The sequence below is a fragment of the Laspinema sp. D2d genome (assembly GCF_025370755.1).
Lineage (GTDB): Bacteria > Cyanobacteriota > Cyanobacteriia > Cyanobacteriales > Laspinemataceae > Laspinema.
On record NZ_JAMXFC010000031.1, the window covers coordinates 1 to 82,890 of the forward strand.

Below are 82,890 nucleotides of genomic sequence, written 5' to 3' on the forward strand. Positions count from 1 at the left end.
CCCGCTTTTTTACGACTTCTCCATTATCTCAAACAATTGCCCCGTCTGGGTTTGACCTCCGTTGTCACCCTCTCAGCCTACATACTTACAGGTATCAGCCTGACTAAGTTTTGTCAGTCAACCAGTTAGGAAGCAGAGGCAGGCTTCCCCGGGAGTCAGTGTCGGTGAACTCGGGGAAGCCTGCTTTGGCTTATAAGCCTTGCAATTGGGAAAAGCGATCGGGACAGAAAAGGGCGACTCCAACGGCAATCACCTTACCGCTATAGAGTCCCCGCGCTTGTAATTGCGCTTGGGGGAGGTTTTCTTGGGCGAGGGACTCGGCAATTCCTGTGGCAAAGTCCTCGACGGAAGACCCTGCGGCAAGCGCGTTACACGCATCTTTTCCCAATTGTTCCGCCTGTTGAGTCCCTACCTGTTGATGGATTTGGAGTTCTTCTGGGGTTAATAGTCCTTGTAAAACGGTATCAAATTCTTGAGCATAAGCCGGGGTGAGGGAGCATAAAACCAGGGAAGTGCTAAGACAAGCCACGGATGTTTTCAGCATAATTTTATGTTAAGAAAGCGGTGATATTCTTTCGACTTCAACGACTGAGCGAGATTAGGGAAAGCTCAACCCTTGAAATTACCTTTGCATTATAGGGGGAACTTGGCAAAATCGGCTTAGGGGGCGATCGCCCTCTTACCGGGTGAATTTGACCGGGGTAAATCCCAAAACTTCTACCCTCGGCTGAATCCAGAACGACGCAAAGGCAAGAGGGGTCTGAAATTTGGAGATTTTTTCCCCTAGACAAGTTGGGTCCGTAGGCTATAGTAGCGATGCAGGCCCTAAATAGGGGGAGTCGCAATCATTAGGTGAAAGTGACCTTGATCAATCGCTCAGGGATCGAGAAGGGCTATAAAAACAATCAGGGGTTAATGGGGTGCATTTCCTGAAGTTTAATGACGGAAAGAATGGAGGTTTGGAAAATGAATACAAGAGAGTCCGGACCGTATAAACCTTTGCTCTGTTTATTAGAATAGTCCGGTGCTATCCGGGTAAAATTGTTATGAAATTACGCTGACACCCTATCCCTTGTACCTGGAATCTATGCACCGAAAGTCCTTGATTAGGATGTTTTTATTTTTCTTGACGCTGGGACTGGTGGTTACCCTCCAACCCCAGTTATCAGCAACCCCGTCTAGGGATGGCGATCGCCTCCCCAACCCACCCTTAATCTCCCAAATCGTCTCATCCAGCGCGATCGCCAACTCAGCGCCCTCGGAACCCTTACGCTTTCCTCCCACAGGGCGAGGAGTCCCTAATCCCTTTCCTGCTGTAACTCCTGATCCACTCACCGCCATTACCCGCACTGAGGAACCTCGCTTTAAAGAGGGAGAAGACGCATCCTCAGCGCAACCGACCTATCTGACCATTGACATTCTCTGGATTTTATTATGCTCCGGCTTGGTGTTCTTGATGCAAGCTGGATTTATGTGTTTAGAATCGGGACTCACTCGCTCTAAAAATAGTATTAACGTTGCGGTTAAAAACTTTACCGACTTTGGCTGTTCCGTGGCTTTATTTTGGGCGTTTGGATTTGCCTTGATGTTTGGAACCTCGTTCCAAGGCTGGTTTGGCGGCAGCGGGTTCTTTTTAAAAACCGATTTACCGGCCTTTGATTTGGCCTTCTTTTTATTCCAAGCGATGTTTTGTGGTACTGCAACTACCATTGTCTCCGGTGCCGTCGCTGAACGGATGAAATTCGGGTCTTACCTGTTAATCGCTTGCCTGATTTCTGGCGTAATTTATCCCATTTTTGGACATTGGGCTTGGAATGGCGTCGATCAAGGCGTGCTGATGGGATGGTTGGGAAAACTGGGGTTTGTGGATTTTGCGGGCTCGACGGTGGTTCACAGTGTGGGGGGTTGGGTTTCTTTAGCCAGTTTACCCATTGTTGGGGCGCGTGCGGGTCGGTTTCCCAAGTTCGGGAAGGCGGAAAAAATCCACGGTTCTAACCTGCCCATTTCGGTGCTGGGGGCGTTAATTTTGTGGTTGGGTTGGTTTGGGTTTAATGGCGGCAGTACCCTCGCCTTGAATGAAGATGTATCCCGAATTATTGTGAATACAGTCCTGGCAGGGGTCTCGGGAATGATGACCGCTTTGATTACCGGCTGGTGGTCCCGGGAGATTCCCGAGGTGGACCGGCTGCTTAATGGGTCCCTGGCTGGGTTGGTGGCAATTACGGCCTGTTGTCATGGGGTATCGGCCATTTCGGCGGTGACGATTGGGGCGATCGCCGGGTTGGTGGCGATCGCCGTTGAGTCCCTGTTAATCCGACTCCAGTTGGATGATGCCGTAGGCGCGGTCCCCGTCCATCTCGGGGGCGGAATTTGGGGCACTTTAGCGGTGGCGTTGTTTGGAAACCCCGAACTGTTGGGAACGGGGTTGAGTCGCCTGGAACAGTTGGGAGTCCAGGTTTTAGGGATTGTGAGTTGTTTTATGCTGGCCTTTGGGATTGCTTACTTGTTCCTGTCGGTGGTGAATCGATTTTCCCCGTTGCGGGTCTCGGCAGCGGATGAGTATATTGGGTTAAATGTATCGGAACATCGTGCGAAAACGGAAATTTTGGATCTGTTTCGAGTGATGGATTCCCAGGCGAAAACTCAGGACTTGACCTTACGAGTGCCGGTAGAACCGTTTACGGAGGTGGGTCAAATTGCTGATCGCTATAATCAGGTGATGAATGCCCTAGAGGAGGCCGTTACGCGGACCGATGCGATCGTCAGAACCGCTACGGATGCGATCGCTACCTTTAACGCCTCGGATTTTCAAATCATGAGCGTTAATCCTCGGGCGGAAGTGATTTTTGGCTATCAAAAATCTGTCTTATTGGGAATGTCCCTACCCCAACTGATTGAATTTGGCCTCGATGTTTTATATTGGCAAGCCGACAAAACCCTCAAAATTGAACAGTTTTTATCGGAAATTGTTGCATCAGGACATCCTCATGAACTCGTGGGAATTCGCGCTGATGGCTCTAAATTTCCCGTAGAGGTTTCGATTACTGAAGTAAAATTCCGAGACACTGCCTTTTATACAGGAACGTTTCGAGATATTACCCACCGCAAACAAGCGCAACAAGCTTTAGAAGAAAGTGAGGAACGATTTCGCCGTTTATCTGGGGCAACCTTAGAAGCGATTGTTGTCCATGAGCATGGAAAAATTATCGATGTCAACCAAACCTGTGTCAAGATGTTTGGCTATCCTTTCTCGGATTTAATTGATCGCAATGGGTTAAGTTTGATTGTCCCGGAACATCGAGATTTAGTCCTCAAACATATCGTAACGGGGTATGAAAAACCCTATGAAGTGACCGGATTAAAACAGGATGGCACTCGATTTCCCATTGAAATAGAAGGGCGAGCACTTCCCTACGAAGGGCGGGAATTACGAGTAGCTGCAATTCGAGATATTACGGAACGCAAACAAGCACAAGCGGCATTACGAGACAGTGAAGAACGATTTCGGTCCGTGATGGAACAGGCGGCAGATGGGTTTATTATTCATGATTTAGAGGGGCAGATTATTGAGGTCAATCATGCAGTTTGTGATAGTTTAGGATACAGTCGTCAGGAGTTGCTCGATCGCTCAATAGCGGATATTGAACAAAAGTTACCCTTTGAAACCCTCAAACAACGCTGGCAGCAAATGAGTCGGGGGGTTCCCATTGCCTTAGAAGGGGTACATCGTCGCCAGGATGGGACTACGTTTCCCGTGGATGTGCGGGTGGGGTTATTGGAGGCAGGAAACCGTAAATTGTTGTTAGCCCTTTGTCGCGATATTACGGAACGCAAACAAGCGGAAATTGCTTTACGGAATGAACAAGAAAAGTCAGAACGGTTGTTATTAAATATTTTACCCGAGGCGATCGCCACTCGACTGAAGCAGGAACAAGGCACGATTGCCGATGGATTTTCCGAGGCAACGGTGTTATTTGCAGATATTGTCGGGTTTACTAAGTTAGCATCGCGGGTTTCACCGACAGAGTTAGTTCATTTACTCAATGATATTTTTTCAACCTTTGACTTGCTGGCGGAACGACATGGGTTAGAAAAAATTAAGACGATTGGCGATGCTTATATGGTTGTCGGGGGATTGCCATTACCCCGGGAAGATCATGCAGAGGCGATTGCTCGAATGGCCCTGGATATGCAGCAAGAAGTAATTGAATTTAGCACCAAAATTCGAGAACCTTTTACAATTCGCATTGGCATTAATAGCGGTCCGGTAATTGCGGGGGTGATTGGGTTGAAAAAGTTTATCTATGATTTATGGGGGGATACGGTGAATATTGCCTCACGCATGGAATCTCATGGCATTCCCGGTGCAATTCAGGTTACAGAATCGACTTATTCGCGTTTAGAAGGTAAGTTTATCTTAGAAAAACGCGGTCCGATTCAGGTGAAGGGAAAAGGGCAAATGACCACTTATTTACTCAAAAATGAACTGGGTTTCAAGGGTTTGAAATCATCGTTTTAGGGGTAACTGATAGCGGGAAGTTGAGTCCCCGATGCGGTTTACCAGGGACTGCCGATCGCGGTAAATCCCGACCAATAATAGGGATGGGATAAGGAGTAATCTCCGACGTCTGACAATTCTGGGGGCAGGGTGATCGCCCCTTGGGAGTGAATCAGGTGATTGGATTCAATTCTCACGTCTCCCCGTAGCATCGCCAGTTGTGCCTGACGCAAGGCATCCGCTTTTAGGGGAACTAAGTTCAGGTGATGGTATAATTCGGTCATCAGTCCTAATGTGGCCTCATCGTTGACGTACCACAGCGAGGCGATCGCCGTTTTTACGCCACTTTTAACCGCTAATCCCGCAAACCCTAATTCCGCCTCGCGATCGCCGAGGGCGGTTCGGCAAGCGGATAACACTAACAACTCCACTTCAGGCATATTTAATTCTAAGGTCGTCATTTCATCTAAAGTCACTTGATCGTCCCAAAGTTGAATATAAGAATTCGTGCGATCGCCCGCTTGAAATTCGGCGTGAGTTGCCAGATGAATGATTTTAAAGTTATCTTTTTTATGGAGTTGAGACAAATTTTCTAAGGTAAATTCTTCGTTTAAAAATGATTGCCGGGAACCCGTTTGCTCCACAATTGTTGTCAACTCTAAAGGCACTGCCGGTAGAGGAGATTGCTGGGTAAATTTGGAGGCTCCCATCGCCAAAACTGGAGAATTTTGGAGCGAAACATAGCTTTGAGCGGTTAGACTAAAACTCGGAATTAAACTCAGACTATACCGTTCAATTAAAAATTTCTTGCCATCAAACAAGGCAGCAACGGGCAAACTCCGTAATCCCGGATCTAGGGAAAACAGCAGAGTATCAATTTCCAAGTTGTCTAACTCTTCCGCGACGGGTCCAATAATCCAGTCATATAATTGTTTCGCCGAGGAAAAATAGTTTTTCATATTTTGTCGCCTCGGGTCGGTAATTTCCCATCGAAATGTATTGACCACCGGAAACAAAACTTCCGGAGTCGCTTCAAAAATGGTCTTACGAATGGGATTACCGACCGGAGGGACTAAAATGATTTCCAAGCGATCGCCCCGGGAAATGGCATAAAGAATGGCGGCCTGTTTTCCGGTTTGTGCCTTGAGATTTCTTAACGTCTCTTGAAAGCTACCTAGGGTTAAATTTTGGGAGGGTAAATTGGCAGTCACACCGAGATAGTCGTGGAATTCTTGATTTCGAGACTCTTCGATCGCCCAGAGAATTTCTTCGGTATTCTGAGTCGCAAATGCCTGGTCCAGAGACAAGGTAATTTCTTCGTTTGTTTCACCCTCAATCAATGCTTGATGATTCGGGTTAATCAGAATTGCCATTGATCCACTATACTGGTGTTCCTGTTGGTGAGGAAGCGAGGCCCGATTCATAAAGTCATCACCCAAACCGATATTTCCCACGGTTGCTTTCATTTGTTTGAGAGAGGCCAACATGGCCTTTCCTTTGGCAATGTCCGTATCCGATAAGTTGGGATTTTGCGTAATCGCCCATTGATACCAAATTGAACTATCAAGGGTCAACATTTCATCCAAAATCCATCCCGGATCTTCAAGGAGTTCTAAGGGTTGTCCAGAGGAAGGATTGAGGTTAGGAATAGAAACGCGATCGCCGGTTGTACTCGAAGCAGTTGGGTCGGATCCAGGTGCGATCGCTGCTTCTCCCGGTTCTGGCACATTCTCCCCGGTGGGTTGGGATACGGGTTCGGGCAAAGTCTTCGTGACTCCCGGTGGCAGGTTCTCGGTTCCTAGTGCGATCGCTGGCCCTTCTCCCCCCGGATTGCTAATTACTTCCCCAGAAGTTGGCGCAATCGGTTCCGCTACCCCCTCACTTGGAGATAACGGAGGCAGTCCGATAGACTCCGTGGGTTCCGGGTTGACCCCAATTGGCGATCGCACGGTTTCAGCGCCGATGACTGGATCCGGTCCAGACTCCACAGATTGCTCACTCGCCGGTAATTGCGACGGCAATATCGGGGCGATCGAGACCCGGGGAATATTTCCTGCCGGTTCTGGCGTAGGCAGGGGTCGGGATGTCGGAGGTGGTGATTGCATCGGGACCGGCACATTGATCGGGACCGGGGTAGAAGATTCTACCGGCGCTGGAGTTGGTGTTGGCGCTGGTGTTGGCGCTGGTATGGGTGTTGGCGCTGGTGTGGGGGTAGAGGATTCTACCGGCGCTGGTATGGGTGTTGGCGCTGGTGTTGGCGCTGGTGTTGGCGCTGGTGCTGGTGTTGGGGTAGAGGATTCTACCGGCGCTGGAGTTGGTGTTGGCGCAGGCGCTGGAGTTGGTGTTGGCGCAGGCGTTGGTGCTGGCGCAGGCGTTGGTGCTGGCGCAGGCGCAGGCGTTGGCGCAGGCGTTGGTGCTGGCGCTGGGGTTGGCGCAGGCGTTGGCGCTGGTGTTGGGGTAGAGGATTCTACCGGCGCTGGTGTTGGTTCCTGTATCGGTTCCTGTATGGGTTCGGGTGGGGGTTCGGGAACCGAGTAAATCCCTATATTGCCTTGGGTAAACGTATATAAAAATGATCCATTACTGATCTCACTGGTCCCCGTGGTCAAGACACCGGCAGTCCCATTAATGCTGGCATTTCCGACGATAAAAGGAACAATCCCATCGCCCCCATGACGAATTGCGATCGCCCCACTCCCGGTACTGCCAATCGTGGAAATACTTGCCTGTTGTCCATTTGCTGCGGTAAATGTCCCTGTAGCGCGGAAATTGCTCCCGGTGGTAATATCAACCGTTCCCCCGATCGTCCCCCCTTGAGCATTAATCCACCTCACTTCGATATCACCTTCTGGGTCGAGGGTCACATTTCCCCCGGCCCCCGCCGTTCCTGTGGCGGCGATCGCCCCGGCAAAGATTGCAGTTTCGGCGAGGACTTGGATGCTTCCGGCATTCAATGCACCGGATGAGTTCAAGTCTCCCGAGTTAATGGTTCCTGGGGCGAGAGTGCCATTGCCTCCAGTTAAGGCAATGTTCCCCCCATTTCCCCCAGTGGCGCGACTATCCACGGACCCAATTGTGATATTATTCCCTGTGGCAATGCTCACCTCACCCCCTGCGGTAACGCCGGATGTGGTGATATTTCCCAGGACAATATTCCCGGTTGTGGTATCTACCGTGAGATTACCCCCAGTTCCCAAGGTAGCGCTACTATTGAGGTTTCCCCCGGTGATGCCGGTATGGGCATTCAGAGCGATCGCCCCGCCATTGTCTCCCTGGGTTGTTAAGGGTCCGGTGATGGTGACTGACCCCGATGTACTTTCCAGGGTAATGGCGCTTGCGGTGAGATCCGTTGTTGTGATATTCCCCACTGCGGTTACTTGGGTGTTGCCCTCGGTGGCGATCGGGCGGTTCAGATGAACGGTTCCTGTGGCATCGAGGGTTATCCCCCCCAATTCTACGGCGATCGGTCCATCTACGGCCACATTTCCGGCCTGAATTTCCAACCCAATTAGGGGAATTATATTCCCGATCGCCTTGACAATTTGCAGGTTACCTGTGCCACTATTTAAGGTTAATTCTTGCGAACCATTCACGGTTCCCCCGAGGATAATCGGTCCATTGGCAGCGGATGTATCCAGGGTCAGATTTCGATTCAGTTGAATATTGTCGCTTTGAATGGTAATTCCATTACTTTGGGTTGTGACAATATCTCCATCCAGAATCGTTCCAAATGCCGTGGCATTGAGTTCGCCTAAATTAGCAGTCTCTAAGCGAATTGTGCCGTTCTCTGCATTCAAAGTTAAGGCGCGATCGCCATTTACGGTCCCGGCAAAGGTAATATCTCCCTGGGGCGTTTCTACTGCCGTATTATCCTCCAGAATAATCGTGTTGCCTTCAAAGGTAATTGAGGAATCATTCACCCCGCTAATCCTACCGGCCAGTTCTACAGTATTTCCCCGCAAAATCAGCGAATCTCTAAATTCTATAACGCCCCGACCTGCTTCTAAGGTTGTGGTTCCAGTCCCGTCTATCCGTCCGATGGTGATGGAGTTAAACCCCGTTTGCAACAAATCGAGTTCCATTGCACTGAGGGTTAAGGCGGAATTATTTTCAAAATTAATTCCCCCCAGGTGGATATCTAAACTGGGAGTAAAAGGTTGTAATACTAAATTCCCATTACCCCGGATTGTGCCGCCAAAATTCAGATCATCAGCGGTTAATGTAATATCATTTAAAGGAGTGACTGTCCCGATACTGGCATTAAAATTAATGCTGCTGTTTCCCGCCGTTACCGTTAAGTTTTGATTGCCATTAACGGTCCCTTCAAAGGTAATTTCTCCATTGGCAGTTTCTACCGTGGTGGGATTGAGAATTTGAATATCTCCGGTAGTCGAGAAGGTCAGGGATGCGTTATCCGTGCCTAAGACTGTATGATGCAAATTAATGATTCCTGTTTGCGATCGCACGGTCAGGGGGTCGCTGATGGCAACTTGATTGACATCAATCGGGGCTGTCCCATCAGTCCGGCCAATGGTAATCGAATTAAATCCATTTTGGAATTGATTTAATTCAGTTAAAGTCAAGTCTAACCCAGGGGTATTATTATCGGCATACCCGAGGCCAATGGGTTGGTTCCCGGTGAAGGGTTCTAAAGTGAGGTCACCTGTCCCTGAGACAGGACCGCCGAAATCAATTTCTTCTCCCCGTAAGCGCCGATCGCCATTTAATAATAAACGGTCCCCGAAGTCGAGGAGAGTCGCGGTGGCATTTCCTGATAAGGTGGTGGGTGTATCGGTGGTTAAAAGAGTTAAGGGGGTGGTTTCTCCAATATTCCCCTCTAGGTTGATTGTACCCGTGGCGGTTTGTAGGGTTAAATTATACTCCCCATCAATCTCGCCGATGATATCAATTGTACCGCCTCCGGCATCAACGGTGGTATCGCGATCCAGGAGAACGGTTCCCTCGATCGCAATGGCATTGCTGTTGGTAATGATTTCATCTTCCGGGGTAATGATTCCTCCGGCAATCAGCGCGATCGCACCTCCGGTTCCTGAACTACCCAGGGCCGTTATATTTCCTGGGGTAATATTGCCTCCTGCGGCAACTGTAATATCACCGCCATTCCCCGGCGATGAAGCATTCAGGAGTCCGGTGGTAATCTGTTCCCCAGCATTAAGTTCAATTCCCCCCGGGGCGATGATATCCCCGGTGAGAATATCCGTCCCCGCATCAAGGGCGATCGCAGCATTGCCGACAATCCCATCGGGGGCAGAAATTGACCCTGCACCCTCGGGAGTTCTAATCAGCAATGGGTCGTTAAAGGTGTGAGAATTGGTAACGGTAACAATTCCGCTACTGTTACTCCGGCCAATGGTGAGGGAAGCGAACCCCGGTTGTAACCAACCCAAATCCGTTGCTGTTAGTTGAAAAAGGTTGGAATTTCCTGTACCCGGTCCCGCGATCGCCATGTCTTGGGCCGGGTCGAAGGGTTGTAAAGTGAGGTGAGTCGTCCCCGCCACGACATCGGTAAACTGAATCCGATTGGCAGTGAGTTCTACATCCCCAGTGATATTAATCGGTGTATTATAGGTTTGAGTGTTAGTAGTAGTGATATTCTGGGCGATCGCAGTTTGAGCAGCATTCACCGTTAAATCAACTAACGGCGTCCCCTCCCCCACCACAGAACCAATCGTGACGGTTCCCTGTTCCGTCTGGAGTAACAAACTAGCATCCCCATTCACCGACCCGGCCAGGTTGATATCTCCTTGGTCGAGATACTGTTCGATGGTCAAGTCCTGATTAACCTGAAGATCCCCCTCAATGTTAATTGGATTAATATATCCTTCAATCGACTGCACCGAAATAGTTCCGATCGGGGCCGATAACTCTATACTTCCGCCCTGAGTACCATTGGTCGTAGACCGAGACCAGATGCTTGCGGTCTCAATGTTCCCCTGGGGGGTTGTGAGACGAATGCTACCCCCATCTCCGTTACTATCGGACCGAGAATCGATATTCCCGGTCAAAATCGAACGGCTGGCACTCTCTAAAGTAACGGCCCCACCGGATGCCCCACTACTGCGGGTGCTGATCGGGCCGGTTTGGATATCCGTTCCAGCCGCGATCGCAATCGCACCTCCATCCCCTTTGACCAACCCATTCATATAGGCATCGGTACTCAGAATCCCCGTTTCCACTCCTCCCACCGGGGCGGATAGGGTAATATTCCCACCCCCTTGCTGGACCAAATCCCCCAGCATATTATCATTGGCTTGGGCGATAATATTCCCCGTCACAATATTTCCCCCGGTGGCGGTGAGGGTCACACTCCCGGCATTTCGGGCCACGAGTCCCAAAAATAGGATGTTGGTACTAATATCACTCACATCCACATTCCCCAGGGTAATATTCACCCCAGAAATCGACAGACTGCGACCCTTGGCGATAATCGATTGGGTCGGGTCCATTGTAAAGTTACCACTGCCGTTATTATCGGCATCTGCAATTAAGGCCAGTTGAAATGGATTATCCCCCAGCAGACTTCCCCCGGGATTGGCAAAGTTGAGAGAGACCCCCGGGGCGACGATGATATCCTTACTCGCCTCCAGACGGATATCCGCGATAATCCCTTCTAAAGTTCCGGCGCTAATTGTATAGGTGACGCCTGGATCATTCGCCTCTAAAATCGTGCTATTAAAAAGCAGTTTATTATTGTGAGTCCCCCCATTCGCCACAATTTGGATATTTTCCGGGTCCAGCAGCAAGTTCCCCACAGTTCCTTGCACTGCACTCAAGTCTACTTGGCCGCGAAACAGGAGGGTGTCTTTCCCGGATACTTCCACAAACCCGCCATCGGATGGGGTTTCCTGACTGCCTCGGGCGGTGATACTCCCGGCAAACTCGGTGGTACCATCGGCCCATAAAATCACGGTCCCGCCATCCCCGGCCTGAATGGCATCCGCAGCAATTTCCGACCCTTCACTCACTACAGTCTGCGTGGCATTGGGAATGTTTCCCAGTCCCTGAAAGTCTCCGCCAATTCTAATGGTTCCGCCACCACTCCCCGAGGCATCCAGGGTTCCTTCCACGACTCCGACTCGGTTGCCGAGGAGGGCGATTTGTCCCCCTGCGGTTTCCTCTGCCGAGACATCCAGAGTCCCGGAGGTCATGACATCTCCCGGTTGTGCCTCCACGGTGATTCCCGACCCGGTGAGGGCGATGGTACCATCTTCCTGCACCGCAATGCCGGTGGCATGGGTGAGAGTACCCCCTACAAGCAACTCCGGTAAAGATAAGGGGGCAGTCGCCCCCAAGGGTTGCATCTCCTGGGGTCTCACGTCTAAACTCAGCAGATGATTTTCTTGGGAAATTCTCACCACCCGTTCACCGGGAACCGCTGCGATCGTAATTGTTCCGCCTTGCGATGCCAGGGTTCCCGTATTGACAATACTCCCACCTAACAAGGTTAAATCATTCCCCGGTTGCAGGATTAATTCCCCAAAATTGGCAATACTTCCCGGTTGTTCTAACCCAAAGGCAAACTGCGAGGGGGTTCCCACTAAACTCGCCCAGTTATTTTCCCCGATCGCATTAAACCACCCCTCACCCAACCCAATTGCTGTGGCCGTTGTTGCTAAAAAGTCTCCCGGAACGTTAAGTTGCGCGTTTGACCCAAAGACAATTCCGGCGGGATTCATTAAATAGAGATTGGAATTGCCCCCAGTGATTTGAATTAATCCATTGATATAAGAGGCATCGCCTCCTATAACTCGCCCCAAAATATTTGCGATCGCCGGGTTGGAGAGAAAATTCGCAACTTGTCCTCCCTCTAAATTGAAGCGGTCAAAACTATGGAACAAATTGGCCCCATCTGCCGACCGTTGTCCCCCCTGAATATTAAATTGTGGTCCATCAATGGTAATCGTGGTCCCGGTCCCATCCGATGCCGGATCAATGCCTTGGGCCAACAAGGGGTGTTGATGCGCGCCAATCACGGTGGCAACCAATCCAGTAATGATCAACTGAATCTGCTTTCCCATTGATTCTTTGACTGGAGCAATGCAATAACCCACGATCCCCCTTGACCTCCTTATCGGTTAATCTTTATCCCATTTAGTATCCTGATGTCCCTGAGACGGATTGCCTGAGTCTGGAAAACCCTGCCCCCTTTTTTATCTGTTGGAGGGCTGTTATTACTGGGCTTGAATTAAACAACAAGTCTATTATTGCGATTCTATTACTCTACTGGATTATGTCCCTTTTGACAAGTTAAGTATTCCTACTCAAGTTTTGTCTTAACTTCCTATAAACCGATCGCTTAAAATTCCCTCCAAGTGGGACAAATGACGTAAATCCTTGATAGGTAGACAGTCCCTGGGTTAAAAGGTTCGTTGCTTTAAAATTCTCCTTAAAATTCTGTTGAAAGAAGGGCGGGTTAAGGGAACAGATCAGGGACACAAAAAAACCCGGTTTCGGGAAAGAAACCGGGTCCGAGTTAGGTTAAGCTAAGAGCCGACGAAGAATTAGGCCGGATTCGTTTGGCTAGATTTTTGTTTTTGTAGCTTTCGGACAATCTCACCTTTTTCCAGGAGTCCGACTAAGAGACCATTGTCATTAATCACAGGTAACTCGGAGAGTTCGCGATCATCAAGAATGGCGATCGCTTCGAGTAAGGTGACATTGGATTTGATGGTAGTCGTAGATTCTACGGTTTTCATCAGTTCTTTCACCGGAGTGTTCGGCCAGTCCGAGGTAGAAATCAACTTCAAATCATCCACGGCGATCGACCCGATTAAATATCCCGCCTCATCCGTCACTAAAAACTTGCGCCACTGGGTTTTGCTACCGATAATATACTCGTTAGCAAACTCACGTAAAGAGAGTTCCGCAGAGACAATCGGACTGTTAGGATTGACCGCATCGGCAGCGGTATAGTGAGAGAGCGTATCTTGGATAGAGGCAGATTGGGCAGCGGTTCCCGCATTTTGAATCAGGAAGAACCCGATTAACAAGGTCCAGAAGCTACCAATGTTACTGATTCCCAGGATCGCCAACCCACCGAGGAGTACCGCAATCCAGCCCAGTGCTTGGCCGACTCGTCCCGCAAAGATTACACCTTTATAAGGGTTGCCGGTAATTTTCCAAACGAGGGATTTGAGGATGTTCCCCCCATCGAGGGGTAAACCTGGAATGAGGTTAAACAGGGCTAACATTAAGTTAATTGAGGCCAACAGTCCCAGAATCGCAGCGATTGGGCCTGTAACTGGCGTTGTTAAGGCCACTGCACTAAAGAGTGCAAACAAGAGTAAGCTCACTGCCGGTCCGGCGATCGCTACCCAAAATGCCTCACTTGGGGTTTTGGACTCCCGTTCTAAACTTGCCAATCCCCCAAACAGGAACAACGTGATAGATTTCACTTCAATTCCCTGACGAATGGCTACAAAACTATGTCCCAGTTCATGGGCTAAGACTGAAGCAAACAGCAACAACGCCGCAACCAATCCTAATATCCAGGGGAATATTAACCCCATTGCGGGGAATTGAGCAGCCAGTGCGCCGCCATAACTAAAAGTCACTAAAGCCAGCACTAAAAACCAAGAGGGATTAACATAAAAAGGGATTCCGAATAAGTTGCCGATGCGAATGTTGCCGTTCATATTGGCTCCGTCATTTATTAACAATTGAGAGGCGGTGTTTTTCCTCTCATTTCTTCTACTGTAACAAAATGTAACGAATCGGTCAATCTAGCTTGAGTCGTAGTAACCGTCCCTAGGGGTTCGGCTTAGAGAAACCGGATTTTAATCTGAGTAAATTTACGGGTTTCCCGGAGCTAACCCCCTTGAAGCTGAAGGGAGAGAACCCTTAGAAACCAACCCGTGAGGGAGAAAGGATTAACAATAGGCCGTGACATCTTCGCCACATTCATCGGCGAGGAAACAGAGCGCCCGAAACCGGAGAAATACCAGTTGCTCATAAAATGGATTGAGCTTACACAGGGGTGGAATATGAAATAAAGTTCGTCCAAATAGCTGGATATCTCGTTCAAATGGACATTGGGCGGGAATTAGCTTGCACAAGCCTTTCGCCTGTTGAGGATTTTTAATTTCAATGCCATCGATCCAGTTACGGATGGGAAGGAGGACATCATGTAACCCTAGTTTAGAAGTAGTTTTAGATTCAGGTAATAAGCTTGATAGAATAAACATCACGATTCTTCCTTGACATGAATATCTGAAGGTTTTTTTCTCTTATAGTTTTATTATTAACTCTGAATTCGAGGTTTGTCCCATTCCCAAAGTAGTAAAATCCACCCTCGTCAGATAGAGTTTTCGGGCCTTATTATACGAACAAAGGGAGAGTCAATGGCCTGTCGGTGCATTCGCGGTCACAGAAAAACTCTGAAACCCTCTCTCCGTCAAAAGTTTGCTGTCTCATCCCAAAGATAGAGAGCCGCAGTCCGGGTTAAAGGCTCGTTGCTCAACTAACTCCCCCCTGAGTAACACCCGGGGAGAAGTCTTGACAGTCGGGTGCTCTGCGTCTTACAACTTTTGCAACTCTTCTTGTAAAGCCCGGTAGCGTAGATACTGCTGCTGGAGGTCGGATAGATAATCTTCCCACTCGAATCGACAATTCAGAATAGATAGATAAATCTCTCGGATCTGCTTGGCATACTTGGCCGCACTTTGATAGTTCGTGCGGTTTTTCTTTTGAATAGAGTGATGGACCAGTTGGTCATACAAGGCGATCGCTGCCTTTGGATGAGAGGATTTCACCTTGGAGGCGACTGCCTGTTTCACAGCGATTGGACTACCTGGTGCCTGGGCCAAGGAAATGGCCGCATCCCAATTTTTCTGCTTTAAGTATATTTCCGAGAGAACTTCCGCATCATCCCGGGCGAACAGATGCATTTGGCGTTGGCAGTCTTCCCAACAATTTAAATCTATTGCCACCGGCTTAATCTTATCATACAATTCCTGGCAAAGACCATCAATCCGCAGCCACAGCAGGAAAATTCGATACAGATTCGGGCGATCGCCTTGCTCATAGTAATACTGCGTCAGTTCAGTTAACAGTTCTTTCGTATAGAGACAATCCTCAGTATATAAATCGGCCCAATCCTCTAGGTTATCTTCAGTTTTGGGCGTATGTTCCGTAATCCACCGTTCTAAAATCGCAATGGACCTAGGGATATCCCCCTGCACCTCACCCACATAATTCGCCAGCATTAAATATTGTTCAGCCCTTTCCAGATTTTCCTCATATAATCGGATGAAGTTCTGCTCATCTCCTAATTGGCGATAAGCATCCATTACCCATTTTCGGCTATTCGTTTCCAGGCCAATGGTTTCTAAGGTGGCGATCGCATAGCGTAACTCTTCCTCCGTGGAACAAAGGGTATCCATCGCCTCCTTTAGTGCTAGATCCAGTTCTTCATTCAGGAACATCGGCCAATCGAAACAAGCAATCACCGAATTCAAATAAACCTCCTTCTGCGGGATCTCAAGTTCTAAGGCCATGACACAATGGGCAAACAACTCCACCGCTTCAGCAATCTCCACCTCCCCAAAAACCGTCCCCGTCTGACTAAAAATCAAGTTCCCAGAAGTCACTACATACCACAGCACATCAATCTGTTTTTCTAAGGTGAGATGCTTCACTTGGGCAAACACCGAATTTAAGTTAGGCAATTTAGATTGGTTTAGAGCAAAAAAGCCATGATTAAAAGGATTCCCAGCTTCCTCTTCCTCGCTTTGGACGGCCTCAAAAAACTCTTGAATTTCCTGTTTCAACTCCGTCACCGTCATTTTTTTGGAGTTAGGAAAGGGAATCACATTGTTCAAGCGTTCCGCTTGTGCCATTAAGTCAAATACATCTTCAAGATACAGTTCTCCTCTTAATAACTGTTGGAATGTATTCGGCGTAAGCGGAATCCCGCGATGAGGTATCATTGGTTCTTCATACTCATCGTCATCCTCCGCCTCGGGATCACCCAAAAGAGAATACAGCAACACCGCCACAATATGCTCACAAACCTCCCCCGAATAAGCACAAGTACAATCTGTAGTTAGATTACCCTTACCTGTGCGAATTTCTACGGAATATGGGCCGGTTTTCCCTTCAACCTTCGCCTTAATTCCCTTTCCAGACATAAAAAACTGCTCGACTGCTCCGTTATCATAACACTGTTGACCTTGGTCAAAAATAGCCGGACTATCGGCAAATTCTGTAATTTCTTCTATAGTCAAATCGTTTAACTTCATGAGTGGCTGCCTCCGGTATTGATATTTTTATCTTATTCACCAATCGGATCGTACCTTAGAAACTCCCAGGGCGATCGCCACTTCCCTCCAGAAACTCACCCAGAAACCTAAGTTTCCACCCCACCCATTCAGTTTCCACTGCCAAAATACCCGCAAACCAGTTTCTCAGGGAGGGGTCATTCTGGCTGCAATTCACTTTACCCCTCATATTGACCCATCTCCCCCAGAGAATGCCCTACAACCCTTTAAACTCATCCTGCAACGCCCGATAACTGCGATAAGTCTGCCGTAGCTGATCAATATAACCCTGCCACACGGATGAATCTTTGAGGATATCCAGATAAATCGATTTGATCGTCTGTGCATACATCGCGGCAGTCTGGTAATTCGCTCGCGTCTTGTTCTGGATATACTTAAGCATTACCTTCTCATAAATGGCGATCGCTGCTTGAGGACGATGTTCCTTCACCGCCTCCGCAATTTTCAAATCCGTAAACTGCGCACAATTAGAAGTTTCCGATAAGGCGATCGCCTTGTCCCACTCTTGTTCCTCTAAATAAATTTCCGCTAACTGATTCGGAATACCTGCCACCCTTTCCAGGATCTGTTGGCGGGTCAGTTCCCACCGATGTAACCCCGTTGCTACTTCCTTGAGTTGATGATACAGCGCGAAAGAATAACCATTTTCCTGCAACTTCAGCATCAACAGCCGATAGAGATTTTCTAAGTCCCCTTGCTCTTGATAGAACTTGGTTAACTCCGAGAGAATGTTTTGGTCTTGCAAGCGGATTTTATAATAATTATTGCTTCTTTTATCCCCTAAATCAAGATGGTTCTTTCTGCCAGTAGAGACCCATCGTTCTAACGTGGTCCGATATTTTTCTACATCCCCTTTTTCCCGCCAATAAGAGGCTAATTCCACATACTGAAAGGGCTGGTTTAAATTGGCCTCACGCAACCGCATATAATTTTCCTCATCTCCCAACCGGCGATAAAAGTCCGCCATCCAATCGAGAGTATTTTCACCCTTGCTATATTTGGGTAAGCTTTGAATCACATATAGATAATCTTCCGGCATCGTACAAATCAGATCCAGAGTATCTTTGATTACTTTATCCAGTTCCTCATTCTCGAACATCTGCCACTGGAGCAAATTTAGCACAGAATCAATATAACTTTGCTTTTCTGGCATCTGCACTTCTACCGTGACCACGGCCTTGGCAAATAGCTCGATAGCCGTTGTCACTTCATAAGTGCCGATTAAATATTTTTCCTTGATAAAATATTGATTGGCCTCCGTCACCACCTTCCACAAAACATCAATTTGCTCCGCCAATTCTAGGGTTTGGATGATAGAGAATACATCATCCAAGTCGGGATAATTCGCTTCTTCATCATAATCCTCTTCCTCATAGTAATCATCATAATATCGCTCCTCTTCTTCATACCTTTCTTTCTCAATCAACTTCTGATATGTCTCCTCAAAAAAGGTCTAAATCTCTTGTTTGAGTCTGCTCACCATTCCCCCGGGTTTTTGTGGGAGATGAATAAGATCCGAGGATAGGGTTACCTCAGACAACAACAGATGACGTACCTCGGGAAATTCATCTACAAATTTCAGTATTATTTCTACTAACTTATCAACTCCCATCTCTCGCAACGCCGCTTCCAAATCATCAGGAAAGGAGGCAACAGAAGAACCGGAGGCGATCGCCTCAACTTTATCCGGATCATTCCCCACCAATTCATTGGGGTCACCGTAAAGCGCATACAACAACACCGCCACCCGATGCTCACAAACCGCATCCTGAACACCACAAGTACAATCCGCCGAAACCTTGCCGCCACCGCTTTGAATTTCTACGCTGTAAAGACCCGTTTGGGTCCCCACGTTCGCTGTAATTCGCTTACCAGACATATAAAACTGATCTATAGAACTCGTTTCATAGCACAATAAACCCGCTTCAAACTGAGCTGGATTATCGGCAAATTGTTTAATGTTTTCTACTGTCAACTGGGTTAAATTCATAAGTAACTGCTGGTGATAGGATGGGATAGATAACTCAGATTTTACCCTAGAAACTCCCTGGGCGATCGCCTGGTTAAATTCCCCAGGAAGATGCGCCGGTACTCCCTCAATTCACAACTCACGGGGACCATCTGCTGTTAGACCCGCTCAATTCGGTTTATCATAGAGGCATCGTTTTTAAAGAATCGACATAGAAGCAGGGTCCAGCAATAGAAACCAAGCAGTTTCTGCCCTTTGCTTAAAAGCACATAGGTATAATTTGTATTGCACTAATGGAGAGTATTGCTATGACATCCACCCAACCTCAAGCGATCGCCTCTCAGGTGAAACTCACTCACTCCCTACCCCCCTTAGAAAATGGCGATCGCTTAATTCGTCCCGAATTTGAGCGCCGCTATCACGCCATGCCTGATATCAAAAAAGCTGAACTCATTGAAGGAGTAGTTTATATGGCATCCCCCTTACGCTTTCGGTCCCATGCCGAACCTCATGGTGACTTAATCGGGTGGTTGTGGACTTATAAAATTGCCACCCCCCAAGTTCAGATGGGAATTGAACCCACAGTGCGCCTAGATTTAGACAACGAACCCCAACCCGATGGCGTCTTATTAATCAGTCCCGAAAACGGCGGACAATCCACCCTTGACGAACAGGGATACATCCAAGGCGCACCGGAACTCGTCGCTGAAATTGCCGCCAGTAGCGCCGCTATTGACCTGGGGGATAAAAAACGAGCCTATCGCCGCAATGGGGTGAAAGAATATATTATTTGGCAAGTTTTTGATGAAAAAATTGAGTGGTTTCGGTTAGAAGACGGCGATTATGTATCCGTATTACCCGATGAGCAAGGGATAATCCGTTCGCAAGTCTTCCCCGGATTGGGGTTGGATATTCCTAATCTCATCCAAGGGAATATGCAGCAAGTTTTGACAATTTTGCAACAAGGAATCAGTTCTCCGGAACATCAAGGGTTTGTGCAAGTATTAGGAGAAGATTCGGCTGAATCATCCCCTAATGCTTGATTCTGGGATTAAGATTGGACTGCGATCGCCCCTATTGCTCATGTTCCGATACCTGGTTTTTCTCCTCCACCCCGGGGGCGATCGCTACCCGACGGGTGACCCGTTGGATCCTACTGTCCTGCTGCACCGGCATCGCCTTGTCATAGCGAATATGCCAGAATGCGAGTCCATAGGTGAGAGCAACTCCGGCCCCCTCATGAATCAATCCGATCACAATCGTTGCCGTTGCTTCCACAATAATTGACCGAGTGCGCTTAGAAATCTGCATTACCTTATCCTCAAATTCGATAATGCAGTTGTAAAATTTCGGGTATCCCCGAAAGCAAGGAAGCGCCGAAAGCACTATACTACAAACATTCGGATAGGTTCGGGGAGGGGGTTCGGTATCGGGATCCCGAAACTTTCCCGAAACTTTTTTCCGATTCCGGAACCCGAAAACTCGGTTTTTACTCTCATTCCCTTGCAGCGATGGCCAAAAGAGACTCTTACGGCAATACTTTCAAAATACGAGCTAGGCTTCTGATTGAGGCATTGTTAGACTATGAACTCAACAACAGAGATCGGATTCCCAACCTGAACGTCAAGTGGGATAAAAAAGATAAAACTCTGCTCATCGTCAATACTACTCTGCAAGCGCTGCGGTATTTGGTAGGGGATAAAAACGGATTTAAACCGAGTCCCAAGACATCTGAGAAGCAACTCAGGAACACTATCGGCGAACTCCTCACCTATTGCCTCAGAGATTTCCTTGGCATCTTGGACGATAACCGCGCCCCCATAAAAGGATCTGAGGATTGGATATTTAACCTAAAATTGTGGAGTCAAGATAAAGAGGAGAACCTGCAACAACTAGAGCAACTGTGGGACGAGAAACAATCGCCCCAATCTCGCGACAGTCAAAGTGGATCGGTTTCCCCTGTAGTGGAAACGAATCGAGATACAACGCCGCCTCCACCACCCCAGAGCAAGGGGATCCAAACCGTGGGACTGGAAACCATCGCTGAAATCCCCGTATGGGTGGGGCGCGATGCTTTGTTACAGGAGTTAAAAACCAAATTACTCGCCCCCGAAACTCCCCCGAAAGTGCTGACGATGACTGGACAAGGGGGCATCGGCAAAACCAGTTTAGCGGTGAAACTCCTGGAAACCTTGGGGGTGCAGTTGCAACCGCCTACCCTCACCGCCACCTGTCCCTATCAGAAAGCATTGTATTTAAAAACCTACCAAGGGACCAGTTTTGATGCCGTGGCAGAGTTTCTCCTGCGGGGATTAGACATCGAAACCCCAGAACCCCTGAAAACCGCAGGGGAAAAAATCACCAAAATTCTGGAGGGGTTGACAAAACAGCGTAGCGTAGTCGTGCTGGATAACCTGGAAGATATTTTACACCCCGCTCACCATCCCCACTGCGGTAAAGCGCTGTCTCCAGAATGGGGGGAGTTGCTTCATGCTTTTGTTTACAGCTATCATTGCTCAACCCTGATTCTCACCAGTCGAGAATTCCCCGTTGATTTGGCTGATAGTCGCTGCGAAGGTACGGAACCCGATCCCGATTTGGTGTTTGTGTACTCGCTAAAAGGGATTGAGATTGACGCCGGAGTAGAACTGTTGAGGCAGCGTCAGCTAAAAGATAAGCAGGAAGATTTGCGTTGGGTATCCCAGCGAGTCGAGGGCCATGTCTTTTTGCTGACTCAATTAGCAGCAGTTGCCAGAGGTAAACCGGGTTATCTGCGGAAACATCCGGAACTCGTTACTAAAAAAGCAGAACCCATACTGCAAGTCCAACTAGAACGACAAAGTGAGGCAGGTTTAGACTTATTGCGGCGAATGTGCGTCTTGCGCGTGGCAACGGATCTGCGAGGATTGACATTTTTGCGATTGTATCAAGATGAATGGGAAACTCATAAGCTTTTAACCATCGCTGTCTCGTCTAATCAACCGATTCAGTTTACAGATAAAGAAATTACCGAAACCGAGTTGATAGTCGAGGGCTTAGTCAACAGCAGTCTGGTCCAGATGCGTTATGACGAGCAAAAGTGTGAGCTATTTTATGACTTGCATCAAGTAATTGCAGATTTTATGGGGCGCGAATCCGCACGACTCCCTCAGCTATTTCAACGAGTAAATCCATTGTTTCACTCTACTACCAGCTTTCAAATCCCCCAAAGTTTACAAGAGCTTAGTCCATTAAATGAATCTTTAATGTTTGCATTTCACCTGGGTGATGAAAGTAAGGTAGATGAATTGGGAATGACTCTAGTGAATTACGGCATCCGCTTGGGCAAGGCAAAGTTATTAGAAAATGTTGTTTTAGAAGAGGCAAATTTAAATCAAAATTACGATAAAGTAGAGGGATTAATAGGGTTAGCGCAAGTCCATTACGATGTGGGAAATTGGAATGAAGCAGAACAATATCTTTTTAAATCTTTAAAAATTGCCCCAGGGAAAAATAAGAGAAAAAACATTGCTGCTGCACTTGAACTGTTGGGTTCTATCGAGCAAAAACGCGGCAACTGGGATAAGGCAGAGCGTCTGTATCGGCAATCTTTGGAAGTTCATACCGAATTGGGCGATCTCTCCGGGATAGCAGGCATTTGGGGACTCTTGGGTTATATCGAGCAAAAACGCGGCAACTTGGATGAGGCGGAGCGTTTGTATCGGCAATCTTTGGAATTGACTATCAAATTGGGCAATCACTCCAGGATGGCAGGTATTTGGGGACTCTTGGGTTCTATCGAGCAAAAACGCGGCAACTTGGATGAGGCAGAGCGTCTGTATCGGCAATCTTTGGAAGTTCATACTGAATTGGGCGATCTCTCCGGGATGGCAGGCATTTGGGGACTCTTGGGTTCTATCGAGCAAAAACGCGGCAACTTGGATGAAGCGGAGCGTCTGTATCGGCAATTTTTGGAAGTTCATACCGAATTGGGCGATCACTCCGGGATGGCGGCAGCCGTTTGGCGAGCGTTGGGAGATATCCAGCAAAAACGCAGCAACTAGGATGAGGCGGAGCATCTGTATCAGCAATCTTTGGATTGGAGTACAGAATTAAGCTCAACTTTGCATATTGCCACCACTTATTTTGATATGGCATTACTTGAGCGACTACGCGGAAATGAAGCAATTGCCGAAGATTATTTGACCTTTTTATGACAATTCTAATCCTGCCGGTGCTAGAATTATTGCCAGTGGCATCCGGGATATTCAGGAAACCATTCATGATGCTGAAACCTGGGAGAGGATTACAGGAGAATTTAACCCATGAACGAACAACCGTCAAAATCAATCTCTGAAATCTTTGAGGAAAGAACTCTGATTGATCGCGCTTTAAAAGTTGCCGCCAATCGTGCCTTTTTGCTTCACACACAATTGGGACGTCCGATTGTAGTCTGGCAGGATGGAAAAATTGTCAAAATTCCCCCGGAAGAGATTTGCGTAGATGAAGAATATTTGTAAACCCATAGGGACCATCCGGGGTTACGGATCGCGGTCGAATTTCAAGGGTTAGAAACCGGGTTTCTTAACCCGATGTTGGCAAGTCGCATGAGATATTGAACAGTTTTTATAGAATTGAGATAAAAGTCTGGGAATTGCGTAAATTGTTGTCATTTATTGACCTGATTGAGAACAAATGGTAAAATTTTAGTGAGATAAACTGGGCAAATTCTTTGCTGTATCATCATTGTAGCCTAGGGGTCACCTCTTCAGTCCATTGAGCGAATCATCCTGAGATGCGATCGCCGCGTCAAGTTGCTGCAATCTTAGCAACAGGGCGGATCAGGGGGAGTAGAATACTATTGGGTGTCTATCTTGTCTTAAGGCTTATGGTTTGGCAATCAGGTCAGTGTCTCTATGGCGATCGCTTTATAATCGACAAACAAATCGGCAAGGGTGGACTGGGCATCACCTATTTAGCCCAAAATCAGCGGGGTCAGCTTTGGGTGATTAAAACCCTCAAAGATGAGGTGATGACCAATCCTGAATATGCCGAATATCGAGATAAGTATTTACGAGATTTTAAAGATGAAGCCCTGCGTTTGGCAATTTGTCGCCATCCTCATATTGTCCAGATTGAAAATGTCTTTCACCATGAGGGATTGCCCTGTATTGTTATGGAATACATTCAGGGGATGGATTTAGGGCAGCGAATTAAGCGATATGGACCCCTGAGCGAATTGGAGGCATTACGTTATATCCGCCAAGTAGGTGAGGCGTTGATGGTAGTCCATGAAAAGGGGCTATTGCATCGGGATTTGAAGCCTCATAATATTATGCTGAGGGCAGAACAAGATGAGGCAGTATTAATCGATTTTGGCATTGCTCGGGAGTTTATACCTGGGGTCACTCAAACTCATACGTTTGCCTTGACTCCAGCTTTTGCACCGATTGAACAGTATGATGAACAGGCACAGCGCGGGGAATATACAGATGTTTATGCCTTAGCCGCCACTTTAGCAACTTTGGTGAAGGGTTCGAGTCCACCGCCCTCATATATGCGGGCTGTTAAGGATCGGTTTAAGGTTCCGCAGGGGGTGAGTTACCCCGTCCAAGAGGCAATTAAACAGGGGATGGCGGTACAACCCAAGGATCGCGTGCAGTCGGTGTCCGAGTGGCTGAAAATGTTGGATGTGGAACCGGAAATAGCAGCAATTTCTCCTTTTTATCGACCGTTAGCCCAGTTATTAGCCGCTGGAAAATGGCGAGAAGCCGATGAAGAGACGGCAAAAATTATGCTTCAGGTGGCGGGACAAGAAGAGGGGGGATGGTTAGATGATGAAGATATTGAAAATTTCCCCGGTGAGGATTTGCAAGCGATTGATCGTCTGTGGTTAAAGTATAGCAATGGACGATTTGGGTTTTCTCGGCAAAAGTGTATTTATCAAAGTTTGGGGGGAACGAGAGATTATAATCAGGAAATTTGGGAAGCTTTAGCCGATCGCGTGGGATGGCGCAAGGGAGGGAATTGGTTAGACTTTGAGGAACTTACTTTTAGCCTCCAAGCATCAGAAGCCCACCTCCCCTTTTTGTGGATCTGGTTGGTGTACGTTCGATTGGATTTGGCTCATCTTCTCTCTCATCCTTACTTGTAAGGGTTTTTGTATAAAAATCTCAGAGGTTCTTAAAATGTATGACATATTTCTGTGGGTCAAAGTCTGGTGAATTGCCTTGCGGTTAGCTGATTTGAAAATAACTCCTAAGACAGCCTGTAGTTCCGGAACCGCTATATCTCCGAATTGTTTACAAAAAAGCAGCCTCAAAAAAGGCTGCTTTCTCTCACTTGAGGCTTGTTCCTATTTACTCCACCGTGACTGACTTTGCCAAATTACGGGGTTGATCCACATCTAAACCGCGTCGGGCTGCTATGTGATAGGCGAGTAACTGTAACGGGATGACGGCCAAAATAGGTGAGAGCAACTCGTCTACAACGGGGACTTGTAAGACATCGTTAAAAATCTCTGCTGCGTCAAACCCATTTTGCGGCGTGACCCCAATCAGGCGGGCATCCCGCGCTTTTGCTTCTTGGGCGTTGGAAATCACTTTCTCGTAGACGGTTCCCGGCATGGCGATCGCCACTACCGGGACTTTCGCATCCAAAAGGGCGATCGGTCCATGTTTCATCTCCCCTGCCGGATATCCTTCCGCATGGATATAGCTGATTTCCTTCAGCTTTAACGCCCCCTCTAAGGCGATCGGGAAATTAATCCCCCGTCCCAAAAAGATGAAATCCTGAGTCTCGGCAAATTCATGGGCCAACTCCTCAATACTACCTTCTTGAGAACTCAGCACCTGTTCAATTTGGACCGGAAGTTGGCGCAATCCTTGGATAATTTCCTCAATTCGCGCTTCTGGGAGGGTTTTGCGTTGATAGGCCAAGTCTAAGGCTAAACTATAAAAGGCCATCAACTGCGCTACAAAAGTCTTCGTTGCTGCTACCCCGATTTCAATTCCGGCATGGGTATTAATAATATCGCCGACGAGGTTACCCAAGGATGACTCGGGACGATTGGTAATCCCCAACAGTCGCGCTTGATAGGCAGCAGAAAGACCCGTTCGGCGCTGGTTTTCCATTGCCAGGGCCGCCAGAGTATCCGCCGTTTCACCCGACTGACTGATGCCGATCGCCAGGGTGTAGGGACGCAAGGGGGCCGGTGCATAGCGATATTCTGAGGCATAGTTGACCGAAGTAGGAATTCCCGCCAACTGTTCTAGCAAGTATTTTCCAACTAACCCGGCGTGCCAACTGGTACCACAAGCCAGGATTTCAATCTGTTGCAAATCCTGGTATAGTTCTGGATTAATCCCCAAATTAATGGGCGCAACTTGATTATCCCCCGGTTGCCACTCCCGGTTAAAATAGGCTTCCAAACAGGTGCGGACTACTGCCGGTTGTTCGTAGATCTCCTTATGCATGAAGTGGCGAAATCCTTGTTTTTCCACCAGGACCGGGTTCAAGTTGAGGAGACGGGGAGTTTTTTTGAGGCGATCGCCTGCAAAATTATAAACCTCCACCCCTAACGGCGTCAAACGGGCCATTTCCTCATTTTCCAAGGACAAAATCGCCCGGGTATAGGGCATGATTGCCGGAGTATCCGAGGCACAGAAAAATTCCCCCTGTCCAAATCCCACCACTAAAGGGGCCTGCTGTCGGGCGACAATGAGTTCATCGGGGTAGTCACTACAAATGACCGCGATCGCAAATGCCCCTTCTAACTTATTGACCGCCTTGCGCACCGCCTCGAAAAACTGGGAGATTAACGGCATAAACCCCGGTGCATCCACCATCGGTTCTGTCATCAACTCCGCAATTAAATGGGGGATGACCTCTGTATCCGTATCGGACCGAAATTCATGACCTCTACCCTTGAGTTCCTCACGCAACTCCCGATAATTTTCAATAATCCCATTTTGAACCACCGCAACTTTTGCATGATTGTCTGTATGGGGATGGGCGTTGTATTCCTCCGGTTTACCATGAGTCGCCCAGCGAGTATGTCCGATACCGATTTGAGCGGGATTGTCAATGCCTTGGATTTTTTCTCGCAGATTGTGCAACTTACCTTTTGCCCGGACACAATTAAGTTTACCGTCCCAAATCGTTGCCACACCTGCTGAATCGTAACCGCGATATTCTAGTTTTTCCAATCCGGCGAGTAAAATATCTTTCGCCGCTTGAGTGCCAATATAGCCAACAATTCCGCACATTTATCCGTTAACTCCTCTCGATACGGTGCAATGGATAGAATTTTAGTTTTTCCGTGCTGTTTCTGCTATAATTGCATCCCTTTATAGTTTCCTAACGTCTCAAGTGGCGATCGCCCGGTATGAGCAGAAATCGACAGTGCGATCGTGGATGCAAATAACCCCTACAGCAAGTTGATAGTCTCTTCCCCTGCCCAGTCTCTGATTCCGGAAATGAGTTCCCCTGGCCCGAAGACCCTCACGCGAAAAAAGAGGGGCGCAAAGCTCCCTCTTTCTATTTAAACTCTAAATGTTTTAAAAGCACTCTTGAACCCAAAGTGCTTTCAAATCATCTATCTCTAGTAAGCCAGACCCATACTGCGAGTCGTTTCAGCACCGAGATAGACTCGGATGCTCAAAAAGTCGGTCGGACAGGCAGTTTCGCAACGCTTGCAACCTACACAGTCTTCGGTCCGGGGAGAAGAGGCAATCTGACCAGCTTTACAGCCATCCCAGGGCACCATCTCCAGAACGTCTAAGGGACAAGCCCGAACGCATTGTGTGCAACCAATGCAGGTGTCATAGATTTTTACGGCATGAGACATGGATTATAAGCTCCCAACGTGTTCTCAACAAATTTTTGGATCTGGTAATAGCCGCTTTAACCGCTAGAGTAACGGTTAAAGCTGTCGAAATCTTGGCTTAGTTTATCGTAGTCCTACCTACTCCTCTCAGAAAAGGAGCGAGAACTTAAAAGATCGTAATATATTGCCCGGTGCTTTTACTAGAGGGGTGCACTGGCGATCGGGCTTAAGTCGTTTCCAACCCGCCTAGGTTCATCTTTTTGTAATAAATCTTCACAAGTTCCTAGGGACCTCCCTTCAAGGGCGCTCAATCCACTCCCCCGTTCGTAGTAACGCCTTCAGGCGTTCCCTCCGGTGTTCGTAGTAACGACTTCAGTCGTTCCCTCCGGCGTTCGTAGTAACGACTTCAGTCGTTCCCTCCGGCGTTCGTAGTAACGACTTCAGTCGTTCTCTTTCTTAGTTCGTAGTAACGACTTCAGTCGTTCTCTTTCTTAGTTCGTAGTAACGACTTCAGTCGTTCTCTTGGTTAAGAACGCATGGAGAAAGGGGGACCCTGTTTAACCTCAAAACGGGGAGAACGACTGAAGTCGTTACTACAAACGGGGAGAACGACTGAAGTCGTTACTACGAACGGGGAGAACGACTGAAGTCGTTACTACAAACGAAGAGAACGACTGAAGTCGTTACTACAAACGAAGAGAACGACTGAAGTCGTTACTACAAACGGGGATAACGCCTGAAGGCGTTACTACGAACGAAGAGAACGACTGAAGTCGTTACTACGAACATGGGATGGGTTTTAGAGTCCCAATTTTTCTAAAACCGATCGCGTAGAGACTACATGACGATCTAATCCCAGTGCTTTCGGGGGGATGCCTAAAGCTAACGCCACTAATTGCGGCAGATGGAGGACCGGCAGATCTAACTTATGACCCATGAATTTAGCAACCTCGGGTTGACGAGAGTCTAAATTAAGGTGACAGAGGGGACAAGGAGTCACTAAACAATCTGCACCAGCGGCGATCGCCTCATCCAGATGGTTCCCTGCCATTTGGAACGCTTGGTCTGTAGCATAGCTGGAGAGGGGCCAGCCACAGCATTGGGTGCGGCCCGGATAATAGACTGGTGTGGCCCCTACGGTCCGAAAGACATTTTCCATCGATTCCGGTTGGTAGGGGTCATCATAAGGGATAGTTTTTTGAGCGCGCAGCAGATAGCAACCATAGAATGCTGCACATTTGAGTCCACTCAGCTTGCGGGTGACTCGTTTTTGGAGTTCATCGAGACCATAGTCGGTGACTAAGGCCCATAATAGATGTTTGACTTCCGTGGTGCCTTGGTAGGGTGAACAATTTTGTTTTTCCAGTAACCCATTAATCTGGTTGACATAAGCGGGGTCCGAGGTTTGGAAATCCTTGAGACGCTCATCCACATGACCGATGACCCCTTGGCAAGTGCTGCAATGGGTGAGTAAGGGGAGGTTGAGTTGTTCGGCGAGGGCAATATTGCGGGCGTTGACCGTATCTTCGAGGAGGCGGGAATCTTCTTTGAAGGTGCCGGAACCGCAGCAGGAGGCTTTTTTGAGTTCCAGCAGTTCAATACCGAGGGCTTTGGTTAAGGCTGCCGTGGATTGATAGAGTTCGCCGCAAGCGCCTTGAGCAACACAGCCGGGAAAGTAAGCGTATTTGAGGGTAACTGATGGCATGGCAGTGGCACAGTTGAGAGGACGGTAGGAGGCGATCGCCGTAAGTGAGCTCAAGGCGATCGCTTCTTCTATTATTATTATGATGATGTGGCGTGGGGCGCTGCACTGTCCTTTCTTAATAGCAGCTTAATTTTAGAAGGGGCTAGGGTCATTGGTCATTGGTCATTGGTCCCTTACAACGGTAGGGTTTTTACGCTTAACTGCACGTCCGGTCCCCTCCCCTTGGCAAGGGGAGGGTTAGGGTGGGGTCCTCTTCGCGTGGCAATTCCCTACGGGATAGCTCCGCTTACCGCCACGTCAGGCACTCAAAGGAGGTTTAAGTACCTATATGGAGGCTGGTCCAACCTAGTTTCTTCGTGACATGGCAAAGCCACATCACCCGGACCCCACCCTAACCCTCCCCTTGCCAAGGGGAGGGGACCGGAGGTGATTTTAAATGTGAGGCAAATCCCCCTGAACGTAAAAAACTACTTTTGTAAGGTCCTTCGTCCTTCGTCCTGAGTCAGGGTTCAATTATCAATTGAAAAAAAATAAGCATTCTGTCAAGCAAAGAAAACAATCAGAAATCGCGTGTGGGTGATGCATCTTTCAGATAAGATGGGAAAACGGCCTTGAGCCAGTCATCGGGCATAGGAGTTTTAGAAACGACTAAGGGCCAGACCGACCAAACCGGGCAGGGACAATCGCACGTTAGAACGGCCCCACCCAAGCCCAAATTTGTTATGATTTGCTGCATTCAAAGAGGACATCCCCATGAGTCAAGAAGATATTTTTTCCCAAGTCAAGAAAATCGTCACGGAGCAACTGGAAGTAGAAGGGGATAAAGTCACCCCTGGAGCCAGCTTTGCCGAAGATCTCGGCGCTGATTCCCTGGATACAGTGGAACTGGTAATGGCATTAGAAGAAAACTTTGATATTGAAATTCCGGACGAAGCAGCAGAAAAAATCACCACCGTCCAAGAGGCAGTGAATTACATCGAGAGCCAAGTTGCAGCAAAAGCATAAAGCAGACTGCTTTCACCTGGATTCTGCGTGTTTGGTGTGGCAGCAAGAGATACAGCAATCATGACCAGCTTAGAACGAAAACGAGTTGTTGTTACGGGTCTCGGTGCGGTTACGCCGATCGGCAATACCTTACAGGACTATTGGGAAGGGTTGTTGAGCGGACGTAATGGCATTGGTCCCATTACCCTGTTCGATCCGTCGAATCATTCCTGCCGGATTGCCGGTGAGGTGAAGGGATTTGACCCCCATGACTACTTGGAAAAAAAAGAAGCCAAGCGCATGGATCGATTTGCTCAGTTTGCGATCGCCGCGAGTAAGCAAGCGATCGCCGACGCGAGTTTTGAGATTAATGAACTCAGCGCCGAGCAGGTGGGTATCGTCATCGGCAATGGCATCGGTGGCATGAAAGTCATGGAAGATCAGCAAACGATCTACCTCGATCGCGGACCGGACCGATGCAGTCCATTTATGGTGCCCATGATGATCGCCAACATGGCGGCAGGGCTGACGGCTATTCATACCGGAGCTAAGGGACCCAATTCTTGTGTAGTGACGGCTTGTGCAGCCGGTTCCAATGCCGTGGGAGATGCCTTTCGCCTCATTCAAGGCGGATATGCTCAAGCGATGCTTTGTGGCGGAACCGAAGCGGCAGTGACACCGCTATCCGTTGCGGGGTTTGCAGCAGCGCGGGCGGTTTCCACCCGGAATGATGATCCGCTTCATGCCTGCCGTCCGTTTGATCGCGATCGCGATGGATTTGTGATGGGCGAAGGAGCGGGCATTTTACTCCTCGAAGAACTGGAGCACGCTCTGGCACGAGGGGCTAAAATTTATGCCGAAATGGTAGGCTATGCCATGACCTGTGATGCCTATCATATGACCTCCCCCGTTCCCGGTGGTGAAGGGGCCACACGAGCGATGTTACTCGCCCTGAAAGATGCCGGACTCTCACCGCAACAGGTGAGCTACATCAATGCTCACGGCACCAGTACCACTGCCAACGATAAGACCGAAACCAACGCGATTAAAAACGCTTTGGGAGACCATGCTTACAAGATAGCAGTCAGCTCTACAAAGTCCATGACTGGGCATTTGCTAGGGGGTTCGGGCGGCATTGAAGCCGTAGCAACCGTCATGGCAGTCGCCCATGATAAAGTGCCACCGACCATTAACCTAGAGAATCCAGATCCCGAGTGTGACCTGGATTATGTGCCCCATCACAGCCGGGATTGCTCGGTGAATGTCGCACTTTCCAATTCCTTCGGGTTTGGGGGACATAACGTCACCCTAGCCTTTGCCAAATATCAGTAAAGGGTCTCCATGTGACAAGGTGGCTGGATGAAGTTTGTTTTTGAGTTTCACCGGAACGGTTAAGCCCACAGATAGCGGGTTTCATTCTCCAGAGTCACACCTTGTCACTTGACCCTTGCCCATCGATCCGGGTAATGGGATCATGGGATTACCTGTTTGGGGCGATCGCGAGGGGCTGACTTTCGCTCATCACCCCCAATCGTCCTGCATTACCAGACCAAGCTTAGACAACAGACCCTCATTTTTAGACAAAAGAAACTATGGCCGTATCTGCTCCAACCAAACAATCTCTCGAAGAACTCTGTATTAACAGCATCCGCTTCCTGGCGATCGATGCTGTCGAAAAAGCCAACTCGGGTCACCCCGGTTTACCAATGGGTGCAGCGCCAATGGCGTTCGTTCTGTGGGATCAGTTTATGCGGTTCAACCCCAAAAACCCCAAGTGGTTTAACCGCGATCGCTTCGTCCTCTCTGCGGGCCACGGCTGTATGCTTCAGTATGCCCTCCTGTATCTCACCGGCTACAGAGGCTTAGAGTTAGAGGACCTCAAACAATTCCGTCAGTGGGAATCCAAAACTCCGGGTCACCCCGAAAACTTCCAAACCGAAGGTGTCGAAGTCACCACCGGACCCCTCGGCCAAGGAATTGCCAATGCCGTCGGTTTGGCCCTGGCTGAAGCCCACCTTGCCGCGAAATTTAACAAACCCGACCTCACCATCGTTGACCATTACACCTATGTCATTCTGGGTGATGGCTGCAACATGGAAGGGATTTCCGGTGAAGCTTGCTCGTTAGCCGGTCACTGGGGATTGGGTAAACTGATCGCCCTCTACGACGACAACCACATCTCCATTGATGGTTCCACCGACATCTCTTTTACCGAAGATGTCAGCAAGCGCTTTGAATCCTACGGCTGGCACGTCCTCCACGTCGAAAACGGCAACACTGACCTAGAAGCCATTGCCAAGGCGATCGCTGAAGCCAAAACCGTCACCGACAAGCCAACCTTAATCAAAGTTACCACCACCATCGGCTTCGGTTCTCCCAACAAAGCCAACAGCCATGATGTCCACGGTGCAGCCCTCGGTGCTTCCGAAGTCCAAGCCACTCGCGACCACCTCGGCTGGAACTATGGCCCGTTTGAAGTACCGGAAGATGCCCTCGGCCACTTCCGCAAAGCCGTCGATCGCGGTGCCAAACATGAAGAAGAATGGAACAGCCTCTGGACTCGCTACAAAGCCGAGTATTCCGAAGAAGCTGCCGTCTTAGAACGGATGATGAGTGGCAAACTCCCCGACGGCTGGGATAAATCCCTCCCCACCTTCAAACCCGGTGAGAAAGCGGATGCGACCCGGAACCAATCCGGTAACTGCTTGAATGCGATCGCTGGCGTCCTCCCCGACCTGATCGGTGGTTCCGCTGACTTAGCCCCCTCCAACAAAACCTTACTGAAATCCTCCAAAGATTTCCAAAAAGGAGCCTACGAAAACCGTAACGTTCGCTTCGGCGTCCGCGAACATGGCATGGGTGCCATCTGCAACGGTATCGCCCTACATGGTTCCGGTTTAATCTCCTACGGTGCCACCTTCTTGGTGTTTACCGACTATATGCGCGGTGCTATTCGTCTGTCCGCCCTCTCTCAAGCTGGGGTAATCTGGGTCATGACCCATGACTCCATTGCCTTGGGTGAAGATGGCCCGACTCACCAACCCATCGAGCATATCCCCTCCCTGCGCGCCATTCCTGACCTGATCGTGCTACGTCCGGCAGATGGTAACGAAACCTCTGGTGCCTACAAAGTCGCCGTAGAAAAAGCCAAAGGCATTGGTGCCGATCATCCCTATCCTTCCCTCTTGGCCCTGTCTCGCCAAAACCTGCCGAACCTGGAAGGAACCTCCATTGAAGGAGTTGCTAAAGGCGGTTACACGATCTCCGATAGCGAAGGCACTCCCGACATCATCTTGATCGGAACCGGGGGCGAACTCTACCTGTGCGTAGAAGCCGCTGAAAAGCTCCGTGCACAAGGGAAGAAAGTCCGGGTCGTTTCCATGCCCAGTTGCGAACTGTTCGACGAACAAGACGAAGCTTATCGCGAATCCGTGCTTCCTAAAGCCGTTAAGAAACGTCTGGTAGTAGAAGCCGGTTCTAGCTATGGCTGGCACCGTTACTTTGGGGATCAAGGTTCCTCAATCAGCGTCGATCGCTTCGGTGCTTCCTCTCCCGGTGAGGTCGCTTTGGAACGGTTTGGATATACAGCCGATAATATTGCGGCCAAAGCAGCGGCGCTTTAAGTATAATATACAAAAAGCGTAGGGGATTATTCTTGGGAATAACCCCCTAATCCTATATAAAAAGGCTCTCTAATCCTAGGGAGCCTTTTTATTATGTCTTGACCAGCCCGATTCTGGCTCAAGACTCTATGTGATCCTAAATCCGGTTGTCAACAGTCGGTTTTCTCTCTTAGCTCGCGCCGTTAGGGCGGCGCTAACGTTTGTATAGCTCCACCCTTGAGGGTGCAGATTTTTAGCGACTTACTACAACCGGATTCCGGATTGATTCAATTCGAGTCCCAGACAAAATGCAGTAACATCAGATAAGATGCTACCGCATTTATAACTTGATTAAAACTTAGGCAAAAATTCCCAGCTTTTTCTAGGTTTAGCGATAAGTTGTAGAGGAGCGACCGGCTACTTCTTCCCGATCGCGAGCGGGATCGGCATAATAAGTAGGGGATTCGTGGCGATTACGACCGGCTAAACCAGCCAGACCCAGTAAGCCTAACAACCCTAGTAAGCCCCAATCTCCATTATCATTTTCCTCTTCCACGCTGCGAGTCCCTTCTTGGGTCTCATAAACCTCTTGGGTTTCAGTGTCCGGGCTCGTTTGAGTTCCGGGGGTGCTTTGAGCGGAAGCCGGTAAAATGGAAGGTGCGATCGCTAAACCTGCACTGAGAACAGTGGCGCTTAAAATTGTGGACAATTTAGAACTCTTCATAAAAAGGAGTCTCCTTAAACATTGCTTGCTTGTAACCAATCTATCGACAATCCCAGGAAGGCGCATCAATCTTTAGATGGAAACTCCATTAGAACCCAGTTATTCCTGAAGAAATAGACCCAGGGCAAAACGCCGTATATAGCTAAGAAAAATACCCTAAAACTTAAATTTAGAGACAGAACGATGCTCGGGTTGTAGGTCTGGCGATCGCCACCTAAATCAGGACTATATAGGTTACATCATTGCTCTGTGAAAGGGTTTGGGCTGTTGCCTTAGAGGCCGAGAAACTCAGTGATCGCTACCGCAGAGGTCCTCTTGATTTGGGTGAATTTTACCCGGATATTTAAACTTTGCACGAAATTCCTTCGGTTCACATCCGATGTCATCCCCAAATTAAAGCCCTCTAGGGTTGATATCACTACAAAAACAGGAAATAGATAAAAATTAGCTAGACGTTAAAAACTGAGAATCATCACCAGGTGAGCTGTAGTCTGAGAGAAGAGCAAGAGTTCCCATGCCATCAATTATAAACAAAAAACCTAAACGAGTAAGAAAGTATGCAGGACAAGAAAAAAGCAGGGGTTTACCCCGGTTTGTTGTTGTAGAAAGAGAGGGCATTAATATAAATGACTGAAATTTTCCAGAGCAATTGGGGAAAATATCAGGTCTCAGATGGGACAAGTAAACAACGGGTTAAGTCTAGGGGAAATCCCAGTTTCTTAGGGAAAATAGGCCAGAGAGGAAGCCACTTTCCTCAAGCTCAACCCGAGGAATCTCCTGGAAAAGCGATCGCCAACCGACGCACAATTGGACCCGATCGCCGCTACAACCGTAACCCCTGATCGGCGAGCGGGTATAATAGTTAGTCAGTTAATCGTGCTTTATCCACTCTATCCAGTGTTGATCACGAGATATCTTCCTCTACAGACAGAGGCGATCGCCAGAGTTATGACCTTTAATTTGAGGGAAAGCACATTCACTTATCGAACTTAGTAAGGAGTATGGGATGTCAGACTTGATACAATCCGTCCTCAAATGTGACGAAAAAATCGATCTGCGTCAGTTTGCCAGCGAATTACGCACCACAGGGCAGCAGTATTTTTTGAGAAATGATATCGTGCGCGCCTTCTCAGATTACTGTACACACCATGAAAAACCCTCAAACTTTTATCAATCTTCCTCTCTCGGAAAATTGATTTTATATACCCAAGAAATCATTCTGGAAAATGAAAGCCTCTGCATGATTGTGCGGCCTAAGATTGCCTCTCAAGAAATCTTTCGGATCTTAGAGGATCTCACCGTAGAACCCATGACCGTGCAGGAATTGCTAGATTTGCGCGATCGCCTCGTCAATCACCACCACCCCAACGAGGGAGATGTCCTCGAACTAGACTTTGCCCCCTTTTACGACTACTCCCCCATCATTCGCGACCCCAAAAACATCGGCAAAGGAGTTCAGTTTCTCAATCGCTACCTGTCGAGTAAATTATTCCAAGACTCAGAGCAAACTCTCGAACTCCTCTATGAATTTTTGAGCTTGCATCAGTATAATGGACTGCAATTACTCATTAACCAACGGATTAAAAACCGGCGGGAATTGTCCCAGAAAGTCAAACAAGCCCTCTCCTTCGTCAGCGATCGGCCCCCAGAAGAACCCTTTGAAAACTTCCGGTTTGACCTGCAAATCTTAGGATTTGAACCCGGTTGGGGTAACACTGCCGGTCGCGTCCGCGATACCCTAGAAATTCTTGACGAACTCATCGACTCCCCTAACGATGCCGTCCTGGAATCCTTCATCTCCCGGATTCCGATGATCTTTCGTATCGTCCTCGTCTCCGTTCATGGCTGGTTTGGTCAAGAAGGCGTACTCGGACGACCCGACACCGGCGGCCAAGTTGTCTATGTCCTCGATCAGGCCCGCAGTTTAGAAAAACAACTGCAAGAAGAATTTAACCTGGGCGGATTAGATACATTAGGCGTTCATCCGAAAGTCATCATCCTGTCCCGGTTAATTCCCAATGCTGATGGCACTCGCTGTAACGAACGCCTCGAAAAAATTCACGGCACCGATAATGGTTGGATTCTGCGAGTTCCCTTGCGCGAACATAATCCTAACCTGACCCAAAACTGGATTTCCCGATTTGAAATCTGGCCCTATTTAGAAACCTACGCCATTGATGCCGAAAAAGAACTTTTGGCAGAATTTCAAGGCAAACCTGATTTAATCGTCGGCAATTATTCTGACGGAAACTTAGTCGCATTCCTGTTAGCACGTCGCCTGAAAGTCACCCAGTGCAACATCGCTCATGCCTTAGAAAAATCTAAGTATCTGTTCAGTAACCTCTACTGGCAAGACCTCGACTCTCAATATCACTTTTCTCTCCAGTTTACCGCTGACTTGATCGCCATGAATGCTGCCAACTTTATTATTAGCAGCACCTATCAAGAGATTGTGGGAACCCCTGATAGCGTGGGTCAGTACGAATCCTACGCCTGTTTTACCATGCCGGATCTGTATCATGTGGTCAACGGCATTGAGTTATTTTCTCCTAAATTTAACGTCGTCCCTCCTGGGGTGAATGAAGCGGTCTATTTTCCCTACACCCGCACCCAAGACCGCATCCCATCCAACCGGGAACGACTAGAAGAATTGCTCTTTACCCTAGATGACCCCGCACAAGTTTTTGGAAAACTAGAAGACCCCAACAAACCCATTCTATTTTCCGTCGCCCGACTGGACCGGATTAAGAATCTCACAGGTTTAGCTGAATGTTTTGGTCGGAGTCCTGAATTGCAAAAGCGCTGTAATCTGATTTTGGTTGCGGGTAAATTGCGAACGGAAGACTCTACCGATACGGAAGAAATCAGCGAAATGCAAAAATTGTATGGCATCATTGAACAATACAATTTGTATAATAAAATTCGCTGGTTGGGGGTTCGACTCTCTAAGAGTGATTCGGGGGAACTGTATCGAGTGATTGGTGACCATAAGGGAATTTTTGTGCAACCGGCTTTATTTGAAGCCTTTGGTCTCACAATTTTAGAGGCGATGGTTTCCGGGTTGCCGACCTTTGCCACCCAGTTTGGGGGTCCGTTAGAAATCATTCAGGATAAGGTGAATGGATTCTACATCAACCCCACGAATTTAGAAGAAACTGCACAGAAGCTGCTGGACTTTCTGTCCAAACATGAGCAAAATCCCCAGTATTGGGATGAAATTTCCCAGCGGGCGATCGAGCGGGTTTACACGACTTATACTTGGAAGATTCATACCACCCGCCTGTTGTCTTTGTCTAAAATTTACGGGTTTTGGAATTATACCTCCAAGGAAAACCGGGAAGATATGTTGCGCTACTTAGAGGCGTTATTTTATCTAGTTTACAAGCCTCGTGCGCAGGCGTTATTGCAACAACATTGGGACCGCTAGGCCGCGTCCTGAATTTTTCTAGGCGATCGCCCCTTAGATTCTTTTGAACGGGTGAGTCTTGAGACTTGAGAACGAAGAATTAAACCCTTAACAGGTTAATTAGATTAATTCTTAATTCTCAAGATTCATCCCTTTTTGGGGGACCCCCGGATGTATCCTGGTCCCCTATCACGATCCGCTGACTGAGTGTCCCTTCATCACCCCTTCAGGTTCGAGTAGAGCAATCCTCACTATAACCACCCGCCCCCTTCATACTTGGCATTGAAATTCGCAAATCTCGTTCTCACTAAAGTATTTAAAAATTCCCATAAAAACGTGACCGCCAAAAAATCGACAGTTGCCTAAGTCTTGGAACTACCCGTGATAGCAATTTCGGGAAATTTGGGTATAATCCAAAACAACTGACACTGATCCGAATCCAGAAGGATCCAGACAATCACTTGTTCCTTCTCGTGACTCGGGATTAAAAAACAGTCGGGGAGGGGTCGTTCCAGATCCAGTGACTCAACATCAATCAAAGAGAGTAACCCAGGGGTATCCTATCAGACCCCCAAATTTGGCCTAAGACGACCATTTACATCTCGTAAATATTGGTCTATGGTGCTAAGGGTGTATTGGCCTCCAAAATCGGGACTACCCATGAATCTAGGGTTCCTCATTTTCGGTTCACTAATGCACTGCCATTGTCCCATTAGACAGAATGCGTGCATTTTCAAAAAAACTATCGCAAAAACAGAAGGAGGGTGCAATTTTTATTGAATATATCTTGAGTTCGTCTAAGCATTACTGAGCGATCGCCAATGTCGAGAATCCATGACAACCCCTACTTTTTGATGATGTAGCCGAGCGATCGGCCTTGAAAAACTCCGATTAATGAGTTTAGTATTCACCCAAACCACTCTGTAGAGAGAATTCCCAAAATGGCAGAAATTAGCGAACCGAACAATCCCCTGGCAACAAACCTTCCAGGATCCACTATTCCCGGATTAGATGAAAGCGATCCCCTAGAATCCTCTCGAACTTTAGAGGAAGAGGGAATTTTTTTAGACTTATCCTTACTACAAATCATTCAAGGCCAAGGTGGAGATGATACCATTATTGGCTCCCAGGCTGACGATACCATCGTGGGCAATGACGGAGATGATACCCTCTACGGAAATGTAGGTAACGATAGCCTCCTGGGAAACCAAGGCAACGACACGATCGCCGGTGGTCCCGGTAACGACATCATTCAAGGCAATAAAGGGGACGACTTCCTCTTCGGAGACTTAACTCGCGACGGACTCCCTCTCTCCGAAGGATTTGGCAACGACCTCATTTTTGGTGGCATCGGCAATGACCGCCTTTTCGGTAATCAGGGTGACGATACCCTCAACGGGGAAACCGGGAACGACTCCATCTATGGTGGCAAAGACAACGACCTCATCATTGGTGAGGCAGGAGAGGACTTCCTCTCAGGCGATGATGGCAGCGACCTGCTCTATGGTGGCCTGGACAATGATATTCTCGCTGGTGGCCTCAACAACGATACCCTCTACGGGGAAGAGGGCGCTGACATCCTCAATGGCAACGAAGGCAACGACCTCGTAATTGGCGGTGCCGGTGACGACATCCTCTACGGTGACGACCTCACAGGGGAATTCGTTGGTGCAGGAAACGACATACTTTACGGAAACGAAGGCAATGATATCGCCTACGGTGGCTCCGGCAACGATATTCTATTTGGCAACGAAGGCAATGATATCCTCTTTGGCAACCGAGGAAATGATGTCCTGTATGGAGGTCAAGGAGATGATACAGCCTATGGTGGACAAGAGAATGACCAAGTATTTGGGGACAAAGGCAATGATGTCCTCTTTGGCAATCTCGGCGATGACTTCGTAAATGGGGGTCAAGGGAATGATCTACTCCTAGGCAACGAGGGGAACGATCTCCTGGACGGCAGTTTTGGAGACGATATCATTTACGGCGGTCAAGATAACGACACCCTTCGAGGCGAGGATGGAAATGACCTGCTGTTTGGCGATAAAGGCAATGACGTAATTTTTGGCGGAGTGGGTAGCAATACCCTCACCGGCGGCCCAGGGTCAGACCAATTTGTAATTTCCCCGGGATTAGGATTTTTGCAACAGACGCGAAACTTGATTACCGACTTTACCGATGGGCAAGATTTCCTACTTTTAGCCGATGGCATCACCTTTGATGATCTCGACCTCCGCGAAGAGATCGACGCCAACGGGACAGTTAATACCGTCATTTTGGATCGGCTGACTGGTACCGTTACCATTTTGCAAAATGTCAGTGCCAGCGCGATTACCCGGGATGATTTCCTACCCCCACTCGCACCGCCACCACCACCGCCACCGCCGGAGGCAGAGCCACTCCCAGACATCCCCACCCCTCCGATTGTCAATGTTCCTGAAATCCCGGAACCCGAACCCGAACCCGAACCCGAACCTGAAGAGAGTGTCATTCAATTTAGCAATGCCACCTACCGAATTAATGAAGATGGGACTCCCGAAGCGATGCTAGTCACCGTGACTCGCGGCAATAGTACCGAAGGGGTGATTACTGCCGATGTGGTTCTTCAAAGCAATCCAGGAACTGCAACAGCGGTAAACGATTATCAGAATGTTTTCCCGTTTCCTATCCAGTTTGCAGAGGGAGATACCACCTCACAACAGGTTACTATTCCCATCCTTAACGATACCCTCGCCGAAGATACGGAAACGATTAGCTTACAACTGACCAATCTCACCGGTACTGCGGTTTTAGGTAGCCAATCTACAGCCACCGTAGAAATTATCGACGATGATAATCCAGGAGAGTTAGAGTTTGTCATTCCAGCAGAAGGGAGTTTCAGAGTTAAGGAAGATGGAAGCGTGGTCCGAGAAGTCCAGGTCCGTCGAGTCAATGGTAGCAGCGGCGAAGTAGGCGCTGATATCTCTCTGGCTGCCGGTTCCCCGAGTACAAATCCACCCGCAGAAGCGGGGATTGTGGGAGAAGATTTTGCGGCAGTTGAGGTTGCCGTATCCTTTGCGGATGGGGAAACCGCAACTAAAACCATTCAACTCCCAGCTACAGCAATTTTACGCGGGACAGTGAGTCGAGTGGATGGTCTCAAAACCGTCAACTTATCCTTGACCAATCCCAGAGGGGAGGTAGAACTCAGTACCACCCCGGCACCCCTGCAAATTGAAGATATTGATCAACTGGTTGTCAGTATTGAGGTGACTCCCCCAGGAAATGAAGGGTTTGAAGCCGCACAGGGGGACCTACAAGGCGAGGCTACCCGAGAAGGGGTGTTCACGATCGCCCTGCGAGATGCCAATGGTGCTGAAGTCCTTGCTCCTGCCGGGGGTTTAACGGTTTCTTATCGGGTGGATACCACAGCACCGGCAGAACCCACCGATCCAGAAGCCGCAGTCGAAGGTCAAGATTACAATGCTCTCTTAAATGATGCAGCCTTCACCTTGGGTAGCAATAGCGTCTTCATTCCCGAAGGAACTTCCTTTGCTACCATTACCATCAATCCGACTGAGGACAGTTTGCCCGAAGGGAGTGAATTCATTAAGCTCATCCTGAATGAAACGGCTGATTACAACCTCGCCAGTGATAAGCAAGAAGGGGAAGTTCTCCTGATTGATAATGACTCACCGATTGTCCGCATCAGTCCAGCTACGGAACGGATTAAGGAAGGAGAAACCCCTCAGACTCTCTTGACCATCTTTCGAGAAGATAGTGCTGGTAATCCGATCACCTCGGGAGCTTTGACCGTCAATTATGGCCGGGGCGGGACTGCGTCCGATGGTGTAGATTATGACCTGTTGACTGGGCAAGTAGTGATTGCAGATGGTGCCTCCTTCGCCACCGTTGAGGTTCGGGCTTTGGATGATAATAATACAGAACTGGATGAAACAGTTCGTATAACCCTGCAAGGCTCAACGGATGCTACCCAGGTTTATGAAGTTAAAGAGGGACAATCCCAGAGTGTGGTTACCCTTGAAGATAATGAGACTCCCCAAATCAGTGTACAGCCACGGGCTGCCGATATCTTGGCTGATCCTCCGACGGGTAACCAGTTCCAATTTATCCGGTTTGGCGATAAAGCGATCCCCCTAAGCGTGAACTATAACCCTGCCGGGACGGCTCAACCGGGCACGGACTACACGGCATTACCCGGCACAATTAACTTTACTGCGGGACAAAGTTCGGTGTTAGTTCCGTTAACTCCTATTGACAATCCGAATGATGATGCTCCCAAGACTATCGACGTTGAGATAGTAGATGGAACAGCTTACGATCTAGGAACAATCCCTAGGGGCAGTCTGACGTTCTTAAACTAAGAAGAGTGTCTATTGGGGTTAATGCCTCTTAAGCCTCAACCCTTTAGCCGAAGTCTCCCCAACCTTGAGAAGGGGAGACTCTGCGGCTTTTGTATCAATAGGTTAAGATCGAGATAACAAGCCTAGATTAAACCCTAGCCGGAAACCGCACCCCCTAAGTTCATGAGTTCTCAAGTTCTTGTCGAAAAGAAAAAGTTAGAGCATCCACCTCGGGATATTCGTTATCTCGGCGATCGCGATTTGCGTCAGTCTGCCAAGCGCGTGGCTCAAGTAGATGCGGAGATCCGCCAACTGGTGCGGGAAATGCTCCAAAGTATGTACACGGCGGATGGCATTGGATTGGCGGCCCCTCAAGTGGGGGTCCAAAAACAAGTGATTGTGGTAGATTGCGATTTGGAAAACCCGGCAACTCCGCCTCTGGTCCTGATCAATCCGGTGATTAAGAAATTCGGCGGCGATGAATGCACTTATCAAGAAGGCTGTCTGAGTATTCCCGGGGTTTATTTGGACGTCAAACGTCCCGAAATTATCGAAGTGGCGTATAAAGATGAACGGGGACGTCCTCAAAAAATGACGGCGAAAGGGATTGTCTCTCGCTGCATTCAGCATGAAATGGATCACCTCAATGGTGTACTCTTTGTCGATCGCGTGGAAAATCACCTGGCGCTAACTGAGGAACTTGTCAAACAAGGGTTTTCGACGAAAGACGTTAAATCTATCCTTTAGAAAAGAGTCAACGGTTAACTATTAGGGGTTAACCGTTTTTTCATGCTTAAATTGTCAGGTAGTCATCCTTTATTGGTCAGGGTTTCTCATGTTCATGTCTCCCAAAACTTCCCTCTTTCTGGGCGCTTCCTGTGTGGCGGCGATCGCCTCGGTGGGTTCGATTTTTGAACTCTCTTCTGGACAACCGGAACTCGGCGCAGTCGCCACTACGATCATTTTGGCAGTTAGCGTTCCTAGCGTGGTTTTATTCTTCTTAGCGGCGGTGCGTGACGCCAGATCTTCTAGCTGATTTGCCCCTCTCTCATCGGGTTTGGCAAGTATCATTTTTAAGGTAGGGTGGGTCTTCTCTACCCTACTCTTTTAAAACTCCTAAATCTGTCACCAGGGGTAGATGATCAGAGCCAATATTAGGTCCTTTTCGAGTGTTTAAAACTTGGATTTCTCGATTGACGAAACAATGATCGATAGGGATGGAAAGCAGGGGGTTAGGGGTAGGCCAAGTGGGCATGATTCCAAACCCTGAACGTGCATTTTGAAGGTTGGAATTTTTGACAAACTTTCTATAAATAGGAGACCATAGGCTGATATTAAAATCTCCTAGAACTAAGGCTGGGTTGTTTAAAGGGGCTACATAGTCAGCAATCGCTTCTAACTGCTGATTTCGCTTTTTAAATAGGTTTTTTGAGACGGGAATCTGAGTATGCGCTAACAAAATAGTCAAGACTTTTTCCGGCAACGATATTTGGGCGACAACCCCTCGTTTTTCGGAATCTAAACTGCCCTCATAAACCCGTTTTAAGGGTAGAGAACTATACAAAGCAATATCTCCTTTTAATACTGCATAAGGCAGAATATCCCGTAAGGTTTCTAACTGTGCATTCCATTCTCCTTTAACCTCCATAAATGCAGCAATATCGGGAGTTTCTTGGCGGACAAACTTTAGGAGTTTTTCGTAATTTTTATTTTGAAATAAAAGGTTGGACTGCAAAACTTTCAGGGGAATTGAAGATTGAACCGGGGTGGCGATCGCTGGATTGGGCCAGTACCAAGGTGCAATTTCTGCCAAATTCAACAAAATACAAATTAAACTAACAATAATCCAAGGCTTACGCCGTTTAAAAGCAAAATAAAATAACCCAATTATTCCTCCTATCAAATATTGCAGCTTAAAATGAGAAGTTAAATCCAACAGATAGGAAACCTGGCCCAAATATCCCATTATAGAAAGACAAATTAATCCACAAACCCCTAATTTGAAACTATCCATACCTAAAAAATTAACTATTGTTAATTTTGGAGTTTCATTGTGTAAAATCACCCATTTAATTTGAATTTTTAAAGGGTATGAAAGAGGGAATTGGTCAATTTCTGCTAAAAGTTTATCTGCGGGTTCTAATTGTCTGCGTTTCTGATAAATTTTTATCAAAAATGTATCAATGCAGCCATTAATCACCGCATTCACGACTAAACCGACTCCCACTAAAAACAACAGACCTCCCAATAATTTAAACGGCCCGCCTAAGTTCTGTAATCCAGACCAAATTGCTGAATTTCCCGTTTTTCCAGTAGAATGAATACTGAAAAAAAGAAGTAAGGCCGGGACAGCAATAGTCATTCCTGTAGTTATGAATTTATCCATATTTTTTACGGCTTAAACCTCGGAGTAACTTGCTAAATACCTTAAAGAAATAATTAATAAAATTCGCCATTAATTTGGGCTAGTGGATGAAAAAGCTTACAAAAATTTCTGGGATTTAGCCATGAATTTTTCTAGTAATCCAGTACGTTTGATGATTTCCTAATCGCCCAAAGTAATGGCAGTCGCCATTACTTTGTTATTCCCCAAAGCCTAATTGTATCGGTTACTTTTCTGCTCTATAATCCTAAATCTACCCCAATTCTATGGGCGCAGGCAAACCCAGAAAAAGCCACCGCATTTAATCCTTGTCCTGGGAAGGTACTATCTCCCACACAGTACAATCCCGGAATTGAAGTGCGGTTAAATGGCATTCCCAACAATCCCCATAACTTGCGTCGGGGAATGGGTCCATAAGTCCCATCGACCCGATTTAAAAACCTGCGGTGCGATCGCGGTGTTCCCACTTCCATATAATCCAATCCCGCATCTAAACCGGGAAAAATCTCTTCTAAACGCTCAATAATTCGTCCTGCTGCTTCTTCCTTTTTTTCTTCATACTCTTCCGATGACATTCCCTCCCAATCTTTAATCCAACTCGGGGTAAAGGTATGAATGATATGATATCCCTCCGGGGCTAAACTCGGATCCAAAAGGGTGGGAATCGACACAAAAATTGTCCCCTCGGGTTCTTCCATCTTCTTCCACTGGTCTAAGACAATATGATGACAAGCGGTATCCGGCGGCAATACTCTCGCTTCTACGCCTAAATGCAAGCTAATAAAACTGGGTGATTTGCGATAGCGATTGCGCCAGCTTTCTTCTTTCCGAGGCAATTGGCGATCGCTCAATAATTTGTCAAAGGTATCCCATCGCGTCGCATTTGACACAATCCGTTTGGCTCGATATTCTGCTCCTGTGGTCAATTTTACCCCCACGGCCTGTCCTTTTTCTGTGATAATCTTATCGACCCGGGATTGATAGCGAATGGTACTTCCAGCATTGACTAATCCTTCGGCTAATTTCTTAGCAATTTGTCCCACGCCGCCTTTAGGATAATTAATCCCACCATAGTGGCGATCGGAAAACACCATTCCAGCATTAATCATGGGAGTCATGTCTGCTGGCACCACGGACCAGCAATAGCATTCGATATCGATAAATTTGAGGAGGGCCGGATCTTTGATATACTTGCGGGCAATATCTCCGGCATTCAGAGGCAGATATTTGACTAACCCCAAACAGGCGAGGGGATGCTGGAAAAACACCTGCGTCAGATAGCGGGGTTCTTCCAGGGACAGTAACGGCATGGCATTCAGGCAGTTGAATACGTTCCAGCATTCATCGTAAAATTGGCGAATTCCCTCCCGTTCATGAGGAAAGCGGCTGCCCAGTTCTTGCAAAAATTTCTCATAATCCCGATGAACTTCTAGGTCCAGTCCTTCCGGGAGGTGATAATGGATCTGAACCGGATCTGGGACGGTTTCGAGGTGGACTTTGACCGCATCGAGGGCACGAGTCAGCAGGTTCGTGGTGCCTTTGTCCCCAAATCCGAAGATCATCGAGGCCCCTTGGTCAAAGCAATAGCCGTTGCGCTCAAAGGATCCAGAACTGCCTCCGGGAATGGTGTAGCTTTCCAGGACTAGGACCTTGGCTCCTTTGGCGGCGAGTTGGGTTGCGGTAACGAGTCCGCCAATGCCAGAACCGATAACGATAACATCAAAATTCTCAGTTTGGGGTGAGGTTAGGGTGGAAGCAACTGCCATGAGTCGAAGTCTTGCGATCGCCTAAAGGGTTATGAATGGCATAGCTGAACTACATTGCACTGCACCCGCATCTGGAGCCCTGTTCGATTTTCGGGACCGCTAGATGCCGGTTTTACAGACAATGCCGCAAGCTATGGGGTTATTGTAAGGGAAATTTTAGGTCAGGGGCGCAGGGGATTCGGTTATTCTCATCCCCAAGCTTTGCACCCACCCCCAAAAGAAATACGGGACTAGCCGCTATTGCTGACCAATCCCGCCTGCCGATCCTTTTTGAGAGGAGAACACTTTAGTAATCTCAATATAGACTTATTGAAAATCTTTGTCAATACTTATTGAGAAGTTTTTTCAGAAAAATTTTTCAGCTAATCTGCGAGTTAACAACAGGTAACAGAATCGGCTACAGAAAACGATCGCCCCAGATGAACGCAGCAGACCCCGAAGGCAGTACAATCGGTCTGGTCTCCAACCTAGAATTTAAGACAAGCGATCGCCTGTGAAAGCCCATGACCATACAAATGCGAGTTTATGTGCCGCCGCATCCGTTAATCAAGCATTGGCTTGGGGTGGCGCGGGATGCATCAACCCCACCGGCCCTTTTTCGGAGTGCCATCACTGAATTAGGACGCTGGCTAACCTATGAAGCCTGCCGCGAGTGGTTGCCGGTGATAGAAACGACCATCGAAACTCCCCTGGCTCCTTGTCCCGCCACCTTTGTGAATCCGCAAGTGCCGGTTGTGGTAGTGCCGATTCTGCGTGCGGGATTAGCGCTCATGGAAGGGGTGCAACCCGTGCTCCCTTTGGCAGCGGTGTATCATTTAGGTATGGTCCGGGATGAAGAAACCCTGGAAGCGCGCTGTTATTTAAACAAACTCCCGGATCAAATTGACCCTCAAACCCGCGTGCTGATTTGCGAACCGATGTTGGCAACCGGGGGGACAATTATGGCAACAATGGCGATGCTGACTGAGCGCGGTGTGGATCCCGGGCTGGTTCGGATTTTGTCGGTGGTGGTGGCATCCCCCGCCTTGCAAAAATTGAGTCAAGCCTATCCGAGTTTGAATATCTATACCGCTTGCATTGATGAAAGTCTCAATGAGCAAGGTTATATTGTGCCTGGATTGGGAGATGCAGGCGATCGCGCCTTTGCAACTTTTTGATCGCCTGAGTTCCGAACGATCCCCCTGAATCCCCCTTGTTAAGGGGGACTTTGACCCTTGAGCAATGCTACAGCAACGCCTTCAGGAGCATTAACAAGCTGCCGGTGTGTCGCGGTGGCGAGGGTTTCGCCGGAACTAAAGAACAGGAGAGTACCCGCCCCAATGTGTTATTATATCCAGCATTAGAGGGGTTCCGGGACCCGAGATTCCCAGGGTAGAAATTAATAAGCCACAAGTGAAACCAGCAGCAACTCCAGACAGGGTAAGCCAATGAGTAATCGAGATAATTTTGCAGGCGGATTTTTACTGGGAACGATTTTAGGTGGCATCGTGGGTGGAGCGATCGGGGCAGTCGTCGGTGCAAAACTGGCAGAAGAGAATAAGCCACCGGAAAACGGGAACCGTCCCGAACCTAGACCCCGAAAGCTGAAAAAACGGCAGTTTGCCGAACAAGCAGGCATGGAAACGGCACGGCGTTCCTTGGAAAACAAAATCGCTCAACTCAATGATGCGATCGATGATGTGCGCCAACAACTGAGCCATGTCAACGGGACTACAGTGGATGAAACCGACAACATTTCCACTTTGGTGGAAGAATCCTAATCCGATTCAGATGCTGCCACAATTAGGACCCTAGTACAGGAGCGATGAGAAACCGGGTTTTTTGACAAAATCTCTGGTGATTCCCGATAAAAGAGGGAAAAAAACCCGGTTTCAGGTCCCGTCCGACTAAATTTCGGGTAGCGATCGCCCGATTCCTTTGCGATTCGGAAACCCGACTTCATAAAGATTCGGCGATCGACTACACTAAAAACAAGGCTCGATCGAGCTTAAAATTCAGATAATCCAAGCCAATCAACCATAATGAATCCCGCACTAGACTTGATTTTCAGCACCCTAGCTGCATTTTTTCAAATTTATTTCGTTCTGTTGATCATTCGGGTTCTCTTAAGTTGGTTTCCCAATATCAACTGGTACGATCCGCCGTTTTCCATTGTCAGTCAGCTCACGGATCCCTACTTGAATATTTTCCGTTCTTTTATTCCACCTTTAGGGGGAATCGACCTTTCCCCGATGTTGGCAATTTTACTTTTGCAATTCGTTTCGGGGATCTTTGGCAGTTTATCAGCCAGTGCAGCATTAGGGTTTTAAAGCCCCTGATGGACCGTTTTCCCTTGGAACTCCCAATTCCCCAGTTACTCCAGAGCACAAAAGCGGCGAGTCTGATCTCGCCGCTTTTTGTTGAGGAAATTCAGCTTAATCCAGACTATCGAGACTGTTGTCATAGAGTAACGGTTTGACCTGCCCACTAAATCCCCGCGCCTTGAATTTTTCTAATTTGAAGGGTGTGGGGAGATTCGCCGGAACGGAGATTCTGAACTCAAAATCGCTATTTCCTGGGGGGACCGACTGAATATTACCGAGGCGAGTGCGATTGGGCATGATATTGTTACCATTGGCATCATAAATCACGCCAAATACATCCGCATCATAAACGGGTTTGCCGGAGGTATTTTTAGCAGTTCCGCTAATGATAAAACAGTTGGCAGCGCTCATATCACCACTGGCTACAATGCCCTCGGAGAGTTCTTCACCACAATCTTTGTAGGCGATATTGGCAACTTGGATATCGGTGAGGGCTAAAGCGGGAGGACTAAACCAGAACAAGACAATCGCGATCGCGATGGGAAGAATTATCCTCTTTAACGGGAAGAATCGCCCGGTTTTAGGGAGGGAGAGTTGCAGAGATTTGATCATCAAAAGACCTCGGAATTAGGGAAGGTTTGGAATTCAACAAAATTAAAGATAGGCGGGCGCTTCAACAACAAAGCTAAAACCTAGCTTACCGCGAAGGAGGGTCGGGGAAAAAGCCTTCCAAAGAAGGTCTAAACCCTGGGGTTTGAAGGAGTTAAGGAAGAGGGGTTATCCCTGTAAATGCTGACGGAGTGCTTGACCCATGATATCAACGGGCACCGGGCGATCGAGCCAAATTTGTAAGGCGGCAGCCCCTTGTCGAACTAACATTTCTGAACCATCGATCGCCACTGCACCCACTGCCTGCGCCTGTCGTAAAAATTCCGTAGGACTGGGGGTGTAGATTAGATCATAGGCGATCGCCCCTTGGGGAAGGGTGGCGAGGAGGTCTGGGGTCACCGGCGACTGCGCCACCTCCGGATACATTCCCACCGGGGTGGAGTTCACCAGTAATCCCGCCTGGGGTAGCAATTGCGGCAGTTCTGACCCGTCATGGACCGAGAGATTGAGCGTCCAAGGGGAATCTTGCCAACTGGTTTGAAATGCCTGCAATTTCTCGAAATTGCGGCCCACGACACAGATTTTGGCACAGCCTAACTGGGCTAAACCGGCGACTACCGCCCGCGCAGCACCACCGGCCCCTAAAATAACGGCGAGGGTTTGATTCCAGGGGCGATCGCAACGCTGCAACGGGGCGAGAAATCCTTCTACATCGGTATTGGTGCCTGCCCACCCGGTGGGAGTGCGCCAGACGGTATTCACCGCGCCCACGGCTTGAGCAACGGGAGAAATCTCTGATAAGAGAGGAATAATGGCCTGTTTGTGAGGAATGGTAATGCTAAATCCACGCACTCCGATAGCAGCGAAACCAGCAAGGGCAGTGGATAAATCGGACGGGGCGATCGGCCAAGGCAGATAGACAAAATCTACTCCCATTTCGGCGATCGCCGCATTGTGCATCACCGGAGAAAGGGAATGCTTCACCGGATAGCCGATGACCCCGAGTAATTGAGTTGTTCCTGTAATCGTTGGCATGGTCTAAAAAAGCGGATCCTGAAATCTTTTCGTGAATACGGTTAGAGTAGGGTTCTAACTACTGTCCCGCCCCTTGATTTTATGTCACAATTTTGAATAAGAACCGTACAAAAAGGGCGATCGGGTCAGGGTTCTCAAGGGCTGGCTATTTGTAAAACACTCAACATCAGGGGATTTTACCGAAACATTAGGGTTGTTGAGGTTAATCGGTGATTTGTACAGAAATAACCCTGTGCTGTCCTACCTGTTTCCAGATGCTGGCATTGATGGTTCAGGTTGGCGGCGCTATTTTGCTTTAGTGGACTAAAATTGTATCATGAAAAGACTCACCTATATTAGTAAATTTTCCCGCACCCTTTCTCGTGACGAAATCAATGCGATCGGTCGGGTATCCAGCCAAAACAATCAACAAGCGAATGTCACCGGAGTATTACTTTGTCTGGAAGGGATATTTTTTCAAATCCTAGAAGGCGACGCGGAGAAAATTGACCGCATTTATGAACGAATTCTCACCGATGATCGTCATACGGATATTCTTTGCTTAAAATCCGAAATGGAAGTTGATGAAAGAATGTTTCCTGATTGGTCGATGCAAACGATTAATCTGGATGAAAATACCGATTTGTTAATTCGACCCATTAAAGTCTTATTGCAGACTCTCACCGAATCCCACCGTGTGTTAGAAAAATATACACAACCTAGTATTTTTAAAATTATTAGTCAAGGGACTAATCCCCTTACTATCCGGCCCAAAGCCGTAGAAAAAATTGTATTTTTTAGCGATATTGTTTCGTTTTCTACCTTTGCTGAGAAACTGCCGGTAGAAGAGGTGATCTCCGTGGTGAATAGTTATTTTTCAATTTGTACCGCCATCATTACTCTGCATGGGGGAGAGGTAACTAAGTTTATTGGGGATTGTGTGATGGCTTATTTTGATGGGGACTGCGCCGATGAAGCCATTCAAGCCAGTTTAGATATTTTGACCGAACTGGAAATCTTACGAAATGCTGCCCCAGAAGGGAGCCCGTTGCGGGTACTCTACAGTGGGATTGGGTTAGCCAAAGGGAAAGTGATTGAGGGAAATATTGGTTCAGAGTTGAAGAAAGATTATACTATATTAGGAGATGCGGTGAATGTAGCGGCTCGATTGGAAGCCTTAACTCGTCAGCTTTCCCAAGCCCTGGTTTTTTCAGGGGAGGTCAAAACGAGTGCTCTGAAAGCTTGGAATTTTATCTGGCTGGCGGATTCGGCTTTGAAAGGGAAATCGGAATCGATTGATATTTATTCAATTGATAATGAAATGACGCGGAAATCCAGCGGAGGATTAGAAATTGCTCGGAATATTGGGCATTATTTGGAACGAGTGGGCGATCGCCAACCCAGTCAGATTTTTGGGGTAAAAAGTTTGCCGCTATAAGGAAGTCCGTGGATGGGGTGCATCTGGACTCAACCTGACTCTAGCATCAGTGTTAGGAACATCGGCACATGGACGCGGATAGATGCAAGAGGAGTTGCCTTGGTGGGTTGGGTTTCCAAAATGAGGGAACGCTAGGATACCGTGACGGGAATCTATCCGTGGCGATCGCCATGAACAAACTATAAAATTTTCATAAACCTTCTCCGGATTTTTTCAAAAACTTTATAATAGCTTTAAATGAATCAAGGAACTTGCTTTTCCAAGGGACTCACATCCATCGGTGAACTGACTTTTTAATCAGCCTCCATAGACTCTCTTTCTCCTCAAGACCCCCTATTTTTTCACCGTATTTACAGATTGACATTTATAAAATTTTATGTATGTCTTGACCTAAAACCGGGTATAACCGGGGTCTTTTGCACGAATTTTTAACCTTCTTCCTCATCCCAGAAATAACGATCTAAACCGCCTGTATCAACAAAACCCGTAAATAATCGGCTCAAGATACGGGGTTTCAAACCGCTTTCTTGATGGGGAATCCCTGTATATTCAAAGCAAATTTCGACTCTTCCCCAAAGTCAGCACAAAGATAGAGGGACTGAATTAGAACATAGAGCAAACTAATAAACGAAGGTTACCCGAAAAATCCTCAACCCTATGCCGGGTGGGGTTAAAGGAATAGACTGTTTGAAAGATATCCTGTTTCCTCCGGCTTCCGAGTCGGTATGGCATAGATAGAACAACAAACCGGGTTCCTGAATCTATTTTGTTGACAAATCGGTGAATTTTTGTAAAAAAAGCGGTTTCTAACGGCGACCCTAGGGTGAAAAATCACGCTAAGTTCTACTGGGGAAATTCAACCCTAAATCGTCTAACTTTTCGCCTTGTATAGAATCCCTGTCCCCCTTCTATGTCACTTATTTTGACTAATTTTGATTAATTTTGAGAGGTATTACAACATGAAAAACATCAATTTAACCCTGACATCTGCCGGTTTCGCGACCCTTGTCCTTCTGGGTGCAACCTCTTCCACGGTACAAGCCTTTTCATTAACCCAATCCAATCCCCTTAAAATTATGCCATTAGGGGATTCTAATACCCGAGGCCGAGGTGAGGATATCGCAGGCTATCGAGATGACCTTTGGATGCTGCTGAATAACAGTGGATTTAATGTTGATTTTGTCGGGAGTGCGACGACAAATCCTCCCAACAGTTGGAATCAATCCTATGGATTTGATCGCAATCATGAGGGTCATGGTGGATATGCGATTAGCGGTTCTACCTATGCTGGGGCGGGTGATTTGATGTCCAATATCGATAACTGGCTGAATGCCGCCACTCCCGATGTCATCCTGTTGATGGCAGGAACTAACGACTTTATCTTTCAGAATACAACAGCCCAGGAAACCATTAATGAACTGGGTACCTTAATTGATAAAATCTTTGCTTGGTCTTCCGATGTTTCGGTATTGATTAGCTCGATCGCCCCGTTAGCCCCCAATCAAGGATTATCCCAAGAAGCCGCTTTATACAATAATATGATTCCCGGTCTGTTAGGCAGCGATCGCTATCAACAGAATAACCTCTCTTTTGTAGATACCCGTAATTTGTTTACCCTGAATGATCTCTATGATGGAATTCACTTCAAACCCCAGGGTTACACCACCTTAGCCAATGCATGGTTTGATGGGATTGTTTCCGCCTCTAATCTAGGTCAACCTCCTAAAGATCCGATCGTCGTTGAAACTCCCGGACCAGACGACTCGGTTTCTATTCCTGAACCCACTTCCGTATTGGGAGTATTAGCATTTGGTTTAGTCGGCGCAGGATCGTTACGCAAACGCCGTCATGTATCTCCCTTTTCTACTCGTTAATTTTCTTTAAGTGGGGAGATTCAGAAGATTAAAGCCCCCTTTTCTAAGGGGGTTTTGTTCAAAATTTTAGTTTCTAAAGCGATCGCCTCTCTAAACCCAAGGGGAGAAGACTCTTCAGGGTCAGGATTATAATATTTGTAACCTGTCCTATCTGAGTTGCTTTTCAGGTAACCAAACTTTCTGCAACCTAAAGGCGGTGAAACGGTATGCTAAAACGAAATCGAAAGAATGACCTGTCATTACTAGAGAACCTCATTTAATGTGTCGTCATGTCAATAGAACCGACTACAAGTGAAGCGTTAATCCAACAAAATTTAGAACGCTTTCTCCTTGTCCTCACCGTTTCCCTGAGTGTCGCGACACTCCCGCAAGTTTTTAGCTGGGTACGACAAATTCCCTACACCCTGTTGTTAGTGATCGTCGGATTAGGATTAGCCTTCGTGGATGTGCGCCTCGTCAACCTCTCCCCGGCGCTGATCCTGTCCATATTTTTGCCCCCGTTGTTATTTGAAGCCGCCTGGAATCTGCGCTGGCAGGACTTAAAACGAGATTTAGTGCCGGTGAGTTTGTATGCAATTCTCGGCGTCCTGATTTCTGTCATCGGGATTGCGATCGCCCTCAATCAGTTAGCAACCATTCCCCTAGCTACCGCCTTGTTAATCGGCGCGAGTCTCTCCGCCACGGACCCGATTTCGGTGATTGCGCTATTTCGAGAACTTGGGGTCGAAAAACGCCTCTCCACCCTGATGGAAGGGGAAAGTTTGTTCAATGACGGCGTAGCGGTGGTTGCCTTTAGCTTGCTAGTGGGACTGGCATTAGGAACCAGTCACTTGGAACTACGCGGGACGATCGCTCAATTTGCGGCTTTTGTCGGCATTGGGATCGGCATCGGCAGCTTAATCGGATTTGGGATTTCCTACCTCACCCAACGCTTTGATTTACCCCTCGTGGAACAATCCTTAACCCTAGTCTCCGCCTACGGAACCTATCTTGTCGTCGAAGAACTGGGGGGTTCTGGGGTGATTGGCGTCGTGACGGTGGGGTTAATCTTGGGTAATTTTGGCTCGCGAATTGGCATGAATCCGCGCACGAGGCTGATTGTCAGCGAATTTTGGGAGTTTTTAGCCTTTTTTGTCAACTCCATCGTTTTTTTGCTGATTGGCGACCAAATTCAGTTTGCTTCCCTTGCCAATAATTTAGATACCATCGCCATTACTCTAGGTGCGATGTTAGTCACCCGGGCGATCGCCATTTATACCCTAGGAGGCTTGAGCAATTTCCTAGTAAAATCTGACATCAATCTTCGGCAACAAACCGTTTTATGGTGGGGAGGATTGCGCGGTTCCGTATCCATCGCCTTAGCCTTGTCTGTGCCGATGATTTTAGAAGCGCGAGAGGAAATTATTGCTACCGTATTTGGGGTAGTTTTATTTACCTTACTGGTTCAGGGTTTAACCACCAAACCCCTGCTTAAAGTCTTGAATTTGTTGGGAGATCAAACCGTCCGCCAGAACTATTTAGAGGCGATCGCCCGTCGCGCTGCACTCCAACGAGTCTTGAATCACTTGAAAGAAGGACAAGAGGGACCCGATATTGATTGGGAGTTTTATCGGTATCAAATTGCCCTGGTAGAAGGACAACTCAACGACATTCAAAATAACATTAACCAGATGCGAAGTAAACAACCGGAACTCCAGGATTTTGCCCGAGAACAATTCAAAGAAGAACTCCTGGCGATCGAAGCGGATACTTATGCCGAATTTGTGCGATCGGGTCGGCTGAATCGCGATTTAGCGCCCTTCTTACAAGATGTACTCAAAGGAGGGGATTGAAAACTACCAACCGAGGGTGTTATATGGAATCCGGTTGTAGTTTAAAAAACGCCACACCCTTCAACGGTGGGACACTTGCAGACAAAGCCCGCCTGCGCGGGCTAAGAGAGAAAACTGACTTTTGGCAACCGGATTTGGTATTAATCAGAACACTCCTGTCTTTGTATTAAAATCCATTTCCCGTTTTGACCCAGCTTGAGAGACCGCCGGGAGTTTGAAAACCGCCGGTCTGCTGGACTTAATTTAATCGTTAATCGACTCGTTTTTACTGTCGATAAACAGGTAAAGTAAAGTGAAATGCACTACCTTTATTGCGATAAGAATCCACCCAAATTTCCCCACAATTCGCTCGGATTAAGCGCTTACATAAGCCTAAACCGATTCCATACCCATCTTTTTCTTCATCGCGCTTGAGGCGAAATTTGTCCTCAAAAATATGCTCCTGATTTTCTGGGGGAATTCCTAGACCCGTATCGATTACGCTAACTTGAACCTTTTGTGTCGTGCGGTGCAAGATACACACTTCAATTTTTCCGCCTTGGGGAGTGTACTTAATCGCATTATCCACCAGATTTACAATCACCTGACGCACTCGTTCTCCATCGGCATAAACCGAGGGTAAATCGTTGGGAATGTCAGTTTTTAGGGTATGGGATTTCGCAGATAAACGGTCTTTGAAATTTTCTAGGATGTTCAACGTTAGGGTTTTGAGGTCTAGCTTTTGGGGATGAATGTGAAACTCGGAACTATTTGTGCTATGAGCAGCAACGAGGATATCTGAGATCATGCGATCAATGAGGCGGGTTTGAGTGCGAGCATGGTAAATTAATCTGGCCCGCAGTGCTGATGCCGCCTCGGGATTGAGAGTTTTTTCGGGTTTGTAAGTGATTTCTAGGGTTTCTAAAGCTAGGGAGGCTGCCGTCAGGGGATTGCGCAACTCATGGGCTAACATGGCAATCAGGCGGTCCTTGAAATGGAGTTGGTCCAGCAGTTCTTCTTTTTCTTGCTTCAGCCGAAAAATTTCATCGGAGAGTTCCATTAATTCGGCAGAATGTGCCAGTTGAGAAGAGATGCTTTTCCTTGGGTAATGGCCGATCGCTTCTTCTGATGTCTGCTTGCTGAGATAGTCTTCTACAGACTTTTGCCACCGATCCCACCACTTATCAAGTTCCGCGACTAAATTGCTGCCTGCTAGAACTTGTCGGGGTCCCGGGTGGAGTTTAATCAAAGCCGGAGTCGCTACCAGTTTAAACTGTTCCGCCAAATAAGGCTGTTCGCTGACGTCAATGATCTCCAAGTCAAAGGGGATACCTGTCCGCAATTTCTGAAAATAACTGCGGATTCGGCGAATTTGTTCACTCGATCTGGGACGCCTATCAACAAATAAGACAAGCTGTAAAGGTGCTTCATCGTTCTGATGCATGGTTTTTTCCGGAACTGCCCTCATGCAATCCCCTTGCGGCAAGGCGGCTAAAAAAGTAACACTGATTTTGAGCTGGAGACAAGTGACTCGATCGCCCTAGTGGTTCTTTTGTTTTTCTTTATATTTATAAATTATCCTGTTTATTGTCGATTCGTGAAAGAGTAAAAATGATTTGACTCTTGTCACGACTTGACTACCCACAAGGAAAAGAGCTAGGGCCTTCCTACGGGTCTAAACCCACCCAATCGAACCTCAACTTTTAACCCGTTGAGACACCCAAACGTTAGTTGTCAAACCTTAACATTTTCTTAAGACTTAAGCGAGGAATGTTGTCAAACTTGCAGAAAAAATCAGGGGGGCGGTTGGTGGTCACAGTTGCGATCGCCTTTTTTGTGGTGACTATGGTCTTCACCCTCCACCGCTACTACACCTTTTACGCCTCTTTTGACCAGGGAATTTTTAACCAGGTCTTTTGGAATAGCAGCCAGGGACGATTGTTCCAAAGTTCTCTGTCCTCGGGCCTTTCCACCAATGTTGTCCATAGTGGAGAAGTCCCGGACGTTTCCTATCACCGTCTCGGACAACATTTTACCCCGGCCCTGTTACTCTGGCTACCCATTTACAGTCTGTTTCCCTCTCCCGTCACTTTGAGCGTGCTCCATGTGACGATGGTCACCGCTGCGGGAGGGGTACTCTATTTCCTGGCCCGAGTCTATTTAGAACCAGCGATCGCCAGTTGGATTGCCGTGAGCTATTATGCGGCCAATGCGATCGCCGGTCCCACCCTCTCCAACTTCCATGACAACTTTCAGATGCCCCTCTTTGTCTTCAGTCTGTTGCTGGCAATGGAAAAACGGTGGTGGTGGCTCTTTTGGCCCCTGGCCCTCTGCATTTTAGCCGTCCGGGCCGATGGCGGCATCTCCCTCTTTGGCGTCGGAGTGTACATGATTCTTAGCAAACGCTATCCTAAACGCGGATTAGCGATTTGTACCCTCAGTTTCACCTATATTGCCCTTTTGACCAACCTGATCATGCCCCTGTTTTCCGACGATATTTCTCGCCGGTTCACCATTGAACGATTCGGGCAGTATGTGGATAAAGAAGAAGCAACAACGTTAGAGATTCTTTGGGCTTTTATCAGCCAACCGGGATTGGTGATTTGGGAGATTATCACCCCAATTGGGGGAAAAATAAAGTATCTCCTGGGACAATGGTTGCCCTTGGCCTTTATTCCCGCGTTCTCCCCCACCGCTTGGGCGATCGCTGGATTTCCCCTGTTGGCGATTTTCTTGCAGCAAGGTCAAACCGCCTTATCGATTAATATCCGCTATGCCATGACCGTTGTGCCCGGTCTGTGTTATGGCACAATCCTCTGGTGGTCCTACCGGCAACAGTCCTTGCAAACCCCAGTCCGGGACGTGATTCGCCAGGGACTCTGGAATAAACCCACCCCACCGCCGGTCCCTATCAATGAACCCAAGCAAACCCCGGAGACCAATTTATTAACCGGCAAGATTGCCACCTGGGGCGATCGCCTCAATCGCATCCTTGAACCCCTGCGCAAAAAAGCCGACCACTGGTGGGAAACCCATCCGAAACTGCTCAAACTTTCCATGCAGCGCTTTTGGGCCATTTGCATCGGGTTGTCCCTGTTGTTTACCTTTACCTCCAACCCGAATCGCACCTTTTATTTTATTATCCCCGACTCCATCAACCCCTGGGTGTACGTTTCCCTACCGCAGCAGTGGCAACATAGTCGCCATATCCGGAATCTCATGTCTCAGATTCCCCCGGATGCCAGTGTATCCGCGACCACCTATTTAGTACCTTCCCTATCGGGACGGCGAGAAATTCTGCGCTTTCCGTTTTTGCGGTTCCGCAATGATGCCTCAGAAGAAGTCAACGTCGAATATGCGATCGCCGACTTGTGGCAACTCCAACAATATCTCCCCGCTTTCACACATGATCGCGCCCTGTTTCGGGATTTAGTCCCCTTTATCGAACAACTCCATGCCACGGACCAATATGGCATCATTGGATTTGAACAGGGAGTCATTTTAATGCGCCGACAAACTCCATCAGATTCAGTCGCATTAGCGGCATGGCAGCGGTATCGTGAAGAGATTGAGCCATTATTGAAACCGGATGCGTAAGCGAAAAGAAGGCACCTGAAGAAGGTGCCGATTTAGCAGGAGATTGAGAATGGTGCAAAATGTCAGTTCTATCTAAACCTAAACTTGTGTAATCTGCGTCCATGAAAATTCTGGTACTCACTTGGGAGTTTCCTCCCCGGATTGTCGGGGGGATTGCACGTCACGTTGCGGAATTATATCCGGAGTTGGTGAAATTGGGCCATTCCGTCCATTTAGTGACGATGGAATTTGGTCACGCCCCGATGTATGAACAACTCGAAGGGATTGACGTGCATCGGGTCCCTGTCGAACATGGAAACGACTTCTTCCACTGGGTTGCCAACATGAACGAGAGCATGGGACGTCATGGGGGGAAATTGATTTTAGAAGAAGGACCCTTCGACCTGATTCATGCCCATGATTGGTTAGTGGGCGATGCCGCGATCGCCCTCAAACATCACTTTAAAATTCCCCTGATTGCCACTATCCATGCCACTGAACATGGAAGAAACAATGGACTTCATAACGACATCCAGCGTTATATCGCCCAAAAAGAGGGAGACTTGGTGTACAACTCTTGGCGGACGATCGTCTGTAGCGACTATATGCGCCGAGAAATGGAACAAGCATTAGGCTGTCCCGGGGATAAAATCGACGTCATTTTTAATGGCATCCGGGCCGAAAAAAAACCCCGGTGGCAAGATTTTGATGCCCAAACTTTTCGCCGTCAGTTTGCGGGCGATCATGAAAAAATCGTCTACTATGTGGGTCGAATGACCTACGAAAAAGGCGTAGAAGTGTTATTAAAAGCTGCCCCTAAAATTCTCTGGGAAATGGGCGGATTGGTCAAATTTGCCATTGTGGGCGGTGGCAATACCGACCACCTCAAACAATTAGCCGCTGCTTTGAATATCTGGGATAAGTGCTATTTTACCGGCTTCATGTTTGAGGATGATTTACACAAATTCCAAACCGTTGCCGATTGTGCCGTCTTCCCCAGTCTCTATGAACCTTTTGGGATTGTCGCCTTAGAAAGTTTTGCCGCGCGGGTTCCTGTAGTTGTTTCCGATACTGGAGGATTACCGGAAGTGGTTCAACATACTAAAACCGGGGTAGTCACTTGGACGAATAATCCCGATTCCCTTGCTTGGGGAATTTTAGATGTGTTGAAAAATCCCGGGTATGTGCAGTGGTTGATTGATAATGCTTATGCGGATTTAAAACAGCGATTTAGTTGGCCGAAATTGGCACAACAAACCGAAGCCGTTTATCATCGAGTGGTGAATGAGCGATCGCAAATTGTTTGGTAATACCAGGAGCATTTCCACATCATACCCCATCCCCTTGTAAACAGCCGGTTTTCTGTCTTAGCGAAGCGTAGGCAGGCTAATTCTGCTTTCCTCCCCACCCTAACTTACCCCATTGCTGCATTCTCTGGCTCCAAAACCAACCCTAGGACAGTCAAAACCCCACCTACACTCTTCGGATTCTAACCCTGAATCACCGGCCCTACCGGGTCGGTATCGGGTTAGAAAAATTCATCCAGTTGCGCTACCAACCTCCCTCAATTTCATCAACAAATCCTTCCGTAAAAGTCTGTTAAATCCGTGGGTTATTATTCTATTTCACCACTCGTCCCCGAACTTTACGCAACGATTCTATTGTCATAATCGCCTGTTGTGCCACTCTATCAATCTCCTCAACGGTATTAAATCGCCCGATGCCAAATCGTACTGAAGCAAATGCCAACTCCGGCGATCGCCCGATCGCCTCTAACACATGAGACGGCGCAATTTTAGCCGAAGTACAAGCGGAACCCGACGATACCGCCATCACGGATTGCAGTCCTAACAATAACGCTTGACCATCCACTCCGGCTACACTTATATTTAAGTTACCGGGTAATCGTTGGGTAGGATGACCATTCAAAAATACCGACTCCAAAGATTGGAATTGTTCCCATAATCGCTGACGCAATGTTATTAGGCGATCGCATTCTGACTCCATTTCTGCCAATCCTAACTCCACTGCTTTGGCAAATCCGACAATTTGAGGGACATAAAGTGTCCCTGATCGCAATCCTCTTTCATGTCCTCCCCCATGAATCTGGGGGGCAATTTTCACCCGAGGATTACGCCGCCGAACATACAGTGCACCTACCCCTTTCGGTCCATATATTTTATGAGCCGTTAATGACATTAAATCCACCTGCATTTCCTGCACATCCAGGGGAATTTTGCCAATTGCTTGGGCGGCATCACTATGAAAAATAATTCCCTTTTCTTTACAAAGCAACCCAATTTCTTTTAACGGTTGTAAGACCCCAATTTCATTATTTGCAGCCATGACGGATACCAATACGGTATCGGCCCGAAAAGCATTTTTTAACTCGGATAAATCTAGCAATCCATCCGGTTGAACCGGCAAATAGGTAATTTCAAATCCCAAAGTTTCTAAGTAGGCACAAGGGTCAAGAACAGCATTATGTTCCGTTTGAACGGTAATGATATGCCGTCCTTTTTGAAAATAACTTTCCGCCACCCCTTTAATGGCTAAATTATTGGCTTCCGTTGCACCACTGGTAAAAATAATTTCTTCTGGGGTAGCATGAATAGCATCCGCTAGGGTTTCTCTCGCTTGCTGAATTGCCGCTTCTGCTTCCCATCCATATTGATGATTGATGCTGGCAGGATTCCCAAAATAGTCGGTAAAATAAGGTAACATAGCCTGCATCACCCGTTGATCAACAGGGGTGGTGGCATGACAGTCGAGATAAATGGGGCGATCGGACATAAGCAATGTTAGGGGAAAGAATTAGGCTATAGCTTTAGCTTAACTTATATTAGTCTCAAGTTAGAAATAGGGACGGGATTTAAGATAAGTTGCCGGGTATCTCTGGGTTCTTTCACCCGTAGCAAGAGCAGAGGGGGAATTTATCCCTTAACATCTTAGGGGATGATATTGTTAGTCAGATTTTAACCGATATCAGGGGATAAATCCATAAGTTTCTATGATTTAATCTGGCTCAATCCGGTTGCTGCAAGGCAAAATCTTCAGTCTTGATACTCGGGCGATCGCTCGATTTAGTTGACTGAATCCGAATGGGTAATTCAATTTTAAATTCGGTTCCTTTTTGAGGATTAGAAATACATTCTATCGTCCCTTGATGTTGCTGTACTACAATTTGATAAACCATTGATAATCCCAGTCCCGTTCCGGATCCGACGGGTTTTGTACTAAAAAATGGGTCAAAAATTTGGGATTTAACGGCGTCGGGAATTCCCGGACCATTATCGGCAATCCGAATCAAAACTCTATTTTCGTTTAAAGTTTCAGTCTGAATAGTCAAACACCCAGGATTAGAAGCAGAATATAAACGGGAAGTTTCTATGGCATCAAGGGCATTATTGAGGATTTGCAAAAAAGCTTGATTAATTTGGGCGGCGTAGGATTCAATAGACGGTAATTTACCGTATTTCTTAACAACCTGAATCTCTTGATACGTTTCGTTAGATTGTAAGCGATGACCTAAAATTAACAAAGTATTTTCCAGGGCTTCATTAATTTGAATACACTGGAGTCCGGAGCGTTCAAAATGGGTGAATTCTTGAAGAGATAAAACAATTTTGCGAATGCGATCGCTTCCATGTTGCATGGAACCAATGACTTTCGGCAAATCTTGCAACATGAAATTCAAATCGATAGATTCGAGTTTGTTTTGAATCACCTGACTGGGTTGATTCATTTCTTGTTGATACAACTGCACCAGGTCAATTAAGTCTTGAGTATATTCTTGCAAATGACTGAGATTGCTATAAATAAAGGTAACTGGATTATTGATTTCATGAGCGACCCCAGCAACGAGTTGACCAATGCTGGACATTTTTTCGCTTTGAATTAATTGAGACTGGGCGCGTTGTAAATCCTTGAGGGTTTTACTCAGGCGTAATCCGGCGCGAACCCGGGCCATGAGTTCCTCAGTATCAATAGGTTTAGAGAGAAAATCATCGGCCCCGGAGTCCAACCCAATTACGCGATCGGTTACCAATTCTCGGGCCGTTAAAAGAATAAAAAAGGTACTGGATAAAGCGGGGTTGGCTTTGACGTGCTTGCAGACGGCTAATCCATCAAGGTGGGGCATCATCCAATCGCAAATAATTAAATCAGGACGGAGTTGCTCTGCTTGATGGATACCCTCCTCTCCATCGGAGGCGATCGCCACATCATGACCTTCACTTTCGAGCAAGTCTTGCAACACAATTTGCACGGTAATATCATCATCAATCGCTAAAATTTTACCCATAATCTGGTTATCATTGATAATTGTTGCCTTTAATTTTTTCCCTTTGCCCTCGGACTCAAAAAATAACGGACCCTGAATTTTATTATAATTTAGACGGGCTGCGATTAACCGATCGGTATTCTAGTTCAAAACCTGGGGAGGTTTCCGAACCCTTAACTTTTTTTCCCTATCTGTGAGAACTAGAAACGGGGTTTCCGGTCCTTTGAATGGGGAGTTTATCTTGTAAAACCCCTCGGAACAAGAGGGGCTGATTCACAACTCAACCCCGGTTGAAATATCGGAGGAGTGGGTTAACTATTTCACGGTTGGATTTCAGGTAACTCGGGTAGATAGGTGTCAATAAACTCGCGCACGCTGTGTAATTGCGCTTGCAAGTTTAATAAAGGTGAGTTAGCTTCCGATAAGCGATTTTCCCGAGCGAGAGTGCCTAAGTGTTCAGCCAAGGCTGACATAGCTTGTGCTCCCACATTGGCACTGGAGCCTTTCAGTCGATGGGATACCCGGTCAACCTTAACACAATCATTCGCTTCAATGGCGGAGGCGATCGCCTGGGTATCCGCTGTGGCGGTGGTGGCAAATGCCTCTAATAAGCGGCGTTGGAGTGTTCTTTTGCCGCGCGAGACTTCTTCCAGACGGTCCAGGTTGATTGCGGGTCGGGAGTCCGAGGCGATCGCCGAAATCGGTTCGGGCGGCAGATGCCGAATTGAGGAGTCCGGTTTTGGGGGTTGGATCAACGGGTTGATTAGCTGATTTGATCGAACAATCCACCGTTCTAGCAATGCACTCAAGTGATCCAGATGGACAGGTTTACTAATATAGTCATCCATGCCAGCAGCGAGACATTTATCCCGTTCCGCAGATAGAGCATGAGCGGTGAGAGCAATGACAATGGTTTTGTGAGGGATAGACGAGTCTGGAGATTCGCGATCGCCCGAGGGGCAAAGGGACCCGGTTGCTTCCCGTTTGCGGATTTCTTGAGTGGTTTGATAGCCATCTAATCCGGGCATCTGGCAGTCCATCAAGACAATATCATAGCGCTTTTGACTAAGGCGGGCGATCGCCTCGATCCCATTGCCCACACATTCCCCTTGATAGCCTAATGCCTCTAATTGCTGGAGAATCACCTGTTGATTAATCGGGTGATCTTCCGCTACTAAAATATTCACCGTGGACTGAATCCGGGGTTCTATGGGAATGATGGGGAGTTGAGAAACACGGCGACTGCCTCCCCGGGGTTGAGACGGCAAGGTTTGCGGGCGGAGGACTACCGTCATGAGACTATTAAACAGTTCAGACGATCGCACAGGTTTGACCAGATGTCCTTCTACAAAACTCAACCCGCGCTCTTGTGAGGATTGGACCAATCCCAGGGCGCGATCGCGATAGGGGAGAGTTGTCATTAAAAATAAGGACGTTTGTGGCGGAAACAAGGATAATTTTTGAATAAATTCCTCGACGAGGGTGGGATTAGACTCATCACCCAAGGCACAATCTGTACAGTCTTTACAATCATCTGTACAGTCTCCGTTGTCTTGGCGATCGCCCTTAATTCCTAAGAGCAAATGAAGATCCACGATCGCCACTTGATAGGGTCGTCCTGCGGTCACTGCCCCTTGCAACTTCTGGCACAACTGGGTATAATCTTCTACTTCATCAATATTAATCCCCCAATCTGCCGCTAGATATTTTAACGATTGACGAGTCGCAGCATTTCCCTGGGCAATTAAGACCTGAACTTCTGTTAAGGCGATGGGCAGAGCACAACGGGGAATCGAACCCGATACCCGAGTCCCCTGTTTACGAAACTTCACTTCAAACCAAAAATTTGAGCCGCGATCAGGATAACTTTCTACCCCAATTTCGCCCCCCATCAGTTCCACCAATTGTTTACAAATCGCCAATCCCAAACCCGTCCCTCCATAGCGTCGGGTGGTGGAGGTATCCACTTGAGAAAAGGATTGAAATAGTTTGTTGTGGCGCTCGCTCGGGATACCAATCCCCGTATCTTTCACCGTAAACCGCAGCCAAACTTCTTGCCCTCGGGCATCCAGGGATTCGGATTTTATCGACTGATTGACCTGAACCACCACCTCGCCCCGGTGTGTAAATTTAATCCCATTATTAATCAAATTCAACAGAATTTGCCGGAGGCGGGCGGCATCTCCGACTAAGTGTTGTGGAACCTTCGGATCAATCCAGACGGCCAATTCTAAACCCTTCTGATGAGCTGGAGCCGCTAATAAATCGACCACTTCTTCAATACAAGTTGACAGTTGAAAATCTAAGGATTCGAGATTCATTTCTCCGGCTTCCAGCTTAGAAAAGTCCAAAATATCATTGATAACCCGCAACAAATGTTCCCCACTGATGCGGATGGTTTCAGCACAATCCCGTTGCTGATTAGAAAGGGGGGTTTGTAATAATAAACCCGTCATTCCTAATACCCCATTCATCGGGGTGCGAATTTCATGGCTCATGTTGGCGAGAAATTGGGATTTGATTCGGGCTGCTTCTAGGGCAGTTTCCCGAGCTTCTACCAGTTCATTAATATTATCCGTGACAATGGCAATTCCTCCAACTTCTCCCGTGGGACTGTACCAAGGTTGAATTGCCCAACGCTGATAGAGTTTAGACCCATCCGCCCGTTCCCAGCAATCTTCCCGAGAAGAGATCGCTTCTCCGCCTAAAACCCTTTCCAGCAGGGGACCCCAGTGATCAAATACATCGGGCATCACGTCAAAAAAGTGACATCCAATCCAGGAAAGATTGTTGCCGCAGAGATCACCCTTGTAATCACTCAACCACTTTTGAGAATGGGCAATATAGCATAGATCATGATCGAGCATTGCCATTGCCACGGGTGCTCGGTTAATGATTTCGCGCAGTTGGAGGCGTTCTTTTTCCAGGGCTTCTTGGTACTGTTTATGGTGAGTGATATCTTTGTGAGTCCCTAAGATTCGCCGGATGTTCCCTTGGTGATCTCGTTCTACCACCTTTCCCCGGTCCAAAATCCATTGCCATTCGCCGGTTTTGGTGCGAATGCGGTATTCTAGTTCAAACACCGGAGCGCCGCCCGTGAGATGCTGGTTCCAGGCCGTGATCGCCCGGGGTAAATCATCGGGATGAATCAGTCTGCGCCAGGATTGGACTGGATTTTGAGTGTCATCGGGCATCCAGTCAGCGATCGCTTGCCATTTTTTCCCGATAAATAAATCTCCCGTCTCCAGATTCCAATCCCATAATTCCAAATTGCTGCCTTCGAGGGCTAATTGCAATCGTCGGTTACTTTCCTGAAGGCGATCGAGGCACTTCTGATTTTCCCGATCGCATTGTGGCAAGGGTTGTCCCTCGCAATCGGCGATCGTTACTTCTACAAGATTGGTATAAATACTAAAAATCCCCACCACTGCGCCGGTGTCATCGGGAATGGCATGAGCGCGTAATAATCCGGTCTTGCCGGTTCGGTCTTTTTTTTGTAACAAGACTTCTGCACACCAATTATACCCTCGCCGCACGCTTTGACAAATTTCGCGATCAAGTTCGGGAGTGCCATACAGTTGGCAAATCCCTCCGGCGGCATTAATTTCATCACAGCTATATCCAAATTGTTCCTGAAATGCTCTATTTTGATAGGTGAGAATGCCGTTGAGGTCGGTAATGGCAATGGCATCGGAGGCTTCATTAATCCCCCACTCCAGCCACGATCCAGCGGCGATCGCCTCCCGAGTCCGCTTCCGTTGAGTGCGAGTGGGAATACTCACTCGAACCCACTTCGGATATTTAGGATGTTTGAGCAACAATCCCGTTGAGACATCCCGATCCGCAGAGGTCCGATGAGGTTTGCGCATACAGAACCGTGATTGTCTCAGTTCAACGGTTAATAATAACAAAGGTTGTACTTCAAGGGGTGGTACTTCCAGGCAATCCCGAGGAGTCGGATCCGAAGTCAGACTCTCCGGTTCTTCCGATGATTCTTCCAATGCCTGAACCGGATCCGGTGCGATCGCCCTTTCTCCCTTCCAAACTAAGAGGATGACTTGATGATTGCGATCCAAAACGGGTTTGATCGAAAAATTAACTCCCTCCCCCCTGCCGTTGCTTCCGGCGAGATGGAGGAAACTGCGAACAAATTCCCCCGTCGCTGCTGTGGCGATCGCCTGTTTTAATTGTTCTTGTATTTCGTTATTCTCATAGGAACTTTCCGGCCATTCAGGAGGACTCCATCCCCGACTCTTCCAAAAGGGAAGACCCGCTTCCTCTTCTATCCCTGAATGATCACCGCCGCTTTCCCCCAGGGTTTGAATTTCCAGAAGGGTTCCCTCCGGTTTAAGCAGGGCGATCGCCCCCCAGGGTTCCGGAACTGAGGATAAACCACTTCCCTGAATATCTCCGTTAGACTGTCGTCGATAAGCGGCGATCGCCCGTCCTGCAGTTTGCAAAACCTCGATTTCCCCTTGACTCACCGGATTCCCCTGGGAATACTCAAACCCCATCCATCCCAGACAACAGTCATCGGCGATCGCCGGAATCAACAGAATCGAGGCGATCGCGCGATCGGCAAAAAAAGACCCGTCTGATTCTGGCAGATCCGCCACGGCCAAACAAATCGCCTCTCCCCCCGAGGCGCTAATCGGCTCTAAATCCGGTAAATTCGGGACCCTCCCCACCCTAGGGAAGTCCGTTGCATACCACTGCGATCGTAAACAAGTTCCCGTTCTATCCCCGACCCCTGTGGTTTCCCAGAAGTAGGCTCCTATCGCCCCAGATACCTGGGCCAGTTGTTGTAAAATCTCTTCATAAAGCTGAGTTTCCCGGTTGAAATCTGGCCTTACAGCCCTCAGTAACTGTTCCTGAATCTCCACCAACGCCGGGACGTAGGATGAACTCAAACCGGAATGATCCAGTGTAGGTTCAGGATTGCGGTTGCATCCCCCAGAGAAATCGCTTTGTGACTGCTCAGAATGGGAGTTAGAGAACCCCTTGACCTGGGTAATTTCCTGGGTCAATGAAGGGTCCGTTGGTGCCCGGAGTTCTGCGGACTGCTGCTGAGTCTTTTGAGGATTCGGAGAGATCAAGCGACCTTCCCATTGCCAGGATTGTTGTTCCTCAATGGCGATCGTCATGGATTGCATTAAGTCTTTCCAATGGTCTGAATCTAGGCGAAAACTGACCTCAATCCGAACAGGTTTAGACAGTCCTTGGGATTGACCGCCCTGATGTGACACGGCTGTAGCACCATTTTTTCCCTCCAAGGTTCCCGGAATAATATCATCGTCGTGATTCCATGACAGATGGAGCAGTTCCAACACAATCCCTGGACTACGGATTGGTGCGATCGCTTGACTAGACTCTACAGATTCAATCGCTTCAATCGGAGTCAACGGGCGAGTTTGTCGGGATGAGAGGGGGTTCGGTTCTACGGGAATGACCATTTGATATACCTTTTTTTATTTCGACTTTAAATCCTGGAGTCAACAATTCTAAGATTCAACCTTTCCCGGGAAAAGTTACTATGCTGTTGGTGATTTTAATGGTTTCTTTATTTTTTGGCCCCGAAAAAATACTGAATTGCTTTGAGGCTAGATTGGGGCGGGATGCATGGCGGTACAGTTACCTAACTCAATTCTCGACTGAATTTCACGTCTGCCTTAGTTTAACCCGAGAGTTGGAAGCGGGGAAGGCGTTAGGGGCGATCGCCAGCCACCTGGTGCAGGTTTGCTCCGAGGTTGAACTCAATTTTGCGGCAGTCGCTTAGAGTCTTAAAACTATTTGGGTATTTCTGGCAACCTGCTCACGCCTTTCTCGGTTAGGGGCGATTTCACTCCCTCACCTGAGAGTCATCGCAAGGCTATCCACCGGCGTTGAAGTGCCTGTATTTTCCAACGAGTAGGCGGAAAATGGGGAAACGATGTATTTTCCCAAACAGCCTGGAAATTGAATGATTTAGGGGTGTTCTGTAGGGGATTAGACCTCTGGCAATATATCGGATTATTCCTCCTTAAAAACGCTAACCGGGTTCTGAGAATTTGGCAATCGGTCGGCTCATCCCCACCCTGTATAAAGAACAGTGGTGATTCCTACCTAGGGATTTCTGACTGTTTTCCTCCGTAGGCTATTCCCCCGAGTGTGAGATCGGAGTGGCCCTTTTGATCCTTCAAGCAGTAGAGTTTACCGGAAACGAGAGGGTTTGTGATCGTCAGCGATCGCCACTTCACCCCGTCTAGTTTCCGATCTCAAACCCCATTTATCTGCTGCCCAACTGTCATGAATATTGCGAAATATTACAAGAATCTCCGCTTTTCCTCGGGGGATAGTTTTGAGCGTCTCAGTCGTTATTCCCCAGGATTAAGACCGGATGTGGGGAGGCGATCGCATCCGATTCCCTCTTCGGGTTTTTCTGAAAAAATTTCTCCAATTTTTCTCGAAGGCACAAGGTAGCGCCTTGTCCTGAACCCGGTTAATGGAAATATTATCGAGGTTAGAGTTCCCCCCGGGGAAAAGTTTGACCTCATGAGGCAACTCTGAACTTCCTAGATCTCTTGTCTGAGTACAGATTGCCTCCAGAGGAAATTCCTGATATCAAATCCCCCTGAATTTCATCCCAATCTGAGCGGGCTTTTCCCCTGGGGGAAAGGGTTGCTATCTCTTGAAGCATCAACCTGCTCAGGGGAAGGACCGGGGACCTCCAGTACAAATACTAGGGGGATTTTAACAGCGTTGATTGCCGAATGTTCACCACAGTGATCGCAGTCGTCCCACTGCGATGGGATGGGCCGATCGCCCCCAGCGGTTAGGCCACTCCCAAGGGGATTAAACCGCTGTTCGCTCCGTTGCAACCTGAATCACTAATCGAGGCAATCCTGCTTTTATTTTAGGGGAAAGAGGGGAACATTTTATTGAGGCGATCGCCCCTGAGTTTGAGTCTAGGAATGGATTCAGTCTAAACCCAAATTGGTATAAATTAGGAGAGAGAACGGCCTCACCCCAAAGATTTCAGACCCATCTATATTTATCCAACTTAAAGGATTTGACAAGCGCGACCGTTTCGATTCATCCGCCAATCTCCTCCGTCGAGAGCAGGGATACCGTAAGGAGAAGACACAGCGGGTTTGGAAAAAAAATCTTTGCGCATTCGTCATCAATCTAATGCAGAAACCCGGTTTCTTGTCCTGATGATCAACAACTCTACCGGCATCCTAGGGGTTAAGGATTCAGGAACGGATCAAGCATCTCGAACCGCTCAATTCTCTACAATTAACCAGCCACTCCAGGAGGGTATTGCTTTTAATAAAAGTCTCCTTTGTTTCAAGTCAACTCAGCAGGGTAGCTAGAGGAAGTAACCAGGCGATCGCCACTGGAGTGCGATCGGCAAATCAACAAACAAAAGTTTTTGACGAAATCAACGGCTTCACTTTACAATAAAAAACGGGATTGGTGATGCAGAGCCATGTCAATACCACAGTAGCGACAACGGGCTGAATCGAGATCGTTCCAATTAATCGCGCAAGACAGAGAGTCTTACGGACAAAAAGATTGGAGCAGGGTTCGCAAAGTGCTGGGGCACCGGATTTTTCGACCTGACGTCTCTAATGCCAGGGCGATCGTGCTAATCAAATAACTAGACTTATAAAGAGGAAACTGTTTTATAGTCGTGTTATAACGGTTAAAACAACGGTGCACTCCCTTGGGAGAACGTCCGTCTACAAGCGCGATCGGCTGCCAACTCCCCGCAACCTTTCATCACATTCGTAAACGCGAGCTAACCCTTCTAGTAATATTCGTTGCTAAAAGTGGACGCGCTTCGATGTATTTTCGATCTATAAATCCCAAATTAACCCTGTATGACGTCCCCAAGACGCTATAGGATGGGATAACCCTGTATGACGTTATAGAAAATGCCAACCAAACCAGTTACCTTAAGACTACCTGAAGAACTCTTAGAGGCGATCGATGAGATTGTTGTCTCCACCAGTTCCAATCGCACCGAAGTTGTGGTTAAAGCTCTCCAACAAGTCTTTTCCGGAGAAGCTGCTCAACCCACCCCGACGACTGCTCCTGCAACAACTGCAACCCCGGCAACAACTCCCGATACTACCCTGCTAAAACGACTTGAAGAGCTAGAGGTAAAAATCTCTAGCGTTATGGATCGCTTAGATTCTGATGTTCTATCCCGTCTAACTAAACGAGTCAGCGTCTTAGAAGAAGGTTTAAGTTCCTCCGAACCGCCGACCCCGGTAGAGACTCCGAGTACGACCAAAACGGCAACCAAAGGCCAAAAAAGAACCCCTACGGTCAAAGAAACGAAAGCAACCAAGGGTTCTAAAGCACCGGCTGAAACCCCAGCCTCTAAAGCACCTGCCGAACCCCCAGCCTCCAAAGAACCCGCCGAACCCCCGGTTTCTAAAGAGTCTAAAACCAAAACCGCAACCAAAACTACCAACGGACGGCGGCGTCAGGCTAAAGCCGAAAAAAAGCTCCCCGCCGCAAAAGAAGCCTCTAAAACAAAAACAATCGATCCTCCGTCTTCGACAGAGGAACCCACTCCCACCAAACGTAGAACTCGCGCTAAATCTACTCCAGAGGTTACGACCCCTGCGGCTACAAAAAACAAGCGGGGAACAATAGAATGGCTCACGGTGAAAGAGGCATTTGAAAAACTAGGCGGTGATGCAAGTGACCCCGAATCGATTATTTCTAGTATCGATGGCGATCGCACTGTCAAATTAAATCGCTTCCGGGTACTGAGTGCCTCGGATTATCAAACCTTTGGGTTAGAATTCCGACCCGATCGCCGTCGTCGGCGTTTACCCTGTTTGCGGAAACTCTAATCTCCCGGAGTACCGCTCCCTAAAACCGCAGGATTACCGAATTTATCCCACGGAGTACGAGTTGATCTCAGAGCGATCGCAGGCATTATGCTAAAGCATTCTCCCCCTTATTTAAGAGGAGAAAAGAGGGAATGCTTGAGAAAAATGTCTTTCGGCCCTCATCCTGATCAACTCGGGTTGATATCACTCCAAAAAATCCCCAAACAAAAAGCGCCCCCAAATTGGAGGCGCTTTTTTTAATCTTTACTCAGATTAACCATTGATAGAAGGAGCAGTTAAAGCAACGGGAGTTGCTTCACCAGCAGCCAAATCAAGGGGGAAGTTGTGAGCATTACGCTCGTGCATCACTTCCATACCCAGGTTAGCCCGGTTAATCACATCAGCCCAGGTATTCACAACACGACCAGTCGAGTCGATGATGGACTGGTTGAAGTTAAATCCGTTCAAGTTGAAAGCCATCGTGGACACACCCAAAGCGGTGAACCAGATACCTACAACCGGCCAAGCAGCTAAGAAGAAGTGCAAAGAACGGCTGTTGTTGAACGAAGCATATTGGAAGATTAAACGACCAAAGTAACCGTGAGCGGCCACAATGTTGTAGGTTTCTTCTTCTTGACCGAACTTGTAACCGTAGTTTTGAGATTCGGTTTCAGAGGTCTCACGAACTAAGCTGGAGGTCACCAAACTTCCGTGCATAGCACTGAACAAGGAACCACCGAACACACCGGCAACACCCAACATATGGAAGGGGTGCATCAGGATATTGTGCTCAGCTTGGAACACTAACATGAAGTTAAAGGTTCCAGAGATACCCAAAGGCATACCATCAGAGAAAGAACCTTGACCGATCGGGTAGATCAAGAACACTGCCGAAGCGGCTGCAACAGGTGCAGAGTAAGCAACGCAGATCCAAGGACGCATCCCTAAGCGGTAAGAGAGTTCCCACTCACGACCCATGTAGCAGAAGATGCCGATGAGGAAGTGGAAAATCACGAGCTGGTAAGGGCCACCATTGTAGAGCCACTCATCCAAGCTGGCTGCTTCCCAGATGGGGTAGAAGTGAAGACCGATGGCATTAGAAGAAGGAACAACCGCACCCGAGATGATGTTGTTTCCGTACAGCAAAGAACCGGCAACGGGTTCGCGGATTCCATCGATGTCCACAGGAGGGGCGGCGATGAAGGCGATGATGTAGCAGACAGTGGCGCTTAAGAGGGTGGGAATCATCAACACACCGAACCAGCCGATATAAAGGCGGTTTTCGGTAGAAGCGACCCACTCGCAGAAGCGGTCCCACAGATTAGCGCTTTCGCGCTGCTGTAATGTGGTGGTCATAGTTTTATGATTGCTATTGGTTTGTCGAGGTAGTTATGATGTTTTTAGATTAACGGCTTTGTAACGATTTGTAAAGGGGTTAAAGCCACAGCAATCCTGATGGGAGTGATAAGCTGAGGTTATCAAAAATAGGTTCGTAGTCAACCCTCAAATTTGTATGGACATTGTGTGGACAAGCGGCTAATATAATTAATCATGGGTCGGCATTAAATCGCCTGATCTGAATATCGCTGCTAGGTTTAAAATTATGTCGAGGTCAGAATTGGAAGACTCGTCCCGCCAGACTCGGGATGTAACGATCAACATCCGCGCTACCCAGAGTCAGAGAGATCTCATTGATCAAGCTGCTCACATCCAAGGGAAAAGCCGCTCAGAGTTCATGCTAGAGTCAGCCTATCAAAAAGCCCAAGATGCTTTGCTAGACAGGACTTTTTTTGGGTTAGACGACCGAAAATATCAGGAATTTGTCGCCCTGCTGGATGCAGACCCACAGCCCAACGTCAAGTTACAGGCTCTCTTAACCACTAAGTCTCCGTGGGATTAGATAGCGATGCGCTTCGCCCTCCAGAAAAACTAAATTCGTCCCATCAAATTGAGACCTTTGACTCAGGAAACAGCCATCTCAATGACTGGCTCAAACGTCGTGCGTTAAAAAATGAAGCTGAGGGGGCTTCCCGAACCTATGTTTTATGCGCCGGGGAGGTGGTGATTGCGTATTACTGTCTTGCAAATGGGGCAGTAGCCCAAATTACGGCAACGGGTCGAGTTCGGAGGAATATGCCCAATCCCATTCCGGTGATGGTGATTGGAAGACTGGCTGTTGATCGCCACTGGCAAGGCAAAGGAATCGGGAGTGCGCTGCTACGAGATGCCATTCTTCGTACCCTGCAAGCTGCTGAAATTGCAGGAATTCGCGCAATTCTTGTCCAGGCGATTTCGGAAGAGGCGAAGCAATTTTATGAAAAGTGTGGGTTTACTGCTTCAGCGATCGAGCCAATGACACTCATGGTGACGATTAAAGATGCGAAAAATGCACTAGGTTTGTCAGGCTGAAAGGTAAAATATATCTTCTACAGAGCGTTAGAATTTATGTTATAAAGAAAGGGGGATTATGGTTCGAGAACCGAAACTTGGATTGCTTGGATTGGTTGTCTTAATATGAGATGAATTTTTAATCCGTCTATAGCTCAATTATTACATAACTAGACCTGAAACTACTATGACACTTACATTCGACTTTGATTCATTTCCAAAACTCTTTGATAAATTAAAACGTGATGCCAGTTTATTCCAGGATGAAGCAACAAGTGATCGCCTCTTTAACTTTGTCCTTACCGGGTATTCTATGATTGATTGGATCAAATATGATCCATCTGTTCCTCGGTCTGCAAAGCAAACATCTGAAGTTAATAGGCTCTATAATGACCGCTGGCTTAAGGTATGCGGAGACCTAGCCACAGCCTGCAAGCACTTCCAGATAAACAGTCCCAACAGTCCCAACAGTCCCAACAGTCCCAACAGTCCCCGTTTTCGCACACCCATCACTTCTTCAGCGACTTCAGCTTCTGGTTTTGGTCGCGGTCGCCTTGGACAAGGCTCTTTTGGAAATGGAGAAGAAAGTATCATAGTAGTGCTAAATAATGGCACGACTTTTGACGGTTGTGATTTAGTCAAAGGTGTTCTACATACATGGGAAACCTATGTATCGAGGCACGGTATCTAACTAAAGAGAAGGAGTCACAACAATGAAGAAAATCTCTATTGCTTTCTGGCGCGGACGGGTGATATGGTAGAGGAACTGGATCAAGCGGGCGATATCAATGAGATTGAATGGCTCACAGTCAAAGAGGCATTTGAGAAACTAGGCGGCGATGCAAGTGACCCCGAATCGATTATTTCTAGTATCGATGGCGATCGCACCGTCAAATTAAATCGCTTCCGGGTACTGAGTGCCTCAGATTATCAAACCTTTGGGTTAGAATTCCGACCCGATCGCCGCCGTCGGCGTTTACCCTGTTTGCGGAAACTCTAACAAACCAGAACACCCGCTACCCACAACCGCAGGATTTCCAACTTTATCCCACGGCGTGTGGGTTGATATCACTCGAAAAAATTCCCAAATAAAAAGCGCCCCCAAATTGGAGGCGCTTTTTTTAATCTTTACTCAGATTAACCGTTGATAGAAGGAGCAGTCAAAGCAACGGGAGTCGCTTCACCAGCAGCCAAATCAAGGGGGAAGTTGTGAGCATTACGCTCGTGCATCACTTCCATACCCAGGTTAGCCCGGTTAATCACATCAGCCCAGGTATTCACAACACGACCAGTCGAGTCGATGATGGACTGGTTGAAGTTAAATCCGTTCAAGTTGAAAGCCATCGTGGACACACCCAAAGCGGTGAACCAGATACCTACAACCGGCCAAGCAGCTAAGAAGAAGTGCAAAGAACGGCTGTTGTTGAACGAAGCATATTGGAAGATTAAACGACCAAAGTAACCGTGAGCGGCCACAATGTTGTAGGTTTCTTCTTCTTGACCGAACTTGTAACCGTAGTTTTGAGATTCGGTTTCAGAGGTCTCACGAACTAAGCTGGAGGTCACCAAAGATCCGTGCATGGCACTGAACAAGGAACCACCGAACACACCGGCAACACCCAACATATGGAAGGGGTGCATCAGGATATTGTGCTCAGCTTGGAACACTAACATGAAGTTAAAGGTTCCAGAGATACCCAAAGGCATACCATCAGAGAAAGAACCTTGACCGATGGGGTAGATCAAGAACACTGCCGAAGCGGCTGCAACAGGTGCAGAGTAAGCAACGCAGATCCAAGGACGCATCCCTAAGCGGTAAGAGAGTTCCCACTCACGACCCATGTAGCAGAAGATGCCGATGAGGAAGTGGAAAATCACGAGCTGGTAAGGGCCACCATTGTAGAGCCACTCATCCAAGCTGGCTGCTTCCCAGATGGGGTAGAAGTGAAGACCGATGGCGTTAGAAGAAGGAACAACAGCACCAGAGATGATGTTGTTTCCGTACAGCAAAGAACCGGCAACAGGTTCGCGGATTCCATCGATGTCCACAGGAGGGGCGGCGATGAAGGCGATGATGTAGCAAACGGTAGCGCTTAAGAGGGTAGGAATCATCAACACACCGAACCAGCCAATGTAGAGGCGGTTTTCGGTAGAAGCGACCCACTCGCAGAAGCGGTCCCACAGATTGGCGCTCTCGCGCTGCTGTAAGGTTGTCGTCATGTTTTTATGATTGCTATTGGTTTGTCGAGGTAGTTATGATGTTTTTAGATTAACGGCTTTGTAACGATTTGTAAAGGGGTTAATGCCACAGTTATCCTGATGAGAGTGATAAGCTGAGATTATCAATCTAGGGAGATGTCTCATAGAGAGAACATCGGGACCAGAAAGCGGGTTTCTGGTCCTATAGATGTAAGACGATACCGAGGTCCTAGGATGAGTTTATCGATGGGGTCGCAACTCGCCCGGGTTAAGCGGCCTTTGCAAAAATTTCAATGATCTGATCGATTTCATCTCGGGCGCAGGCGATTGCATCTTCGGGAGTATCAAAGGGTCTGAGGTTGATATTCCTATATCCCTCGGGACTATGAAATTCATAAAAAAAAATATCTTCTGCCAGAATCGGAACGACGATCCATCCGCGATAGAGTTCTCCTCGCAGGTCATAATTTTCCATAGTTTAGCCTCTTGAATCAGGGGTTAATCAACCAAGGTTTGTTAAAATTACAGTCTAGCTATTCCAGTGCGATCGCGGCAACAGATAGCCTACCCCTCACCCATGAACTAGCTTTCGGTGAAGCCGGAGGCCGATCGCCCCCAAGAACAGTCCCTGCTTATTCCTGATTTATCACCTCGGATTGGGTTGAAGAAGAACCATGAGGGGTTAAATTTGTCAAGATTCTGGAGAAGAATTGTTATAAAAGACAGACAAGTTTCGGATGCCTGAGTTACCACCCAATCTACTGGCGATCGCATTATAACCCCGAAATCCCCCGGATCTGGGCGGACCTAAAGAGGGGTTAATCTATACCTGATGATAGAAATTTCTATGGTATCCCCCTGTAGTCTCATGGTTTTTGAAAAGAAAAATCGTTACATTAGTTTAGAACCGAGCCAAAAGAGGAAAGATAAGAGTAGAATCGATTGCGGTGCGACATTGGGAACCGTTGGTATCCGCTTGCTGCCTTAGCCCGGTGGTCAAGGAACACCCAATCGGTTCTAACCCACGGATCGCGGGTCTGGAGGTTGGATTGAGATTGCGCCTGCTTGGATTAACCTGAAACAAGAGGGACATCCTCAAAAAACAAGCTAAGATCCAACAAGTCGAGGGGTAAGCCACCTTGTAAAAAATTCGCTCCTTGAGGGTAAAAGGAGTCGAAAAGGAACGAAAACAGATGAGCGGGGTCTTTACGGTATCAGTTCTAACTTATCAATAACAACCCGATCGGGATCAATGCTCCTTGTTGACAGCAGACCCGCCTTTGAGGATGAAGGTGTAATCGGGTTGCCGGAAAGCCGATTGCAGCAAAAGTACAGTTGAGGCCAAAGTAGCCTTGTGAAAACCCGGCAAAGTCGGACTGAAAACACAACCTGACCTGGATTTGCATCACTGCAAATTCTGATGAGAGTCACGGTCTAGCCGGATAGCGATCGCAGTGAGTCACATTAAAAACGGCCACACTAAAACCATAGCCGTATTTTCAAGCCCTAGAAACGCTGTTACCTTTGAGAGTTATTATGTTGTATAAACCCAGCTTTGGCGATCGCCAGCTTGCTGAATCATTTTATCAAGCCTTGTTCAATCGGTTCTACGATTCTGTAGATCGCCAGACTCAGGAATTGTTACGAGAATGTCAATTTGGTCTCGCGCCTTCCCCAACGGGAGTCAAAACCTTTTTTATTTTGACACCAGATTTAGAGCGAGCACAAAACCTGATCGAGCAGATCGATGGGATCATCAACGGAGTCATGGCAATTATGGTTGGAGTTCACCAAACTGCCATTTGCATTGCACCCCCCAATGGTGGCGACAGTCCCAAGTCGGAAATGGGACAATTGAACCCCCGCTACATGATGGCAAAAATATTTCCCCATCCCCCACAAGACGATGAGGAACTGGGTTAAATTAATCCCGATCAACGCTAAACGCTAGATGAGCAGTATGATTTTGACCTGGGTCTGGAATTTGGATGGAAGGTAGCCCAACTGACTCGGAGTAGAAGAAACGAGAAGTTAGATCCAGAAGGGGGCTTTCCTGGTGTGGATTGCCCCCTATATGAATCATCCACTGGATTGAACCGGGCGAGATCAGGAACTCCACATTCTCAAATCTTCCCCTGAATTCCTGCAATTTAAGACTACACAGTGCTTGTTCCTAAAGCCAGCGCTTGACAGGGTTACCAGCGTAGTCAGCAAAATTACGGATGTCGCCACAGCTAACCCTCGTATTTTTCCTGATGACAAGCATGAAAACTCCCTGCACAATAGAAACAGAAAGATAAACATGCTGGTACACCTTCCTTTGAAAAACCTGCTCCTCACCCCAGGAGCAGGTATTTTTATGACTGGGGGATCATGATCTTGAAAGCGATCACTCACTTGGCGATCGTCAAACTTGTCCAGAATTTAGGCATTATCTTGATAAACAACGGCACTCGTGACATTGAACGGGAAATAACGACTGAAATCGTTACTACAAAAGAAAAAACAACGACTCAAGTTGTGACGTTGCACAATTCAGACCATTAAGAACAGGATGAACTTTAGTAACTGTAGCGTTCTTCTGCCCAGGGTTCTCCTCGATGGTGGTAACCGTTGCGTTCCCAAAAGCCGGAGGCTTCTTCCGCTAAAAATTCTAACCCGTTAATCCATTTAGCACTTTTCCAAGCATAAAGATGAGGGACGACGAGGCGGAGGGGACCTCCATGTTCGGGACTTAGGGGTTCATCAAATAGGGTATGAGCAAAAAAGTTTTCTTCCCGGAGGAAATCCTCGATCGCAATATTGGTGGTATAATCTCCGTAGCAATGTTCCATGATGCAAATTGCTTTCGGATCCACCGCCAAGTGCTTCATAAAATCTAAGACTTTGATTCCCTTCCACTTGACATCAAGTTTAGACCAGCGGGTGACACAGTGAAAATCGGCGGTAAACTCCTGTTGGGGCATTGCCATGAGATCATCCCAGGTAAAGGTTTGAGGTTCCACCAGACCCCAAACGTTTAAGGAATAGCGATCGCACGAAATTTGCGGAATATCTCCATAGGTGAGGACGGGAAACCCCGTGGCGAGATGTTGTCCAGGCGGAACGCGATCGCCTAGTTCAGCAGAAGGTTTTTTAAAGAATTTACCCAACATCAGGATGATTTTTTGATAGCTTATAAGCTCTAAGTATAGTTTAATTCCTTAATGTCCAGTCCGGAATATTCCTCACCGTTGAAAAAATGTAGAGACGCAACCGGGTCACATCTCTACAAAGATTGTGGGAGTATCCTAGATACCGAATCTGCTCCCTGTGTCCGGCAGTTTTTTTAAGGTCTCAACCGATCAATCGCCTTATTCGAGCCGATCACAACCATAACCGTTCCCCCCAGAAGTCGCCGGTTTGCAGGGGGATTAATCTCAAATTTTTCATCTTGGCTGACGGCTAGTACATTTAAACCGTAGCGATTGCGAAGTTCAAGTTCCGCTATGGTTTTACCGTGGAAAGAGGGGGGTACGATGGTTTCTACGATGCTATGTTCTGGGTCCAGTTCAAAGCGATCAAGGATACTGGGAGTGGTGATTGTACGCGCCAAAGCACAACCCATTTCCCGTTCTGGAAACACCACATGATCAGCCCCTACTTTTTTGAGCATTTTCATGTGAATTTCTGAGGAAGCTTTCGCAACAACGTGCTTTACCCCAGCCTCTTTGAGGTTAAGGGTCGTAATGATACTCTCGGCCAAGAAATTCCCGATCGCGACAATTACCGTATCGAAATCGTTCATTCCTGCCTGTTGAATTGCTGTGGGTTCCGTCGTGTCCAGTTGCAATGCGTGTGCGGCAAATTGTTCGCTCACCGCTTGGGCGACTTTCTTCTCATCGACATCAATGGCGAGCACTTCATAGCCCAATCCGTGTAGGGTATCACAGACGGCGCGACCGAAGCGCCCTAACCCGATCACAGCAAATTGCTTATTGTCGGAACGCAGATTGCGAAAGAAATTCAAAGAGGATAGATTCACAGATGCTACCTTGGATTGGAATCAATGGATTCAGATGTCACTCGAAATGCCATCTCATTCGTGAGTGCCGCCAACTGCCTTTTGAATCCAGGGCCTGGAATCTATTGCGCCCCCTCAGCGGAGAGGTTGTGACGGCCAGAGCATGATTTACTTTTGTTAGAGTACCAATTTTCTGGGGAGATTTGTACTTAGTGAATATGAAGATTGGGGAGATGGGGAGGAAGGAGAGGATAGTTGTAACGACTTTAGTAGTTTCTTCCCAATCTCTCCAATCTCCCCCACTTCCCAATCTCCCCCAATCCCATCATCCCACTAACAAATTTTCTTCGGGATAACGGATGTTGCTTGGTTTGGGGTCTCCGATGATGGCGCTCATGAGCATGATCATTCCCACCCGGCCTACATACATGGTGACAATGATTACCAGTTGGCCTACGGTGGAGAGATCTGCGGTGATACCCATAGACAAACCGACAGTGGCAAAGGCGGAGACGACTTCAAAGAGAAGCTCGATAAATTCGCTCTGGGGGTCGCTAATTGCCAGCAAAATGGTGGCGACAACGACGACGCCAAGGGAACTGAGGACTACGGCAACGGCTTTCAAAATCAGTTCAGGGGGAATTTGGCGATCAAAGCAAAGTACCTGGTTGCGTCCCTGGAGTACGGCACGGGTGCCGCTTGCTAGTACGCGCACGGTCGTGGTTTTGATGCCGCCTCCGGTACTGCCTGGAGAGGCCCCAATAAACATCAAGGCAATGATGATAAAGAGGGCCGCTGTAGTCATTTGACCGATATCGATGGTGTTAAATCCGGCGGTACGGCTGATGACGGACTGAAACCATGCACTGAGCAGGCGTTCGATGAACCCCATATTTTTCAAGGTTTCGGGATTTGGGGATTCGGTAAAGAAAAGGGCAATTGTGCCTACAACCAGTAGCACCAGGGTGGTACTGGTGACGATTTTAAAATGAAGGGAAAAGACGACCCGTTCGGAATTTTTGGAAATGCGATGGCGCACCCAAATATACATTTCCATGATGACTTGATAGCCAATCCCCCCAAAAATCACCAAGAAGGTGATCACCAAATTCAGAGGGATGGATCCGGCGTAGCCCATTAAATTATCGGCAAACAAACTAAACCCAGCATTGTTAAAGGCACTAACACTATGAAAAATTGAAAGCCATAAGCTATCGTCAAAGCCAAAGTCTGGGGTAAAAACGAACAGGAGTAAGAACATCCCAGTTAGTTCAAAGACTAAGGTCATGGCAATAATCGATCGCACCAAAGGGACCACACCGGACATTTCTGTCGTCTCTAAGGATTGTTGAATGGCTACCCGATCTCGCAATCCCAAGCGCCGTCCGAGTAGCAGCAGCAAAAAGGTGTTGACGGTCATGTAACCGAGTCCACCCAGTTGGATCAGCAAGACAATGAAAAACTCGCCCAATCCAGAATAATGGGTGCCAGTATCGACGACGATTAAGCCGGTGACACAGACAGCGGAGGTGGCGGTAAATAAAGCGGTGACGAAATTATCCCAGGTCCCCTCACTGGTCGAGATGGGCAGCAGCAGCAGAATGGTACCGATCGCAATGATTACCAGAAAGCCAAGACAAATGGTTCTAGCAACAGTCATGATATTTTAGCTGTTAGATTGTTTTGATTTTAGGATGAAGCGTTGATCTCCTATCAACTCCTCAGCAGTCTGAGGCAATTTTTTGTGACATCGGCTATTTAATCTGGATGGCACAGGGACTCAAGGGCTCCCATGTCCTGGGGGTTTTCCATGAGTCATCCCCATCGGCAGATCAAGAGAGTTTTTCCCAAACGCTTCTAATACCAGATCCGGTTATTAAAAGTCGGTTTTCGGTTTTAGCCCGCGCAGGCGGGCTTTGTCCGTGAAGCCCCACCCTTCAGGGTGCGGGTTTCTATAGGCATATCACAACCGGATTCCGTATAAAATTGATGTTTTTCAATTACTGGAGTTTAGACTAAGCCAGTGACACGAAAGCAATAAAGAGGGGAGCCCGACTTGCATCTAGGCTCCCCTTGG

58 protein-coding genes are annotated in these 82,890 nt (G+C 47.8%); 32 read left to right on the forward strand and 26 right to left on the reverse strand.

Translation table 11 applies throughout. From position 1 onward, the window contains the following. Positions 1-190: 190 nt before the first annotated feature. The gene (locus tag NG796_RS18955) at positions 191-544 is read right to left on the reverse strand and encodes a DUF732 domain-containing protein (RefSeq protein WP_261208456.1); all 354 of its coding nucleotides are present in this window, start codon (positions 542-544) and stop codon (positions 191-193) included. Between the two features lie 567 nt (positions 545-1,111). On the opposite strand from NG796_RS18955, the gene amt reads away from it, so the two are divergent. Then, on the forward strand, positions 1,112-4,519 hold the full coding sequence (gene amt, locus NG796_RS18960; RefSeq protein WP_261208457.1) for an ammonium transporter: 3,408 nt from the start codon (positions 1,112-1,114) through the stop codon (positions 4,517-4,519). A gap of 38 nt (positions 4,520-4,557) precedes the next feature. Here amt and NG796_RS18965 read toward each other — a convergent pair whose 3' ends face one another. The 6 genes from NG796_RS18965 to NG796_RS18990 all read right to left on the reverse strand — a co-directional run bounded on the left by NG796_RS18965 (position 4,558) and on the right by NG796_RS18990 (position 18,787). Then, entirely contained in the window at positions 4,558-12,570 is an 8,013-nt protein-coding gene (locus tag NG796_RS18965) for a CHAT domain-containing protein (protein ID WP_261208458.1), read from the reverse strand. Positions 12,571-13,020: 450 nt separating this feature from the next. Further along, positions 13,021-14,154, reverse strand: coding sequence for a site-2 protease family protein (locus NG796_RS18970; protein ID WP_261208459.1), 1,134 nt, complete (start codon positions 14,152-14,154; stop codon positions 13,021-13,023). Between the two features lie 234 nt (positions 14,155-14,388). Then, positions 14,389-14,703 carry a Mo-dependent nitrogenase C-terminal domain-containing protein gene (locus NG796_RS18975; protein ID WP_261208460.1) on the reverse strand — a complete coding sequence of 105 codons (315 nt, stop codon included), beginning with the start codon at positions 14,701-14,703 and terminating at the stop codon, positions 14,389-14,391. A 333-nt stretch (positions 14,704-15,036) separates the two neighbouring features. After that, a complete protein-coding gene (locus NG796_RS18980; protein ID WP_261208461.1) occupies positions 15,037-16,758 on the reverse strand; it encodes an SWIM zinc finger family protein in 1,722 nt (573 codons plus the stop codon). A 235-nt stretch (positions 16,759-16,993) separates the two neighbouring features. After that, positions 16,994-18,223, reverse strand: a complete 1,230-nt coding sequence (locus NG796_RS18985) for a tetratricopeptide repeat protein (protein ID WP_261208462.1) — start codon at positions 18,221-18,223, stop codon at positions 16,994-16,996. A gap of 27 nt (positions 18,224-18,250) precedes the next feature. After that, positions 18,251-18,787: an SWIM zinc finger domain-containing protein gene (locus tag NG796_RS18990; RefSeq protein ID WP_261208463.1), complete on the reverse strand. Its 537-nt coding sequence runs from the start codon at positions 18,785-18,787 to the stop codon at positions 18,251-18,253. A gap of 287 nt (positions 18,788-19,074) precedes the next feature. Between NG796_RS18990 and NG796_RS18995 the strand changes: the two genes are divergently transcribed. Next, entirely contained in the window at positions 19,075-19,809 is a 735-nt protein-coding gene (locus NG796_RS18995) for a Uma2 family endonuclease (RefSeq protein ID WP_261208464.1), read from the forward strand. A 31-nt stretch (positions 19,810-19,840) separates the two neighbouring features. Here the strand turns inward: NG796_RS18995 and NG796_RS19000 are convergent, their stop codons facing one another. After that, a complete protein-coding gene (locus NG796_RS19000) occupies positions 19,841-20,077 on the reverse strand; it encodes a hypothetical protein (protein WP_261208465.1) in 237 nt (78 codons plus the stop codon). A gap of 200 nt (positions 20,078-20,277) precedes the next feature. On the opposite strand from NG796_RS19000, the gene NG796_RS19005 reads away from it, so the two are divergent. The 4 genes from NG796_RS19005 to NG796_RS19020 all read left to right on the forward strand — a co-directional run bounded on the left by NG796_RS19005 (position 20,278) and on the right by NG796_RS19020 (position 24,899). Beyond that, positions 20,278-22,809 (forward strand): tetratricopeptide repeat protein, encoded by a 2,532-nt coding sequence (locus NG796_RS19005; protein ID WP_261208466.1) that lies wholly within the window; start codon positions 20,278-20,280, stop codon positions 22,807-22,809. 30 nt (positions 22,810-22,839) lie between these two features. Next, the gene (locus NG796_RS19010; RefSeq protein WP_261208467.1) at positions 22,840-22,962 is read left to right on the forward strand and encodes a hypothetical protein; all 123 of its coding nucleotides are present in this window, start codon (positions 22,840-22,842) and stop codon (positions 22,960-22,962) included. A gap of 108 nt (positions 22,963-23,070) precedes the next feature. Continuing rightward, on the forward strand, positions 23,071-23,265 hold the full coding sequence (locus tag NG796_RS19015) for a hypothetical protein (RefSeq protein WP_261208468.1): 195 nt from the start codon (positions 23,071-23,073) through the stop codon (positions 23,263-23,265). Between the two features lie 368 nt (positions 23,266-23,633). Next, complete coding sequence (locus NG796_RS19020) at positions 23,634-24,899, forward strand: serine/threonine-protein kinase (RefSeq protein WP_261208469.1); 1,266 nt, start codon at positions 23,634-23,636, stop codon at positions 24,897-24,899. A 205-nt stretch (positions 24,900-25,104) separates the two neighbouring features. Here NG796_RS19020 and glmS read toward each other — a convergent pair whose 3' ends face one another. The 3 genes from glmS to NG796_RS19035 form a co-directional block, all read right to left on the reverse strand. Next, positions 25,105-27,012 (reverse strand): glutamine--fructose-6-phosphate transaminase (isomerizing), encoded by a 1,908-nt coding sequence (gene glmS / locus NG796_RS19025; protein WP_261208470.1) that lies wholly within the window; start codon positions 27,010-27,012, stop codon positions 25,105-25,107. A gap of 335 nt (positions 27,013-27,347) precedes the next feature. Then, the gene (psaC, locus tag NG796_RS19030; protein WP_007355303.1) at positions 27,348-27,593 is read right to left on the reverse strand and encodes a photosystem I iron-sulfur center protein PsaC; all 246 of its coding nucleotides are present in this window, start codon (positions 27,591-27,593) and stop codon (positions 27,348-27,350) included. A gap of 778 nt (positions 27,594-28,371) precedes the next feature. After that, positions 28,372-29,277 (reverse strand): CoB--CoM heterodisulfide reductase iron-sulfur subunit B family protein, encoded by a 906-nt coding sequence (locus NG796_RS19035; RefSeq protein ID WP_261208514.1) that lies wholly within the window; start codon positions 29,275-29,277, stop codon positions 28,372-28,374. Between the two features lie 753 nt (positions 29,278-30,030). Between NG796_RS19035 and acpP the strand changes: the two genes are divergently transcribed. The 3 genes from acpP to tkt all read left to right on the forward strand — a co-directional run bounded on the left by acpP (position 30,031) and on the right by tkt (position 33,884). After that, positions 30,031-30,282 carry an acyl carrier protein gene (gene acpP, locus NG796_RS19040; RefSeq protein WP_261208471.1) on the forward strand — a complete coding sequence of 84 codons (252 nt, stop codon included), beginning with the start codon at positions 30,031-30,033 and terminating at the stop codon, positions 30,280-30,282. Between the two features lie 60 nt (positions 30,283-30,342). Continuing rightward, positions 30,343-31,593: a beta-ketoacyl-ACP synthase II gene (fabF, locus tag NG796_RS19045; RefSeq protein WP_261208472.1), complete on the forward strand. Its 1,251-nt coding sequence runs from the start codon at positions 30,343-30,345 to the stop codon at positions 31,591-31,593. Between the two features lie 260 nt (positions 31,594-31,853). Further along, positions 31,854-33,884 (forward strand): transketolase, encoded by a 2,031-nt coding sequence (gene tkt / locus NG796_RS19050; RefSeq protein WP_261208473.1) that lies wholly within the window; start codon positions 31,854-31,856, stop codon positions 33,882-33,884. 367 nt (positions 33,885-34,251) lie between these two features. Here the strand turns inward: tkt and NG796_RS19055 are convergent, their stop codons facing one another. Then, positions 34,252-34,587 carry a WGxxGxxG family protein gene (locus NG796_RS19055; RefSeq protein WP_261208474.1) on the reverse strand — a complete coding sequence of 112 codons (336 nt, stop codon included), beginning with the start codon at positions 34,585-34,587 and terminating at the stop codon, positions 34,252-34,254. Positions 34,588-35,213: 626 nt separating this feature from the next. Between NG796_RS19055 and NG796_RS19060 the strand changes: the two genes are divergently transcribed. The 5 genes from NG796_RS19060 (at position 35,214) to NG796_RS19080 (ending at position 43,375) form a co-directional block, all read left to right on the forward strand. Further along, the gene (locus tag NG796_RS19060) at positions 35,214-35,429 is read left to right on the forward strand and encodes a hypothetical protein (protein WP_261208475.1); all 216 of its coding nucleotides are present in this window, start codon (positions 35,214-35,216) and stop codon (positions 35,427-35,429) included. 164 nt (positions 35,430-35,593) lie between these two features. Further along, on the forward strand, positions 35,594-38,014 hold the full coding sequence (locus tag NG796_RS19065; RefSeq protein WP_261208476.1) for a sucrose synthase: 2,421 nt from the start codon (positions 35,594-35,596) through the stop codon (positions 38,012-38,014). Positions 38,015-38,934: 920 nt separating this feature from the next. After that, positions 38,935-42,360: a Calx-beta domain-containing protein gene (locus tag NG796_RS19070; protein WP_261208477.1), complete on the forward strand. Its 3,426-nt coding sequence runs from the start codon at positions 38,935-38,937 to the stop codon at positions 42,358-42,360. A 162-nt stretch (positions 42,361-42,522) separates the two neighbouring features. Continuing rightward, positions 42,523-43,086, forward strand: coding sequence for a peptide deformylase (def, locus tag NG796_RS19075; RefSeq protein WP_261208478.1), 564 nt, complete (start codon positions 42,523-42,525; stop codon positions 43,084-43,086). 88 nt (positions 43,087-43,174) lie between these two features. Then, complete coding sequence (locus NG796_RS19080; protein WP_261208479.1) at positions 43,175-43,375, forward strand: hypothetical protein; 201 nt, start codon at positions 43,175-43,177, stop codon at positions 43,373-43,375. Positions 43,376-43,438: 63 nt separating this feature from the next. On the opposite strand, the gene NG796_RS19085 is transcribed toward NG796_RS19080, so the two are convergent. Together NG796_RS19085 and crtH are read right to left on the reverse strand one after the other, a co-directional pair. Continuing rightward, positions 43,439-44,701, reverse strand: coding sequence for an endonuclease/exonuclease/phosphatase family protein (locus NG796_RS19085; RefSeq protein WP_261208480.1), 1,263 nt, complete (start codon positions 44,699-44,701; stop codon positions 43,439-43,441). 260 nt (positions 44,702-44,961) lie between these two features. Continuing rightward, entirely contained in the window at positions 44,962-46,488 is a 1,527-nt protein-coding gene (gene crtH / locus NG796_RS19090) for a carotenoid isomerase (RefSeq protein ID WP_261208481.1), read from the reverse strand. A gap of 503 nt (positions 46,489-46,991) precedes the next feature. On the opposite strand from crtH, the gene upp reads away from it, so the two are divergent. The 3 genes from upp to NG796_RS19105 all read left to right on the forward strand — a co-directional run bounded on the left by upp (position 46,992) and on the right by NG796_RS19105 (position 48,797). Further along, positions 46,992-47,645 (forward strand): uracil phosphoribosyltransferase, encoded by a 654-nt coding sequence (gene upp / locus NG796_RS19095; protein WP_261208483.1) that lies wholly within the window; start codon positions 46,992-46,994, stop codon positions 47,643-47,645. A 270-nt stretch (positions 47,646-47,915) separates the two neighbouring features. Further along, positions 47,916-48,248, forward strand: coding sequence for a hypothetical protein (locus NG796_RS19100; RefSeq protein WP_261208484.1), 333 nt, complete (start codon positions 47,916-47,918; stop codon positions 48,246-48,248). A 261-nt stretch (positions 48,249-48,509) separates the two neighbouring features. Further along, positions 48,510-48,797: a YggT family protein gene (locus NG796_RS19105; RefSeq protein WP_261208485.1), complete on the forward strand. Its 288-nt coding sequence runs from the start codon at positions 48,510-48,512 to the stop codon at positions 48,795-48,797. A gap of 105 nt (positions 48,798-48,902) precedes the next feature. Here the strand turns inward: NG796_RS19105 and NG796_RS19110 are convergent, their stop codons facing one another. Both NG796_RS19110 and NG796_RS19115 read right to left on the reverse strand, forming a co-directional pair. Beyond that, on the reverse strand, positions 48,903-49,403 hold the full coding sequence (locus NG796_RS19110) for an FxLYD domain-containing protein (protein WP_261208486.1): 501 nt from the start codon (positions 49,401-49,403) through the stop codon (positions 48,903-48,905). 165 nt (positions 49,404-49,568) lie between these two features. After that, the gene (locus tag NG796_RS19115) at positions 49,569-50,435 is read right to left on the reverse strand and encodes a shikimate dehydrogenase (RefSeq protein WP_261208487.1); all 867 of its coding nucleotides are present in this window, start codon (positions 50,433-50,435) and stop codon (positions 49,569-49,571) included. Positions 50,436-50,751: 316 nt separating this feature from the next. Here NG796_RS19115 and NG796_RS19120 point away from each other — a divergent pair, with 316 nt between their 5' ends. From NG796_RS19120 to NG796_RS19130, 3 genes are all read left to right on the forward strand, one after another. After that, positions 50,752-51,852 (forward strand): BLUF domain-containing protein, encoded by a 1,101-nt coding sequence (locus tag NG796_RS19120; RefSeq protein ID WP_261208488.1) that lies wholly within the window; start codon positions 50,752-50,754, stop codon positions 51,850-51,852. Between the two features lie 959 nt (positions 51,853-52,811). Further along, a complete protein-coding gene (locus tag NG796_RS19125; RefSeq protein ID WP_261208489.1) occupies positions 52,812-53,726 on the forward strand; it encodes an SGNH/GDSL hydrolase family protein in 915 nt (304 codons plus the stop codon). Positions 53,727-53,995: 269 nt separating this feature from the next. Beyond that, entirely contained in the window at positions 53,996-55,558 is a 1,563-nt protein-coding gene (locus NG796_RS19130; RefSeq protein ID WP_261208490.1) for a cation:proton antiporter, read from the forward strand. A gap of 265 nt (positions 55,559-55,823) precedes the next feature. On the opposite strand, the gene NG796_RS19135 is transcribed toward NG796_RS19130, so the two are convergent. Beyond that, on the reverse strand, positions 55,824-56,981 hold the full coding sequence (locus tag NG796_RS19135; RefSeq protein ID WP_317619331.1) for a histidine kinase: 1,158 nt from the start codon (positions 56,979-56,981) through the stop codon (positions 55,824-55,826). A 326-nt stretch (positions 56,982-57,307) separates the two neighbouring features. Here NG796_RS19135 and NG796_RS19140 point away from each other — a divergent pair, with 326 nt between their 5' ends. After that, on the forward strand, positions 57,308-59,134 hold the full coding sequence (locus tag NG796_RS19140) for a DUF2079 domain-containing protein (protein ID WP_261208493.1): 1,827 nt from the start codon (positions 57,308-57,310) through the stop codon (positions 59,132-59,134). 101 nt (positions 59,135-59,235) lie between these two features. Further along, complete coding sequence (locus NG796_RS19145) at positions 59,236-60,423, forward strand: glycosyltransferase family 4 protein (RefSeq protein WP_261208494.1); 1,188 nt, start codon at positions 59,236-59,238, stop codon at positions 60,421-60,423. 310 nt (positions 60,424-60,733) lie between these two features. Here the strand turns inward: NG796_RS19145 and NG796_RS19150 are convergent, their stop codons facing one another. The 3 genes from NG796_RS19150 to NG796_RS19160 all read right to left on the reverse strand — a co-directional run bounded on the left by NG796_RS19150 (position 60,734) and on the right by NG796_RS19160 (position 68,848). Next, positions 60,734-61,906, reverse strand: a complete 1,173-nt coding sequence (locus NG796_RS19150; protein ID WP_261208495.1) for an IscS subfamily cysteine desulfurase — start codon at positions 61,904-61,906, stop codon at positions 60,734-60,736. 232 nt (positions 61,907-62,138) lie between these two features. Next, positions 62,139-63,416 carry a sensor histidine kinase gene (locus tag NG796_RS19155; RefSeq protein ID WP_261208496.1) on the reverse strand — a complete coding sequence of 426 codons (1,278 nt, stop codon included), beginning with the start codon at positions 63,414-63,416 and terminating at the stop codon, positions 62,139-62,141. Between the two features lie 299 nt (positions 63,417-63,715). Further along, the gene (locus NG796_RS19160) at positions 63,716-68,848 is read right to left on the reverse strand and encodes an ATP-binding protein (RefSeq protein WP_261208497.1); all 5,133 of its coding nucleotides are present in this window, start codon (positions 68,846-68,848) and stop codon (positions 63,716-63,718) included. A gap of 80 nt (positions 68,849-68,928) precedes the next feature. On the opposite strand from NG796_RS19160, the gene NG796_RS19165 reads away from it, so the two are divergent. From NG796_RS19165 to NG796_RS19180, 4 genes are all read left to right on the forward strand, one after another. Further along, positions 68,929-69,171, forward strand: a complete 243-nt coding sequence (locus NG796_RS19165; RefSeq protein ID WP_261208498.1) for a hypothetical protein — start codon at positions 68,929-68,931, stop codon at positions 69,169-69,171. Between the two features lie 509 nt (positions 69,172-69,680). Continuing rightward, positions 69,681-69,854: a hypothetical protein gene (locus tag NG796_RS19170; RefSeq protein ID WP_261208499.1), complete on the forward strand. Its 174-nt coding sequence runs from the start codon at positions 69,681-69,683 to the stop codon at positions 69,852-69,854. An 840-nt stretch (positions 69,855-70,694) separates the two neighbouring features. Beyond that, on the forward strand, positions 70,695-70,838 hold the full coding sequence (locus NG796_RS19175; protein ID WP_261208500.1) for a hypothetical protein: 144 nt from the start codon (positions 70,695-70,697) through the stop codon (positions 70,836-70,838). A gap of 473 nt (positions 70,839-71,311) precedes the next feature. Next, a complete protein-coding gene (locus tag NG796_RS19180; RefSeq protein ID WP_261208501.1) occupies positions 71,312-72,244 on the forward strand; it encodes a ribbon-helix-helix domain-containing protein in 933 nt (310 codons plus the stop codon). A gap of 252 nt (positions 72,245-72,496) precedes the next feature. On the opposite strand, the gene psbA (NG796_RS19185) is transcribed toward NG796_RS19180, so the two are convergent. Beyond that, on the reverse strand, positions 72,497-73,579 hold the full coding sequence (gene psbA, locus NG796_RS19185) for a photosystem II q(b) protein (protein WP_015149763.1): 1,083 nt from the start codon (positions 73,577-73,579) through the stop codon (positions 72,497-72,499). A gap of 247 nt (positions 73,580-73,826) precedes the next feature. On the opposite strand from psbA (NG796_RS19185), the gene NG796_RS19190 reads away from it, so the two are divergent. The 4 genes from NG796_RS19190 (at position 73,827) to NG796_RS19205 (ending at position 75,611) form a co-directional block, all read left to right on the forward strand. Further along, positions 73,827-74,123: a DUF1778 domain-containing protein gene (locus NG796_RS19190; protein ID WP_261208502.1), complete on the forward strand. Its 297-nt coding sequence runs from the start codon at positions 73,827-73,829 to the stop codon at positions 74,121-74,123. Then, on the forward strand, positions 74,114-74,632 hold the full coding sequence (locus NG796_RS19195) for a GNAT family N-acetyltransferase (RefSeq protein WP_261208503.1): 519 nt from the start codon (positions 74,114-74,116) through the stop codon (positions 74,630-74,632). The genes NG796_RS19190 and NG796_RS19195 overlap by 10 nt, the downstream gene beginning before the upstream one ends. Before the next feature lie 166 nt (positions 74,633-74,798). Continuing rightward, a complete protein-coding gene (locus NG796_RS19200) occupies positions 74,799-75,302 on the forward strand; it encodes a hypothetical protein (RefSeq protein WP_261208504.1) in 504 nt (167 codons plus the stop codon). 63 nt (positions 75,303-75,365) lie between these two features. Next, the gene (locus NG796_RS19205; protein ID WP_261208506.1) at positions 75,366-75,611 is read left to right on the forward strand and encodes a hypothetical protein; all 246 of its coding nucleotides are present in this window, start codon (positions 75,366-75,368) and stop codon (positions 75,609-75,611) included. Between the two features lie 137 nt (positions 75,612-75,748). Here NG796_RS19205 and psbA (NG796_RS19210) read toward each other — a convergent pair whose 3' ends face one another. After that, entirely contained in the window at positions 75,749-76,831 is a 1,083-nt protein-coding gene (gene psbA, locus NG796_RS19210; RefSeq protein WP_015149763.1) for a photosystem II q(b) protein, read from the reverse strand. A 247-nt stretch (positions 76,832-77,078) separates the two neighbouring features. Next, positions 77,079-77,285 (reverse strand): hypothetical protein, encoded by a 207-nt coding sequence (locus NG796_RS19215; RefSeq protein WP_261208508.1) that lies wholly within the window; start codon positions 77,283-77,285, stop codon positions 77,079-77,081. 38 nt (positions 77,286-77,323) lie between these two features. On the opposite strand from NG796_RS19215, the gene NG796_RS19220 reads away from it, so the two are divergent. Beyond that, positions 77,324-77,452 (forward strand): hypothetical protein, encoded by a 129-nt coding sequence (locus NG796_RS19220; protein WP_261208509.1) that lies wholly within the window; start codon positions 77,324-77,326, stop codon positions 77,450-77,452. A gap of 894 nt (positions 77,453-78,346) precedes the next feature. Beyond that, positions 78,347-78,733, forward strand: coding sequence for a hypothetical protein (locus NG796_RS19225; RefSeq protein WP_261208510.1), 387 nt, complete (start codon positions 78,347-78,349; stop codon positions 78,731-78,733). A gap of 638 nt (positions 78,734-79,371) precedes the next feature. On the opposite strand, the gene NG796_RS19230 is transcribed toward NG796_RS19225, so the two are convergent. The 3 genes from NG796_RS19230 to NG796_RS19240 all read right to left on the reverse strand — a co-directional run bounded on the left by NG796_RS19230 (position 79,372) and on the right by NG796_RS19240 (position 82,473). Then, complete coding sequence (locus NG796_RS19230) at positions 79,372-79,965, reverse strand: sulfite oxidase-like oxidoreductase (RefSeq protein ID WP_261208511.1); 594 nt, start codon at positions 79,963-79,965, stop codon at positions 79,372-79,374. A gap of 173 nt (positions 79,966-80,138) precedes the next feature. Continuing rightward, on the reverse strand, positions 80,139-80,834 hold the full coding sequence (locus NG796_RS19235; protein ID WP_261208512.1) for a potassium channel family protein: 696 nt from the start codon (positions 80,832-80,834) through the stop codon (positions 80,139-80,141). 304 nt (positions 80,835-81,138) lie between these two features. Further along, on the reverse strand, positions 81,139-82,473 hold the full coding sequence (locus NG796_RS19240; protein ID WP_261208513.1) for a TrkH family potassium uptake protein: 1,335 nt from the start codon (positions 82,471-82,473) through the stop codon (positions 81,139-81,141). Between the last annotated feature and the right edge of the window lie 417 nt (positions 82,474-82,890).

What these genes read in the sequence shown, in the direction of transcription:
- NG796_RS18955 (WP_261208456.1), bottom strand. Translation starts at nt 544, where the DNA reads ATGCTGAAAACATCCGTGGCTTGTCTTAGCACTTCCCTGGTTTTATGC.
- amt (WP_261208457.1), top strand. Translation starts at nt 1,112, where the DNA reads ATGTTTTTATTTTTCTTGACGCTGGGACTGGTGGTTACCCTCCAACCC.
- NG796_RS18970 (WP_261208459.1), bottom strand. Translation starts at nt 14,154, where the DNA reads ATGAACGGCAACATTCGCATCGGCAACTTATTCGGAATCCCTTTTTAT.
- NG796_RS18975 (WP_261208460.1), bottom strand. Translation starts at nt 14,703, where the DNA reads ATGTTTATTCTATCAAGCTTATTACCTGAATCTAAAACTACTTCTAAA.
- NG796_RS18980 (WP_261208461.1), bottom strand. Translation starts at nt 16,758, where the DNA reads ATGAAGTTAAACGATTTGACTATAGAAGAAATTACAGAATTTGCCGAT.
- NG796_RS18990 (WP_261208463.1), bottom strand. Translation starts at nt 18,787, where the DNA reads ATGAATTTAACCCAGTTGACAGTAGAAAACATTAAACAATTTGCCGAT.
- NG796_RS18995 (WP_261208464.1), top strand. Translation starts at nt 19,075, where the DNA reads ATGACATCCACCCAACCTCAAGCGATCGCCTCTCAGGTGAAACTCACT.
- NG796_RS19000 (WP_261208465.1), bottom strand. Translation starts at nt 20,077, where the DNA reads ATGCAGATTTCTAAGCGCACTCGGTCAATTATTGTGGAAGCAACGGCA.
- NG796_RS19005 (WP_261208466.1), top strand. Translation starts at nt 20,278, where the DNA reads ATGGCCAAAAGAGACTCTTACGGCAATACTTTCAAAATACGAGCTAGG.
- NG796_RS19015 (WP_261208468.1), top strand. Translation starts at nt 23,071, where the DNA reads ATGAACGAACAACCGTCAAAATCAATCTCTGAAATCTTTGAGGAAAGA.
- NG796_RS19020 (WP_261208469.1), top strand. Translation starts at nt 23,634, where the DNA reads ATGGTTTGGCAATCAGGTCAGTGTCTCTATGGCGATCGCTTTATAATC.
- glmS (WP_261208470.1), bottom strand. Translation starts at nt 27,012, where the DNA reads ATGTGCGGAATTGTTGGCTATATTGGCACTCAAGCGGCGAAAGATATT.
- psaC (WP_007355303.1), bottom strand. Translation starts at nt 27,593, where the DNA reads ATGTCTCATGCCGTAAAAATCTATGACACCTGCATTGGTTGCACACAA.
- NG796_RS19035 (WP_261208514.1), bottom strand. Translation starts at nt 29,277, where the DNA reads ATGCCATCAGTTACCCTCAAATACGCTTACTTTCCCGGCTGTGTTGCT.
- acpP (WP_261208471.1), top strand. Translation starts at nt 30,031, where the DNA reads ATGAGTCAAGAAGATATTTTTTCCCAAGTCAAGAAAATCGTCACGGAG.
- fabF (WP_261208472.1), top strand. Translation starts at nt 30,343, where the DNA reads ATGACCAGCTTAGAACGAAAACGAGTTGTTGTTACGGGTCTCGGTGCG.
- tkt (WP_261208473.1), top strand. Translation starts at nt 31,854, where the DNA reads ATGGCCGTATCTGCTCCAACCAAACAATCTCTCGAAGAACTCTGTATT.
- NG796_RS19055 (WP_261208474.1), bottom strand. Translation starts at nt 34,587, where the DNA reads ATGAAGAGTTCTAAATTGTCCACAATTTTAAGCGCCACTGTTCTCAGT.
- NG796_RS19060 (WP_261208475.1), top strand. Translation starts at nt 35,214, where the DNA reads ATGACTGAAATTTTCCAGAGCAATTGGGGAAAATATCAGGTCTCAGAT.
- NG796_RS19065 (WP_261208476.1), top strand. Translation starts at nt 35,594, where the DNA reads ATGTCAGACTTGATACAATCCGTCCTCAAATGTGACGAAAAAATCGAT.
- NG796_RS19070 (WP_261208477.1), top strand. Translation starts at nt 38,935, where the DNA reads ATGGCAGAAATTAGCGAACCGAACAATCCCCTGGCAACAAACCTTCCA.
- def (WP_261208478.1), top strand. Translation starts at nt 42,523, where the DNA reads ATGAGTTCTCAAGTTCTTGTCGAAAAGAAAAAGTTAGAGCATCCACCT.
- NG796_RS19080 (WP_261208479.1), top strand. Translation starts at nt 43,175, where the DNA reads ATGTTCATGTCTCCCAAAACTTCCCTCTTTCTGGGCGCTTCCTGTGTG.
- NG796_RS19085 (WP_261208480.1), bottom strand. Translation starts at nt 44,701, where the DNA reads ATGACTATTGCTGTCCCGGCCTTACTTCTTTTTTTCAGTATTCATTCT.
- crtH (WP_261208481.1), bottom strand. Translation starts at nt 46,488, where the DNA reads ATGGCAGTTGCTTCCACCCTAACCTCACCCCAAACTGAGAATTTTGAT.
- upp (WP_261208483.1), top strand. Translation starts at nt 46,992, where the DNA reads ATGACCATACAAATGCGAGTTTATGTGCCGCCGCATCCGTTAATCAAG.
- NG796_RS19100 (WP_261208484.1), top strand. Translation starts at nt 47,916, where the DNA reads ATGAGTAATCGAGATAATTTTGCAGGCGGATTTTTACTGGGAACGATT.
- NG796_RS19105 (WP_261208485.1), top strand. Translation starts at nt 48,510, where the DNA reads ATGAATCCCGCACTAGACTTGATTTTCAGCACCCTAGCTGCATTTTTT.
- NG796_RS19110 (WP_261208486.1), bottom strand. Translation starts at nt 49,403, where the DNA reads ATGATCAAATCTCTGCAACTCTCCCTCCCTAAAACCGGGCGATTCTTC.
- NG796_RS19115 (WP_261208487.1), bottom strand. Translation starts at nt 50,435, where the DNA reads ATGCCAACGATTACAGGAACAACTCAATTACTCGGGGTCATCGGCTAT.
- NG796_RS19120 (WP_261208488.1), top strand. Translation starts at nt 50,752, where the DNA reads ATGAAAAGACTCACCTATATTAGTAAATTTTCCCGCACCCTTTCTCGT.
- NG796_RS19125 (WP_261208489.1), top strand. Translation starts at nt 52,812, where the DNA reads ATGAAAAACATCAATTTAACCCTGACATCTGCCGGTTTCGCGACCCTT.
- NG796_RS19130 (WP_261208490.1), top strand. Translation starts at nt 53,996, where the DNA reads ATGTCAATAGAACCGACTACAAGTGAAGCGTTAATCCAACAAAATTTA.
- NG796_RS19135 (WP_317619331.1), bottom strand. Translation starts at nt 56,981, where the DNA reads ATGCATCAGAACGATGAAGCACCTTTACAGCTTGTCTTATTTGTTGAT.
- NG796_RS19140 (WP_261208493.1), top strand. Translation starts at nt 57,308, where the DNA reads ATGTTGTCAAACTTGCAGAAAAAATCAGGGGGGCGGTTGGTGGTCACA.
- NG796_RS19145 (WP_261208494.1), top strand. Translation starts at nt 59,236, where the DNA reads ATGAAAATTCTGGTACTCACTTGGGAGTTTCCTCCCCGGATTGTCGGG.
- NG796_RS19150 (WP_261208495.1), bottom strand. Translation starts at nt 61,906, where the DNA reads ATGTCCGATCGCCCCATTTATCTCGACTGTCATGCCACCACCCCTGTT.
- NG796_RS19155 (WP_261208496.1), bottom strand. Translation starts at nt 63,416, where the DNA reads ATGGGTAAAATTTTAGCGATTGATGATGATATTACCGTGCAAATTGTG.
- NG796_RS19160 (WP_261208497.1), bottom strand. Translation starts at nt 68,848, where the DNA reads ATGGTCATTCCCGTAGAACCGAACCCCCTCTCATCCCGACAAACTCGC.
- NG796_RS19165 (WP_261208498.1), top strand. Translation starts at nt 68,929, where the DNA reads ATGCTGTTGGTGATTTTAATGGTTTCTTTATTTTTTGGCCCCGAAAAA.
- NG796_RS19170 (WP_261208499.1), top strand. Translation starts at nt 69,681, where the DNA reads ATGAATATTGCGAAATATTACAAGAATCTCCGCTTTTCCTCGGGGGAT.
- NG796_RS19180 (WP_261208501.1), top strand. Translation starts at nt 71,312, where the DNA reads ATGCCAACCAAACCAGTTACCTTAAGACTACCTGAAGAACTCTTAGAG.
- psbA (WP_015149763.1), bottom strand. Translation starts at nt 73,579, where the DNA reads ATGACCACCACATTACAGCAGCGCGAAAGCGCTAATCTGTGGGACCGC.
- NG796_RS19190 (WP_261208502.1), top strand. Translation starts at nt 73,827, where the DNA reads ATGTCGAGGTCAGAATTGGAAGACTCGTCCCGCCAGACTCGGGATGTA.
- NG796_RS19200 (WP_261208504.1), top strand. Translation starts at nt 74,799, where the DNA reads ATGACACTTACATTCGACTTTGATTCATTTCCAAAACTCTTTGATAAA.
- NG796_RS19205 (WP_261208506.1), top strand. Translation starts at nt 75,366, where the DNA reads ATGGTAGAGGAACTGGATCAAGCGGGCGATATCAATGAGATTGAATGG.
- psbA (WP_015149763.1), bottom strand. Translation starts at nt 76,831, where the DNA reads ATGACGACAACCTTACAGCAGCGCGAGAGCGCCAATCTGTGGGACCGC.
- NG796_RS19215 (WP_261208508.1), bottom strand. Translation starts at nt 77,285, where the DNA reads ATGGAAAATTATGACCTGCGAGGAGAACTCTATCGCGGATGGATCGTC.
- NG796_RS19225 (WP_261208510.1), top strand. Translation starts at nt 78,347, where the DNA reads ATGTTGTATAAACCCAGCTTTGGCGATCGCCAGCTTGCTGAATCATTT.
- NG796_RS19230 (WP_261208511.1), bottom strand. Translation starts at nt 79,965, where the DNA reads ATGTTGGGTAAATTCTTTAAAAAACCTTCTGCTGAACTAGGCGATCGC.
- NG796_RS19240 (WP_261208513.1), bottom strand. Translation starts at nt 82,473, where the DNA reads ATGACTGTTGCTAGAACCATTTGTCTTGGCTTTCTGGTAATCATTGCG.